At 68.6% G+C, this 112,016-nt stretch carries 109 protein-coding genes and 1 tRNA gene (2 of these 110 running past the window's edge); 61 read left to right on the forward strand and 49 right to left on the reverse strand.

Translation table 11 applies throughout. The features are described from left to right. On the reverse strand, positions 1–262 hold the 5' portion of the coding sequence (locus WFQ05_RS12450) for a superinfection immunity protein (RefSeq protein WP_337054083.1). Its footprint begins 173 nt before the window's first position; 262 of the gene's 435 nt are visible here — the first part of the coding sequence; it begins with the start codon at positions 260–262; the stop codon falls past the left edge of the window. Between the two features lie 253 nt (positions 263–515). Here WFQ05_RS12450 and WFQ05_RS12455 point away from each other — a divergent pair, with 253 nt between their 5' ends. From WFQ05_RS12455 to WFQ05_RS12605, 31 genes are all read left to right on the forward strand, one after another. After that, positions 516–1,043, forward strand: coding sequence for a hypothetical protein (locus WFQ05_RS12455; RefSeq protein WP_337054084.1), 528 nt, complete (start codon positions 516–518; stop codon positions 1,041–1,043). Beyond that, positions 1,040–1,825: a KilA-N domain-containing protein gene (locus WFQ05_RS12460; protein ID WP_337054085.1), complete on the forward strand. Its 786-nt coding sequence runs from the start codon at positions 1,040–1,042 to the stop codon at positions 1,823–1,825. The genes WFQ05_RS12455 and WFQ05_RS12460 overlap by 4 nt, the downstream gene beginning before the upstream one ends. Before the next feature lie 101 nt (positions 1,826–1,926). Then, positions 1,927–2,097 carry a hypothetical protein gene (locus WFQ05_RS12465; protein WP_337054086.1) on the forward strand — a complete coding sequence of 57 codons (171 nt, stop codon included), beginning with the start codon at positions 1,927–1,929 and terminating at the stop codon, positions 2,095–2,097. Between the two features lie 212 nt (positions 2,098–2,309). Continuing rightward, a complete protein-coding gene (locus tag WFQ05_RS12470) occupies positions 2,310–2,726 on the forward strand; it encodes a type II toxin-antitoxin system HicB family antitoxin (RefSeq protein ID WP_337054087.1) in 417 nt (138 codons plus the stop codon). A gap of 204 nt (positions 2,727–2,930) precedes the next feature. Beyond that, positions 2,931–3,146: a gpW family head-tail joining protein gene (gene gpW / locus WFQ05_RS12475; protein ID WP_337054088.1), complete on the forward strand. Its 216-nt coding sequence runs from the start codon at positions 2,931–2,933 to the stop codon at positions 3,144–3,146. Continuing rightward, complete coding sequence (locus WFQ05_RS12480) at positions 3,146–4,786, forward strand: phage portal protein (protein WP_337054089.1); 1,641 nt, start codon at positions 3,146–3,148, stop codon at positions 4,784–4,786. Before gpW ends, WFQ05_RS12480 begins: the two co-directional genes overlap by 1 nt. Beyond that, complete coding sequence (locus WFQ05_RS12485) at positions 4,783–6,084, forward strand: S49 family peptidase (RefSeq protein WP_337054090.1); 1,302 nt, start codon at positions 4,783–4,785, stop codon at positions 6,082–6,084. Before WFQ05_RS12480 ends, WFQ05_RS12485 begins: the two co-directional genes overlap by 4 nt. 12 nt (positions 6,085–6,096) lie before the next feature. Continuing rightward, entirely contained in the window at positions 6,097–6,462 is a 366-nt protein-coding gene (locus tag WFQ05_RS12490) for a head decoration protein (RefSeq protein WP_337054091.1), read from the forward strand. Positions 6,463–6,481: 19 nt separating this feature from the next. Next, the gene (locus WFQ05_RS12495; protein ID WP_337054092.1) at positions 6,482–7,516 is read left to right on the forward strand and encodes a major capsid protein; all 1,035 of its coding nucleotides are present in this window, start codon (positions 6,482–6,484) and stop codon (positions 7,514–7,516) included. Between the two features lie 75 nt (positions 7,517–7,591). Then, on the forward strand, positions 7,592–7,912 hold the full coding sequence (locus WFQ05_RS12500) for a hypothetical protein (RefSeq protein ID WP_337054093.1): 321 nt from the start codon (positions 7,592–7,594) through the stop codon (positions 7,910–7,912). Then, positions 7,909–8,289 carry a hypothetical protein gene (locus WFQ05_RS12505; RefSeq protein WP_337054094.1) on the forward strand — a complete coding sequence of 127 codons (381 nt, stop codon included), beginning with the start codon at positions 7,909–7,911 and terminating at the stop codon, positions 8,287–8,289. Before WFQ05_RS12500 ends, WFQ05_RS12505 begins: the two co-directional genes overlap by 4 nt. A 2-nt stretch (positions 8,290–8,291) precedes the next feature. Then, positions 8,292–9,140: a hypothetical protein gene (locus tag WFQ05_RS12510; protein WP_337054095.1), complete on the forward strand. Its 849-nt coding sequence runs from the start codon at positions 8,292–8,294 to the stop codon at positions 9,138–9,140. After that, a complete protein-coding gene (locus WFQ05_RS12515) occupies positions 9,137–9,583 on the forward strand; it encodes a hypothetical protein (protein ID WP_337054096.1) in 447 nt (148 codons plus the stop codon). Before WFQ05_RS12510 ends, WFQ05_RS12515 begins: the two co-directional genes overlap by 4 nt. A 1-nt stretch (position 9,584) precedes the next feature. Further along, on the forward strand, positions 9,585–9,881 hold the full coding sequence (locus WFQ05_RS12520) for a hypothetical protein (RefSeq protein ID WP_337054097.1): 297 nt from the start codon (positions 9,585–9,587) through the stop codon (positions 9,879–9,881). Next, positions 9,878–10,717 carry a hypothetical protein gene (locus tag WFQ05_RS12525; RefSeq protein ID WP_337054098.1) on the forward strand — a complete coding sequence of 280 codons (840 nt, stop codon included), beginning with the start codon at positions 9,878–9,880 and terminating at the stop codon, positions 10,715–10,717. Before WFQ05_RS12520 ends, WFQ05_RS12525 begins: the two co-directional genes overlap by 4 nt. Further along, a complete protein-coding gene (locus WFQ05_RS12530) occupies positions 10,714–11,061 on the forward strand; it encodes a hypothetical protein (RefSeq protein ID WP_337054099.1) in 348 nt (115 codons plus the stop codon). Before WFQ05_RS12525 ends, WFQ05_RS12530 begins: the two co-directional genes overlap by 4 nt. 28 nt (positions 11,062–11,089) lie before the next feature. Beyond that, positions 11,090–11,497 carry a hypothetical protein gene (locus tag WFQ05_RS12535; RefSeq protein WP_337054100.1) on the forward strand — a complete coding sequence of 136 codons (408 nt, stop codon included), beginning with the start codon at positions 11,090–11,092 and terminating at the stop codon, positions 11,495–11,497. A 37-nt stretch (positions 11,498–11,534) separates the two neighbouring features. Further along, on the forward strand, positions 11,535–12,278 hold the full coding sequence (locus WFQ05_RS12540) for a hypothetical protein (protein WP_337054101.1): 744 nt from the start codon (positions 11,535–11,537) through the stop codon (positions 12,276–12,278). Next, positions 12,275–12,763 (forward strand): hypothetical protein, encoded by a 489-nt coding sequence (locus WFQ05_RS12545; protein WP_337054102.1) that lies wholly within the window; start codon positions 12,275–12,277, stop codon positions 12,761–12,763. The genes WFQ05_RS12540 and WFQ05_RS12545 overlap by 4 nt, the downstream gene beginning before the upstream one ends. Then, entirely contained in the window at positions 12,760–12,903 is a 144-nt protein-coding gene (locus tag WFQ05_RS12550) for a hypothetical protein (protein WP_337054103.1), read from the forward strand. The genes WFQ05_RS12545 and WFQ05_RS12550 overlap by 4 nt, the downstream gene beginning before the upstream one ends. Further along, positions 12,903–15,635: a phage tail length tape measure family protein gene (locus WFQ05_RS12555; protein WP_337054104.1), complete on the forward strand. Its 2,733-nt coding sequence runs from the start codon at positions 12,903–12,905 to the stop codon at positions 15,633–15,635. The genes WFQ05_RS12550 and WFQ05_RS12555 overlap by 1 nt, the downstream gene beginning before the upstream one ends. Then, positions 15,628–16,065: a hypothetical protein gene (locus tag WFQ05_RS12560; RefSeq protein WP_337054105.1), complete on the forward strand. Its 438-nt coding sequence runs from the start codon at positions 15,628–15,630 to the stop codon at positions 16,063–16,065. The genes WFQ05_RS12555 and WFQ05_RS12560 overlap by 8 nt, the downstream gene beginning before the upstream one ends. Next, a complete protein-coding gene (locus WFQ05_RS12565) occupies positions 16,065–16,538 on the forward strand; it encodes a DUF1833 family protein (RefSeq protein WP_337054106.1) in 474 nt (157 codons plus the stop codon). The genes WFQ05_RS12560 and WFQ05_RS12565 overlap by 1 nt, the downstream gene beginning before the upstream one ends. Continuing rightward, positions 16,535–16,858 (forward strand): NlpC/P60 family protein, encoded by a 324-nt coding sequence (locus tag WFQ05_RS12570; RefSeq protein ID WP_337054107.1) that lies wholly within the window; start codon positions 16,535–16,537, stop codon positions 16,856–16,858. Before WFQ05_RS12565 ends, WFQ05_RS12570 begins: the two co-directional genes overlap by 4 nt. A gap of 20 nt (positions 16,859–16,878) precedes the next feature. Further along, positions 16,879–19,347: a hypothetical protein gene (locus WFQ05_RS12575; RefSeq protein WP_337054108.1), complete on the forward strand. Its 2,469-nt coding sequence runs from the start codon at positions 16,879–16,881 to the stop codon at positions 19,345–19,347. After that, positions 19,344–20,420 (forward strand): hypothetical protein, encoded by a 1,077-nt coding sequence (locus tag WFQ05_RS12580; RefSeq protein WP_337054109.1) that lies wholly within the window; start codon positions 19,344–19,346, stop codon positions 20,418–20,420. The genes WFQ05_RS12575 and WFQ05_RS12580 overlap by 4 nt, the downstream gene beginning before the upstream one ends. Then, positions 20,417–20,800, forward strand: a complete 384-nt coding sequence (locus WFQ05_RS12585) for a hypothetical protein (RefSeq protein ID WP_337054110.1) — start codon at positions 20,417–20,419, stop codon at positions 20,798–20,800. The genes WFQ05_RS12580 and WFQ05_RS12585 overlap by 4 nt, the downstream gene beginning before the upstream one ends. Further along, positions 20,800–22,797 (forward strand): GDSL-type esterase/lipase family protein, encoded by a 1,998-nt coding sequence (locus WFQ05_RS12590; protein ID WP_337054111.1) that lies wholly within the window; start codon positions 20,800–20,802, stop codon positions 22,795–22,797. The genes WFQ05_RS12585 and WFQ05_RS12590 overlap by 1 nt, the downstream gene beginning before the upstream one ends. Before the next feature lie 157 nt (positions 22,798–22,954). Then, the gene (locus WFQ05_RS12595) at positions 22,955–23,743 is read left to right on the forward strand and encodes a DNA adenine methylase (protein ID WP_337054112.1); all 789 of its coding nucleotides are present in this window, start codon (positions 22,955–22,957) and stop codon (positions 23,741–23,743) included. 92 nt (positions 23,744–23,835) lie between these two features. Beyond that, a complete protein-coding gene (locus WFQ05_RS12600; protein WP_337054113.1) occupies positions 23,836–24,033 on the forward strand; it encodes a hypothetical protein in 198 nt (65 codons plus the stop codon). A gap of 178 nt (positions 24,034–24,211) precedes the next feature. Then, positions 24,212–24,676 carry a hypothetical protein gene (locus WFQ05_RS12605; protein WP_337054114.1) on the forward strand — a complete coding sequence of 155 codons (465 nt, stop codon included), beginning with the start codon at positions 24,212–24,214 and terminating at the stop codon, positions 24,674–24,676. 85 nt (positions 24,677–24,761) lie between these two features. On the opposite strand, the gene WFQ05_RS12610 is transcribed toward WFQ05_RS12605, so the two are convergent. The 12 genes from WFQ05_RS12610 to grxD form a co-directional block, all read right to left on the reverse strand. Further along, a tRNA-Asn gene (locus WFQ05_RS12610) sits at positions 24,762–24,838 on the reverse strand. Between the two features lie 51 nt (positions 24,839–24,889). Beyond that, the gene (locus tag WFQ05_RS12615) at positions 24,890–25,285 is read right to left on the reverse strand and encodes a type IV pilin protein (RefSeq protein ID WP_337054115.1); all 396 of its coding nucleotides are present in this window, start codon (positions 25,283–25,285) and stop codon (positions 24,890–24,892) included. A 26-nt stretch (positions 25,286–25,311) separates the two neighbouring features. Continuing rightward, positions 25,312–30,510: a PilC/PilY family type IV pilus protein gene (locus tag WFQ05_RS12620; RefSeq protein WP_337054116.1), complete on the reverse strand. Its 5,199-nt coding sequence runs from the start codon at positions 30,508–30,510 to the stop codon at positions 25,312–25,314. Continuing rightward, positions 30,507–30,986: a PilX N-terminal domain-containing pilus assembly protein gene (locus WFQ05_RS12625; RefSeq protein WP_130529076.1), complete on the reverse strand. Its 480-nt coding sequence runs from the start codon at positions 30,984–30,986 to the stop codon at positions 30,507–30,509. Before WFQ05_RS12625 ends, WFQ05_RS12620 begins: the two co-directional genes overlap by 4 nt. Positions 30,987–30,991: 5 nt before the next feature. Next, positions 30,992–32,299 (reverse strand): PilW family protein, encoded by a 1,308-nt coding sequence (locus WFQ05_RS12630; protein ID WP_130529074.1) that lies wholly within the window; start codon positions 32,297–32,299, stop codon positions 30,992–30,994. Then, the gene (gene pilV / locus WFQ05_RS12635) at positions 32,296–32,787 is read right to left on the reverse strand and encodes a type IV pilus modification protein PilV (RefSeq protein ID WP_130519910.1); all 492 of its coding nucleotides are present in this window, start codon (positions 32,785–32,787) and stop codon (positions 32,296–32,298) included. Before pilV ends, WFQ05_RS12630 begins: the two co-directional genes overlap by 4 nt. Continuing rightward, positions 32,784–33,299: a GspH/FimT family pseudopilin gene (locus tag WFQ05_RS12640; RefSeq protein ID WP_337054117.1), complete on the reverse strand. Its 516-nt coding sequence runs from the start codon at positions 33,297–33,299 to the stop codon at positions 32,784–32,786. Before WFQ05_RS12640 ends, pilV begins: the two co-directional genes overlap by 4 nt. Positions 33,300–33,458: 159 nt before the next feature. Beyond that, on the reverse strand, positions 33,459–34,841 hold the full coding sequence (ppnN, locus tag WFQ05_RS12645) for a nucleotide 5'-monophosphate nucleosidase PpnN (RefSeq protein WP_130529070.1): 1,383 nt from the start codon (positions 34,839–34,841) through the stop codon (positions 33,459–33,461). Between the two features lie 141 nt (positions 34,842–34,982). Continuing rightward, positions 34,983–38,258, reverse strand: a complete 3,276-nt coding sequence (locus WFQ05_RS12650) for a TonB-dependent receptor (protein ID WP_130529069.1) — start codon at positions 38,256–38,258, stop codon at positions 34,983–34,985. Positions 38,259–38,642: 384 nt separating this feature from the next. Beyond that, on the reverse strand, positions 38,643–39,242 hold the full coding sequence (locus tag WFQ05_RS12655) for a MarC family protein (protein WP_130519900.1): 600 nt from the start codon (positions 39,240–39,242) through the stop codon (positions 38,643–38,645). After that, a complete protein-coding gene (locus WFQ05_RS12660) occupies positions 39,239–39,985 on the reverse strand; it encodes an SDR family NAD(P)-dependent oxidoreductase (protein ID WP_337054118.1) in 747 nt (248 codons plus the stop codon). The genes WFQ05_RS12655 and WFQ05_RS12660 overlap by 4 nt, the downstream gene beginning before the upstream one ends. Beyond that, complete coding sequence (grxD, locus tag WFQ05_RS12665) at positions 39,982–40,302, reverse strand: Grx4 family monothiol glutaredoxin (protein WP_130519896.1); 321 nt, start codon at positions 40,300–40,302, stop codon at positions 39,982–39,984. The genes WFQ05_RS12660 and grxD overlap by 4 nt, the downstream gene beginning before the upstream one ends. 158 nt (positions 40,303–40,460) lie before the next feature. Here grxD and WFQ05_RS12670 point away from each other — a divergent pair, with 158 nt between their 5' ends. After that, positions 40,461–41,039 (forward strand): Fe-Mn family superoxide dismutase, encoded by a 579-nt coding sequence (locus WFQ05_RS12670; RefSeq protein ID WP_130519894.1) that lies wholly within the window; start codon positions 40,461–40,463, stop codon positions 41,037–41,039. 91 nt (positions 41,040–41,130) lie between these two features. On the opposite strand, the gene WFQ05_RS12675 is transcribed toward WFQ05_RS12670, so the two are convergent. Both WFQ05_RS12675 and purE read right to left on the reverse strand, forming a co-directional pair. Further along, on the reverse strand, positions 41,131–42,276 hold the full coding sequence (locus WFQ05_RS12675; protein ID WP_337054119.1) for a 5-(carboxyamino)imidazole ribonucleotide synthase: 1,146 nt from the start codon (positions 42,274–42,276) through the stop codon (positions 41,131–41,133). A 34-nt stretch (positions 42,277–42,310) separates the two neighbouring features. Next, entirely contained in the window at positions 42,311–42,814 is a 504-nt protein-coding gene (gene purE / locus WFQ05_RS12680; RefSeq protein ID WP_337054120.1) for a 5-(carboxyamino)imidazole ribonucleotide mutase, read from the reverse strand. Positions 42,815–42,872: 58 nt separating this feature from the next. Here purE and WFQ05_RS12685 point away from each other — a divergent pair, with 58 nt between their 5' ends. The 4 genes from WFQ05_RS12685 to WFQ05_RS12700 all read left to right on the forward strand — a co-directional run bounded on the left by WFQ05_RS12685 (position 42,873) and on the right by WFQ05_RS12700 (position 45,527). Then, positions 42,873–43,139: a Trm112 family protein gene (locus tag WFQ05_RS12685; protein ID WP_130519888.1), complete on the forward strand. Its 267-nt coding sequence runs from the start codon at positions 42,873–42,875 to the stop codon at positions 43,137–43,139. Continuing rightward, positions 43,136–43,999: a carboxylating nicotinate-nucleotide diphosphorylase gene (nadC, locus tag WFQ05_RS12690; protein ID WP_337054121.1), complete on the forward strand. Its 864-nt coding sequence runs from the start codon at positions 43,136–43,138 to the stop codon at positions 43,997–43,999. The genes WFQ05_RS12685 and nadC overlap by 4 nt, the downstream gene beginning before the upstream one ends. 84 nt (positions 44,000–44,083) lie before the next feature. Continuing rightward, positions 44,084–45,151, forward strand: coding sequence for a DUF2272 domain-containing protein (locus WFQ05_RS12695; protein WP_337054122.1), 1,068 nt, complete (start codon positions 44,084–44,086; stop codon positions 45,149–45,151). 43 nt (positions 45,152–45,194) lie between these two features. Next, positions 45,195–45,527, forward strand: coding sequence for a DUF3301 domain-containing protein (locus WFQ05_RS12700; protein ID WP_130519882.1), 333 nt, complete (start codon positions 45,195–45,197; stop codon positions 45,525–45,527). A 33-nt stretch (positions 45,528–45,560) separates the two neighbouring features. On the opposite strand, the gene WFQ05_RS12705 is transcribed toward WFQ05_RS12700, so the two are convergent. The 7 genes from WFQ05_RS12705 to WFQ05_RS12735 all read right to left on the reverse strand — a co-directional run bounded on the left by WFQ05_RS12705 (position 45,561) and on the right by WFQ05_RS12735 (position 51,025). Further along, positions 45,561–45,800, reverse strand: a complete 240-nt coding sequence (locus WFQ05_RS12705) for a hypothetical protein (RefSeq protein ID WP_337054123.1) — start codon at positions 45,798–45,800, stop codon at positions 45,561–45,563. A 154-nt stretch (positions 45,801–45,954) separates the two neighbouring features. Next, the gene (locus WFQ05_RS12710) at positions 45,955–46,398 is read right to left on the reverse strand and encodes a ClpXP protease specificity-enhancing factor (protein ID WP_130519878.1); all 444 of its coding nucleotides are present in this window, start codon (positions 46,396–46,398) and stop codon (positions 45,955–45,957) included. A 100-nt stretch (positions 46,399–46,498) separates the two neighbouring features. Further along, complete coding sequence (locus tag WFQ05_RS12715; RefSeq protein WP_130523470.1) at positions 46,499–47,128, reverse strand: glutathione S-transferase N-terminal domain-containing protein; 630 nt, start codon at positions 47,126–47,128, stop codon at positions 46,499–46,501. 164 nt (positions 47,129–47,292) lie between these two features. Beyond that, a complete protein-coding gene (locus tag WFQ05_RS12720) occupies positions 47,293–48,039 on the reverse strand; it encodes a cytochrome c1 (RefSeq protein ID WP_130519873.1) in 747 nt (248 codons plus the stop codon). After that, positions 48,032–49,297 carry a cytochrome bc complex cytochrome b subunit gene (locus tag WFQ05_RS12725; RefSeq protein ID WP_337054124.1) on the reverse strand — a complete coding sequence of 422 codons (1,266 nt, stop codon included), beginning with the start codon at positions 49,295–49,297 and terminating at the stop codon, positions 48,032–48,034. Before WFQ05_RS12725 ends, WFQ05_RS12720 begins: the two co-directional genes overlap by 8 nt. Then, positions 49,297–49,917, reverse strand: a complete 621-nt coding sequence (gene petA, locus WFQ05_RS12730; protein ID WP_130519869.1) for a ubiquinol-cytochrome c reductase iron-sulfur subunit — start codon at positions 49,915–49,917, stop codon at positions 49,297–49,299. Before petA ends, WFQ05_RS12725 begins: the two co-directional genes overlap by 1 nt. Positions 49,918–50,104: 187 nt before the next feature. Next, positions 50,105–51,025, reverse strand: coding sequence for a lytic transglycosylase domain-containing protein (locus WFQ05_RS12735; protein WP_337054125.1), 921 nt, complete (start codon positions 51,023–51,025; stop codon positions 50,105–50,107). A gap of 200 nt (positions 51,026–51,225) precedes the next feature. Between WFQ05_RS12735 and miaB the strand changes: the two genes are divergently transcribed. Further along, on the forward strand, positions 51,226–52,656 hold the full coding sequence (gene miaB / locus WFQ05_RS12740; protein ID WP_337054126.1) for a tRNA (N6-isopentenyl adenosine(37)-C2)-methylthiotransferase MiaB: 1,431 nt from the start codon (positions 51,226–51,228) through the stop codon (positions 52,654–52,656). Continuing rightward, entirely contained in the window at positions 52,653–53,471 is an 819-nt protein-coding gene (locus tag WFQ05_RS12745) for a shikimate 5-dehydrogenase (RefSeq protein WP_286577015.1), read from the forward strand. The genes miaB and WFQ05_RS12745 overlap by 4 nt, the downstream gene beginning before the upstream one ends. Here the strand turns inward: WFQ05_RS12745 and WFQ05_RS12750 are convergent, their stop codons facing one another. Next, positions 53,472–54,248 (reverse strand): helix-turn-helix transcriptional regulator, encoded by a 777-nt coding sequence (locus WFQ05_RS12750; protein WP_337054127.1) that lies wholly within the window; start codon positions 54,246–54,248, stop codon positions 53,472–53,474. It lies immediately after the preceding gene. A gap of 121 nt (positions 54,249–54,369) precedes the next feature. Here WFQ05_RS12750 and WFQ05_RS12755 point away from each other — a divergent pair, with 121 nt between their 5' ends. The 8 genes from WFQ05_RS12755 (at position 54,370) to WFQ05_RS12790 (ending at position 61,988) form a co-directional block, all read left to right on the forward strand. After that, the gene (locus WFQ05_RS12755; RefSeq protein ID WP_337054128.1) at positions 54,370–55,776 is read left to right on the forward strand and encodes an FAD-binding oxidoreductase; all 1,407 of its coding nucleotides are present in this window, start codon (positions 54,370–54,372) and stop codon (positions 55,774–55,776) included. A 1-nt stretch (position 55,777) separates the two neighbouring features. Next, complete coding sequence (locus WFQ05_RS12760) at positions 55,778–56,698, forward strand: class I SAM-dependent methyltransferase (protein ID WP_337054130.1); 921 nt, start codon at positions 55,778–55,780, stop codon at positions 56,696–56,698. A gap of 7 nt (positions 56,699–56,705) precedes the next feature. Next, positions 56,706–57,680, forward strand: a complete 975-nt coding sequence (locus tag WFQ05_RS12765; protein ID WP_130523467.1) for a PhoH family protein — start codon at positions 56,706–56,708, stop codon at positions 57,678–57,680. Between the two features lie 12 nt (positions 57,681–57,692). Then, positions 57,693–58,190, forward strand: coding sequence for an rRNA maturation RNase YbeY (gene ybeY / locus WFQ05_RS12770; RefSeq protein ID WP_130523466.1), 498 nt, complete (start codon positions 57,693–57,695; stop codon positions 58,188–58,190). Beyond that, positions 58,187–58,771: a hypothetical protein gene (locus tag WFQ05_RS12775; protein WP_337054131.1), complete on the forward strand. Its 585-nt coding sequence runs from the start codon at positions 58,187–58,189 to the stop codon at positions 58,769–58,771. The genes ybeY and WFQ05_RS12775 overlap by 4 nt, the downstream gene beginning before the upstream one ends. 81 nt (positions 58,772–58,852) lie before the next feature. After that, entirely contained in the window at positions 58,853–59,716 is an 864-nt protein-coding gene (locus WFQ05_RS12780; protein WP_130519850.1) for a transporter associated domain-containing protein, read from the forward strand. Between the two features lie 17 nt (positions 59,717–59,733). Next, positions 59,734–60,903: a DUF4105 domain-containing protein gene (locus WFQ05_RS12785; protein ID WP_235872775.1), complete on the forward strand. Its 1,170-nt coding sequence runs from the start codon at positions 59,734–59,736 to the stop codon at positions 60,901–60,903. Positions 60,904–61,109: 206 nt separating this feature from the next. Beyond that, positions 61,110–61,988 carry a peptidylprolyl isomerase gene (locus tag WFQ05_RS12790; protein ID WP_337054188.1) on the forward strand — a complete coding sequence of 293 codons (879 nt, stop codon included), beginning with the start codon at positions 61,110–61,112 and terminating at the stop codon, positions 61,986–61,988. A 61-nt stretch (positions 61,989–62,049) separates the two neighbouring features. On the opposite strand, the gene WFQ05_RS12795 is transcribed toward WFQ05_RS12790, so the two are convergent. Beyond that, positions 62,050–62,544 (reverse strand): DinB family protein, encoded by a 495-nt coding sequence (locus WFQ05_RS12795; protein WP_337054132.1) that lies wholly within the window; start codon positions 62,542–62,544, stop codon positions 62,050–62,052. A 34-nt stretch (positions 62,545–62,578) separates the two neighbouring features. Beyond that, positions 62,579–63,490, reverse strand: coding sequence for a DMT family transporter (locus WFQ05_RS12800; protein WP_337054133.1), 912 nt, complete (start codon positions 63,488–63,490; stop codon positions 62,579–62,581). Positions 63,491–63,689: 199 nt separating this feature from the next. On the opposite strand from WFQ05_RS12800, the gene WFQ05_RS12805 reads away from it, so the two are divergent. Further along, positions 63,690–64,625: a LysR substrate-binding domain-containing protein gene (locus WFQ05_RS12805; protein ID WP_337054134.1), complete on the forward strand. Its 936-nt coding sequence runs from the start codon at positions 63,690–63,692 to the stop codon at positions 64,623–64,625. Positions 64,626–64,633: 8 nt separating this feature from the next. Here WFQ05_RS12805 and WFQ05_RS12810 read toward each other — a convergent pair whose 3' ends face one another. The 6 genes from WFQ05_RS12810 to WFQ05_RS12835 all read right to left on the reverse strand — a co-directional run bounded on the left by WFQ05_RS12810 (position 64,634) and on the right by WFQ05_RS12835 (position 71,280). After that, positions 64,634–64,981: a GFA family protein gene (locus WFQ05_RS12810; protein ID WP_337054135.1), complete on the reverse strand. Its 348-nt coding sequence runs from the start codon at positions 64,979–64,981 to the stop codon at positions 64,634–64,636. A gap of 69 nt (positions 64,982–65,050) precedes the next feature. Continuing rightward, positions 65,051–66,271, reverse strand: a complete 1,221-nt coding sequence (locus WFQ05_RS12815; protein WP_337054136.1) for a bifunctional diguanylate cyclase/phosphodiesterase — start codon at positions 66,269–66,271, stop codon at positions 65,051–65,053. 53 nt (positions 66,272–66,324) lie between these two features. Next, positions 66,325–67,599: an HD-GYP domain-containing protein gene (locus WFQ05_RS12820; protein WP_337054137.1), complete on the reverse strand. Its 1,275-nt coding sequence runs from the start codon at positions 67,597–67,599 to the stop codon at positions 66,325–66,327. A 184-nt stretch (positions 67,600–67,783) separates the two neighbouring features. Beyond that, positions 67,784–69,634 (reverse strand): ABC transporter ATP-binding protein, encoded by a 1,851-nt coding sequence (locus WFQ05_RS12825; RefSeq protein ID WP_337054189.1) that lies wholly within the window; start codon positions 69,632–69,634, stop codon positions 67,784–67,786. Positions 69,635–69,738: 104 nt separating this feature from the next. Next, entirely contained in the window at positions 69,739–70,218 is a 480-nt protein-coding gene (gene rraA, locus WFQ05_RS12830) for a ribonuclease E activity regulator RraA (protein ID WP_337054138.1), read from the reverse strand. 24 nt (positions 70,219–70,242) lie between these two features. Then, positions 70,243–71,280 carry a lipid A deacylase LpxR family protein gene (locus WFQ05_RS12835; protein ID WP_337054139.1) on the reverse strand — a complete coding sequence of 346 codons (1,038 nt, stop codon included), beginning with the start codon at positions 71,278–71,280 and terminating at the stop codon, positions 70,243–70,245. 150 nt (positions 71,281–71,430) lie between these two features. On the opposite strand from WFQ05_RS12835, the gene WFQ05_RS12840 reads away from it, so the two are divergent. Both WFQ05_RS12840 and WFQ05_RS12845 read left to right on the forward strand, forming a co-directional pair. Then, complete coding sequence (locus WFQ05_RS12840; protein WP_337054140.1) at positions 71,431–72,279, forward strand: DUF72 domain-containing protein; 849 nt, start codon at positions 71,431–71,433, stop codon at positions 72,277–72,279. Between the two features lie 41 nt (positions 72,280–72,320). Continuing rightward, positions 72,321–73,265 carry a DMT family transporter gene (locus WFQ05_RS12845; protein ID WP_337054141.1) on the forward strand — a complete coding sequence of 315 codons (945 nt, stop codon included), beginning with the start codon at positions 72,321–72,323 and terminating at the stop codon, positions 73,263–73,265. 10 nt (positions 73,266–73,275) lie between these two features. Here WFQ05_RS12845 and WFQ05_RS12850 read toward each other — a convergent pair whose 3' ends face one another. The 4 genes from WFQ05_RS12850 to ubiM all read right to left on the reverse strand — a co-directional run bounded on the left by WFQ05_RS12850 (position 73,276) and on the right by ubiM (position 78,690). Further along, on the reverse strand, positions 73,276–74,349 hold the full coding sequence (locus WFQ05_RS12850) for a sensor domain-containing diguanylate cyclase (RefSeq protein WP_306993071.1): 1,074 nt from the start codon (positions 74,347–74,349) through the stop codon (positions 73,276–73,278). Positions 74,350–74,439: 90 nt separating this feature from the next. Then, positions 74,440–75,183, reverse strand: coding sequence for a pseudouridine synthase (locus tag WFQ05_RS12855; protein WP_130519829.1), 744 nt, complete (start codon positions 75,181–75,183; stop codon positions 74,440–74,442). 289 nt (positions 75,184–75,472) lie between these two features. Continuing rightward, on the reverse strand, positions 75,473–77,401 hold the full coding sequence (locus tag WFQ05_RS12860; protein ID WP_130519827.1) for a DEAD/DEAH box helicase: 1,929 nt from the start codon (positions 77,399–77,401) through the stop codon (positions 75,473–75,475). Between the two features lie 134 nt (positions 77,402–77,535). Next, complete coding sequence (ubiM, locus tag WFQ05_RS12865; protein ID WP_337054142.1) at positions 77,536–78,690, reverse strand: 5-demethoxyubiquinol-8 5-hydroxylase UbiM; 1,155 nt, start codon at positions 78,688–78,690, stop codon at positions 77,536–77,538. Positions 78,691–78,831: 141 nt separating this feature from the next. On the opposite strand from ubiM, the gene WFQ05_RS12870 reads away from it, so the two are divergent. The 3 genes from WFQ05_RS12870 to WFQ05_RS12880 are packed head-to-tail and all read left to right on the forward strand — an operon-like array spanning position 78,832 to position 80,253. After that, complete coding sequence (locus tag WFQ05_RS12870; RefSeq protein ID WP_337054143.1) at positions 78,832–79,359, forward strand: sigma-70 family RNA polymerase sigma factor; 528 nt, start codon at positions 78,832–78,834, stop codon at positions 79,357–79,359. A 23-nt stretch (positions 79,360–79,382) separates the two neighbouring features. Further along, complete coding sequence (locus WFQ05_RS12875; RefSeq protein ID WP_337054144.1) at positions 79,383–80,018, forward strand: hypothetical protein; 636 nt, start codon at positions 79,383–79,385, stop codon at positions 80,016–80,018. 10 nt (positions 80,019–80,028) lie between these two features. Further along, positions 80,029–80,253: an RNA-binding S4 domain-containing protein gene (locus WFQ05_RS12880; RefSeq protein ID WP_130529011.1), complete on the forward strand. Its 225-nt coding sequence runs from the start codon at positions 80,029–80,031 to the stop codon at positions 80,251–80,253. A gap of 18 nt (positions 80,254–80,271) precedes the next feature. Here WFQ05_RS12880 and WFQ05_RS12885 read toward each other — a convergent pair whose 3' ends face one another. The 3 genes from WFQ05_RS12885 to WFQ05_RS12895 form a co-directional block, all read right to left on the reverse strand. Continuing rightward, positions 80,272–80,496: a hypothetical protein gene (locus tag WFQ05_RS12885; protein ID WP_337054145.1), complete on the reverse strand. Its 225-nt coding sequence runs from the start codon at positions 80,494–80,496 to the stop codon at positions 80,272–80,274. Beyond that, on the reverse strand, positions 80,493–89,144 hold the full coding sequence (locus tag WFQ05_RS12890; RefSeq protein ID WP_337054146.1) for a glucoamylase family protein: 8,652 nt from the start codon (positions 89,142–89,144) through the stop codon (positions 80,493–80,495). The genes WFQ05_RS12885 and WFQ05_RS12890 overlap by 4 nt, the downstream gene beginning before the upstream one ends. A gap of 263 nt (positions 89,145–89,407) precedes the next feature. Continuing rightward, the gene (locus tag WFQ05_RS12895; protein ID WP_130519816.1) at positions 89,408–89,587 is read right to left on the reverse strand and encodes a CsbD family protein; all 180 of its coding nucleotides are present in this window, start codon (positions 89,585–89,587) and stop codon (positions 89,408–89,410) included. Positions 89,588–89,776: 189 nt separating this feature from the next. Between WFQ05_RS12895 and WFQ05_RS12900 the strand changes: the two genes are divergently transcribed. From WFQ05_RS12900 to WFQ05_RS12915, 4 genes are all read left to right on the forward strand, one after another. Further along, complete coding sequence (locus tag WFQ05_RS12900) at positions 89,777–91,024, forward strand: ectonucleotide pyrophosphatase/phosphodiesterase (RefSeq protein WP_337054147.1); 1,248 nt, start codon at positions 89,777–89,779, stop codon at positions 91,022–91,024. 26 nt (positions 91,025–91,050) lie between these two features. Further along, positions 91,051–92,583: an AlkA N-terminal domain-containing protein gene (locus WFQ05_RS12905; RefSeq protein ID WP_337054148.1), complete on the forward strand. Its 1,533-nt coding sequence runs from the start codon at positions 91,051–91,053 to the stop codon at positions 92,581–92,583. Further along, a complete protein-coding gene (locus tag WFQ05_RS12910; protein ID WP_337054149.1) occupies positions 92,580–93,092 on the forward strand; it encodes a methylated-DNA--[protein]-cysteine S-methyltransferase in 513 nt (170 codons plus the stop codon). Before WFQ05_RS12905 ends, WFQ05_RS12910 begins: the two co-directional genes overlap by 4 nt. A gap of 163 nt (positions 93,093–93,255) precedes the next feature. Next, the gene (locus WFQ05_RS12915) at positions 93,256–93,636 is read left to right on the forward strand and encodes a VOC family protein (protein WP_337054150.1); all 381 of its coding nucleotides are present in this window, start codon (positions 93,256–93,258) and stop codon (positions 93,634–93,636) included. Between the two features lie 529 nt (positions 93,637–94,165). Here the strand turns inward: WFQ05_RS12915 and WFQ05_RS12920 are convergent. Continuing rightward, entirely contained in the window at positions 94,166–94,333 is a 168-nt protein-coding gene (locus WFQ05_RS12920; RefSeq protein ID WP_130516098.1) for a 30S ribosomal protein THX, read from the reverse strand. Between the two features lie 122 nt (positions 94,334–94,455). Continuing rightward, a complete protein-coding gene (locus WFQ05_RS12925; protein WP_130516096.1) occupies positions 94,456–94,863 on the reverse strand; it encodes a MerC domain-containing protein in 408 nt (135 codons plus the stop codon). Between the two features lie 99 nt (positions 94,864–94,962). Between WFQ05_RS12925 and WFQ05_RS12930 the strand changes: the two genes are divergently transcribed. From WFQ05_RS12930 to WFQ05_RS12940, 3 genes are all read left to right on the forward strand, one after another. Then, the gene (locus WFQ05_RS12930; protein WP_337054151.1) at positions 94,963–97,020 is read left to right on the forward strand and encodes a TonB-dependent receptor; all 2,058 of its coding nucleotides are present in this window, start codon (positions 94,963–94,965) and stop codon (positions 97,018–97,020) included. 326 nt (positions 97,021–97,346) lie between these two features. Further along, the gene (locus WFQ05_RS12935; protein WP_228257773.1) at positions 97,347–97,787 is read left to right on the forward strand and encodes a MarR family winged helix-turn-helix transcriptional regulator; all 441 of its coding nucleotides are present in this window, start codon (positions 97,347–97,349) and stop codon (positions 97,785–97,787) included. Next, entirely contained in the window at positions 97,784–99,016 is a 1,233-nt protein-coding gene (locus WFQ05_RS12940; RefSeq protein ID WP_337054152.1) for an MFS transporter, read from the forward strand. Before WFQ05_RS12935 ends, WFQ05_RS12940 begins: the two co-directional genes overlap by 4 nt. A gap of 680 nt (positions 99,017–99,696) precedes the next feature. Here WFQ05_RS12940 and WFQ05_RS12945 read toward each other — a convergent pair. Together WFQ05_RS12945 and gltX are read right to left on the reverse strand one after the other, a co-directional pair. Continuing rightward, positions 99,697–100,191 carry a transcriptional repressor gene (locus WFQ05_RS12945; protein ID WP_130516090.1) on the reverse strand — a complete coding sequence of 165 codons (495 nt, stop codon included), beginning with the start codon at positions 100,189–100,191 and terminating at the stop codon, positions 99,697–99,699. 20 nt (positions 100,192–100,211) lie between these two features. Next, on the reverse strand, positions 100,212–101,618 hold the full coding sequence (gltX, locus tag WFQ05_RS12950; protein WP_337054153.1) for a glutamate--tRNA ligase: 1,407 nt from the start codon (positions 101,616–101,618) through the stop codon (positions 100,212–100,214). 81 nt (positions 101,619–101,699) lie between these two features. Between gltX and lpxH the strand changes: the two genes are divergently transcribed. Then, positions 101,700–102,443: a UDP-2,3-diacylglucosamine diphosphatase gene (gene lpxH, locus WFQ05_RS12955; protein WP_337054154.1), complete on the forward strand. Its 744-nt coding sequence runs from the start codon at positions 101,700–101,702 to the stop codon at positions 102,441–102,443. A 263-nt stretch (positions 102,444–102,706) separates the two neighbouring features. Here the strand turns inward: lpxH and WFQ05_RS12960 are convergent, their stop codons facing one another. The 7 genes from WFQ05_RS12960 to WFQ05_RS12990 form a co-directional block, all read right to left on the reverse strand. After that, positions 102,707–103,528, reverse strand: coding sequence for a ferritin-like domain-containing protein (locus WFQ05_RS12960; RefSeq protein WP_337054155.1), 822 nt, complete (start codon positions 103,526–103,528; stop codon positions 102,707–102,709). Further along, positions 103,525–104,013, reverse strand: a complete 489-nt coding sequence (locus WFQ05_RS12965) for a T6SS immunity protein Tdi1 domain-containing protein (RefSeq protein WP_337054156.1) — start codon at positions 104,011–104,013, stop codon at positions 103,525–103,527. The genes WFQ05_RS12960 and WFQ05_RS12965 overlap by 4 nt, the downstream gene beginning before the upstream one ends. A gap of 15 nt (positions 104,014–104,028) precedes the next feature. Then, complete coding sequence (gene purF / locus WFQ05_RS12970; protein ID WP_130523444.1) at positions 104,029–105,498, reverse strand: amidophosphoribosyltransferase; 1,470 nt, start codon at positions 105,496–105,498, stop codon at positions 104,029–104,031. Positions 105,499–105,541: 43 nt separating this feature from the next. After that, a complete protein-coding gene (locus tag WFQ05_RS12975) occupies positions 105,542–106,318 on the reverse strand; it encodes a CvpA family protein (RefSeq protein WP_337054157.1) in 777 nt (258 codons plus the stop codon). Between the two features lie 94 nt (positions 106,319–106,412). Then, positions 106,413–107,429, reverse strand: coding sequence for an SPOR domain-containing protein (locus WFQ05_RS12980; protein WP_286576964.1), 1,017 nt, complete (start codon positions 107,427–107,429; stop codon positions 106,413–106,415). A gap of 65 nt (positions 107,430–107,494) precedes the next feature. Continuing rightward, on the reverse strand, positions 107,495–108,769 hold the full coding sequence (gene folC, locus WFQ05_RS12985; RefSeq protein ID WP_337054158.1) for a bifunctional tetrahydrofolate synthase/dihydrofolate synthase: 1,275 nt from the start codon (positions 108,767–108,769) through the stop codon (positions 107,495–107,497). 72 nt (positions 108,770–108,841) lie between these two features. Further along, positions 108,842–110,899 carry a phospholipase C, phosphocholine-specific gene (locus WFQ05_RS12990; protein WP_337054159.1) on the reverse strand — a complete coding sequence of 686 codons (2,058 nt, stop codon included), beginning with the start codon at positions 110,897–110,899 and terminating at the stop codon, positions 108,842–108,844. Positions 110,900–111,065: 166 nt separating this feature from the next. Between WFQ05_RS12990 and WFQ05_RS12995 the strand changes: the two genes are divergently transcribed. Beyond that, positions 111,066–112,016 carry the 5' end (the start) of a TonB-dependent receptor gene (locus WFQ05_RS12995; RefSeq protein WP_337054160.1) on the forward strand. Its footprint extends 1,356 nt past the window's final position, so only the first 951 of its 2,307 coding nucleotides appear in the window; it begins with the start codon at positions 111,066–111,068; its stop codon lies beyond the right edge, outside the window.

A 112,016-nucleotide genomic window follows, 5' to 3' on the forward strand; every position in this document is an offset into this window, starting at 1 on the left:
TGACCAGCGCCCAGATCATGGCGCCAATCCAGCCCAGCACCGTCCATCCCAGCAGGATGTCCAGCAGGGCAACGCCCGCCAAACTACGGTGCTTGCGGAGCGCGGCTTCAATCGTCGGCAGCAGATACAGCAGTGGCGCCGTGATGAAGAACGATGCGGCTACCAACTGGCCGAAGCCATTCAACTCGTTGCTCGGGATCTGCCCCATTGAATAGCCGTAGGCCGCCAGAAAGGCGAGCGCGATGAAGCGCAAGACGAACATTCCACTTCCCCTGTGAGTTCCCCGGTCGCGATCTTGACACAGCTGATCGGGAGGCGCACAGTCCCGCTCGCTGCGGCCAAATCCGCAGCCGGGTTTGACAGCCCGGAATCCCAAGGCGCACCAGCGCCCATCCGCCGATGCCGGCGCTTTTTTGTTGCCGGCACTCTGCCGGTGGCGCGTGCCAGCCAGTTCCATGGCGGGCGGTGCGCGGGCCCTTCGGGGCGCCGGTTCCTTGGGCCGGTCTGTCAACCGCGTGCCGTCCGCCACCTCGTTTGACGGCGATGCGGCGGACTCCATCCATTCCAAGGAGCCCACCATGCGCCGTTCCACTGCCGCTTCGCCGGCCGTCGATCCCCTCCTGTCCGCCCTGCTTGGCGACGAAGCATCGCACCTCTCACCCGGCCTGGCCGCCCGCTTGCGCGCCGCGCTGTCCGCCACCAAGCAGCCGGCCGCCAACGCCGAACCTTCCGCCTTCTTCGACTTCCTGCGGCGTGAGCGCACCGGCCTGGAAGGCAGCCAGGGCGCCAGCTGGGCGGGCCTGCAAGCGGGCCTGACCGTGCCCAACCAGTTGCGCACCGCCGACATCGCCCTGGCGGGCCTGGACGGCGTGCTGGAGATCCTGGGCGCCGGCGAGTGCGCCCGCTACAGCAACGACCCTGCGCTGGCCTTGGGTGAAAACCTCACCGACCGCCTGTTCATGGCTAGCCGCGCCCTGGTCGACCTCGCGCGCGAGCGCCTGGAGATGGCCCGCGAGCTGGGCTGCGGGGAGCGATCCTCATGAGCGCGCTGGTAATCGCTAACACGCAGATCCGGCGGGATGCCGACGGGCGGTATTGTCTCAACGACCTGCATCAGGCTAGCGGTTCAGAGGCGCGGCACAAGCCCGGAAACTGGCTCATGCTGGCAAAGACCAAAGACCTGATTGCAGAGGTCGAAACCCAGCAGGGGGTGCTGGAATTCCAGCAGGCCCCGGTTGCTATGGTCAACGACGGCTTCGGCAATGGCACCTACGCCGTCAAGGAGTTGGTCTACGCCTACGCCATGTGGATCAGCGCCGCCTTCCACCTGCACGTCATCCGGGCCTACGACGCGCTGGTCGCCCAGCCGCGCCAGGACCTGGCGCCTCCGCTGTCGGCCCAGCCCCAGCACCGAGCCGACCAGTTGGTCAGCGCCGGCCGCATCTTCAGCGCGGCCCTGCGCACCGCCCGCCAGCTGCGCATGCCGCCCGGCCGGGCCATGCAGGCGGCCTTCGCCTGCGCGCACCGCCACACCGGTATCGACTGGGCCGAGGAGCTGGATGCCGCCCTGCCCGAGCCGGTCGCCCCGGCCGGCGACCCACTGGAGGACCGCGTGGTCGAGTACCTGGCCGGCGTGGACAGCTTCGCCATGCCCACCCTCATCGAGGCCCTGGGCCTGGGCGACCCGGGCAACGTGTCCCTCATGAAGCGCATCGGCCCCATCGCCCGCCGCCACGGCTGGGCCCCGCGCCGCCATGCCACCCGCGACGGCACCTTCTACACCGTCTGGCGCCCCCTGGCCGCCGGCTTCCGCAAGTCAACATAAGTGTTGACGCTTACACATTTTTGTGTATCATTGCCAGTGCGGGATGTTCCCGCATAGGAGGCTGTCATGGATAGGTGAACTTATGAAGGAAATTGCAGGCAATGAAAAAGGCTGAATTCAAGCGGCAACTTGCGGCGTTGGGGGCAACGTTCAAAGAAGGCGCGAAACACACAAAGGTCTACCTTGGCAGGAAGCAATGCACGTTGCCAAGGCATACCGAAATCTCAGACCAACTCGCCGAACGTATTTTGAAGCAACTCGGCGCGAAGTAAGAGATGGAAAGGAGAGAGATGAGGGGCGCCCCAAGGGGCGCCCCGCGTAGTGCCCTCCTGTCAGCACTTTTGATTGCTTGGATCCATCTAGGCGCATCACCTATGACGACCCACACGACCTGCACTCAAGCAAATGGAAGTTCGCCACCCCGTAATCTTTAATCCGTAACCCTTAATCCGTAACCCTGTGAACTGACAAATAGGTAGCGACAATGTTGGAATATCCCGCCCGCTTTCAAAAGGAAAGGGATGGGTACGTGGTTTCCTTTAGAGACATCCCCGAGGCGCTGACCTCGGGCGCAACAAAAAAGGAAGCCCTGGAAATGGCAGCTGACGCGCTTGCGACCGCGATGGAGTTCTACTTCGAGGATCGCCGGCAAGTACCCATGCCCAGCAAGGCCAAGGCCGGAGAGGAGGGGGTCACCCTCCCCGCCAGCGTGGCCATCAAGGTTCTTCTGCTCAACGAGATGCTGAAGGAAAAGTTCACCCCCTCGAAGCTCGCCAAGAAGCTGGAGGTCTCACCACAAACCGTGACCCGGATCGTCGATCTGCACCACGCCACCAAGATCGACACCCTGGCCGACACCTTTAGGGCCATGGGCAAGACCCTGACCTTTTCTGTGACCTGACAAGGACCAGGCGGCCTTTGGCGTCGCCGGCGATGGATCGCACCAAGGAAGCCCCGCGCCGCACGCGGGGCTTCTTTTGTAGTGAGGACCTGTTGCATCTAGACATTCCCTGACAACAATGGGGAGTCGGCAGGGCCTTGCCGACACCGCAAGCCCCGCCCCGCGCGGGGCTTTTTGTTGGCCCCGGCTCAGCCGACCGGACTCATGGCCACACCGCAGGAACAACTCGACCAGGCCCTCGCCGTGCGCCACCAGCTGCTGCTGGGGCAGGCGGTCGCGTCCCTGCAGCTGGAAGGCCGCCGGGTCGAGTACGCCAAGGCCGACCTGGCGCAGCTGGACACCTACATCGCCCAGCTGCGCCGGCAGATCAGCGGTCTGGCGCCGGTCCGCAATCGCGTGCGCTACGTGGTGCCGGACTGATGGCCGGCTCCGCCGCGCTGGCGCGCGACCGCCTGTCGGCCGCGATCGCACTGGACCAGCACGCGCGCCAGGCGCAGTCCCAGCAGCTGGTGCCGCGTGCGGAGGGGCCCAGCGAGCTGCAGGGCACCCGCTGGCGCGGGGCCTCGCGCACGCTGCGCTCGCTGGCCAGCTGGCTGGCGCCGCTGGGCAGCGCCACCAGCGACCTGCCCGCCGCCGAGCAGCGCACCCTGCGCGCCCGCTCCCGCGACGCCGGGCGCAACCACATGCCCGCCCGCGCCGCGCTCATGCGCAACCGCACCAGCGTGGTCGGCACCGGCCTGGTCTGCCGCCCCGCCGTCGACCACGAGGCGCTGGGCCTGACGCCCGAGCAGGCCGCCCCCTACAACGCGACCATCCGCGCCCACTGGGAGCGCTACGCCGAAAGCGCGCTGGAGTCCGACTACGAGAGCACCCTGGACATCTACGGCCAGCAGGGCCTGGCCCTGCTCTCGGCCATGTCCAGCGGCGATGTCTTCGTGCTCACGCCCATGCAGCAGCGCGCCGGCGGCGTGTCCGAGCTCAAGCTGCAGCTGGTCGAGGCCGACCGCGTCTGCAACCCCAACGACGCCATGGACACGCCGGACTGCGTGGATGGCATCCAGCTGGAGGACGGCCGGCCCGTGGGCGCCTGGGTGCGCAACATCCATCCCGGCGACCGCCTCGACATGCGCATGCCGCGCTGGGACTACTACCCGTTCTTCGGCGAAGGCACCGGCCGGCGCCGCGTGCTCCACGTGTGGAACGACAAGGAGCGGCCGGGCCAGGTGCGCGGCGTGCCCTACCTGGCGCCCATCTTGGAGCCGCTGAAGCAGCTGGAGCGCTTCACCAATGCCGAGCTGATGGCCGCCGTCATCTCGGCCATGCTCACGGTGTTCATCCAGCGCAAGGGCGATGAGACCGACGAGCAGGGCAACCCCGTCGCAGCATTCGACACCGCCGACAGCGCCGGCAGCATCGCCCTGGGCAACGGCGCCATCGTGGACCTGGCGCCAGGCGAGGAAGCCAAGGAGGTCAACCCCGGCCGCCCCAACGCCAAGTTCGATCCGTTCTTCAACGCGATCCTCAAGCAGATCGGCGCGGCGCTGGAGCTGCCGCTGGATGTGCTGCTGCTGCAGTTCAACAGCAGCTACTCCGCGGCGCGCGCGGCCATGCTCGAGGCCTGGCGCATGTTCCTGTGCCGCCGCTGGCTGCTGACCACGCAGTTCTGCCAGCCCATCTATGGCCTGTTCCTGGACGAGGAAGTGGCCAGCGGCCGCCTGGTGCTGCCCGGCTATGCCGATCCCGCGCGCAGGCATGCCTGGTCGCGCGCCCTGTGGATCGGCCCGGCTCGCGGCTCCATGGACGAGCAGAAGGAGGCGTCCGCCGCCAAGACGCGCATCGATATCGGTGTCAGCAACAAGGCCATGGAGACCGCGGCCATGAGCGGCGAGGACTGGCAGGCCGTCAACGCGCAACGTGCGCGCGAGGTCGCGATCGAGCGCGCCAACGGCACCTACGTCGCGCCCACCCCCAGCCCGGCCCAGGACGGCGCACTGGAGGACGCAACCGACGAGCGTCCCACCGACGCCCCCGGCCAGATCGACCCGGAGGACGCGGAATGATCGATGCCTTCCACCTGGCCGCCTCGCGGCCGTGGCTGATCCAGCGCGAATCGCTGGAGACCATCCTGTCCATCGCCCAGCGCTACGGCGACCCGGAAGCGCTGCAGGCGCGGGTGGGCCGGCCGCTGGACAACGCGCGCACCATCACCATGCGCGACGGCGTGGCCGTGGTGCCGATCACCGGCCCGGTGTTCCGCTATGCCAATCTCTTCACCGAGATTTCCGGCGCCACCAGCACGCAGGTGCTGGCCACCGACATCCAGGCCGCGCTGGACAACCCCTATGTCCGCGGCATCGTGCTGGACATCAACTCGCCCGGCGGCGAGGCCACCGGCATCAACGAGCTGGCCAAGCTGATCCGCGCCGGCGCGGCGCGCAAGCCGATCAAGGCGTATGCCGGTGGCACGATGGCCTCGGCCGCCTACTGGCTGGGCGCGGCCGCCGATCAGATCGTCATCGACGAAACCGCCGTGCTCGGCTCCATCGGCGTGGTCATGTCCTACCTGGACACCACCGCCCGCGACGCCAAGTCCGACGTGCGCCGTGTGGAGATCGTCAGCAGTCAGTCCCCTGACAAGCGCGTGGATCCCTCGACCGACGAGGGCCGCGCCAAGGTGCAGGCCCAGGTCGACGCGCTGGCCGACGTCTTCGTCGGCGCCGTCGCCCGTTACCGCGGCACCTCCACCGACGCCGTGCTGGCCGACTTCGGCCGCGGCGGCGTGCGCGTGGGCGCAGACGCCATCAAGGCCGGCATGGCCGACCGCATCGGATCGCTCGAATCCGTGATCGCCGAGCTTGCCGGCTCCGCAAGCAATCCCAAGAGGACCACCAACATGTCCAGCAACAAAGGGCAGGTCACGGTTTCGACCACCGAAGACCTGCGCAACGCGCTGGCGGCCGGGCACACCGCGGAGCAGATCGCCATCGCCTCCAACGATGATGCCATCGCCACCGCGCGCCGCCAGGGCGAGGAGGCCGGCCGCGCCGCCGCCACCGACACCGCCATCGCCGCCGAACGCACCCGCATCGCCGACATCCAGGCCCTGGCCCGCGAGGGTTTCGAAGCCGAGACCCAGGCCGCCATCGCCAACGGCGACACCCCCGCTGCCTTCGCCCTGACCCTGGTCAAGGCGGCCCAGGACCGCGGCATCTCCATCGAGGCCATGCGCAAGGACGCGCCCAAGCCCGCGGCCCACGCCAAGCCCGAGGGCGGCGGCCAGAGCCCCGCCACGCCGACCCTTTCCATCAGCAACGTCTACGCCGCCCGCCGCAAGGCGGCCAGCGGCGCGACCGCCTAAGGACCGCCGACCATGAATCCGATCACCGAGAAGACCCGCTTCGGCGACTTCCTGCTGTCCGAGGCCAACGGCAGCTACTCGCGCGAGAACGAGATCCTCGCCTCCGGCCAGAACCTGCAGGCCGGCACGGTGCTGGGTGCCGTCACAGCCTCCGGCAAGTACACCATCCTCGCGCCCGGGGCCAGCGATGGCTCGCAGACCGCCGGCGGCATCCTGCTGGCCACCACCAACGCCAGCGCCGCCGACGCCGCCGTCGTCGTCGTCGAGCGCGCCGCCGAGGTCAAGGCCGATGCCCTGATCTGGCCCGCCGGCATCACCAACGCCCAGAAAACCGCCGCCATCGCCCAGCTCAACACGCTGGGCATCGTGCTGCGCTGACCCCTCAAGGACCGCACCCATGGATCCCATCTCCGACGTTTTCAACGGCGACGCCTTCACCGTCCTCGCCCTCACCGATGCCATCAACAAGGTGCCCTTCGTGCCTGGCCGCGCCGGCCAGGTCGTGGGCTGGGACGAAGAGCCCATCGCCACCACCAGTATCATGCTGGAGGAGGACGGCGGCGAACTGAAGATCGTCAACCCGACGCCGCGTGGTGGCCCGGGCAGCGCCTTCGCGCCCACCGGGCGCGTCGCCCGTTCCCTGGTGGTGCCGCACTACCAGGTGGACGACTTCATCGCCGCCGACAGCGTGCAGAACGTGCGCGCCTTCGGCACGACCAACCAGCTCGAGGTCCTGCAGGACCGCGTCAACAACCGCCTGCGCCAGCACGTGCAGCTCAAGCTGGATCCGACGCTGGAGTATCAGCGCATCGGCGCCATCAAGGGCCTGATCCTCAACGGCGACGGCAGCACGCTCTACAACCTGTTCACCGAGTTCGGCGTCACCCAGGAAGCGGAGATCGACTTCGACCTGGACAACGCCAGCCCGGCCTCCGGCGCGCTGCGCGTGAAGTGCGCGGGGGTGGTGCGCAAGATCGCCAACAACCTGGGCGGCACGCAGGTCGGCGCCATCTACGCGCTGTGCGGCGACAACTTCTTCGACAACCTGATCAGCAACGTCGAAGTGGTCGATTCGTACAAGGGCACGCCCATGGCCAGCGTGCTGCGCGACGGCTACGTCATGCCCAACGGCGTGATCTACGGCGCCTTCGAGTTCGGCGGCATCGTGTGGGAGAACTACCGCGGCGCCGTGGGCAACACGCCCTTCATCGACCCGGACAAGTGCCACATCTTCCCGGTGGGCGTGCCGGGCCTGTGGCGCACCGTGTACGCGCCGGCCGACTACGAGGAGACGGTCAACACCCTCGGCCTGCCCCGCTACGCCAAGCAGTGGCCTACCCCGAACGGCAAGGGCCGCAACCTCGAGGCGCAGATGAACGCCCTCAACTACTGCACCCGTCCGAAGGTGCTGTTGAAGGGCAAGCGCAGCTGATAGGCCGCCGCCGCGCGCACGTGCCCGGGTGGCGCGCGCGGCGGCGAGTCCTTTCCCTTCGCATTGGCCGGAAGCATGACCGACAACCCCGACAACGAGCATCAGAACACCAGGATGGAGCGCGTCGCAGAGAACACCGTGACGCGCTTCTGGATGCAGCTGATCACGCCGGTGTTGATCGGGCTGGTCGCCTGGTTCGGGCAGCGCCAGCTCAACTCGATTGAGTCCAAGCAGTCGGAGATCAACGTCTCGCAAGAACAGCAGGGGCAGCGGATCGGGGCCATGGCCTCGGACATCCGCGACCTCAACACGCGCTTCGACCTCGCCGCCATCAAGCGCATCGATGAGTTGGACGCCCGCGTCAAGCGCCTCGAACAGGCAGCCAAGACCCCATGAACGCACTCAAGAAGCTCTGGTCCATGCTCAAGTCCTTCGCCTATCAGTCCCAGGAGTTCACCCTCTGGCTGCCCGCCCTGGTCGCCCTGACGATCTTGGGCTGGATCGTGCTCGGCGCCCTCGGCCGCGTCGGCCCCGACGCGATCGCCTGGCTGCTGGAGCTGCCCGTCATGTGCACCTACGCCATGGCGGCGCTGGGCATGTCGTGGCTCATCAAGCGCCTGTACCTCAACGACCTCGGTCGTGCGGAGGAGCAGAGCCTGCAGCTGCTGGCCATGGGCGGCGACCCGGGCGCACGCTGGGTGCTGGTCAAGGACCGCCTCGAGACGCTGGCCTGCGTGCTGGCGATGCTCGTCTTCTTCTACCCGGCGCGTTGACCATGACCGCGCGCCTGCTCCTCATCCTCGCGCTGACGCTGCTGACCGCTTGCGGCCCGGCGGAAGCGCAGAGCGCATCGTCGAAGGCCATCCAGGCCTCGGCGCTTCCGGGCATCGCGCCCGGGCCGGTGGCTGCCGGGGTGGACACGGCCATCGAGAACGCACAGTCCACCGCTGCCGTGACCCTTGCGCCCGCCGTGACGGCGATGCGTGCGTCCCTGCAGTCCGCTGTGCCGCCGCCGGCGATGACGGAACCGCCGTCCGTCTCGCCGGCCGCGGCCGCCCATATCCTGCGCTGGGAGGTCACCAGCCCCAGCTGGTACACCCAGCGCCTGCAGCGCCCCGTATGGCCAGGCGGCGCCAGCGGCATCACCTGGGGCATCGGCTACGACGGTGGCCACCAGACGCCCGAGACCATCGCCGCCGACTGGGCCCGGCACGCGCGCGTCGCGCAGCTGCAGCGCACTGCCGGCATCGTCGGCGCTGCGGCCGCCGCCGCCCTGCCCGCCTACCGCAACATCACCACGCCCTATGCGCTGGCTTCTGCCGTGTTCACCGGTGTCAGCCTGCCGGTGTGGCGCGAGACCACCGCGCGGATCTACGGCCCGGCCTTCGACGCGCTGCCCGCCGATGCCGCTGGCGCGCTGGTCGGCAACACCTACAACCGCGGCAGCTCGATGGTCGGCGCGCGCAATGCAGAGAAGCGGGCGATCCGCGACCGCTGTGTCCCGTCCGGCGACCTGGCCTGCATCGCTGCGCAGCTGCGGGCGCAATGCCGCCTGTGGCCGGACACGTCCGGTCTGTGCGCGCGCCGCCAGGACGAAGCCCGGCTCGTGGAGGCTGCGCGATGAGCCTGCTGTCCAAGCTCACCGTCAAGCCCTTGCTCTACGCTGTCGGGATCCTGGCACTGCTGTGCGTGGGCGAAGGCATCGCGCTGTATGTGCAGGCGACGCGCCATCGCGCGGATGCCGCTACCGCCAAGGCGGAATCCGACCAGTGGCGCAACAGCTACGCCAGCGCGGCGACCAAGGCCTCCGAACTCGTGGTGGCCAACGCCGGCTGGCAGGGCACCGTGGGCCAGTTGCAGGCGCAGCTGGCGGCCGAGCAGAAGCAATGCGCGGCACTGACCGCGCGCAACGACAAGGCCATCGCCACGGCGCGTGCTGAAGCCGCCGATGCCGACACCGCCTTGAAGACCTTCGTGGACCGCTTCGCCGCGGCCCAGCGCAAACCGGACTGCGCCTCGGCCCTGCATGCCCTCGCCGCCTCTTGCCCCAGCCTGGAGGGCTACTGACATGCGCCGCGATGTCCGCCTGCTGCTCATCGTGCTCGCGCTGGCCGCCCTCACCGGCTGCCCGTTGCGTAAGGACGCCAGCGCGCCCCAGGTGTGCGCGGTCCACCCGCAGCCGGTGGTGATCGTCCAGCGCGTCTACGTGCCCATCCGCGAGTCGCTCACCGCGACCGAGCCCGTGGCCGAAGGCCCGCTCGACCAATGCCCCAGTGTCGCCGCGCAGCGCAAGGCGGCGCTGAAGCGCGCCAACGCCAAGCTGCAGCAGATCGAGCAGGTCCAGGGAACGGAGGTCAAACCGTGAGCCTGCTGGTGTTCGACGTGGACGGCAACGGCAGCTTCAGCCGCACGCTGACCGACCTTGAGCAGCGCCAGTTGCCCTATGCGCTGATGCAGGCGGTCAACGGCGTGGCCGGCGAGATCAAGTACGCCTGGGACCGCCAGATCCAGACGCAGCTGGATGCGCCGGTCAAGTTGACCGTGAATTCGGTCTACCTGCGCAAGGCGCGCTACACGCGCGGCGATGACGGCACCCGCGCGGCGGGCGCAGCCGAAGTCTTCATCCGCGATGAGGCGGCCAAGGGCACGCCGCCGGCGCGCTACCTGATGCCGCAGGTCTTCGGTGGTTTGGGCCACGACCGCGGCATTGACCGGGGGCTGCGGCGCGCCGGCTGGCTGCGGCCGGGCGAGTTCGCCGTGGCCGTGGCCGACAACACCCTCATGGACAGCCACGGCAACATCCGCAACGGCGTCGTGCAGCAGATCCTGTCGCAGCTCGGCGCACAGTTCGACCCCAGCAGCAACGAGGACGCTGACGCCAAGGCATTCCGTAACCGCCGCGCGCGCGGCAAGTCGCTCAAGCAGGCGCGCAACCGGCGCTTCTTTGCCGTCAGCCGGCAGGGCAAGGAAGTCGGCACGGTCGGCAACCGCGCCGCGCACCTGTCGCCCGGCGTGTACGTACGCGACGGCAAGCACGACCTGACCAAGGTCTACAACTTCGTGGGCCGCGCGCCGACCTACGCGCCCCGGTTGGACCTATTCGGCGCTGCGGAGCGCACCTGGCTGAAGCTGATGCCGTTATTCACCGACCGCGAGCTGGACAAGGCCTTGGCCGATGCGGCGCGCCGGGGGTGGGCATGAGCCAGTCCGACTTCCTCCGCGGGTTCGACGCGATGGCCTTCGTCGCCTTCCAGGCCGCAGGGCTGGGCGATCGCGCGCGCTACACCGCGCCGGGCGCGGTCGCGGGTGTGCCTTGCGATGTGCTGGTGGACCGGCAGATGACCGAGTACGGCAACGGCGTGGCCGATGTCGCGGCGTCCCATGTGGTCGTCGGCTTCCAGCGGGCCCAGGTCCAGCCTGTGCGCCTTGGCGTCCTGGTCCTGCTGCGCGCCGATGGAACAGACGGCGAGGCCTTCCGCCTGGATGCCGAGGTCGAAGGCCTCTCCGACGAGTCGATCGTGCGCTGGGTGGTGTCCCGTGGCTGACAGTCCTCGCAAGCAGCTCCTGGCGGCCATGAAAGACGTGCTGTCCATCATCACCACCGCTAATGGCTTCAACACCGATGCCGGGCTCAATGTCACCACCGAGCCTGCGCAGATCCCCGGCACGCTGACCGAGCCCGTGCTCGCGCTGTTGATCGAGAAGCAGCAACGCCCTGCTGACGCCGCCGCCGTGGCGCGCACGCGCCTGACCACGCTCATCGTCGCGGTGCGTGTGCCAGCCGAGTTGGACGAGGCCCAGGACCGCCTCGATGACGTCATCAGCGATGTCGAAGCGGTGATGGACCGCCCGTCGATGGAGCGCTTCCCCGTCGGCGTCCAGTGGCCGCGCTACGTCGGCGTCGACTTCGGGCAGCCGCTCGCCGGCTTGGGCTGGAACGGCGCCCTGATCACCTACCAGACCCACATCCCCATCCGATAACCCGCCGCCCAAGCGGCTCCTACCCGAGGACATCACAATGGAAGACTACAGCTACCTGGGCAGCGGCAAACTGCTGGTGCGCGAGTTTGGCTCGGCCGCCCCCTTCGTCGAGGTGGGTAACTGCAGCGCGGTCACCCTGACCCCGCAGACCAACTCGATTGTGCTGGCCGACAGCACCCAGCCCGGCGGCGGCACCCGCAACCAGGTCGATCGCGTGACCGGCTGGCAGCTGGCCTATACCTTCACCGATCTCTCGCCCGACAACCTGGCGCGCGCCACGCGCGGCACCGCCTCGGCCATCACCGCCGGCACCGTGACCGATGAGACCGCGGTGGCGTATCTGGGCGGCAGCACGCCGTTGCTCAATCCCGCGGCCACCATCACCACGGTCAAGGGCGCCAGCGGCAGCACCACCTACACGGCCGGCACCGACTACGAGCTGCGCGACGGCATGCTCTACACCCCGAGCACCAGCAGCATCCCGGCACCGGTGGCCGGTGCGGCCAACGTCAAGGTGACCTACACCAACGTGGCGGGCCAGCGCGTGGAGGCGCAGACGACCTCGCAGAAGAACTACGAGTTCCTCTTCGCCGGCCTCAACGAGGCCCGCAGTGGCAAGCCGGTCCGCCTCAACGCCTACAAGGTCAGCGGCGGCGTGCTGCAGGAAATGGCGCTGATCGGCGACCAGTTCGGCAGCTTCCAGGTGACCGGCGGCCTGCTGGCCGACACCAGCAAGCCGGCTGGCAAGTCCCAGTACTTCAACGCGGTCATCATCGCGTGAGCGGGCCCGACGATGCCGATGTGCTGACCGTGCCGACGCGCACGGTCAGCTTCCGGGGCAAGGCGCTGGTGCTGGAGCCGCTGAAGCTGCGGCAGATCGGGCCGTTCATCACCGCCGCGCGCACGATCATCGCGCGTGTCTCGGTGGCCGCCGGCCTGCTGGGCGAGGCGCAGCCGCTCCAGGTGGGGGCGGTGATCCTGGATCTGCTCGAGCAGGACGCAGGATCCCTGGCCGAGGCACTGGCCATCGCCTCCGGCGAGGACTCGACGTTCATCGCCGATGGCAGCCTGGACGAGGTCACCGCGCTGGTGGAGGCGGTCGTGGCGGTGAACAAGGATTTTTTCAGCCAGCGCCTGCCCGCGCTGCTGGCCAAGGCGGCGGTGCCCAAGGCCAGCGCGCCGGCGCAGGCGAGCCCCTCGGTTGGGCCGACCACATCCACTACCTCGTCAGCCGCGGATACCGCCTCCCCGACGTCCTCGGCATGACGCTCGCGCAGCTGCGGGCCTTTACCGCCGCTGCCGCGCGTGACGATCGCCACCGAGAAGCCCGCAGCGCCATCGCCGCCCGCGTGGCGATGGGGGCCGACAAGAACGACTGGACCAACTACCTGCGGACCCTGGATTGATGGGCGACCAAACGACCACCTTGCGCGTCCGTATCGGCGGCGACATCCGCGACATCCAGCTGTCTTTGGGGCAACTGTCGCGCGACGTCGCCTCCGTGAAGAAGCAAGCAGCGTCGCCGCTGCCTGCCAACAACGCCATCGACGCGCTGGGTAAATCCGGCGTCAGTACCTCCCGGGTGCTCGCGGTGCTGCAGCCGCAGATCACCGACATCGTCACGAGCCTACAGGGCGGCATACCGTTCACCACCGTGCTCCTGCAACAGGGTGGCCAGATCCGCGACGTTGCGGCGCAGATGGGCTTCGGGCTCAAGGAGATTGGCGTCGCGCTGCTGGGTCTGGTTAATCCGGCGACCGTCACCGCAGCCGCGGTAGGCGTATTGGCGTACGCCTGGTACCAGGCTGATCACGATCAGCAGGCCTTTCAGGCGGCGCTGATCAAGACCGGCGGCTATGCCGGCGACCTGTCCGGAAAGGTCAGCGAGCTGGCCGACCGCCTCGATGAGCTCGAAGGTGTGACCCATGGCGGCGCGGTAGAGGCGCTGACCGCCGTTGCGGGCAGCGGGCAGATCGCCGCCGATCAGCTCGAGCGCGTGGCGGGTGTGACCGCGGCTTGGGCGGCTGCCTCGGGAGAGAGCGTCGACAGTGTGGTCGCCAAGTACGCACTGATCGCCAAGGATCCCGTCGAGGGCCTGCTGAAGCTCAATGAGACCGAGCACTTCCTCACGGAAGCCCAGCTCGCGCGCGTTCGCGCCCTGGTCGACGAGGGCAACCAGCAGGCTGCGGTGACCGAGGGAATCAATTTCTACTCGGACACGCTCGCTGATCGCACCAAGGACATCCTCTCGAACCTGTCCAACATCACCGGTGCGCTCAACGGGTTCAAAGATGCCTTCTCTGGCGCCATGGCACGGCTGGGTGGCTTCGCGGACTACCTGCTTGGCGTGTCGAATCGCGCACAGGCTGCAATGCTGGTCCTCGGGAAGCAGGCACTGACCGTCGACCCCAAGTATGGCGGTCTTCTGAACACCCCGTGGTCTGCGACGCTGGACTACATCAAGTATGGGGACGGGAAGGCCCCATCCAGCAAGAGCGGCTCGCCTACCACGACCGTGGACTCAGAAGACGAGCGCAAGCGCCAGAAGTTCGTTGAGGGCACCAATCAGCTGCTCGGAAAGACCCTGGACCTGGAAGGTCGCATCAAGCAGATGCGAGCCGACGCGGTCAAGGAAGGGATCACGGACGAGAAGCTGCTCAAACAGCGCGAGGATGCGCTTCGCGCGATCGATGCCAAGGCAAAGGCGAAGGGCGCTCGCGGCGAGGCCTCGGCGACACGTAGCGCAGCCCTGCAGGGGTACAAGGACAGCCTGGCGCAGGAACAAGCCCAGCTCAAGGCCGACACGGACGCCCTGAAGGCGCAGTACGACGCCCGCGAGATCACCGTGGAGGAGTACTACGCCAAGCTCCGCACGCTGACCCAGCAGGGCGTGGATGCCCAGACTGGCGCGCTCGACAAGCAGATCGCCTATCTCAAGCGGCAAGCCGTCAGCGGAAAGGACGCGATTGCCGTCAACGAGCAGATAGCACAGCTTGAGTCGCAGCTCGCCGTTGCGCGCACGAACGGCGCCGCGGCGCAGGCCAATCTGGCCGCGGAAGAAGCCAAGGCGCTCAAGGCGCGCCAGGTCGCCATCGACAGTTACACCGCCGCGCTGCAGGCCAGCAATGTTGCGCTGGGGCGTCAGTTGCAGACGATGGTCGATAAGGTGGGCATGGGCGACCGCGAGTACGAGATCCAGCAGCGGATCAATGACGCCTACGCCGACGAGGCGGACAAGCTGCTGGACCTGCAGGCCCAACTCAACGCCAACCAGATCGACCAGGTGCGTTTCGACGCAGAGCGTGCCGCGCTGCATGAAAAGACCGTAGAGCGCATCGATCTCATCAAGGCGAAGTATGGCGAGCTCGCTGACGCTGAAGCGGACTGGACGAACGGCGCCCGCGCCGCTTGGGCTAACTATGCCCAAGGCGCTTCCGATCTTGCCTCGCAGGTCGCCAGCGCTACGGGTGATGTGCTGACTTCGCTCGAAGATGTGGTGGTCTCCGCGGCGTCCCGGTCGAAGGCCTCGTCCAAGGACATGGCCGATTCCATCATCAAGGACCTCGAGCGGATCGCGGCGAAACAGCTGATCCTAGGCCTTGGCAACCTGGTGGCCGGTTGGTTCGGCAACGCGGCTACGCGCCAGGCCCAGGCGACCGGCAACTACGGCGCCTTCAATCCCAACTCGCTCGACTGGACGCGCACCCAGCTGGCCGAAGGCGGCATGCCGCCCGAGCCGATCAGCTGGTACACGGGGCCTGGCACGAAGTGGCAGCCTGCCGGGATTGTCCACGCCGGTGAGGGTGTGCTCAGTCAGCAAGATATGTCCAGCATCGGCGGGCGAGCAGGGTTCTTCGCGCTGCTGGCCCGCATTCGAGGTGGCCGCGGCTACGCCGAGGGGGGGTATGTCGGACCAGCATCCATCGCGTCGCCGCGGTCGGGGGCGCCTGACGTCAAGGTCACGATCATCAAGGGTGCGTCTGAGGATCGCGTGGAATCCAGCTCAAGCGGCGCTGGCGGCGTGGACGTCAGGGCCTTTGTAAAGACGCAGGTCAACGATGTGATCGCGTCTGGGGGCGCGGACCGCTCAATGAAGGCGCGTTTCGGCATCGGTCCAAAGGGGGTGCGCGGTGGCTGATCTTCCCATCTTCCCCGCCAGCATCGGCGAGCCGGAAATGTCGTCGATGAGTTGGGCGCCGCTGTTCGACAACATCGTGCGCAGCCAGATGGATGGCGCGGTCAGGTTCCGTCGCCGTTTCACGTTGACGCCGCAGGTCTTCAGCTGTTCCTTGTACGTGTCCCCTGCCCAACTCGAGACACTGGAGGACTTCCATCGTCTCACCGTTGGCGAAGTGGGGCGCTTCAGTTGGTTCGACTACCGGCGCCCGAGCAACGTGCGTGACCTGGCGGTTTACAGCTTCAATGCGGCGCCGGTCCCGCAGAACTGGGAGGATATCTTCAAGGTGCAGCTTTCGCTGGTGATGTGGTCAGGCGTGTTTGGCCGCAATCCGCTGTCGGATGAGTCGGGGCGCGTCCTCACCACACAAGACGTGAGGCTGACCACCTGATGCGCCAGCTGTCCCCCGCCGCCGCTCGCGCCGTGCTGTCCGCCGAGACGGAGGAAGTGTTTCTGGCGTGCCTGTCGATCACCCACCCGGCGATCGACACGATCCGCATCGTCAACAACACCGAGACGGTGATGCGTCTGGCGGGCGAGTTCACGCCTTACCCGTTCCAGTCCACGCTGCCAACCGACAACGAGGACGCCCCGGGCACGGTCACCATCACGATCGACAACGTCGACCGCGAGGTGGCCCGCCTGATCCGCAACCTGGAGGGCATCCCGGCGGCGGTGCTCGAGGTCGTGCTGGCGTCCTCTCCCGACGTGGTCGAGGTCGGACCGTTCGACTTCGACATCGTCGGAGCGGACATCGACGTGATGACGGTGCAACTGACCGCCGGCTACGTCGAGGACTTCGTGAACCAAGGCGTGCCGGCGCAGACCTACACGCCCAGCAACAGCAAAGGGCTCTGGCCATGAACCTGGGGAACTACACGGGCCGCCCGTACACCGGGGAGCGGTATTGCCGCGTGCTGGTGGCGGTCGTTCTGGCCGACTTCGGCATCGCCTTCCCGGCGACCGACGACCCGGCCGAGGCGGCAGGCTGGGAGCGCGTGGAGCGTCCGGGCGAGGGCGATGTGGTGGTGTTCAACATCGCCGGCCGGCCTGGCCATGTCGGCGTGTGCGACGGGCGCGGCGGCTTCCTGCACTGCGAGGAAGGTCGGTCCTCGGTGATCGAGCGCCTCTCATCGCCCCTGTGGGGCTCACGGATCGAAGGGTACTACCGGTGCATGCGCTGACGGCTCCCACCGCAGACCTGGTGCTTCGCGCTCACCCGCTGGCCGCGCCAGGAGTCGTGCGGGTGCGTGGTGGTCAGACGCTGGCTGCAATGCTGGCCGAGGCCAGCGGCGGTGCTGGTCTGTCCGCCGACCTGGAGGTGCGCGTGGGCGGCTACGTCGTGCCTGCGGACTGGTGGGGAAAGCTGCGGCCCAAGCCTGGCAGCTGTATCACCGTGACCCGCAGCGCGCTGGCGGGCGGAGGTGACGGCTGGAAGCAAGTCTTGGGCGCCGTGGTGCTGATCGTGGTCTCCTACTTCGCCCCGTACCTCGGCGGCGCGGCCGCCAGCGCAACGGGCGTTGGCACCGCAGCCACGTGGGGCGCAGCGATCACCCTGGCGGCCTCGCTGGCCGTCAGTGCGCTGATCGCCCCTCCCACGCCTTCTGGCGGGACGAACGCTACGGAGGGCCAGTGGAACCAGCTCACCGGCTCCGCGAACAGCTTCAACCCTTGGGGCGTGATCCCGTTCGTGATTGGCGACTGCCGCTTCTTCCCCCCGATCGCGGCCATCCAGTACAACGAGGTGGTGGGCGAGAGCGCCTATTTCCACTGCCTGTTCGACCTTGGCTACGGCGATATCGAGGTCTCCGACATCAAGATCGGTGACACCTCGATCAGCCTGTACGACGAGGTGCAGTACGAGGTCACCAAGACCCCGACCCTGTACACGAACGACGTGTTCGAGGCTTCTGTCGGCGCCTCGCTGGCCAATGGCGACGTCGTGGAGCGGACTACCGCCCCAGGCACGCAGTCCATCAGCATCGACATCGTGCACCCGCAAGGGCTGTTCGGAGTGGGCACCAGCAACAAGACCTTCGGGCTGTCGAACGCCTTCAAGGTGCTCTACCGGCCCACCGGCACCACGACCTGGTTGCAGCCGCAGAACGTGCGCTGGGGCGGACTGGGCCCGCTGTACCCGACCGAGAACATCCCAGGCTGCAATGCCTTCGTGAGCAAGGAGACCAAGAAGCCGTTCTCGGCCGGCATGGCGTGGGACGTGCCGGCCGGCCAGTACGACGTGCAGGTCACGCGCCTGGCCGCGCGCCGCGGCAGCAGCGACAACACCTATATCGACGCCTGCACCTGGGCGCTGCTGCGCTCGGTCAAGTACACCAACCCGTCCACCACGGGGACGTGGAAGCTGGCCATGCGCATCAAGGCCACCGACCAGCTCACCGGCACGCTGCAGACCGTCAGCTGCCGCGTGCGCCAGAAGATCGGGGTCTATGACCGCGCCACCGACACCTGGTCGAGGCAGTTCAGCACCACGGCGGCTTGGTGCGCCTACTGGCTGATGACCGAGTGCGAGGCGCTATCGCGCCATGTCGCGGCGGCCCAGATCGATCTGGACTCCTTCGCCGACTTCGCCGAATGGACGGACGCGATGGGCTTTGCGGCGCGCAAGGTCTGCGACAGCGCCACGACCGCGTGGGAGCTGATCAATGGCCTGCTGGCCGGCTCGCTGGGCAGCCTGGGGCGCCGCAACGGCAAGTACTGCGTGGTGTTCGATAGCGGCGACCAGCAGCGGACGATGAGCTTCTCGCCCTTGGACACCAAGAACCTACGCGTGAGCCGCAAGTTCATCGACCTACCACAGGCGCTGCGGGTGCAGTTCAAGAACCCGGACGCGGATTGGCAGGACGACGAGATCATCGTGCTGGACGACGGCTACAGCTACCGCGGCGTCGACGCGCGCGGACTGCCGTCCACCGCGCCGGAGCCTGAGCGCTTCGAGACCTTGAAGATCGAACAGGCGATGGGCGCTTTCCAGGCCTGGCAGGTCGGCCGCTACCACCTCGCGCAGGGTAAGTTCCGGCCGAACGTCATCAGCTGGGATTCCGATATCGCGGGGCTGGGCACGACACGAGGCGACCTGGTGGACGTGGCCCACGACGTGACGGAGTGGGGCGTCGGCTGGGGCCGCGTCCTGAGCCTGAGCGCAGTGACAGACATTGCTGGCGCGGCCGCGTGGCTGGTGCTGGACGAAGCCATCGTGACCGAAGCGGGTAAGTCGTACAGCGTGCAACTGCGCAAGGCGACTGGGCACGTGGAGGTCGTGCGCGTTGTCGGCGCCGGCGGCGAGTCCAACGGCTTCGCGCTGCAGGACATGCCGAGCGGCGTGACGATCGGCGATGCGGTGATCCTCGGCCTGACCGGCCAGGAGACCAAGCAGCTGCTGGTGACCGGCGTCACCTACGGCCAGGACCTGGGCACCAGCTTCGCCGCCGTGGAGGCCGATCCGCGCGTCCATCCGTTCTTCCTGGAGCCGCCAGACGAGATCGTCAGCGAGATTTCGGGGGCCATCTACGACGGGCCGGCCGAGCCGCAGGTGATCAGCGTGGTATCTGGCCTCTACAACGACGCCACCGACGACGCCGGCATCCGCAGCAACCGGGTGCTGATCGGCGTGCGCAAGCCCTCCGGGCACGAAACCGAGGGTCTGCTCGCATGACCGCACCGACTGTCTCCTATGAGGTGCGGCACCGCATTATCGGCACCGACCCAACGGATTGGGTGCTGCTGCCGATGTTCCCGGCCGGCCAGGACATCGCGATCGACGGGATGACGCGCGGGCTGCAGTACCAGATCCAGATCCGCGCGGTGGCCCGCAACGGCAAGAAGTCGGCCTGGGTAGACCTCAGCAAGACGGTCGCGGCGACGGCGCGCGAGGGCGCCGCGGCCCTGCCGACCAACGCGGTGGCCAATCAGGCGAGCATGTGGAGCCTGGCCACGACGGTCACCTACAACGCCGCCAGCCCGACCACGGGCGCCAGCAGCGCGACGATCAGCGTGTCGGCCGGCACGCTGGTGATCGGCAGCAAGACGATCAGCTACGCGGCGAGCAGCGCCACCGTCACCGGCACGGCCGGACAGTCGGTCACCTACTACCTGTACTACGACGACCCGCAGCTGGTCGGCGGAAGCCGCGTGCTCGGCCTGGCGTCGAACATCGTGGATTCGGCCAACGTCGACGGCCGCATCGCGCTGGCGCCGATCACGGTCAAGTTCCCGGCCGCGGGCAGTTCCGGGAGCGGTGGTGGCAGCATCGGCGGCGCCGGTGGATCTGGCGGCGCCGGCAATCCCTGCCCATGGATATATGCCTGGGTCATCGAGCGCACGCGCGGCGCGATCCGTGCCGGTGAGGTGCGAGTCGGGGACTGGCTGCTGGCGCCGCACGGCTGGGTCGAGGTCACATACAGCCAGCGCAAGCGCGCCAGGGGCGTGCGCCTCAGCAACACCAGCGGACACCAGTTCAGCTGCTCCGCGCAAGCACCCATCCTCACCGTCAGCAATGGCTTCGTGTCGGCCTGCGACCTGGACCCGGCGGACGTGCCGACGATCGAGGTCGATGTCACGGGCGATGGGCCGGAAGCGATCTGCAAGGTTGAGCCGCTTGGCGAGATCGATATCCAGCACATCGCCTGCGCCGGCGCCTGGCCAGACCGCGTGTTCTACGCGGGCGACGACGCCTGCTATCTCTACCCCCACCACAACGCAAAACAGGCACCAGGAACCGCCCCATGAGCTACATCAAACGCGAGGATGTCCCTGTGCAGCCCGGCGAGACCGCGATCCAACTAGACGACGGCAGCCTCGTCGCCGTGGCCTGCACGCGTTCGTCCTCCGGAAACGCCGTGGTGTTCACCGCCACCGCGCGGGCGATCGACGGCCATGGCGCCGCGCTGCTCACGGCCGCCGGCGAGCCCATCGCCACCGTGCTGACCCACCAGGACCGCGATCCCGCCGCAGCTGACCTCATCGCCCGCGACTGCCTGCTGGCGGTGCTGGGCGTGCCGGTGGAGCGGGTGCCGTGGGGAGAGGATTACCTGCGCGACGTGAGCATCCGCAATGCCATTTCAATCAACGCCGTGCCTGCCACGGTCAACGTAGCCGAGGTGCTCTGATGGACATCAACGACACGATCCCCGAGCGCGACCTTCCGGTCGTGTCGCCGGGCCCCAACGACTACCTGCGCGGCACGCGCCGCTCTGATGGCAAGTCGGCGCTGTTCTTCCTGCCCGAAATCTCGGCGGCGGCCGCCGCCATCGGTGGGGCGCTCGATGCCGTCGTGGCCGATGCCGCCGAGGAGGCCAGCTCGGTCCTGCAGGGTCTGGGCTACCTGGTGCCGGTGCCCTATGCCGCGGGCATCACGGTCAACAACAGCCGGCTGACCGTCAGCTACGGCAGTAACGTCTACGCGCCGGTGCCCTCGGCGATGCCGTTCACCACCGGGGCTAGCTTCGATGCGTCGAAGTGGCGGCTGGTGCAGGGCGTCAGCGGGCCGGACCTGAGCGCGCCGACCGGTGCAGCGATGGTCGGCTTTCGGCAGACCTCGGCTGCGCAGGCGCGCCCCCTGGACGGGAAGGTGAGGGAACTGGGCATCGGCGTGGGCGATTTCACCGCGCTGCAGGACGCCATCAACGCCGCGCCGCTCGGCGGCGAGGTGCTGATCCCCGCGGGGACCACGGTCGCGGTGACCTCCCTGCCCGACAACAAGAGCGGCGTGCGGATGCGAGGGCAGGGCAAGGTCATGAAGACCGACGCCTACAGCGGCCAGGAGCAGATCAACAGCTACCGGGACACGCGGCCGGTGGCCACGGGCAAGGAATACCTGTGGGCGGTCTACAACGTGATGCAGGCGACGAACCGCGCGATCCGGTGCTACACCTACGGCGACAGCACTGTCGAGGGCGGGCTGAACTTCATCGACTGGAACTTCTTCCTCCAGGAACTGCTGCCCGATCTGGTGGCCTCGCGCGGCGTGCGCAACTTTTTCAGCGTCACAAATCGCGGCGTCGGCGGCTCGAATCTGAGCACTTGGAATCCTGGGCCCGACATTGGCGCGAACAGCTCGACGCCGGCGGACCTGGTTATCCTGAAGTGCGGCATCAACGACGGCTCATTCCCGATCGGCACGCGCTTGGACACGTTCCGTACGAACCTGCGCGCCGGCCTGGCCACGATTCGTGGCATCAGCGGAGGCGACGTGGGTGGCACTGCGATCCTGATCGTTGGCCCCAACGCCACCATCGATAAGCAGAACCACACGCGCACCGCCGAGTGGTACGAACAGCTGCGCGGCATCTTCGATTCGGCGTGCGCGGACTACCGCTGTGCATACTTCGATGCCTACCAGTACCTCAATGACACGGGAGCCCGCGACGATTCGATGTGGGCGCGCCAGCGCTGGCTGGATGCCGCTGAGTCTTCCGGCCAGAAGCCTGTCTCTCTGCACCCGCGCAACGTGGCACAGGCTTGGCTGTGGGGCGCGATCGTGGACTGGATGTTCGGCGAGTCGGAGATCATGCGCTGGTCGAGCAACGGCTACGTGGTCCGCAGCGCCTACTATGGGCACCCCTACGCCAAGCAGCCGCCGGACTTCTATCCGGTCAACTACGACTCGGGCGTGACCATCGAGGTGGCGCGGACGCAGGAAGGGTTCCCGATTACCGGCATCTTGACGACGACCAATGTCGACGGGCTGCTCGTCCAGTCGCTGACCCAGAGTGCGACCGGTGGCCTAACCATCACCCGAAGCGCAACCATCTCCGACAACTACTGGAGCGCCTGGACGGGGATCGCCGTGGCCATTGGCAGCAATGGCAGCTCGTTCGCCAACAACTGGGCGAACTTCGGCTCAATCTACGGTGGTGTGCGTGCTGCGCTTTCGCCAGGCGGCGTAGTAACGTTTGATGGCAGGATGAAACCAGGCACGACCGCGGCCGGCACCACGAGCCTCACGCTGCCCACCGGCATGTGGCCGGGTAATCAGCGCACCATCGCCGCGCCGTCGGATGTCGGCATGGTGGTCTTCGACATCACCAGCGGGGGGCAGCTGAACATCATGAGCGGCTCCCCCGCCAGCTGGGTCAGCCTCACCGGCATCAGCTTCCGCCGCTAGCTTACTGCTCAGAAGAAACAGGGCGACGGGTCGATGCCGGCAAGCATCACCCCGCCGCCGCCACACACGCGATCAGCCGCGTGGCATTGGCCGAAGACCCTGTGCTCTCGCGAGAGCAGGACAAGTCTGCAGGCCGCCAATCCCACAAGCTGAGACCATGCTCAAACCGATCATCCCCTGGCCAGGCGGCAAGCGCCGGCTGATTCGCCACCTCTATCCTCACTTCCCTGCCCACGAGTGCTACGTCGAGGCATTCGCCGGCGGCGCCGCGGCCCTCTTGATGCGACCGGTGCCGGCACCGGTCGAAGTACTGAACGACATCAACGGCGACCTGGTGCGCCTGTATCGCTGTGTACAGCACCACCTCGACGAGTTCGTGCGCCAGTTCCGCTGGGCACTGGTAAGCCGCAAGATGTTTGAGTGGGCGCAACTGCAGCACCCAGAGACCCTTACGGATATCCAGCGTGCGGCCCGCTTCTACTACCTGCAAAAGCTCGCCTTCGGCGGCAAGGTGGCTGGCCAGAGCTTCGGCTATGTCGCCTCAGGCAGCGGCCCGCGGCTCAATCTGCTGCGTATCGAAGAGGAGTTGAGCGCGGCCCACATTCGCCTGGCCAACGTCATCGTCGAGCATCTGCCCTGGCACGACTGCCTCAAGCGCTACGACCGCCCCGGCACGCTGTTCTACTTGGATCCGCCCTACTGGCAAACCGAAGGCTACGGTGTCGAATTCCCCTGGTCCGAGTACGAGCAGCTGGCTTCGATGATGCGCAACCTGCAGGGTCGTGCGGTCCTCTCGATCAACGACCATCCGCAGATCCGCGAACTCTTCGAGGGTATGACGATCATTCCCCTCCAGATTCGCTACACCATAGGCCGCGAGCGGGACGCCGCTGCAGGTGAGCTCATCATCAAGAGCTGGGATGACAGCCAGGCCACACTGCTGTAGCTGTCAGAACGCTGTCCAGCGGTCGCCGCAGCGCTTGCTGTGCGCGGCCACCAGAGCGTCACTGTGGCCACCACAACCACACCGGATCAGCCATGAGTCACCCCAGCCAGAGCATCACCCGCGACCTAGCCGAGCAGTTCGAAGCCTTGGATACCCGCTTCCTTCTGGCCCTCCACCACGGTGATGCGGACGCGGTCGTAATCGCCCGCCGCGTCTTGGCGGAGCGAGGGATCGACGGCAGCGGGCGCTGGGTTGGCTTTGCTGAAGCTGCAGATCGACTCGGGGTATGATCCCCGAGCCGCCTTAAGCAAGACCCCCGGCCCAGGCAAGAGGGTGCTACTCGATCGGGTTGACACCGTGCTCGATCGCCGCGCATGCCAGTTCGAGGGTGCGATCGCTTTCCTGCGCGTGACGCCACCCGCCTGATTCGTCACAGGGGCTGAGACTTTGCCGGCGTAGGGTCCGCGCATGGACAAGACGCCACGAAATCCTTACGTCGACCTGCCGCTTCGGGAATTGGCCGAGCTCATGCGGGCGCGCAGTGGCCAGCTGATGAAAGGTGAGGCGGTAGGCCGCCGAGACATCGCCTACCTGCTCGGCGTCGCCAGCGACAGGATTGACCCAAAGCCGTGGGACATGGCCGGTCCCGTGCATGCCACCCGGGACCGCCGGTCCTCGCTTGAGGACGCGTTCATCGAGTACTACGAGGGTGAGGCCCGCACGTTGCGCTACGCGGTCATGAGGCGGGCGCTGGATCTGCTTCCCGAGGTCGCTCCCGGAAAGCCAGGCTACGACGCGATCTTGCTCAAGGGATACACGACGGAAGTGGGCCTACGGGAGGTCCTGGAGCGGCTGGGGCGAGACCGCGAAGTGGCGCTGGCGCATGACGAGGTCTTGCCTGGGAAGAGGACTCCCGGGCCTGTGCCGGACTGAGGCCTTGGGGCAGCTGATTTTACGTCCAATTTTACGCCCGGCAGCAAAAAGGGCCGCTTGCGCGGCCCTAAGTGCTTGAATCTTTTGGCGCCCGAAGTTGGACTCGAACCAACGACCCCCTGATTAACAGTCAAGTGCTCTAACCGGCTGAGCTATTCGGGCGGGGGCGCAAATTCTAGGGGAAGCTGCTGCAGTAACGCAAGCCTGCCGTTTTCATTGCCAGCACTGCGCGTAAGTTGCCGCACCTGACTCTGTCTTCACGTTGGCCTGATTGATGGTCAGCGTGCCGCAACGATCCTTGTTCTGGCCGCCTGTGGTGTTCGGCGCCGCAGTGATTGTGAACGTAGTAGCCGAGCCAACCGCCGTAGTCAAGGTGTAATAAGCCGTACCCGTCCGCGGACTCTGAGTGAAGGATGGCGTCATGCTCCCAGGCGAGAAGCCAGTGTAGGCGCCATGCACCGTCCGGTAACGCTCGGCAAGCTGCACCAGTTCGACAAGGTCCGCCTTGGCCTGGGCGCGGCGCGATTTCCGCACCTGCTCTTGGTAGCTCGGATAGGCAATCGCCGCAAGGATGGCAACGATCGCGACCACGATCATCAATTCGGCCAAGGTGAATCCAGCGCAATCCCGCTTAATCATCGCAACTGCCTCCAGGACTGCCGCCCGCACGTGCGTTGTATTGAGAGTGACTGTGATGGATTTATGGGATCTTGAACCACTTCACTGCAGGCATTGGCAGGCGCAACAGGATTACAGGTACTGTCAGCAGGATCACAGTAAGTCGGAAGTCCCGGGGTAGGCTGTGTGATCCCGACGCCCTGACTGGGCGCCCCACTACCAGAAGAGACTCCACCTGTATTACCGTCGCCAACCGCAGTCGTGCTTGGCGGCACAACGATCTGCCCGAGGGATGCCGCTCCAGACAACGGATTGAGGCCATAGAGCCAATTGACGCCACCTGGCACGCAATCAGCTCCCACACCCGGAATATAGGTAGGGAAATAGATCCTGCCGCTTTGGATCCTGGGATTACCGATCATGCGCTCCCCTGCTTTGATATAGTTCCCGCCATTGTCCTTAAGCGCAAGATCCATATACCACCCGCGCTGGTTTAGATAGTTGACACCATTTGTGGAAACTGATCTGGTAGGCGGCGTCGTAGCATCGTCTGACAGAATCGTCTGCTGAGCCAGACTATTGCGGCCTGTTACTGTGGTGCCGTCAAGCTTATCCCAGATGCCGTAGACCGTTTGGAGGTCCTTGGTACTGCTATCGCCATTGGCGAAGTAACGCCCCGTTCCGAAGTACACCATGTAACCGCCGTTGGGACCCACCGACAGCTCAAGTCCACCCGTGATGGGCTGCCGATTGCCATCGGGATCCTTAGCAGTAAAAAGAGGCGTGGCTCCGACACTCCAAGAACCCTGGGTCGCGCCGCTAAGATCGAACTTCCATACGTTGCCCTGGAGATCACCACCGTACGCCATGTCGACCAAGCCATCGCCATTGCTGTCGGCAACCACGATATTCCCCAAGCCGTTCATCGGACTCGCAACGTTGCCGCTGAACTGTGCCAGCCAGTCGGTCAGCAGGTTTTTCCAGCCAGTTGGCTTGATCCGATTGAGCACTTCGCCTGTGGCCATGTCCACAACATAAAGCACCGGATCGCCATTGATGCTGTTGTATCCGTTGCCAAACAATGCGACCCACTGTTTGTTCTGCAACGGCACTATGACAGGTTGGCCGAGCACGTTGCCGATGTCGCGGTCACCGCCGTCGGTAAGATCGTTCACTTCCCATAACACATCGCTGGGGCCAAGTGGCGTAGGAGTTGCGGCGGTGAGTCGGGTCACATTGAGACCAAACGCGCCCTTTTGCCCTGCACCGATACCCGCCGCCAATACGGTCTGCCACGTGTTGCTGATGGGCATGTCCGCCAAGGTCAGCTTCCCATCCATGTAGTAGCGGTGCGTGTAATCGGGCCGTGCCAGATAGCCCAGACCTGTGGCACGATCGCGCCCAAGTAAGGCGTTCGGTATGTAAGCCGAAATTTCCGCGCCGTTGTCACCAAACGCGTGCAGCATCCCGTCGTTTGCGCCGACGAAAGTAATCTCTCTTCTGGACGATTTGCTATTGACGTAGGCGGTGTACGACGTCGCCAGCGTGCCGAGGCCGCTGGACGCAGACCACCCATAGTTGGCGAGTTTTGTCGCGATCACCGGATTGGAATTAATGACGTCGCCCATCACACTGCTGCGCGCGCGATATGGCGTTGAGTTCTTGATCCCACCTTGCAGGGTCCGGTCGCCTCGGAGAAACGACACCAGCGAATCGGCAGACATGTTTGCACCGAAGTCGTTATTGAAGTCGCTTTCATTGGGGTATCCCAGCCGGGCAAGCACCTGCGCCCGGCTGGAACCAAGGTTAGCCGCCGTGAAATCTCTAACCGTAGTGGCACGGACGGTTGCAGGTCCGACCGGCCCAGTCGATGTGAGGATCTTGCGAGCGGCGGCGCCAGCGGTTGTAGTCGGCAGCTGCGCCGCCGCACTCCAGAGCAGAGTACCTCGCAAACCATTCGACTCTATTCGGTAAGCCGCCACATCGCCCGTCCAGTCGGTGCCGTTGTTCGCACTACTGTAGCTTGGGAATACCGCAAACGACCCCGCCGTTACCTGCGCTCCTGCCACCGCGACTGAACCGCTGCTACCAGAGGAGCTCTCGATCTTGTCGAAGGCATTGCCTAGCTGCTTACGCAGGTTAAGTGGATTGGTTACAAGGAAGTAATTATCTGGCACGCCGTCGCCGTTTGCGTCCCACTCCGAAGTCTGAGGCACGCCATCGTTATTGGAGTCATCGAAACCGCCGTACTTCGCGGCGTACCACAACGGATCCTGCAGACGGATCGCTGGCGAGGTCGTCGACGGCGTGAAGGTGCGGGTCGCACTCAAGCCAAGTCCATTGCTACAGGGGGCCGTATTGAGGGCACCAGAGGCCGCGCATCCGCCAGCATCGACACCAGTCGGCGTGTTGAGGGAGTACACCGAGTTCGCCACCGCACTATCGGCGTCACGGACCTCGAGATACACCCCATCCTTGGTTGTGCCGGATATCACGTAGCCAAGGTTTTGGTTAGCGCTGCCGGCCGCATACTCGGATGTAAGCGAGATGGTCACTGTTCCATTTGCATTTTCCGCGACTACATAGCGCACGATGGCGTCCATGTCGAAGTCGTTGCCTTGTTCAACGTCCTCGTAGCTAATACGGAAAGACGCGTAAGGACGGCCGCCGTTTGTATTCCTGTCCTCAACGCTGGTCATATTGACGAGCTGGTCGATATACAACGCCACGATAGTATTTGTTGGCTTGCGCTCGTTGCCGCCGAAGGTACCACTTACTGTCTTGCCAAACGGCAAGATGGTGATGTTACCGAACTGGAATTTTGGCAATGGCGAAGCTAGCGCGATTGAATAAGTGCTCAACTTCTGGGCGCCGGTCGCACCATTCAGATCATTAAGGTGAGCAAAGCGTGCCACACTGCCGGCATAATAGGTTCCGTTCTTGGTCGGCTCTTCTGGAGACAAGCCGCGAATATTGCCGAAGCTCGATGCGGTCTTCGGCGTGGGCGCACCATCGGTTGTGCCATTGACGTCACCGATGAATACGCTTCGAGGACCACCGTACTCCTGACTCCAGATTCTGTCGCCTTCTACACTAGCCGAGAACTGAGCAACGCCGGAAGGCGTGGTTCCGGTGCTGGTCAGCGCTCCGGAAAAAGCACTGCCTGGCAAGTCACCGTCGTAGCTGGGATTGATATCGCTAATGATGGTCTGGAACGGCTTGGCGCAGAACGGGAAGCCATTCGCGCCGTACGGATCGCGCCAGGTCTCGGTAGACAATCCCATAGCCCTTTCTTCGGCGGCACCGTTTGCGCTCGTATTGGCCACAAAACGCGGTGTAGGCGCCCCTGCGCCAGCGAAGTAGCGCATCGACTCGTAGAGCATTTCGGCAATCGGATTACCCCACATCCGACAATTGCCGTTACTGATCGGATTCGGCGAACCGCCGCAATTGCCGTTCCCATTTCCCCAATTGAACGAGACGTCCGAATCCGTATTGTCGGTGACGCCGCTGCCATAGGCTCCGCCGATCATGCGCAACTTGCTGATAGTACGTGCAATGCCGTCGACATTGGTCAGGAACTGGCCTGTCTGCGAGTCTATTTCGCTGGAAAAACTGGTGACGTTGCGCCTCAGAACGCCGCCTTCAATATTATTGGGCTGCGAGCCGGTGATCAGACCGAAGTACATCCGATCACCTTCGCCATAATCATGGAGGATGCCAGTGGGCTTGTAGCTGCCATTGGGGTACTGCTTGCAAGTGGTGTCGCGAAGAGCCTCGTTTGCGGGGCAGACCTGCACACGAACATGATAATCTTGACGCGTTGCGGGGTTGCGTGACGGCGTCAGGTTGTAGGTACTCAGGTTGATGCTGCCCGACCATCCAGGAGAGGTTCCGTCTGAAGGCGGCACGATTGTCCACTCGCTCCATGCCGTGCTGCTTGAGGTCCTAGAACGATAGCGCAAGATGTAGACCTCGCTTCCGGTCGCATCTTCCATTCTGAATTTGACACCGTAACTGGCCCCTCTTCTCAGTGACATAACGGAGGTGGCATATCGGCCCTGACACGCCGCATCCGTAGATCCACAGGCACCATGGCCACCGTACCACCCTGCCGAGCCGATCCTCGTATTACCACTGAAGATCTGGACGTCGACCGCGTCATCCCCGTCCACGGCGAACTGGTAATCTTCGGTGCCAGAGCCAGCAGAGGCCTGGAATGTTCCGGTCATGACCGCGAGAAAGTTGTCCTGCTGGGAGCTGTATAGATTGCAGTTGCTCGTGCAGTTGATAGTCGAGATTGAGCCACTCCCAAACTGATATGCCGCGTAGTTCGCTTCGAGCTGGTCGAAGCCGCTGGCATTAGCCGGATGGCCGGGGAAAGGATCGGCGGTGCCATTAGTGACGCAGTCCACGCGCTGATTGCTGGCGTTAAAGCACTTGTTGCCCGCCACAGGTGCCTCGATCGACAACCAGTTGAACACACGCGTCGGCGTATTCTGCAGCACACGCAGATAGGGGCCTACGTAATTGCTGTTCGCATAATCCTGCAGCGTGGTGATCGCGAACAGGTGATATCTGCCGCTGGAAGGAGCACGCAGCGGCGCGTATTTGGCGATATCGTAGCCATCGCGTGCCTGACTCTGATATTCCTTGCCCCAGCTATGTCCATCCTGTGGAAAAAACGAACCCTCCAGCACGGTCTGGTTCGGGTCATCGACACGGCGATTGCCCCCGTAAAGCACCTTGCGCAGCGCATCCAGCCGCGAGGTGGTCAGATAGTTGAGGAAATCACCGCTCCACGTGCTTCCATTGCAGGTCTTGTCAGCAGTCGCAGTTCTGGGAACAAACTTGGAGCCGTCCCAGTCGTAGCAAACGTATGAGTTGAAGTAGCCGTAGTAGTCGATCTTGTACTTGGATTCGCCTTCGTTAATTGTTCCGGCCTTAAGCACCCAACCGCGGTAACCGACATCGATGATGCCATCGCCATCCAGATCGGACGTGTCGTTGTAGGCCGAGAAGTAGATCTTGTGATCCTTGCCCATCACCAACATGTTCAGCGGGGGGATCGCGCTGCGAGTGAACAGCGGAGCTTGAGCGATCGACAAAAGCGAAGGCGCGAGCCAAGTAATGGCCGCTCGAGCCACCGCAGCGGCTACAAGCGCAAGGACAACCACGGAAAGAGCTCGCCGGATGTTCATAGTTTGTCGGCTCACGGCTTGATAAAGATGGTGTCGATGGCGGCAGCCGCAGTGGAATCGGCAGCGGATGCTTGGTCACGGCTGAAAGCCGTGGTGCGGTACATGTTGCATAACTCGCGATCCGCGCCGGCCTTCGCGCTGCATTGCGCCGTGCATATGCTGATGTTGGTAGTACGGATATCGCTACCGACAGTGCTGGCGATATTGTTGGCCCAAGCGGCCGGATCGAAGGCCGAGGCGCAGTTTTCGTAGTCGTAAGCGATGCCGCTGACGATCGCAGCCTCGCGGCCACTGATCTGAGCCTCAGCATTCTGAAAGGCCAGATTGGTGGCCATGAAGTTGCTGGTCATGCGCTCCTGCATCGTCGACACCTGCATACCAACGATCCCGAGAATGGCCAGCAGGATCAGCATGATCATCGCCACATAGAGCACCGCGCCTGACTGTCGACCAGGCGGGGAGGACGTTGCACGAGCAGGCGGACGCTTCATGATCTTCAATTCCCGAACAAGCGGTTGCGCAGCGCAATGCTTGTCTCGTACGTGTAGCGATAGTTCCCGTCAGTAGGGGCTGTGATACCGACATCGAGAACCCTCAGGCTGGGGTTCTGTTCCGCTGTGGCTCGATCACCAGTCCCGCGAATCAATAGCCCGAGTTGCACACTCCCCACGCGCCGCCAGCGTAAGGCGCTGGCCGCACCAGCGCTGCTATTCGGTAACGGATCGCCGATAGTCGCTGCAGTTGCGGTCTTGTTGATGAACCCGGTCGCCGTTGTTGCGGTGGCCGAAGCAGAGTCCTCCCCGTAGAGTAGTTGCATACTCTCCACGCCCTCAACCATTTCTTCGGAAATCTGCCCGGGCACTCCGCTTGCCGATTGCGTCCAGCGCACCCTGTAGAGCGCGGGCACCTGAGGATTGCTTGGATTGAGTGCCACGTAGTACGCCATGGTCTCCGCCCTGTACAACCATGTCTGATTCGGGGCGTAGGAATAGGTTTCCGCGACGTTGGCGTTAGCGCTCGATACCGTGTAGCCAAGCGCGCTCTTGTTTAAGCCGCTGATGGCCACGGACATACCGGTATTACTAACCGCCGACCCCTGGAAAACAGAGGTTGCGCCACAGTTGCCGATGGCATACAGACCGGTGTTGCCGGTGCCTGTAGCCACCTTGCTGCTCGTCGTGGCCGCTTCGGTCGGATATCCAATGGTCGATGCGCCAGTGGTTGAAACCACCATGGAACTGAGTGTCGCCTGTATCGGCGACATGTAACGCAGCACGATGATGTCGCTGCCAGCGATGGGCTTGGGATCCAAATTAGTGATCAACTCCGCGGGCAGCGCGGGACTCCAATCCCCCGCACTCCCAACGGCGGGCGTTGTCGCGATAGTGCGCGTATCGCCAGGCGCCGTCCCGTTAGCTTCGTAACCTTGAATGGAAACGTCAAACCGCAAAGGGGTCGGCAACGACGACAGGTCGCCTGCCTCGCGCTGAGCCGCATTTGCGAACAGGAGCCGGATATTGCCGCCGGTGATCTTGCCGGTGGAATCCGTGGAGAGCAGGGACTGATCATTGACACAACCGGCGTGTCCCGCCATGCGTATATCGCGTTGGAGGAAGTCCATCGAGAAGCGCGCATTTTCCTGACTGCGGGCGATGCCCTGAGACAACTGATAAGCCGCGCGTGAGGCGCTGAAGATCTGGATGACACCTGCAATAAGGATCAGACCGATCGTCACCGCAATCATAAGTTCGATCAGGGACAAACCCCGCTGACCACTGCCACCTGGAGCATGGGTAGATTTCATATGCGGCTCGTAACCTGAAACGTCGTCTTCTGATTGTCTGGGTCAGCCTCCCAGAAGCTATCGCTCCAATCGATCGTGACTGTCACCGTCCCATTGGGCTGCAGCTCGACTTGGGCTGTGCCATCGGGAAATGCCCTTCGCAATTCGCATTTCCAGCGCGCGATGTTCTCTGCGGGCGTAGCCGAACCACCTATCCATGAGCAGGCATTGCCTGTCCCATCGACACCTGAAAAACTCGATGCCGTGACGCCGTTGTAATACGACGCCTGAGAGCGCTGGGTCCGCATCATGTCGATCAGCTGATAGGCCAGCATCGTGGCGACAGTCCGATCCTGGGCGCTCTTGGTGTAGCGAACATTCATCGTCTGCAACATGGCGAAGCCCAACAGGCCCACACCCAGCACCAACACGGCGATCATCACTTCGATCAGCGTGAAGCCCTGCTGCCCGGAGCCCGCCGCGCCGCAGGGCGAATGCCGCCTGCTCATGGACAAGCCCCTTTCTGCGTACGCACCTGTCCTGTACCGGTCATCGTGATGGTGCTCCTCAACGTCTTCCCGCTCTGACAAGGATTAGAGGCGATCGTCATGTCTCCGGCGGCGGTGACGGGAACGCCGCGCGCGTCAAAGCGCAAGGGATTGATCCCAACTGTTACGGAGATCGCGGGGGAACCCGCGTAGTAATTGATCACCGTCTCACTTACGTCCAGCAAGCCGTTGCGATTGAGGTCGCCCCAGACAAGCCAGCCGGCGCTCCAATCGTTGCCACAGGCAGTCCCGTTGGCACTCGGGCAGACACCTGCAGCCAAAGTGTTCTTGATCGCTTCGCTGCGCGCCATCGCAATCGCCGCGGTGAACTGGCTAGTCGTCGTTGAAACTCGGCTGGAGCGGATACTGTTCTGGAAGCTCGGAAACGCGATCGCCGCCAGGATTCCCAGCACGGTAACCGTCACCATCAGCTCCAGCAGCGTGAAGCCCCTCGTTTGCGAGCGTCGGCCCATTCCCGGTCCCATCCCCTTTTCGGCAGATGAAGGTTACGGAAGCCGCCGCCGCCCGCCCAGCGTGGCACGATGGGCGGTCGGTTCAGGGAGACGAACGATGCGGACGGTGTCCTAGGGCACGTTTCGCGCACGGCCCAAGGTCCGACAGGTGCGCAATCCTCAGGTCACGACCCGATAGCAGGGCTTGTAGTCGCCGGCGATCTTCATGCGGCGCTGGGCGACGAAAGCCTGCAGCAGGTCATCCAGCGCGGCCATGATCTGCGGGTCGCCGTGGATCTCGAAGGGCCCGAATTCCTCGATTCGCCGCATGCCGTCCTCCTTGACGTTGCCGGCGACGATGCCCGAGAAGGCGCGGCGCAGGTCGGCGGCGATGGCATGCGGTGCGCGCCCATGGTGCAGGTCCAGCTGGGCCATGGCCTCATGGGTGGGCGCGAACGGCTGCTGGAAGGCCAGCGGGATATCGATCGACCAGTTGAAGTAATACGCATCGCGCGCCTCCTTGCGGTGCTCGCGCACCTTGGCGATGCCGGCCTTCATCGCCTGCGCCACGGCGACCGGGTCACCGATGATGATCTGGTAGCGCGAAGCGGCGGCCTCGCCCAGCGTCAGCCGGATGAAGGTGTCGATCTGCTCGAAGTAAGGCGCGGCCACCACCGGACCGGTCAGCACCAGCGGGAACGGCAGGTGCGCATTCTCTTCGCGCAGCAGAATGCCCAGCAGATACAGGATCTCCTCGGCGGTGCCGACGCCGCCGGGGAAGACGATGATGCCGTGGCCGATGCGGACGAAGGCCTCGAGGCGCTTCTCGATGTCCGGCATGATCACCAGGTGGTTGACGATCGGATTGGGCGACTCGGCGGCGATGATCCCCGGCTCGGTCACGCCGATGTAGCGCACCTGCTTCTGGCGCTGCTTGGCGTGGGCGATGGTGGCCCCCTTCATCGGGCCCTTCATCGCGCCAGGGCCGCAGCCGGTGCAGATGTCCATGCCGCGCAGGCCCAGCTCGTAGCCCACTTCCTTGGTGTAGAGGTATTCCTCGCGCGAGATCGAGTGGCCGCCCCAGCACACCACCAGGTTGGGCTCCTGCGGCTTGATGATGCGCGCGTTGCGCAGCTGCCCGAACACCGCATCGGTGATGCCGGCCGAGGTCTCCAGGGCGCTCGCGTATTCCTCGCCCAGTTCGATGGCCATGTAGGCCAAGTCGCGCACCACGGCGAACAGCAGCTCGGCCACGCCGCGGATGATCTCGCCATCGACGAAGGCCATCGCCGGTGCGTTGAGCAGTTCGATACGAACACCGCGGTCGCGTTGCAGTACCTGGATGTCGAAGTCGGGGTAGAGATCGCGCGCGGCGCGCGGGTCGTCGGAGGCGCTGCCGCTGGTCAGTACCGCCAGCGCGCAGCGGCGCAGCAGCTCGTGCATGCCGCCGGCCGAGGCGTCGCGCAGGCGCGCCACTTCGGTGCGCGACAGGATATCCAGCCCGCCGCGCGGGTAAATGCGGGTGCTCACGACCGGCAGCGCCCGGGTTTCCACTTCACTCATTGCATGTTCCTGCTTGTTCGTCTGTCTTGTCCCGGGACTGTAGCGCAGCCGGCCGATGGCGCATATGTCATGGCCGCGCACAGGAAAACGGCCGGGTTGCCCCGGCCGCTTTCCGTTACGTATCGCTTCGAATTCGATGGATCAGAACTCGTAGCGCAGGCCCACCTGCAGCGACCACTGGGACACACCGACATTGAAGCCGTCGGCGTCGGAGTTGGCAACGGTCGGCGAGCTGGCACCGGTGAAGTTGTACACGTACTTGCCGTCCCGACTGATCCCCACCAGCGAGGCGACCGAGGCATCGGCGTAGAAGCCGTAATCGTAGATGTTGCCCCACTTCTTGTTCAGCAGATTGCCAACGTTCTGGATGTCCACCCAGACCTCGGCCTTGTTGCCCTTGAAGAAGCCCGGGATCTGCTGGCTCAAACGCAGATCAAAGGTATTGATGAAGCCGGTACGGAACGCATTGGCCGGGGCGTAGCTGCCCTTGTATGCCGCCAGTTCCGGCTTCGTGGCGAGCCAGTCGTAGAACCGCTTCTCCATCGCCGAATCCACCGCGACCGTACCGTTGGCGTTGAACTTGCCGAAGTACACGTCACCGGTGCCCTTGGGCACGTAGAACAGGTCGTTATAGGTCCGGCTGTCGCCGTTGGCGTCACCGACGAAGACGTAGCTGTACGGACGTCCGCTGCGGCCTTCGTAGACCAGACCCACGCTGGTGTCGTAGTCACCGAAGAACTTGTGCTTCCAGTTCAGCGATCCGGAAATGCGATCCTTGATCTCGTAACGCGAGGTCTGCGAGATGTCCTCGCCGGAATTGAAGCTGTACTGGTAGGTGTAGCCGGAGCTGGCGGTCGAGCTGGTCAGCGGACCGACCTCGGTCGCATGGGTGTAGGTATAGCCCAAGGTCCAGGACCAGTCGCTGCCCGGGCTCCACGGCTTGGTCAGCGAAGCGGTGAACTGCTGGCTCTTGCCCTTGCTGGTGTTGTCGATCAGGTACACATCGCCGAAGCGGGTGTCGCGGCCGTACTGGTTGTCGGACGTCGCATAGGCGGCGCCGCGCTTGGTCGGGTTCCAGTACAGCGAGCGGCCATCGGGGCCGGTGAAGCCCGGACCCAGGTTGAGGCGGCGGTAGTAGAGCGCATTCTTGACGTCGGTCATGATCAGCTCGGCCGACGCGACCACGCCGTACCACGGCAGCTCGTGGTCGAACGCCAGGTTGGCCTTCCAGATCGACGGCAGCTCGAAGTCCTTCTGCGTGAAGTTGACGCTCATCTGGCAGCCGGTCCGGGAGCTCGGATACGGGTTACAGCTGCCCGAGCCCGGCTGGTTGTTGCCGTCGGGCGAGAAGCGCAGCGTCGGATCGTATGCGGTCGCCTGCAGCTGCGCGTAGTTATAGCCGTTGTTGGCGTAGCTGTTGCCGATCCACACCTGGGGCGCGTCGCCCTGGAACAGGCCCACGCCACCGCGCACCTGCATCGGGCGCTCGGAGTTGAAGGTGTAGTTGAAACCAAAGCGCGGCTGCACCAGGAAGTCACCGCTGAACACCTGGCTGTTGTCATAGCCGAACACCTGATCGGCCAGCGCGTTGTAACGCGGCTCCGGGCTGACGTCCGGCCGATCGCCGCGCACGCCCAGCGTCAGGGTCAGGTTGGGGCTGACGTACCAGGTGTCCTGGATGAACAGGCCCAGGTTGCTGTTCTTGTAGTCGGCGGCGAACGAGCCCGGCGAATACTCGGTGCGATGGTTGTAGGTGGCCCAGCGGCCGTTCTGGAAATTGGTCAGCGCATGGTTGCCGTTGGCATCCGCGGCGCCGGCCCAGAAGGTGTACACACCCCAGGCCTGCGCGCTGTACAGGTTGTAGATGTCGTTGGTGGCGTAGTCCGCGCCGAACTTCAGGTCGTGGTCGCCAAGCGTCCAGGTGCCCGAGCCGGTGTAGTTCCAGGTCTTGGTGCGCAGGTAGTTGCCCTGCGAGTTGACCTCGGTGCCGAAATACAGCGAGTCGCCGCTGACCCGGGTGCCGTTGGTGGTGGAAGTGGCGTCGCCGAAGAAGATCTGGATGCTCGGCAGGTTGCTCGGCACCACGCGCTCGGCGGTGTAGTCGCGGTAGGAGGCCTTGAACTCGGTGGAGAAGTTGTCGCTCCAGTCGCTGAACAGCTGGCCGGTGTAGCTCTCCACGGTCTTGTTGTGCTGGTACCAGTAGGTGCTCAGCGACACACCGGTGCTGCTGATGCCGTTGATGCGCAGCTTGCTCTGGTCCAGCTTGCTGTAGCGGAAGCTGGCGCGATGCGCGTCGCTGATGTTCCAGTCCAGCTTCAGTGCGTACTCTTCCAGATCGGTGTTGCCGTTGCTGGCCAGCTGGCCCGCATCGAACCCGTAGACGTTCTGCGCGATGCTCTGCGCCAGCGCCACGTCGGCGTTGGTGATGACGTGGCCGGCCTTGCCCAGCGCGCTGCCGGACAGGTCGCCGCCGGGCGCGTCCTGCTGGAACTTCTCGTAGTTGGCGAAGAAGAACAGCTTGTCCTTGACGATCGGGCCGCCGAAGGTCGCGCCGTAGGTCTTCTCCTTGGTGAAGCCGTTGAACTTGGTGCCGTCCGGGTTGTCGCCGAACCAGTCGCCATCGCGCATGTAGCCGTAGACCGAACCATGGAACTCGTTGGTACCGGACTTGGTCACCGCATTGACGGTCGCACCGGCGGCCGCGGCGATGCTGACGTCGTAGTTGGACAGGTTGACGTCGATGGCCTCGATGGCCTCCATCGACACCGGCTGGCGCCGGGTGGTCATGTTGTTGCCTTCCAGGCCGAAGGTGTCGCTGGCCGAGACGCCGTCGATGTTGATCGAGTTGTAGCGCGGATTCTGGCCGCCGGCCGAGATCGTGCCCGAGGCGCGGTCGACGAAGGCCACGCGCGGATCCAGGCGCATGTAGTCCTGGATGTTGCCGTTGATCGAGGGCAGCGCCTGGATGGTCTGCTGGTTGACGCTGGTGCCCGAGCCCATCTTGGTGGCGCTGAACACGTCCGAGCCGCCGCTGTAGCCGATGGCCTGCACCGAGCCCAGGTTGGTCACGTCGCCGGTCAGGGCCGCGTCGACGGTGTTGATCTTGTTGAGATCCAGGTAGACGCCGTCTTCGGTCTTGGTGCCTTCGCCGGGCTTGGTGATGGTGATGGTGTACGGGCCACCCACGCGCAGGCCGCGCGCGGTGTAGCGACCGGCGGCATCGGTGGTGGCGTGGCTGACCGTTCCGGATTCCACGTGGGTGATGGTCACCTCGGCGCCGGCGACCGGCGCACCGCCGGAACCGACGACCTGGCCGCCGACGCCGGCGGACGTGGTCTGCGCCATGGCCGGCGCAGCGGCCAGCGCGGCCAGGAGGCCAAGGGCAAGTTTGGAAGTCCGGATACGATGATGTGTCATTGCGCTGCCTCGAAGTTTTGTGGCGGTCAGAAGAAAAATCGTGCCGGCCGGCCATGCTGTGTGGCATGGCTCTCATGGACTTGCTTAGGATGTGGCCCCTGGAACACGCGGCAGGCACGGCAGCCGCGCGTTAACGACAGGTTAACACGGTAAAGGCGCGATGTGACCGGATCGTGACGACTTTTGCGCGCTGCGGCATTCGCGCGAAAGCGGGGGGAGAATCCCCTTCCAATCAATGGCTTAAATGGTATTTGTGCGACTGCGCCTGCCGGTCGCCGTCACTTAAATGACATCTTTGGGCGAATAAACGCCTACGGCCCGGACTCGGGGCGGAGCATGAAATACGGACACGGGCTGGCGTCCAATCAGACGCCCCCTCAGGTCTCAACCGCCGCGAAGCGCGCCGAGATAGGTGCCGATCCCGTCGAGCAGCATCTGCACGGAGATGGCCACCAGCAGCATGCCCATCAGCCGCTCGATCGCGGTCAGCGCGCGCATGCCCAGCCACTTGTAGACCAGCGTGGCCGAGAACAGGATCACCGCCGTCGCCAGCCAGGCCAGCCCCAGGGCCAGGCTCCAGCCGAGCAGGCGCTCGGGCTCGTTGCTGCCCATCAGCATCACCGCGGCCATGCCGGAGGGGCCGGCCACCAGCGGGATGGCCAGCGGCACGATGAAGGGCTCGCCGCCGGGGATCTCGCCCATCAGGCCTTCGGGCCGCGGGAAGATCATGCGGATGCCGATCAGGAACAGCACGATGCCGCCGGCGATCTGCACCGACTCCTGGCGCAGATGCATGAGTTCCAGGAAGTACTTGCCGCCCCACAGGAACCCCATCAGCACGACCAGCGCGATCAGCAGCTCGCGGATCAGCACGATGCGCTGGCGCTGCGGCGGGAGCGGCCGCAGCACCGACAGGAACACCGGGATATTGCCCAGCGGGTCGAGGATCAGGAACAGCAGCAGCGCTGCGGACAGGATGGTCATGCCAGGGGATTCCAGACCAGGCCGCGCCGCTCGGCGCCTTCTGGAGAAAGCAGGGTCACGCAGTGTGCGGCGTACTGGTCGGCATCGGCCAGCGCCGGATCGGTGTCCTCGGCGTAGGCGCGGGCGCGCAGCATGGTGCGCATCGGCCCGGGCTGCAGCGCGCTGACCCGCACCGGGGTGCTGGCCAGCTCGGCGTGCAGCATCTGCACCAGCGCGGCCAGCCCGTGCTGGGCCACGCCGTAGCCGCCCCAGTAGGCGTGGCCGACGCGGCGCGGATTGTCCAGGGTGAACACCAGCGCGCTGTCCGCCGCACGACGCAGCAGCGGCAGGCAGGCCTGGCTCAGCCACCACGCCGCGGTGAGGTTGACATGGATGGCGCGCGCGAAGGCGGCCGGGTCGGTGTGCTCCAGCGGGGTCAGGCCGCGGAACTCGGCCGCGCAGTGCAGCACCCCGTCGAGGCGGCCGAGGTTGGCCTCGATGCGCTGGGCCAGTTCGGCGTAGTCATCCGGTGCGGCGCCTTCCAGGTCCAGCGGATAGAGCAGCGGCTCGGGGCCGAGCTGGGCGCAGGCGTCATAGATGCGGGCGAGCTTGGCCGGCCGGCGGCCCAGGAGCACCAGGGTGGCACCGGCCTGCGCGCAGGCGCGGGCACTGGCCTCGCCCAGGCCGCCGTGCGCCCCGCTGATCAGCACCACACGCCCGGCCAGGGACTGCACGGGGCGCACGGGCACCTGCAGCAGACTCACCGCGGCATGGCCTCGGCGACGATGCGTTCCAGTTCGCCGGACTCGTGCAGTTCCAGGGTGATGTCGCAGCCGCCGATCAGCTCGCCATGGATGAACAACTGCGGGAACGTCGGCCAGTTGGAAAAGCGCGGCAGGTTGGCGCGGATCTCCGGCTCTTCCAGCACGTTGATCGCGCGCAGGTCCACCGCGCCGGCCGACAGCAGGGCCTGGACCGCGCGGCTGGAGAAGCCGCACATCGGGTACTCCGGGGTGCCCTTCATGAAGAGCACCATGGGGTGGCGGTCCAGCTCCGCCTGGATACGTTCCAGCACCGGCATGTTGCGTTCTCCTGCGTTGCCGCACGCCCTTGACGGCATGCGCACCCTCGTCGAGTAAACTGCGCGGCGCTTTCCATCGCCGCTGGTCGGACGCAATTGTAAGCCCTGCGCCCCCGCCCCCGGCATCTGCCAGACACGCCAAGTCAAGAGGAACCGCCATGGCCATCGAGCTCCCCGCCCTGCCCTACGACCGCACCGCACTGGAACCGCACATCTCCGGCGAGACCATCGATTTCCACTACGGCAAGCATCACAAGGCCTATGTGGACAACCTCAACAAGCTGATCGAGGGCACCGAGTTCGCCGACCAGCCGCTGGAGAGCATCATCAAGAAGTCCCAGGGCGGCGTGTTCAACAACGCCGCGCAGGTGTGGAACCACACCTTCTACTGGAACTGCCTGTCGCCCAACGGCGGCGGCGCGCCGAGCGGCAAGCTGGCCGAGCTGATCAACGCGGCCTTCGGCGACTTCGAGAAGTTCAAGGAAGAGTTCACCAAGACCGCCATCGGCACCTTCGGCTCGGGCTGGGGCTGGCTGGTGCAGAAGAAGGACGGCAGCGTCGGCCTGGTAAGCACCTCCAACGCCGCCACGCCGCTGACCGGCGAGGACACCCCGCTGCTGACCATCGATGTGTGGGAGCACGCCTACTACATCGACTATCGCAACGCGCGTCCGAAGTACGTCGAGTCGTTCTGGTCGCTGGTCAACTGGGACTTCGTGGCCAAGAATCTGGCCTGATCCTTCGCTGGCTGTACGAAAAAGGCCGGGGATTCCCCGGCCTTTTTCATGGGCGCGCCCAGCGGCAATCGGGACGCCGGAGGCGATCCGCTCAGCTGCGCGCCAGGCGCTCCAGCACCGGCTGCACCTGGGCCTGGCGCGACAGCGCCTCACCCGCGGCGGCCAGGGCGACGGACAGGGCCTGTGCGGTATCGGCACGCAGCGTGGCGTGGCCGACCTTGCGGCCCTCGCGCGGCGACTTGCCGTAGTCGTGCCAGTGCCCTCCGGGCTGATCGAGCACGCCGGTGGCGTCGGGCATCTGCCCCAGCCAGTTGAGCATGCAGGCGTGCCCGCGCATGGCCGGTTCGCCCAGCGGCAGGCCCAGCACCGCACGCAGGTGTGCCTCGAACTGCGAGACCTCCGCGCCTTCGATGGTCCAGTGCCCGGAGTTGTGCACGCGCGGGGCCATTTCATTGGCCAGCAGCGTCTCGCCCTGGCAGAACAGCTCCAGCGCGAACACCCCGACGTAATCCAGGCGCTCGGCCACGCGCCGCGCATAGTCGACCGCCTGCCCCTGCAGGGCCTGGCTGGCCTGCGCCGGCGCCAGGCTGGCCGACAGCACGCCGTCGACATGCCAGTTCTGGGTCAGCGGGAAGGCCTTGAACGCACCATCGCGGCCGCGCACGGCCACCACCGACACCTCTCGGTCGAAGGCGACGAAGCCTTCCACGATCAGCCCGACGGTGCCGGCCTGCGCGCCCAGCGCGTCCCACGCGGCCTGCGCGTCGGCCGGCGACTTGATCCGGAACTGGCCCTTGCCGTCGTAGCCGAAGCGCCGCGTCTTGAGGATGCAGGGCGTGCCGATCCGCGCCAGCGCCGCGTCCAGCCCCTCGCGCGAGTCGACCGCCGCGAACGCCGGCACCGGGATGCCCAGCTCGCCGAACAGCGTCTTCTCCGACAGCCGGTCCTGGGCCACGCCCAGCGCCTGCGGATTGGGATACACCGGCACCCGCTCGGCCAGCCACTGCGCGCTGGCGGCCGGCACGTTCTCGAAATCGAAGGTCACCACATCGACCCTGGACGCGAACTGCGCCAGCGCCGCCTCGTCGTCGAACGCGCCCACCTGCAGCGGCGCGCACTGCCCGGCGCAGGACTCGGCCGACGGGTCCAGGACGAGGAACTTCAGCCCGAGCGGCACGCCCGCCAGCGCGAGCATGCGGGCCAGCTGCCCGCCCCCCAGGATCCCCACCGTCGTCATGCGCGCCCCCGCTGCGGAAGAATGCCGACCGTGCTCATCGCCGCGGATCGTCCTGGTCCATGACGTCCTGGGTCTGCTTGGCCCGGAAGGCGTCCAGCGCCTGCGCCACCGCCGGCGCCTCCGGCGCCAGCATCGCCGCGGCGAACAGCGCCGCGTTGGCCGCGCCGGCGTGGCCGATGGCGAAGGTCGCCACCGGGATGCCGGCCGGCATCTGCACGATGGACAGCAGCGAATCCATGCCGTTCAGGGCCTTGGACTGCACCGGCACGCCCAGGACCGGCACCGCGGTCTTGGACGCCAGCATGCCGGGCAGGTGCGCCGCGCCGCCGGCGCCGGCGATGATCGCGCGCAGTCCGCGCGCGGCGGCCTGCTCGGCATAGGAGAACAGCACGTCGGGCGTGCGGTGGGCCGAGACGACCTTCACCTCGTAGGCCACGCCCAGCGCATCGAGCTTCTGCGCGGCGTGCTGCATGGTCTCCCAATCCGAACGCGAGCCCATCACGATGCCCACGCGCGGCGCTGCCAGATCGTCGGTCATTGGCCCTGCCCTGCGACAAAACGATATTCTAGCGATCTTGTTCGCCAACGGACCTTCCATGGACCGCAAACTGCTCGACCTGCTGTGCTGCCCCGTCTCGCGCCAACCGCTGGGCCCGCTCGAGGCCCGCGGCGTGGAGGCGCTGAACCGCGCCATCGCGGCCGGCGCGCTCAAGCGCGTGGACGGCAGCGCCCAGGCCGAACCGCTCAAGGAAGCCCTGGTCACCCGCGACCGCAAGACCGTCTACCGCGTCGAGGACGGCATCCCGGTCCTGCTGCCCGAGGAAGGCATCGCCACCGTCCAGGTCGCCGACTTCCCGGCGTGAGCGCCGCCGCGCCGCTGCCGCCGCCCGAGGCGGTGGTCTTGGACGATGTGCGCCGCGCCCTGGCCGAGGACCTCGGCACGGGCGATGTCACCGCCGCGCTGCTGCCGGACACCGACGATGTCGCCTATCTGCTGTGCAAGCAGGAGGCGGTGATCTGCGGGCGGCCGTGGTTCGACGCCTGCCATCGCCAGCTCGATCCGCAGGTCTCCATCGACTGGCGCGTGGCCGAGGGCCAGCGCGTGGCCGCCGGCACCGTGCTGGCCACCCTGCGCGGGCGCGCGCGCACGCTGGTCAGCGCCGAGCGCACCTCGCTCAACTTCCTGCAGACCCTGAGCGGCACGGCCACGGTCACCGCGGCCTTCGTCGAGGCCGTGCGCGGGACCGGCGCGCGCATCCTGGACACGCGCAAGACCGTGCCGGGCCTGCGCCTGGCGCAGAAGTACGCCGTGCGCTGCGGCGGCGGCGACAACCACCGCATCGGCCTGTTCGACATGGTGATGCTCAAGGAAAACCATGTGCGCGCCGCCGGCGGCATCGCCGCGGCCATGCGCGCGGCCCGCGCCCTGTACCCGCAGCTGCCGCTGGTGGTCGAGGTCGAGTCGCTGGACGAGCTGCGCCAGGCGCTGGAACAGCCCTGCACCCGAATCATGCTCGACGACTTCAGCCCCGAGCAGCGCCGCGAAGCGGTGCGCATCGCCGCCGGCCGCGTGCCGCTGGAGGTTTCCGGCATGGTCGACCTGGACACCGTGCGCGCCGTGGCGCAGGACGGCGTGGACTGCATCTCCATCGGCGCGCTGACCAAGCATGTGCACGCCGTGGACCTGTCGCTGAAGCTGGGCCCGCCGCCGCACAGCGCTTGATCGGCGTGGGGTTTCACGCGTCCTGGCCTGTGACTCTGCCAGCGTACGTAGTGAGAACTCACATTCCTCAAGGATCCGCAGACGATGCCGTTTCGCTGGACGCGCGTCCTGGCCCTGCTGCTGTTGGGCATCGGCACCCGGGCGCAGGCGATCGAGGTCTGCGACGCCCCGCCGCGCTTCGGCCTGAGCCAGGCCGCGATCGCCATCGTCCGTGCCGCCTGTGAGGAGCACCGGCAGTGGATGCGCCCCTTCATCGACCGTCAGGGCCGGCTGGCCTCGTTGCGCGTCACCGAAGCCGAGAGCGGCAACCTGGCCGACCACGGCCTGGTGCCCTGGCAGCGCGTGGCCGGCTATTGGCGCGAGAGTGGCACGCTGTCGCAGGTCGCAGGCGAGCCCGGCGCGGCCAGCTGCTGGGCACCGCCGGGCAATCGCCTCACGGACAGCGACTGCCGCGCGTTCCTGATCGACACGCCGTGGTCGGCGGCGTTCGTGTCCTGGATCATGACGCGGGCCGGTGTCATGAACTTCACCCGATCGCCGCGCCACATCGACTACATCCGCGCGGCCTTTCGCGACGGTGGCAGCGGCGGCCCCTACCGCTTCACCGATCCAACGATCGAGAAGCCCGCGCCCGGCGACCTGCTGTGCTTCATCCGCAACCGCCGCCAGGTGATGGGCTTCGCCGGCCTGAACGCCGCCCTGGCCTCCCGCGCCGGCGTGCCCAACCAATCCCATTGCGACATCGTGGTGGCGGCCAACGTCGGCGGCGACCGCACCCTGCACCTGATCGGCGGCAACGTGCTCAACGCGGTGACCATGCGCCAGCTGGACCTGGACCGCAGCGGCCGCGTGGTCCTGCCGCTGCCGCGCGTGAGCGAGGACGGCGGCGACGCCACCGGCCCGGGCGCCGAATGCACGCCCGCACAACCCGACCAGTGCAACTTCAACCGCCAGGACTGGGCGGTGCTGCTGAAGCTGCAGGTGGCCGACCCGGCGCCCGCCGCGCCTGCTGCGCCGCCGCCCGTGGATCCGCAGCCCCTGCCGCAGGCCCCGCCTGCGCCGGAGGCGCCGGGCCAAGCCGCGGCCCCGAATACGCCGCCGGCCGCGGCACCGCCGGTCGAGGCCGCGGCGCCCTTGAAAAGCGGCGAGTGATCCACGCCTGCCGCGCAGGCCCGCGCACCGCTAAAGTCGCGCCATGACTCCGATCCTCATCCTGATCTTCGGCGCGGCCGTGTTCTTCTGGTGGAACGCCTCGCGCGCCGCGGCCGAACGCGCCACCCAGGTCGGTCGCAACGCCTGCGAGGCGGCCGGCGTGCTGTGGCTGGACCAGAGCGTGCAGGCCACCGGCGTGCGCCTGCGCCGCGGCGAGGACGGCAGGCTGGGGCTGGAGCGCAGCTTCCGCTTCGACTATTCCCACGACGGCGTCGAGCGCCACACCGGCAAGATGGTGCTGCATGGGCAGCGGCTGGTGTCCTTCGTCGGGCCTACGCGCGCGGACAACACCGCGCAGTTCCCCAGCCTGCACTGAAGCCGGAGCTTCATTCGGCCGGCGCTGTGCGTCTCAACCGCGGCGCGGTGGCTCGCCCTTGAGCACGCAGACCAGCACCAGCAGCGCCGTCGCCACGCCGATGACGATCAGGTGTGCCTGCGTGTGATGGCCGTGGCGGAACAGCACGCTCGCGCCGACCACCACGCCCAGGTACAGGATCATCGTCAGCCAGCCCTGCCAGCGGCACGGCAGGCCCCAGCCGAAGCCGAAACGCTTGGCGGGGAACCAGTAGTCGGCGTGTGGATCGGGCATGGTGGCTTCCCGGCGGCAACGGTGCAGGCTTACGGCAAACCATAACTCCGTCATTCCCGCGAGAGCGGGAATCCAGCGCCTTTGGCCTTGCCGCGTGAAAGGCGCTGGGTTCCCGCTTTCGCGGGAACGACGGTAGAGATTTTCTCGGCGTCCCTTATTTCACCACGCGCAGATGCGGGCGCTTGGCCGGTGGCGGCGTCGGTTCGTCCGGGGCCGCGCCATCGGGCGAAGGCGGCTCATCATCGTCGTGCGGACCCTGCCCGGCGGCGATGTCCTCGGGCAGCGCCATGCCCTGGCCGGTCTCGCGCGCATAGATCGCCAGCACCGCCGAGATCGGCACGTTGACCGGATAGCTCACCCCGCCGAAGCGGGCGCTGAAGCTGACCGTCAGGTTGTCGATGACCAGGTGCGCGACCGCACGCTGGGCGATGTTGAGCACCACCCGGCCTTCCTTGACCGCGCTGGAGGGCACCTGCACCCCGGGCTGGGTCGCATCGACCAGCAGGTGCGGGGTCATGTCGTTGTCGGCGATCCATTCGGCCAGCGCCCGCAGCAGATACGGGCGATGGCTGGTCATCGGGGGCACGTCTTCAGTCATGCCCGCAGTTTAGCCAAGAGCGAGGAATGAGGGGGAGAAGACGGCGGCGCAAGCGCCACCTGCTCATCCACGCCTCAGCGCTTCGCGCTCACTCCTGCCTTCAGGCCGGCAGATCGCGCAGCTTCTTTTCCTGCTCGGTCAGGCTGCGCACGAAGCCCGGATTGCGGAAGATGCGGTTGCCGTAATCCTCGATCGCCTTGCCGTCCTTGGGCAGGCCGACGTCCAGCGACTGCAGGCGCCAGATGATCGGGGCCATGGCGCAGTCGGCCAGGCTCATTTCCGGGTTGAGGAAGAACTTGCTGGCCTTGAACAGCGGCACCGAGGCGGTCAGCAGCTCCTTCAGGCGCTTGCGGCCGGCGTCGGCCTGGGCCTTGTTGCCAAGCTGGATGGCCTGCACCTGCGGCACCCAGTCCACCTCGATGCGCAGCATCGCCAGGCGCAGGCGCGCGCGGGAGAGCGGATCGACCGGCATCAGCGGCGGGTGGGGGTAGCGCTCGTCCAGGTACTCGCTGACCACCGAGGCGGCGTACAGCGTCAGGTCGCGCTCGACCAGGGTCGGCACGGAGTGATAGGGGTTGAGGTCGATCAGGTCCTCGGGCGGATTCTGCGGATCGACCGGCACCAGGTCGTAGCTGACGCCTTTGGCGGCCAGCACCAGCCGCACGCGGTGGCACAGCACATCATCCACGGAGGAGAACAGCGTCAGGGTATTTCGCATGCGGGCACTCATCACCTTGTCGGGCTCATCCAGCGGCCGGCATCCACCGGCCACGCCTGTTTCTGCCAGGCTTCCTGCCTGGACACCGCGTCGCGGCATGCCGCGAGACGCGATGAACATGAACATAGCAGGCAGCCGCCGATTTGCGCACCCCTGCTGGAGGTCATGACCCCGCTTTAGTGGACGTCCTTCCAGAACTCCTTCTTCAGCAGGAATGCCAGGAAGGTCAGCCCCGCCAGGAACAGGATCACCCACACGCCCATGCTCTGGCGCTTGAGCGCGGCCGGCTCGCCGGCGTACTCAAGGAAGTTGGTGATATCGCGCACGGTGCGGTCGAACTCGGCCGGACTCTCGGTCCCGGGCGAGGCCAGCACCAGCGCCTCGACCGGCTTTTCCTTGGTCTGCGGGTCTTCCGGGCCGAACTTGGCGTGCTGCAGGCCCTGCAGCTCCCACAACGGGTTGGGCATGGAGGCGTTGGGGAACAGCTTGTTGTTCCAGCCCAGCGGCCGGCTCTCGTCCAGGTAGAAGGACTTGAGGTAGGTGTAGACCCAGTCCGGACCGCGTACGCGCGCGATCAGGCTCAGGTCCGGCGGCATCTTGCCGAACCACTTGGTCGCCCCGTCGTGCGGCATGGCCACCTGCACCTGCTGCCCCACCGGCGCGCCGGTGAAGTTGAGGTTGGCCATCACCTGGTCCTCGGTCAGGCCCAGGTCCTGGGCCATGCGCGAATAGCGCAGGTACTTGAGCGAGTGGCAGCCCGAGCAGTAGCCCATGAACAGCTTGGCGCCGCGCTGCAGCGAGGCCTTGTCGCTCAGGTCGTTGCCGGCCTGCAGCGTCGCGCCGCCCTCGGCGGCCAGCAGGCCGGTGCTCAGCAGCAGGCCAGCGGCGAAGGCCGCCAGCCGCGGGAGAAGGCGCTTAGTCATGCGTGCTCACCCGGTCGGGCACCGGCTTGGTGCGTTCAAGGCCGAAGAACGTGTACACCCACAGGAAGATGAAGAAGCCGAAGTAGCAGCAGGTCAGCACCCGGCCGATGTAGGTTTCGGTGATGTCTGTGCCGGGGCCCGACCCGATCTTGCCCAGGTAGACGAAGCTGAAGGCGAAGATCCCCAGCGCGATCTTGTAGGGCAGGCCGCGGTAGCGGATCGAGCGCACCTTGCCGCGGTCCAGCCAGGGCACGGTGAACAGGATGGCGATGGCCGAGAACATCACCAGCACGCCGCCGAGCTTGTTGGGCACCACGCGCAACATCGCGTAGTAGGGCGTGTAGTACCAGACCGGCTTGATGTGCTCGGGCGTCACCAGGCGGTTGGCCTCGGTGAAGTTGTCGTGCTCCAGGAACAGGCCACCGAAGGCCGGCGCGAAGAAGATGATGAACGCACCGATCACCAGCAGGAAGCCCACGCCGACCAGGTCCTTGACCGTGTAGTACGGGTGGAACGGAATCGTGTCGATCGGCGCGGTCTTGTTCCAGCGGTTGCCCTTGGGCCCGTGCTTGGTGTCCACGCCCTGCGGGTTGTTGGAGCCGACCTCGTGCAGCGCGCCCAGGTGCAGTACCACCAGCAGCAACAGCACCAGCGGCAGCGCGATCACGTGCAGGGCGAAGAAACGGTTGAGCGTGGCATCGCTGGGCAGATAGTCGCCCATGATCCATTCGGTCAGGCCCTGCCCGATCACCGGGATGGCGCCGAACAGCGAGATGATCACCTTGGCGCCCCAGAACGACATCTGGCCCCAGGGCAGCACGTAGCCCATGAAGGCCTCGGCCATCAGCACCAGGTAGATCAGCATCCCTAGGATCCACACCAGCTCGCGCGGCTTCTGGTAGCTGCCGTACATCAGCCCGCGGAACATGTGCAGGTAGACCACGATGAAGAACAGCGAGGCGCCGGTGGAATGCATGTACCGGATCAGCCAGCCCCACTCGACGTCGCGCATGATGTACTCGACCGAGGCGAAGGCCTCGGCCGCGCTGGTCTTGTAGTTCATCGTCAGGAAGATGCCGGTGACGATCTGGTTGACCAGGATCAACAGGGCCAGCGAGCCCATGTAGTACCAGAAGTTGAAGTTCTTCGGCGCGTAGTACTCGCTCATGTGCTTGCGGTACATGGGCATCAGCCCGGGCGCCCGCGCCGTGACCCAGTCGAAGACTCCGTTGGCCGCTCGCGTGATGACGTTGGACATCAGGCAGCTCCCTGCGGATCGACGCCGATGATGATGGTGTTGTCGTCCTGGTAGTGATGCGGCGGCACCAGCAGGTTGATCGGCGCCGGCACGCCCTGGAACACGCGCCCGGACATGTCGAAGCGCGACTTGTGGCAGGGGCAGAAGTAGCCGCCCTTCCACTGCGGATCGAAGGGCTCGGGGCGGATCTCGGCGATGATCTCCGGCGAGCAGCCCAGATGCGTGCACAGGCCGACCAGCACCGAGATCTCCGGCTTGATCGAACGGAACTCGGGATTGCCCTTGAGCACGTAGGCCGGCTGCTGGTCCTTGTTGGTGCTCTCCGGATCGCGCAGGCGATCGTCCAGGCTCGGCAGCGCGTCCAGGATCGCCTTGGAGCGCTTGACCACCCAGATCGGCTGGCCGCGCCATTCCAGCACCATGCGCTGGCCTTCCTGCAGCCCGGTGATGTCGGCGGTCACCGGTGCGCCGGCGAGCTTGGCCCGGGCGCTTGGATTCCATGACTTGATGAACGGGACGGCCAGAAAGCCTGCACCCACGGCACCGACGACTGCGGTGGTGGCCGTCAGGAACCGGCGGCGCCCCGCATCCACGGGCATTGTGACCTCGTCGTTGGCCATCCCTTACTCCGCGAAAACATCTTGAGGTAGCTGTCTGGCTGCCAGTGATGGGGCCGATGGAACGGCCTCATCGCAAGAGCGCGTCGGAGTCTAACTGAATAAAAAATTTCGCCACAACAATCCCTTTCCGATCAATCAGTTGGAAAAGGAAAACCCGGCCATTCCGGTACTGCAGCGCAACATCCGTTCAGCGAAGACCGACCGTTCCCAGGTTGGCCCGGTAGCGCTCGGCCAGCACGCCCACGCGCTGCACGTAGCGCTGGGTCTCGGCATAGGGCGGCACGCCGCCGTTGCGGTCCACCGCGCCTTCGCCGGCGTTGTAGCCGGCCGCGGCCAGGGTCAGATTGCCCTGGTAGCGCTTGAGCAGCCACGCCAGGTACTGCACGCCGCCGCGGATGTTCTGCGTGGCGTTGTAGGCATCGTCCACGCCGAAACGGCGCGCGGTGGCCGGCATCAGCTGCATCAGCCCCATCGCGCCGGCACGCGAGAGCGCCAGCGGGTTGTAGGAGGATTCGGCATGGATGATGGCGCGCACGATCGCCTCTTCCACGCCGAACTCGCGCGCGGCCGAGGCGATCTCGCTCTCGTAGGCGACCGTGTTCAGCCGCACCGCGCCGAAGTTGAGGTTGGGATTGCCGCAGGCGTAGCAGGTCTCGATGAAGCTGTACTTGATCGTGCGGATGTCGGCGCTGGCCAGCCCGCGCGGACGGGCGCTGGTGTAGTTGCGCACCCCGTCCTTGATGAAGGAATAGACCTGGCCGCTGACCACGCGGCGCGGCGGCACGGCGGCGGGCTTGGCCACGGCGGCGGTCGGCGGCGGCGGTGCGGCCGGGACGATGGCCGTCGAAGGCCGCGACTCGACGCTGGGCGGCACCATGGCGGCAGCCGCGGCAGGCGCAGGAGGTCTGTGTGCCGGCGCGCTGGCCTGGGCGCGGCGCGCCGGCTCGGCCCGGTACTGGCTCACCACCGTGCAGGTGGCGCCGGAGACGCGCTTGCTGACGTAGGCCGGGATCCCGTCGGTGCCGACGCACTTGTACAACGTGCCGGCGCTGGCCGGCAGCGCGACCAGCGCGGCAGCGATCATCCCCAGTCGCAGCAGCCCCCTCATGGGCGCGAGTGTCCCAGCTTATCAATGACTTAACAAGCATTCGGCGTGCGGGCGGCAGGGCGATGCGCCGGTGGGAGGCGGCACAGCTTTTGCCCTCCTCGCCCCTCGCGCGCGACTGCCCGGTGCGCCTGCCGTCCGGCGCAAGCCGTCAAGCCGCTAAACTAGCCGGCTTCCCCGCCCACCCGACTGGATTAAGCGCCATGACCGGGACGCCAGACGTCACCCTGCCCAACTCGGGCGACACTTCGCTCGTCCCCCTGCCCTTCGTCGCCGGCCGGCCGGCGCAGGTGCGCGGCAAGCTGTACATCAAGACCCACGGTTGCCAGATGAACGAGTACGACTCGGCCAAGATGGCCGACGTGCTCGCCCAGGCCGAAGGGCTGGAGCTGACCGACCGGCCCGAGGAGGCCGACGTCATCCTGGTCAACACCTGCTCGATCCGCGAGAAGGCGCAGGAGAAGGTCTTCAGCCAACTGGGCCGCTGGAAGGAATTCAAGACCGGCGACCGCGAGGTCATCATCGGCGTCGGCGGCTGCGTGGCCTCGCAGGAAGGCGAGGCCATCGTCAAGCGCGCGCCCTACGTGGACCTGGTGTTCGGCCCGCAGACCCTGCACCGCCTGCCCGAGCTGATCCGCGCGCGACGCGAGCAGAACCGCCCGCAGGTGGACATCAGCTTCCCGGAGATCGAGAAGTTCGATGCCCTGCCCGAACCGCGGGCCGAGGGACCCAGCGCGTTCGTGTCGATCATGGAAGGCTGCAGCAAGTACTGCAGCTTCTGCGTGGTGCCCTACACCCGCGGCACCGAGGTGAGCCGGCCGTTCGAGGACGTGCTGGTCGAGGTGGCGCAGCTGGCCGCCCAGGGCGTGCGCGAGATCAACCTGCTCGGACAGAACGTCAACGCCTACCGCGGCCCGTACGGCGAGGGCGAGATCGCGGATCTGGGCATGCTGATCCGCACCATCGCCCAGATCGAGGGCGTGGGCCGCATCCGCTTCACCACCTCCCATCCGCTGGAGTTCTCCGACACGCTCATCGACGCGTATCGCGACGTGCCGCAGCTGGCCAACTATCTGCACCTGCCGGTGCAGGCGGGCAGCGACCGCATCCTCAGCGCGATGAAGCGCGGCTACACCGCGCTGGAGTTCAAGTCCAAGATCCGCAAGCTGCGCGCCGTGCGGCCGGACATCTCGATCAGCTCGGACTTCATCGTCGGCTTCCCCGGCGAGACCGATGCGGACTTCGAGAAGACCATGAAGCTGATCGAGGACGTGGGCTTCGACCAGAGCTTCTCCTTCATCTACTCGCGCCGTCCGGGCACGCCGGCGGCCGACCTGGCCGACGACACGCCCAGCCAGATCAAGCACGCGCGCCTGGAGCGCCTGCAGGCGCGCATCAACGCCTTCGCCGCGGAGATCTCGCAGAAGATGGTCGGCAGCGTGCAGACCGTGCTGGTCGAAGGCCCGTCGAAGAAGAATCCCAACGAGCTCACCGGCAAGACAGAGAACATGCGCTCGGTGAACTTCCCCGCGCCGCGGCGCCTGATCGGCCAGTTCGTCGATGTGCTGATCACCGAGGCGCTGACCAACTCGCTGCGCGGCCGCGTGGTCACCGACACGGAGCGGGCCGCATGACCGCGCGCATCAGCCGCGACACCCAGCTGTGCATGTCGCTGTCCGGACGGCCGGGCAACTTCGGCACGCGCTTCCAGAACTACCTCTACGACGCGCTCGGCCTGGACTACCTGTACAAGGCGTTCACCACGACCGACCTGGAGGGCGCGATCGCCGGCATCCGCGCGCTGGGCATCCGCGGCTGCGCGGTGTCGATGCCCTTCAAGGAGGCGGTGATCCCGCTGCTGGACGGCCTGGAGCCGTCGGCCAAGGCGATCGATTCGGTCAACACCGTCCTCAACACCGAGGGCGTGCTGCGCGGCTACAACACCGACTACACCGCGGTGGCCACGCTGATCGCCGACAGCGGGCTGTCGACGGACACGCCGGTGGCGCTGCGCGGCAGCGGCGGCATGGCCAAGGCCACCGCCTGCGCGCTGCGCGACGGCGGCTTCGCCCGGGGCTGGGTGGTGGCGCGCAACGCGGTGGCCGGCCAGCGCCTGGCGCGCACCGCCGGCTGGCAGTGGTCCGAGGACATGCGCGGCGTGACCGCCGGGCTGCTGGTCAACGTCACCCCGATCGGCATGGAAGGCAGTTCCGATGCGCAATCGCTGGCCTTCACCGAAGCGGAAGTCGCCGCGGCGCAGCTGGTCTTCGACGTGGTCGCCATCCCGGTGGAAACCCCGCTGATCCGGCTGGCGCGCGCCCTGGGCAAGCCGGTGATCACCGGCGGCGAGGTGATCGTGCTGCAGGCGGTGGAGCAGTTCGTCCTGTACACCGGCGTGCGGCCCGAACCCGAGCTGGTCGCCCGCGCCGCTGCGCACGCGCTGGGCTGATCAGCGCCGCGCGCGCCTGCGCGGATCGCGGGCAGGCGGCGCGCTTTCCGCACGCAGGCTGTCGACCAGCGAAAACACCCACGGCCTCAGCGCGACCAGCATGCCGACGCTGCGCCGCCGCTCCGGCGGCAGGCTGATGTCCAGCTCGGCCGCCTCCTTGAAGTCGACCACCAGCTTATCCAGCTTGCGCCGCAGCGTGGCGACCGACGCCTCGCCGAGTTCGCCGATTTCCAGGGCCAGGTGCGCCTCGGCCGCGGCGAAGTCGTCCTTGAGGAATTCATGGCTGGCCATCTGCAGGTAGCGGGCGCGCACCGGCCCGTCGTCGCGCCATGAGAAATCGCGCGGCACGCACAGGCGCACGTGGTTGCCCGGCAGCAGGTCGAGCAGGCGCAGACGATCGAGCTGGGCCAGCAGCCGCACCAGCTCGGGCGGCCGAAGTCCGAAGCCTTCGCCGATCGCCGCGGTACGCCAGCCCTGGCATAGCAGGTGGAAAACGGTCATCAGCCGCGGTTCGGCCGCCAACGACCGCTCCTGGTGCAGGGTGAGATGGCGGCGCGACTCGCGCGCGCCGCGGGCCGTGCGCGCCAGCTCGAAGAAGTCGATGTCCAGCACCTCGCAGATCTGCTCCAGGCGCGCCAGGTCCATGCGCCCGCTGGACAGCACGCGCTTGATCGTCGGCTCGGACACCCCCAGCGCCGCGGCCAGGTCGGCATAGCGCCAGCCGCGTTCCTTGAGCAGGCGCTTGAGCGCGGTGAGCAGACGTTCGCGGTCGGCCATGGCGATGGAGGCGCGTCACAGGAGGATGGACGGGATCATATTCCGATACTTGTCCGAACTTGATTGCGGATCTTGATCCGCAGCGCGCAGGGTGCGCTCACCTCTCCAGCCAAGCACGCGCATGCCCGCCCTGCCCGCTCCAGCCTGTCGTCCCGCCGAACTGCTCAACGATGTCCATGCCCGCCTCAATCCCACGCGGGCGCACGTGCTGCGGCCCGGCTCGGTGGCCGAGGCCTGCGCGGCGATCCGCGCCAGCGCGCGGGCCGGATCGCCACTGATCGCCGCCGGCGCGCGGCATGCGATGGGCGGCCAGCAGTTTCTCGCCGATGGCCAGGTGCTCGACACCGCCGCGCTGGACCGCGTCGTGGACTTCGACCCGGTGCGCGGCCTGATCACGGTCGAAGCCGGCATCCGCTGGCCCGCGCTGCTGACCTGGCTGGCGGCCTGCCCGGACAACACGGCGGGCTGGACGATCCGCCAGAAGCAGACCGGCGCCGACGACTTCAGCCTGGGCGGCGCACTGGCCGCCAACATTCATGGGCGCGGGCTGTGCCTGGCCCCGTTCGTGGAGGACGTGGAGGCGCTGGTGCTGATCGATGCGCAGGGCCAGCGGGTACAGGCCAGCCGCGGCGAGGGGGCCGAGCTGTTCGCCCTGGTGGCCGGCGGCTACGGGCTCTTCGGCCTGGTGGTGGAGATGACGTTGCGGCTGACGCCCCGGCGCACGCTACGCCGCCAGGTTTCGCTGGCCCGCATCGGCGGCGTGCAGCGCGCGTTCGAGGACGCGATCGCCCAAGGCTGCACGTATGGCGATTTTCAGTTCGCGATCGATCCGCGTAGTGAGGATTTCCTCGATCTGGGCGTGCTGTCCTGCTATCGCCCGGCCGATGGCGTCGAACCCGACGCGCCGCGCCATCTGCAGGCCGAGGACTTCGGCCGGCTGCTGTGGCTGGCCCACCAAGCGCCCTCGCGCGCCTTCCAGGAATACGCCGACTTCTATCTGACCACCGACGGCCAGCACTACGCCAGCGATGCGCAGCAGACCGGCGTGTATCTGGAGGACTATCACACGGCGGTCGATCGCAGCCTGGGCCACTGTGGCTCGGAGATGATCACCGAGCTGTATGTGCCGCGCGGCGCGCTGGCGGGCTTCATGAGCCGCGCCGCCGACAGCCTGCGTCGCCACCACGCCCAGCCGGTCTACGGCACGGTGCGCCTGATCGAACGCGAAACGACCAGCGTGCTGGCGTGGGCACGGCAGGACTGGGCCTGCGTGGTGTTCAACCTGCACGTGCAGCATGGCCCGGCCGGCGTGCAGGCCGCGGCCGTGGCCTTCCGCGCGCTGATCGACGATGCGCTGTGGTTCGGTGGCAGCTACTACCTGACTTATCACCGCTGGGCCACGCGCGAGCAGGTGCAGGCGGCGCATCCGCGCTTCGCCGAGTTCCTCCGCGCCAAGCGCGCGCTCGATCCGCAGGGCCGCTGGCAGAGCGACTGGTATCGCCACCACGCCGCGCTGGTGACGCGCTGACATGGCCGGCCTCAGCACCTCGATGCTGCTCGCCGCCGCCGCGGTACGCGAGGCGCGGACGGATCGCACGCCGTCCGCGCAGCGCAACGCCGCCATCGCCCGTGCCTGCCTGCAGCGCGCCGGGAGCGGCGGCGATCGGCTGCTGCGCGCAGTCGATACGCGGCCTGGCCGCGGCCTGCTGCGGCTGCTCGAGGCCGCCTGCCTGCCTGGCATCGGCGCGCACTACGCCTGGCGCAAGCGTCGGATCCGGCGATGGGCGCGACAGGCCTGCGCCGAGGGCGTACAGCAGGTGCTGATCCTGGGCGCCGGCTTCGACGGGCTGGCACAGGCGTTGCTGGACCAGGCGCCGGCGCTGCGCGTGTTCGAGGTCGATCGCGAGGCCACGCTGGCGATCAAACAGGCCGCGCTGCGCGCGCTGTGCCTCGACGATCCGCGCCTGCGGCTGTGTCCTGGCGAACTCGGGACGGTGCCGCTGGCGCGCTGGCTGCGCGGATTGCCCGGCTTCGCGCCGGAATTGCCCACGCTGATTGTCGCCGAGGGCCTGCTGATGTACCTGCCGCTGGACACGGCGCAGGCGCTGCTGCGGCAGCTGGCCCGCGCCCTGCCCGATGCACGCCTGATCGCCACCGCGATGGCGCTGTGCCACGACGGCGCGCCCGGCTTCGTTCGGCAGCGCCCCTGGGTGCGGCGCTGGCTGGGGCGGCGCGGCGAACCGTTCCGCTGGGGCGCGACGCGCCAGGCCCTGCCGACGCTGCTCGGCCAAGGGGGCGTACGGATGGACGGAATCGCCGACGCCGACGATGCGGATGATCCCGACCCCGCGCCCGGGGAATGGCTGTTCCACGGCCGCCCGCTGCATCCGGACCACAGCGTTGCAGCCGCCTCTCCACACAGCCGACTCAGGGCCGCCGCGCTACCCTAGGCGGCCTATGACGACCCACCATCACGATTTCACCCTCGACCCCTACGACACCGAGCAGCTGGCCAACCTGGCCGGGCCGTTCGATGCGCATCTGCGCCAGATCGAACTGAAGCTGGGCGTGGAGATCTCCAACCGCGGCAACGTGTTCCGCGTGCAGGGCCCGGACCGGGCCGTGGCGGCGACCGAGCAGCTGTTGCATACGCTGTACGCGGAAGCCGCGACCGAGACCTTCGACGCCGATGCGATCCACCTGCGCCTCAACGAGGCCAACCTGGAGCATGTCGCCGCCGGTGGCTACGCGCCGCAGGACGTGGCGATCAAGGTCAAGCGCGGCACGGTGCGCGGCCGCGGCCCCAACCAGGCCGCCTATCTGCACGCCATCGCCACCCATGACATCAACTTCGGCATCGGTCCGGCCGGCACCGGCAAGACCTTCCTGGCCGTGGCCATGGCGGTGGAGGCGCTGAACGAGGCGCGCGTGCAGCGCCTGGTGCTGGTGCGTCCGGCGGTGGAGGCCGGCGAGAAGCTCGGCTTCCTGCCCGGCGACCTGAGCCAGAAGGTGGACCCCTACCTGCGCCCGCTCTACGACGCCCTGTACGAGATGCTGGGCGTGGAGAAGGTGGCCAAGCTGCTGGAGAAGAACGTCATCGAGATCGCGCCGCTGGCCTACATGCGCGGGCGCACGCTCAACGATGCCTTCGTGATCCTGGACGAGGCGCAGAACACCACCGTCGAGCAGATGAAGATGTTCCTGACCCGCATCGGCTTCGGCAGCACCGCGGTGGTGACCGGTGACATGAGCCAGACCGACCTGCCCAAGCACATCCGCTCCGGGCTTAAGGACGCGCTGGAGGTGCTGCGCGGCGTGGACGGCATCTCCTTCAGCTTCTTCGGCGCGCGCGATGTGGTGCGCCATCCGCTGGTGGCGCGCATCGTGCGGGCTTACGATGCGCGCGACGACAAGGCCGCCGATCCGGCGTGAGTTGAAACCGACATGACCCAGGGTCCGATCCATCTGCAGGTCGCGGTTAGCTATGCGCTGCCGCGCGCCGGCCTTCCGTCCGCGGTGAGCTTCCGCAAGTGGGTCGCCGCGGCGCTGAAGGGCCGCATCCGCGAGGCCGACCTGGCCATCCGCCTGGTCGATGCCAAGGAAGGCCGCGCGCTCAACCGGCATTACCGCGGCAAGGACTACGCGACCAACGTGTTGTCCTTCCCGGGCGAGCTGGACGAGACGATCAAGCTGCCCAAGGGCGTGACCATGCCGCTGCTGGGCGACCTGGTGATCTGCGCGCCGGTCGTGGCGCGCGAGGCGCGCGAGCAGGACAAGGCGCTGCTGGCGCACTACGCGCACCTGACCGTGCATGGCACCCTGCACCTGCTGGGCTGGGATCACGAGGACGACACCGAGGCCGAGGCGATGGAGCAGCTGGAACGCGAGATTCTGGCCGAGCTGGGCATCGACGATCCCTACGCGGCGGACGGCGCCGCATGAGCCGGCGCGCGCTCGCCACCGCGCTGCTGCTGTGCGCGCCGTTCGCCCCGCCGCGCGCGCATGCGGCCGAGGCCACGCCGATCGCCAAGCCCGACCTGGCCGCGCTGATCGAATGCCGCAAGGAGGTCCCGGACTTCCTCGCACTGGCCCCCGCCGTGAGCGACCCGCTCAAGGCCGTGGCGCTGGGCTGGAAGCCGCTGCCGCAGGTCAACCAGTTCATGACCGAATTCCAGCTGGCCGCACCGATCACCGTCTTCGGCCATGCCACCGACCGGATCGCCTTCGCCGGCGACAGCATCATGGCGATCCTGGGCCTGCCTGATCCGCGCCCGCTGGCGCACCAGCTGGAGCTGGAGACCGGCATCGACACGCCGGAGAAGGCCATCTTCGGCAAGCAGCTGCGCGCGACGACACGGACCGATCCGGCCAGCGGCCAGACCCTGATCCAGGCCATCATCCTCAATGTCTCTAACGTCGCCTCGCACCCGGGCAAGACGCTGGCCGGCTGCAGCTACAACCTGGATACCGAAGGCCCCGATCCGGCCCCGGCGGCGCCCGCCGCCCAGGCCCAGGCCCACTGAACGCGGCGTCAGCCGGCGCCCGAAACCGTTCTGCTAGACTGCCGGCCACGCCCGCGATTGCCGGGTGCCGTCCACCCCCCAATGTCTGAAGACGACAGTACAACCGCGTCGGAAATCCCTGAAAAACGACGCAGCTGGCTCGAACGCCTGAGCCAGGCGTTCTCCGGCGAACCGGAATCCCGCGAAGACCTGCTCGCGCTGCTGCGCGACGCCCAGCACAACGGCCTGCTCGAGGCCGACACCGTGACGATGATGGAAGGCGCCATGTCGGTGGCCGAACTCACCGTGGGCGATGTGATGGTCTCGCGCTCGCAGATGGTCTCCCTGGCCGTGGACACGCCCTTCCTGCAGCTGATGCAGCAGGTGGTCGAATCGGGCCACTCGCGCTTCCCGGTGCACGGCGAAAACAAGGACGAGATCCTGGGCATCCTGCTGGCCAAGGACCTGCTGCGCGGCGTGGTCGCCGACAACGGCCCGGGCACGGTGCGCGAGCTGCTGCGCCCGGCGGTGCTGATCCCCGAATCGAAGAAGCTCAACCTGTTGCTCAAGGAGTTCCGCCTCTCGCGCAACCACATGGCGCTGGTGGTGGACGAATACGGCGGCGTGGCGGGCCTGGTCACCATCGAGGACGTGCTGGAGCAGATCGTCGGCGAGATCGACGACGAGCACGACGAGGCCGAGGACGAGGCCTCGCGCATCGCCGCGCAGGCCGATGGCCAGTACGTGGTCGACGCGCTGACGCCGATCGAGGACTTCAACGAGCGCTTCGGCGCGGACTTCCCCGACGACGAGTACGACACCGTCGGCGGCCTGGTCACCGACGCCATCGGCCACCTGCCCGAGACCGGCGAGGAGCTGACGCTGGGGCGCTTCGCCTTCCGCGTGGCCAAGGCCGATGCGCGCCGCGTGCACGCCTTCCACGTCGGCGTATTGCCCGAGGATTGAGCTTGAAGACCACCGGCCTGCTGGCGCGCCTGCTGTGCGCGCTCGTGTTCGCGCTGCTGGCCTGTGCCGCGCCGGCCGCGCCGCGCATCGGCGTGATGACCATGCAGCCGGGCGAGGTATTCTTCGAACGCTTCGGCCATGACGCGCTGGTGGTCGCCGATCCGCAGACCGGCCAGGCCACCTCGTACAACTTCGGCTTCTTCGATCCGGACGAGCCGGGCTTCGTGCGCCGCTTCATCGACGGCAAGATGCTGTACTACCTGGTCGCGCTGCCGCTGCAGGAGGACCTGCAGAGCTACCAGGCCGAAGGCCGCGGCGTGTCGATCCAGTGGCTGGACCTGACCCCGCAGCAGGCGCAGGCGCTGGCCGATTCGCTGGCCTGGCGCGCGCGTCCGGAAAATGCGCGCTATCCCTACGACTACTTCACCAGCAACTGCGCCACGCAGGTGCGCGATGCGCTCGATGCGGCCATGGGCGGGGCGCTGAAGAAGCAGCTGGCCGGCCGTTCGCGCGGCAACACCTACCGCAGCGAGTCGGTGCGCCTGGCCTCGCCGGCCTGGTGGATGTGGATCGGCTTCGACCTGGGCTTCGGCCCCTACGCCGACCGGCAGCTCTCGCGCTGGGACGAGGCCTTCGTGCCGATGCGCCTGGCCGATGCGCTGACCCAGGTGAAGAACACCCAGGGCCGCCCGCTGGTGCAGTCGACCCAGCAGCTGCTGCCGCACCGCATCGCGCCCGAGCCGCCGGAGACCGCGCGCAGCTGGTGGCCGTGGCTGCTGGCCGGCGTGCTGGTGGCGTTCGCGCTGGTGTGGCTGGGCACGCGCGCGCGGCGCGTGGTCGGCGGCGTGGCGCTGGTGTTCTGGCTGGTGTGCACGCTGGCCGGCGCGCTGATGCTGTTCATCTGGTTCGGCAGCGGCCACGTGGCCGGCTGGGCCAACCGCAACCTGCTGCTCCTCGATCCGCTGTGCGTGCTGCTGCTGCCCGCGGCGGTGCAGGTGCTGCGCGGCCGCGCGCTGGCGGCGTGGTCGCGCTGGCTGCTGCGCCTGGTGGCGGCGCTGTCGGTGCTGGCGTGGATGCTGCACTGGTTCCCGTTCAACGTGCAGGCCAACATCGCCTGGGTCGCGCTGCTGGTGCCGGTGCATCTGGCGCTGGCGTATGTGCTGACCGCGCAGCGCGCGACGCGCTGATTCCACGCGCTTGCAGGCCCCCGCGGGCCTGCGCCAGCGTCGGGTTCCGCTTCCCGCCTGTCTTGCTGGAGCGCGCAGGCGCGCGCCTCGCTGGCGTGGCGCGGGGCGCCCGGTCAGAATCGGCCCATCCTTTCCATGCCACGAGTCGCCACATGCCCGCTCCCGCCCGCCTCACCGCCGCGCTGCTGCTCGCGCTGTTGCCCGCCATGGCCGTGGGCGGCGCGGCCGCGCAGGCCAAGAAGCCGTACCGCAGCGGGCAGCAGATCCTCGACGCTTCGCCGGCCAGCGACTGGCGCACGCTCGACCCGGCGCGCACGCTTTACCTGGAGCTGGCCAGCGGCCGGGTGGTGATCGAACTGGCGCCGGCGTTCGCGCCCGAGCATGTGGCCAACATCACGACCCTGGCCCACGAGCACTTCTGGGACGGCACCAGCATCTACCGCTCGCAGGACAACTTCGTGGTGCAGTTCGGCGATGTGGATGGCGAGGACCCGGCCAAGGCCAAGTCGCTGGGCAGCGCGAAGACCCATCTGCCGGCCGAGTTCCACCGCAGCGCCAAGGGCCTGGACTTCCAGCCGCTGCCCGACCGCGATGGCTGGGCCAGGCAGGTGGGCTTCGTCGACGGCTTCCCGGCCGCGCGCGACGGCGCCGACGGCAAGGCCTGGCTGGCGCACTGCTACGGCACGCTGGGCGCGGGCCGCAACAACGCCGACGACAGCAGCATCGGCGCCGAGCTGTACGTGGTCATCGGCCAATCGCCGCGCCAGCTGGACGACAACATCACCGTGGTCGGCCGCGTGGTGAAGGGCATGGAGCTGCTGAGTACGATCCAGCGCGGCCCGGAGCCGATGGGCTTCTATACCGACCCGGCGCAACGCACGCCGATCAAGTCGATCCGCCTGGCCAGCGAGGTGCCCGCCGCCGAGCGCACGCCGCTGGAGCTGCTGCGCACCGACAGCCAGACCTTCCGCGACGTGGTCGAAGCCAAGCGCAACCGCGTGGACGACTTCTACAAGCGTCCGGCCGGCCACATCGACCTGTGCAACGTGCCGCTGCCGGTGCGGACGCCGGGCGGCAAGAAGTAAGCGAGGCGCGGGGACGCCGCCGCGTCAGCGCCATGCGGCGTGCTGACGCGATCCGCGCGTCCTAGACAATCCCTTGGCGCCGCCCCGGTTCGCTGGCGTGCAGATAGCGGGTGAAGGTGTCGCTCGGGCGATCGCGACCGCACTCGGCCAGCACCATCCCCACGTTGCCGCGATGGTAGGCGCCGTGCGCCAGCACGTGGAACAGGATCTCCGCGCGGGTCATGGTGCCCGCTTCGCCATCGGTGAAGGAGAAGGAGACCGGCGCGTGCAGCGCGCCGGCTTCCAGCGTCGCCACGTACTGCCGGTACCAGGCGTCGGATGCGGCGACGTCTTCGCGCAAGGCTTCGAGGGTCGGCGTGTCCCGCGTGTTGGTCGCCTGGTAGTCGTGAGCCGTCCCCTGCAGATGGGCGGCGAAGATCCGGTCCACCACGTAGGCGTGATTCATCAGCCGCACCGCGCGCTTCCACTGCGCCGGATGCTGCTGCGGATCAATCGTGGCCAGCGCCTCGAACATCTCCGCGTTGGCCCATGCCTTGTAGCCAAACTGCTTCTCCATCCGCTTGCTCCCAAAAGTCAGGCCCGAGGCGGCGTCAGCGCGGACGCCTGGCCGCGGCGCGTTGGCTGACCGCGACGCTGCCCAGGATCAGCACCGCGGCCAGCAGCATCGTCCAGGTCAGCGGTTCGCCCAGGATGGCCCAAGCCAGCAGCGCGCCGAACACCGGAATCAGATAGGTCACCGTGGCCGCGCGGGCCGGCCCGATGCGCTGGATCAGGCGGTAGTACACGCGGTAGGCCAGGCCGGTGCACACGATGCCCAGCGCGCCGGCGCAGGCCCAAGCCACGCCGGGCACGGGCGCGGTGGGCCAGTGGGTCACCGCCAGCGGCGAGAGCAGCAGGGCCGCGCAGCCCAGCGTCGCCGCCGCCGAGCTGGCCGGCGGCAGATCGGCCATGTGCCGCTTCACCAGGTTGTAGCCGATGCCGTACAGCAGCGACGCGGTCGCGCCGGCCAGCGCGGCCGGACCCACGCTCAGGCCGCCGGCCTTGCCGGTGGCCAGCACCAGCACGCCGATGAAGCCGACCAACAGGGCGACGGCGCGGCGCGCGCCGATCTTCTCGCCGAAGAACAGGAAGGCGATCAACGCGGTGAACAACACCGTCATCGCATTGGTGATGGCGCCGATCGCCGCCGGCGCGTGCTGCGCGCCCCAGGCGAACAGCAGGAAGGGCAAGGCCGAGTTCAGCACGCCGATGCCGGCCAGCACCGGCCAGCGCCTGGCCGGAAACTGTGTCCGGTCGCGCCACAGGAAGGGCAGCAGCACCAGCGCGCCCAGGCACAGACGCAGCTCGACCAGGGCATAGGCGCCGAAATGCGGCGCGGCCACGCGCATGAAGAGGAAGGAGCTGCCCCAGATCACGCCCAGCACGGCCAGCTCGATGGGCGTACGCCAGTCGCGGGCGGTGTCGGTGGGCGGGCAGGCGGCCGAAGGCGAGGCATGGGACATGGCGCGGTTCCACATGGAAATCGTGAGGGAAGGTGCGGACGGCAGCGCGCCGTCGGCAGGCGCCGCCAGCCTGCGCGATGCGGCGGCGGCGCGCTGGCCGGTTCCGGACATCGCAGCTCGATTACATGGTCCGGTGCGCGGCCCAGCCCCACAAGCGCGTAGTATCGGCGCCTGCCACAAATCTGATTTGTGCCTCGCCATGCACCTGCGCCCGACCCTGTTGCCCTCCCTCGGCGTGTTCGCCGCGGCCGCCCGCCACCAGAACCTGGCCCACGCCGCCGAGGAGCTGCACCTGACCGCCAGCGCGGTCAGCCACCACGTGCGCAAGCTCGAGGCGCTGCTGGGCGTGAGCCTGTTCCAGCGTCACGCACGCGGGGTCAAGCTCACTCCGGAAGGCCGCCAGCTGGCCGATGCCGCCACCGCCGCGCTGGCCGACGTGGCCGCGGTCGCCGGTGCGCTGCATCCGCAGTCCGAGGTGGTGCCGCTGAAGGTGACCACGCTGCACTCGCTGGCCTACTGCTGGCTGCTGCCACGCCTGCCGCGCTTCTGCGCCGCCTATCCGCGGGTGCGGGTGGAACTGGACTCCAGCCCTGCGATGGCGCGCTTCGACGACAACGGCCCGGAGGTCGGCATCCGCTACGGCAGCGGCGACTGGCCGGGCATCACCGCCCATCATCTGATGGACGATGAGCTGTTCCCGGTCGCCTCCCCTGCGTTGCACGGCATCGGCGAGGTGACCACGCCGGCCCAGATCGCCCGGCTGCCGCTACTGGCCGACCTGGGGCTGCAGGGCTGGCGCGAGTGGTTCCGCGAAGTCGGCGTGCACGGCGCGCAGCTGCCGATCGCGCATGTGTTCAGCGACAGCACCGACGTGATGCGCGCGGCGGTCTACGGCCTGGGCGCGGCGCTGGCGCGCAAGCACATCGCCCTGCCCTATCTGCAGCGCTATGAGCTGGTGCGTCTGCCCGGCCCGGCCATCCGCGCGCGCTTCGCCTACTACGCCGTGCACGCCACCCATCGCCCGCTGTCGCCGGCCGCGCAGCTGTTCATGGACTGGCTCAAGGAACAGGCCAAGGACACGCGCACGCCGATGCCGGCGGTGCCCGACGAGCTGCTCGGCCGCGCACCGGGTTGAAAGCCGCGTCAGCGGCCCGCGCCGTCGTAAGGAAGGATAGTCAGCGAGGCCAGATCCAGCTGCGGCAGGCAGCGCACGTTGATCGCGACCATCGCCGCGCCGTCCGGCCCGGTGCCTTCGCTGTAGGGCGCGATCCCGCAGCTCGCGCAGAAGTGGTGGCGCAACGTGTGCGAGTGAAAGGTGTAGGTCTGGACCGCGCCTGGATCGCTGCGCAGCGAAAACGCCGCGCGCGGCGCGAACCAGAGTAGGCCGCCGCGGCGCCGACACAGCGAGCAGTTGCAGTCGATCACCTCGCGTACCTCACCGGTCACGGTGAAGTCGATGGCGCCGCAGTGGCAACTTCCGGCATGGTGCATGGCGAGCGCTCCGCGCGTTGGAAGCGCCAGTCTAGGACATCGCCCGGCGCGTGCGGGCCGGTGGCGCCTTCAGTCGACGAACTGGGCCAGGGCCTCTTCCGCCGGCGCCGGGCGGCCGGGGTAGTAGCCCTGACCCAGGTCGCAACCGATCTCGCGCAGACGGCTCCAGACCGCCGAGCTCTCGATGCCTTCGGCCACCACCACCGCTTCCATGCTGTGGCCCATGTTGACGATCGATTCGACCAGGCGGCACATGCGCCGGCTGTCGATGACGTCGCGCACGAAGCTCATGTCGATCTTCAGCTCGTCCACATGGAAGTGGCGGAAGTAGGACAGCGAGGAGTAGCCCACGCCGAAATCGTCCACCGCGATGCGCAGGCCCATCTCGCGCAGACGCGTGAGCGCCTGGCCGATCTGCTGCGGATTGTCGACGAAGGCGGTCTCTGTGACTTCCAGCATCACCTGGGCGGGGTTGACGTTCCAGATGCGCAGGGCCGAGGCCATCTGTTCGACGAAGCCACCGGCGGTCAGCGCGATCGGCGACACGTTCAAGCCGCACTGCAGGTCCGGATGCTCGGCGAACACCGGCGCGCAGTGGCGCAGCGTGGCGTTGATGCTCCAGCGGGTCAGGCCATCGATCAGGCCGGTCTGCTCGGCGGCGACGACGAACAGGTCCGGCCGCACCGGACCCAGCACGGGGTCGTGCCAGCGCGCCAGCGATTCGAAGCCGCGCAGGACACCGCTGTCCAGGGCGAAGATGGGCTGCAGGTGGACCTGCAGCGCATTGTGATGGATCGCGCGGTGCAGGTCTTCGTAGCCCACGCTGGCCGGCATCTGCCCCGCATACAGCGCGTGGTGCTCAGGCCGCTGGGCGGCGCTCGCGCAGGCCACGTCGGCGTGCCGGCACAGCTGCTCGGCGTCGGCTGCATTGACGGCCATGGCCACACCCACGGCCACGGTCACCCGGGAAGGACGGCCGCCGGCTTCCAGCGGATAGCGGAAGGCGCGCGCGATCTTGCCCGCGGCCAGCATGGCCAGGTTCTGGTCGCGCACGCCGGGCAGCACCACGGCGAAATCGCACTCGCCGATGCGCACCAGCGCATCGACCTCGCGCAGGCAGTCGCCCAGGCGCGCGGTGAAGGCGGCGATGAGCGCATCGCTGGCGCCGTAGCCGAACACCGCCTCGTACTCGCGCAGCCGCTGCATGCGCACCACCAGCAGCACGCCGCCTGCGGCCGGCTCGGGGACGAGGCGCGCGATGGTGTCGAACAGGATTTCGCGGTTGAGCATCTGGCCGTCCTAGCGCCTTGCCTGGCGCAGCGTCATGCTGGCCCGTGCACATCTCACAGATAGAGTTCCTTGGGATCGAGCCCGTAACTGCCAGGCTTGAGCCCCTTGCGGATGCTGATCTGCCGGTTGTCGTGCGCGCCCCAGGTGTCGCGCAGGTCCAGCGGCTCGAAGGCCTCGCGCCGCTGCTTGTCGGCGTCGGTCAGCAGCATGACCTGCGGGAACAGCCGGCGCACCGGGTTCTGCTCAACCACGATGGCGACCTCGCCGGTGGACAGTTCCACCAGGCTGCCGGTCGGATACACGCCCAGGCACTGCACGAACTGCTCGACCAGGTCGGGCTGATAGGACGCGCCGCGCTGGCGGTAGAGCGCCTGCATGGCCTCGTAGCGCGACAGCGGCTCGCGGTAGGGCCGCGGACTGGTCATGGCGTCGAACGAGTCGACGATCGCCGCGATCCGCCCGAACAGCGGGATCTGCGAGCCGGTCAGGCCGGCGGGATAGCCCGAGCCGTCCTCGCGCTCGTGATGGGTCAGGATCATCTCGCGCACGACGCTGTTGGAGGCACCTGAGGCGTCGTACAGGCGCAGGCTGTGGCCGAGGTGGCTGCGCAGCAGCTCCAGCTCTTCGGCGGACAGGGCGCCATCGTGTTCCAGCAGCGACTCGGGCAAGGCGGTCTTGCCGATGTCCAGCAGCAGCCCGGCGGTGGCCAGGTCGTGCAGGGCCTCATCGGGGAATCCCAAATGCCGGCCGAAGGCGGCCATGAAACCGCAGCAGTTCACCGCGTGGCTGTAGGTGTAGCCGTCGTGCTGACGCAGGGCCTCCAGCCAAAAGAACGCATCGGGATTGCGCACGATGCTGTCCACCACCGGCGTCACCGCCTCCTCGACCGCCTCAACGTCCAGCCGGCCGCCGTTGCGCAGCTCGGCGATGATGCCGCCGGCGGCGCGGTCCACCGATTCCAGCGCCTGGCTGGCACGGGGCACCTCGTCCTGGACGCGCGACAGGAGCGGGCGCGGATTGGCGGTCAGCGTGGCCAGTTCGGGGATCACGTAGGGCTTGCGCCGTTTCGCCCGGGCCGGCTCCCGATCGCCCACGACCATGGGCGCGGCCGCCGGCTTGCGCAGGGCGGCGCGCACGAAGCTCTCGCTCTTGATCACATCGACGGTGACCTTGGCGCAGTACTTGGCCAGCTCGGCGATATCGGCCGGGCTTTCGATCAGGAATCCCTCCAGCATGTACGGCGTGCCCAGCCAGTCGCGGTCGAGCCGGCTGACGTACATCCCCGGGCGCAGCTCGCCCACCTGCAGCTCGCGTTCCTCGATCCACATCCGTTGATGCCCGCCCCTCGCAGTACTTGCAGCCGTCGCAGCCATCGCAGTCCCTGCCGTTCTCGCAGTCGCATCAGCGAACATGCTCCCCATCCCTTGCACGCATCATCCCTAGACCCCAGCCGGCTTTCAAGGAAAGACGGACTGAGCAGCGTAACGGCAGGACGACGGCTTTCTTTAGCGACTAGCGCGTGTCCCCGACGAGCGGGTCGGCGGCCACGAATCCCCCCGTCTGCCGCTGCCACAAACGCGCATAGAGCCCCCCCTCGGCCAGCAGCTCGGCGTGCGTCCCTGTCTCCACGATCCGCCCCGCATCCATCACCACCAGCCGGTCCATCCGGGCGATCGTAGACAGCCGATGCGCAATGGCGATGACGGTCTTGCCGCGCATCAGCACGTCCAGGCTGTCCTGGATGGCCGCCTCGACCTCCGAATCCAGCGCCGAGGTGGCCTCGTCCAGCAGCAGGATCGGCGCATCCTTCAGCAGCACCCGGGCGATGGCGATGCGCTGGCGCTGGCCGCCGGAAAGCTTGACCCCGCGTTCGCCCACGTGGGCATCGAGTCCGGTGCGCCCCTCACCATCCACCAGCGTATCGATGAAGCCATCGGCACGCGCCTGGGCGATGGCCGCCGCGACCTGCTCGGGCGTCGCCTCGGGCCGGCCGTAACGCAGGTTATCGAGGATCGAGCGATGCAACAGCGAGGTGTCCTGGGTGACCACGCCGATCTGTCCGCGCAGGCTGGCCTGGGTGACGCCGGCGATGTCCTGGCCATCGATCAGGATGCGCCCGGCCTCCAGGTCGTAGAGCCGCAGCAGCACGTTGACCAAGGTCGACTTGCCGGCGCCGGACGGACCGACCAGGCCGATCCGCTCGCCGGCGGCGACGGTCAGGTTCAACCCGGCGATCACCCCGCCGCGCTGGCCGTAGTGGAAGTGGATGTCCTCGAAGCGCACCTGCCCGGCCGTCACCCGCAGCGGCGGCGCGTCGGGACGGTCGGTGACGGTATGCGGCCGGGCGATGGTTTCCATGCCGTCCTGGACCGTGCCGATGTCCTCGAACAGGCCGTTGACCACCCACATGATCCAGCCGGACATGTTCTCGATGCGGATCACCAGCCCCGTGGACAGGGCGATGGCGCCGACGGTGATCGCTCCGCGCTGCCACAGCCACAGGCCCAGGCCGGCGGTGCCCACGATCATCAGGCCGTTGAGCACGGCGATGACCACGTCCATCGCGGTGGTCATGCGGGTCATGCGCTGCACGCTGCCCAGGTTCTCGCGCACCGCCTCGGCGACGTAGTCGTCCTCGCGCCGCGGATGCGGGAACAGCTTGAGCGTGGCGATGTTGGTATAGCCGTCCACCACCCGCCCCATCAGCCTGGACTTGGATTCCGACGCGCGCCAGGAGCGCTCCTTCACCCGCGGCACGAAATACGCTAGCGCCGCCACGTAGGCCAGCAGCCAGGCGATCAGCGGCAGCATCAGCCGCCAGTCCGACTGGGCGAACAGCACCAGCGCGCTGCCGGTGTACACCGCCACGTACCACAGCGCATCGATCAGCTGGGTGGCCGACTCGCGCAGCGAGGCGCCGGTCTGCATGATCCGGTTGGCGATGCGTCCGGCGTAGTCGTTCTGAAAGAAGGCCAGGCTCTGCCGCACCACGTGCCGATGCTGCTGCCAGCGCGTGCGCGCGGTCAGCGCCGGGGTCACCGACTGGTGCATCAGCAGGTCGCCCAGGGCCATCAGCAGCGGCCGCAGCACCAGCGCCACGCCCGCCATGCCCAGCAGCTGCGGGCCGTGGCGGTCGAAGAAGCCGGCCGCCGTCTCGTCCTTGGCCAGGTCCACCAGCTTGCCGAGGAAGTCGAACAGCGCCACTTCCACCAGCGCCACCGCGAAACCGACCACGAACATCGCCGCCAGCACCCAGCCGCCCGGCCGCAGATAGTGCAGGTAGAAGCGCACCAGCCCACGCGGCGGCGTCGCCTCGTCGGGACGGCCGAACACGTCGATCAGCGATTCGAACCAGCGGAAGATCATGGGAGCAGGCGAAGTCTAGAGGAGTCCGGCGTGAGCAGCGGCGAAGACAGGGACGGCGCCGTCCCTGCCCGCTCCTCGACCCGCCTCGCCTGCGCCTGGTCTCAGGTCAGCGCATGCTCGGCCACGATCACCCCGTTGGCATCGGCATACAGCCACTGCCCGGGCACGAAGGACACCCCGGCGAAGCGCACCGGCACATCGACCTCGCCCAGGCCGCGCTTCTCGGTCTTCATCGGCACGGCGGCCAGTGCCTTGATGCCCAGCGGCAGGTTGGCCAGCACTTCCACATCGCGCACGCAGCCGTGCACCAGCACGCCGGACCAGCCGTTGGCCACCGCCTTCTCGGCCAGCATGTCGCCCAGCATCGCGTGGCGCAGCGAGCCGCCGGCCTCGATCACCAGCACCTTACCGGTGCCGGCCTGTTCGACCTGCTCGCGCACGCGCGAGTTGTCCTCCGGGCAGCGCAGGGTGACGATCGTGCCGCTGAAGGCCTGCGCGCCGCCGAAGTCGCGGAACAGCGGCTCGGCTACCTGCATCTCGGGATGGGCATCGCACAGGTCGGGCGTACTCCACTGGGGCATTGGCGTTCTCCGCTTGGGACGGGACTACAGCGCCCGGCTGATGGTGAAGCTGCCGAACACCGGCGGCTCGCTCTGGCCGTCGAACTCGCGGCTGGAATGGTAGCGCGCCACGGCGAACTTCCAGCGCCCCTTCATGACCGCCACGCCGTAGCCGATGTAGCCCACCACGTTGCGCTTGTCCACGCTGTGGCTGTCCTTCCAGGTGTTGCCGTCCAGGGTGATGTCGCGCAGCACCCAGCGCACGTCGGTGGTCAGGAAGGCGTGGAAGCGCCATTCGCCGCCCGGACGGGTCTGGCTGGCCGGGGCGGTGTTCTCGCCGGCCGGGCGCAGCGGCGTGCTGCCGAAGTCATCGGGCAGGTGACGGCCGAAGCGCAGCTCGGCACCGCCGTTGGCGAAGGTCTGGTAGTTGCCCAGCGCCGCGCCGTAATGGGTGATCGCGTCCCAGGTCCACAGCCCCGAGCCCCAGGCGAAGCGATGCATGCGCTCATGGCGCAGCAGGAACAGCGGCTCGTCGCGCAGCTGGTTGTCCCAGCCGCGGAACTTCTTGTCGTCGAGCACCCGGTGCACCGCCTCCTGGATCTGCTTGCCGCGCGCCGACGGCCCGACCCAGCCCAGGCCAATCTGCGTGGTCTGCAGCGCATCGCCCTTGCGCGCGTTGTAGCCGAGGGTGGCCATCAGCACGCCGGCATAGGGTCGGTCGTCCGGGATCAGGTCGCTGCGGGTGTTGTCCTTGGGCGTGTACAGGGCCTGGCCGAGGTTGAAGACCATGTTCTGCTCATCGAAGCCCTCGGGCTGGATCGCGCTGAGGTAGCGATTGACCAGACGCGCCATCGGCGACAGACACGGATCGTCCTGGTAGTCCTTCAGGTTGGCCGAGACCCAACCCAGCTCCACACCGCTGGTATAGCCCTGGTCCTGGTGATCGCCGCCGAACAGGTCGTTGTCGACGCGGAGGCTGACGGCCTTGGGGATGTCGGTGCGGGTGGGACATTGCTCCGACGTGACCGCCTGCGCGCTGCCGCTCGCCGTGGCTGCGACCAGCAGCCAGCCTGCCTTGGACATGGGATTTCCGCGTGAAAGTTGAGTGCAGGGAATCATGAACGGCTCAGTACTGAAATTGGTGTGAAGGCATGACACGCAGCGTCGCGATGGCCGGTCTTGCCAGCCTGCCCGGCTATGCTCACCGCCCCTCGTCCTTGCCGGAGCACCGCGATGGCCAAACGCAGCGCCGCACCGCCCGACGCCGATCTGTTCCAGACGCCCGCCGCCCCGGAGGGCATCCGCGTGGGCATCGGCGGCTGGGTGTACGCGCCCTGGCGCGACAACTTCTACCCGGCCGGCCTGGTGCAGCGGCTGGAGCTGGAATACGCCAGCGCCCGCCTCACCGCGATCGAGATCAACGGCACCTACTACGGCACCCAGCAGCCGGCCACCTACGCCAAGTGGCGCGATGCCACGCCGGAAGGGTTCATGTTCTCGGCCAAGGCGCCCAAGCGCATCACCCAGTCGCGCAAGCTGACCGGCACGCGCGCGCAGGTGGAGGATTTCATCGGCGGCATCAGCGAGCTGGGCGACAAGCTCGGGCCGCTGGTGTGGCAGTTCGAGGCCGGGCGCAGGATCGATGCCGAGCAGTTCGAAGGCTTCCTCGACCTGCTGCCGAAGAAGGCCGGCAAGCGCACGCTGCGGCACGTGCTGGACGTGCGCGATCCGGACTTCATCACGCCCGACTTCCTGGCCCTGGTCCGCGCGCACGGCATGGGTACCGTGTTCTCCGAATCCACCGAATACCCCTCCTTCGCCGATATCACCGGCGACTTCGTCTATGCGCGCCTGATGGCCAGCCGCAGCGACGAGGCCACCGGCTATCCGGCGGCCGAACTGGATGCCTGGGCGCGCCGCGCACGCGCCTGGCGCGCCGGCGAGGACCCCGAGGAGCTGCCGCACGTGGGCCCGACGCCGGCGCCCAAGCGGCCGCGCGAGGTCTTCGTGTTCTTCATTTCCGCGGCCAAGGAACGCAACCCCGCCGCGGCCATGGCCTTGCTGGAACGCTTGCGCGAATAATCGTTTCGCCACGGCAGGGCGGCGCGGCGATAATTGCCGCCATGCCCATGTCCGCCCGCCGCAAGGCCCACCTGCAAGTACACCTGTGCGTGCTGTTGTGGGGATTCACCGCCATCCTCGGCAAGCTCATCACCCTGCCCGCGCTGCCCCTGGTGTGGTGGCGCATGCTGCTGGTGGTGCTCGCCCTGGCCCTGCTGCCGGCGGTCTGGCGCGGCCTGCGCGCGATGCCGGTGCGGCGGCGCTGGGCCTATGCCGGCATCGGCGCGCTGGTGGCGCTGCACTGGCTGACCTTCTACGGCGCGATCAAGCTGGCCAATGCCTCGGTCGCGGCGACCTGCATCGCGCTGGCGCCGGCGTTCACCGCGATGATCGAGCCATGGGTGACGCGCCGGCCGTTCGATGCGCGCGAGCTGTTCTTCGGCATCGCCACCCTGCCCGGCGTGGCGATGGTGGTCGGCGGCGTGCCGCACGAGATGCGCGCCGGCATCGCGGTCGGTGCGCTGTCGGCGCTGCTGGTGGCGGTGTTCGGCTCGCTCAACAAGCGCATGGTCGAAGGCGGCGAACCGCTGACCGTTACCGCCCTGGAGCTGGGCGCCGGCACCGTGCTGCTGACCGCGCTGGCGCCGCTGATGTCGCTGGTGCCCGGCTTCGGCGGCGCGCTGCTGGTCCTGCCCAGCCTGCACGACGCGGCGCTGCTGGTGGTGCTGTCGCTGGTCTGCACGCTGCTGCCCTTCGCCCTGGCGCTGGTGGCCCTGCGCCAGGTCAGCGCCTACGGCATGCAGCTGGCCACCAACCTGGAGCCGGTCTATGCGATCCTGCTGGCCATCGTGCTGCTGGGCGAGCAGCGCGAACTCACGCCGATGTTCTACGGCGGCGTGGCGATCATCCTGGTCGCGGTCTTCGCCCACCCGGTGGTGGCCCGGCGCAGCCCAGGCGCGCATCCGGAGCTGCTGGTCACCGCCGAAGCCAAGAGCGTGGCCGACTGAGCCCGCCCGGCTAGGGCGCCAGCACCACGCGGTCGCGGCCGCCGCGCTTGGCCGCATACAGTGCCTGGTCGGCGCGGCGGAAGGCGTCCTCGGCCGTGTCGTCGCGGCGCCGGCATTCGGCCACGCCGATGCTCACCGTCACCGCCAGGTCGACCGGCAGCGAGGTGGCCGCGGTGCGCAGGAACTCGCACTGCGCACGCGCCTGCTCGCCGGTGCTGTCCGGGAACAGGATCACGAACTCCTCCCCGCCGTAGCGCGCGGCCATGCCGTCGGCGCTGTGCGCGCGCAGCGTGTCGGCCAGCGCCACCAGCACCTCATCGCCCGTGGCGTGGCCATGCACATCGTTGATCACCTTGAAGTGGTCCACATCGACCACTGCGACGCTGACGCCCTTGCCGCGCCCGGCCGCGTGCTGCTCCAGTGCCATGTCCAGCGCCATGGTCAACGCGCGGCGATTGGGCAGGCCGGTCAGCGGGTCGGTGCGGGTCTGCGCGGCTAGGTCGGCGTTCTGGACTTCCAGCTCGTCCTGATACTGCCGCAACTGCTGCTCGTACCAGTCGCGCTCGGCCATCTGCGTGGCCAGCGCGCCGGAGATGCGCCGCAGCTCCAGCAGATACATCACCTGGCGCGCCAGCGCGCGCAGCGCCTCGGCCTGCCCGGGGCTGAGCGTGCGCGGCTTGCTGTCCAGCACGCACAGCGCGCCCAGCGCCTGGCCATCGGGCGTCACCAGCGGCGCGCCGGCGTAGAAGCGCACGCCCAGCGCGCCGGTCACCAGCGGGTTGTCGAGGAAGCGCGCATCGGTGCTCGCATCGCGCACCACCGTCGTTTGCTCGGGCGCCAGGATGGCGTGGCCGCAGAAGGAGATGTCGCGCCCGGTCTGCTGGGCTTCCACGCCCTTGCGCGACTTGAACCACTGGCGATCCTCGTCGATCAGGCTGATCGCCGCGATCGGCGCATCGCAGATGCGCGCGGCGATGGTGACCAGATCGTCGTAGGCCTGTTCGTTCTCGCTGTCCAGGATGTGATAGCGCGCCAGGACGGCCTGGCGCCTGGCTTCGTCGTGCGGATGCGGGGGACTTGGCATCCGGCGAACTTAGCCAGTGACCGTTCGTCGGACCAATCGAGGAAAGCTAAAACCACGCACCCTGTCACAGGGTCGCTCAGTGGCGCGTGCTTACCACTGCGTCAAATCGGGCAGCAGGCCGCGCAGCTCGGCATCGGTGAGATTGCGCCAGCGGCCCGGCTTGAGCGGGCCCAGCTTGACGTTGTCGATCCGCACCCGGCGCAGCTGGGTGACGCGATAGCCGAAGGCCGCGGCCATCAGCCGGATCTGCCGGTTCAGCCCCTGGGTGAGCACGATGCGGAAGCCGAACTTGGCGATGCGCCCGGTGCGGCACGGCAGCGTCATCTGGTCGTGGATGCGCACGCCCTTGGCCATGGCGCGCAGGAACTCCTCGGTCACCGGCTTGTTGACCTCGACCAGGTACTCCTTCTCGTGGCGATTCTCGGCGCGCAGGATCTGGTTGACGATGTCGCCGTTGCTGGTCATCAGGATCAGCCCTTCGGAGTCCTTGTCCAGCCGCCCGATCGGGAAGATGCGCTGCTCGTGGCCGACGAAGTCGACGATGTTGCCCTTGACGCTGGCCTCGGTGGTGCAGGTGATGCCGACCGGCTTGTTCAGCGCGATATAGACGTGGCGCCGGCCGCTCGACTTTGACACCGTCCGCGCGCGCAGGGGCTGGCCATCGACAAGGACCACGTCCTCCGGCCCCACCACCGCGCCCGCACCGGCCGGATGCCCGTTGACCGTCACCCGCCGCTCCCCGATCAGCCGATCGGCCTCACGCCGCGAGCAGAAGCCGGTCTCGGCGATGTGCTTGTTGAGGCGGGTGGGGGTGGGGGGGGTGGTGTCGGTCATGGAGGCGGTTGGGGATTCGGGATTCGGGATTCGGGATTCGGGATTCGGGATTCGGGATTGGGGATTCGGGATTGGGGATTGGGGATTGGCGTTGGCGTTGGCGTTGGCAGCATCGCGTCAGACCGCATGATCCGCCCCCTCCCTTGCGCGCAGCGCAGGGGAGGGTTGGGGAGGGGTTAGCTGTTGCTGTTGCTCTAGCTGTTGCCCTTGAGCCCAAAACATCGCACGAAGGGCAAAAACACCCCTCCCCGGCCCTCCCCTGCGCTGCGCGCAAGGGAGGGGGCGAAGCTCAGTCCTTCGGCGGGCCCTTGCGGTGCGGCTTGGCCGCCGGCTTGAAGCCGGGCTTGCCGCCGGGGCGCGGCTTGCCCGCGCCGGGGCGGGCCGAGGCCGGGCGGAAGCCGCGCGGGGCCTCGTCGCCGGCGTCCTCGCCGACCTTGTGGATCTTCAGCTGCTGGCCCGACACCCAGACCTTCTTCAGATGGGTCAGGGTCTCGCGCGGCATGCCCTCGGGCAGATCCAGGATCGAGTAATCGTCCTGGATGTCGATGCGGCCGATGTAGCGGCTCTCCAGCCCGGCCTCGTTGGCGATGGCGCCGACGATGTTGGCCGGCTTGACGCCATGGGCGTGGCCGACCTCGATGCGGTAGCGCTCCATGCCGACCTCGGCCTCGCCGGCCGGCGCGCGCCGCGGGCGTTCGGCCGGGGCCTCGTCGAAGGACGCATGGGCCGGGCGCTCCGGGCGCGCGCGTTCGCTCCGCTCGCCCGGCTCGAAACGCGGCGGACGCTCGCCGCGTTCAGCGCGCTCGGGGCGCGGCGCACGCTCGTAGCGCTCGCTGCGCTCCGGACGCGCGGCGCGCTCGGGACGCTCGCCGCGCGGCGCGCGGTCGGCGGCCGACAGCAGCAGGGGCGTGTCGCCCTGCAGCAGCCGCGCCAGCGCCGCGGCGATGTCCACCGCCGGCACGTTGTGCTCGCGCTCGTAGGTCTCGATCAGCGCGCGGTATTCGCCGGCCTCGCCGGTGGCCAGCGTATCGGTGATGCGCGCCAGGAACCGCGCCACGCGACGGTCGTTGACCGCCTCGACCGTGGGCAGCTGCATCTCGGTGATCGGCTGGCGCGTGGCGCGCTCGATCGCGCGCAGCATCGACTTCTCGCGCGGGGTCACGAACAGGATCGCCTCGCCGCTGCGCCCGGCGCGGCCGGTGCGGCCGATGCGGTGGACGTAGCTCTCGGTGTCGTAGGGGATGTCGTAGTTCAGCACGTGGCTGATGCGCTCCACGTCCAGCCCGCGCGCGGCCACGTCGGTGGCCACCAGGATGTCCAGCTTGCCGTCCTTGAGCTGGGCGATGGTCTTCTCGCGCTGCGCCTGCTGCATGTCGCCGTTGATCGCGGCGGCGGCCAGTCCGCGGGCCTGCAGCTTCTCGGCCAGCTCCTCGGTGCCGGCCTTGGTGCGGGCGAAGATAATCATCGCATCGAAGGTCTCGGCCTCCAGGATGCGGGTCAGCGCGTCGAGCTTGTGCAGGCCCGAGACGAACCAGTAACGCTGGCTGATGTTGGCCGAGGTGGTGGTCTTGGACGCGATGGTGACTTCGGCCGGATCGTTGAGATAGGTCTGGGCGATGCGCCGGATCTGCGCCGGCATGGTCGCCGAGAACAGCGCCACCTGGCGGGTGGGCGGCGTCTTCTGCAGCACGGTCTCGACATCGTCGATGAAGCCCATGCGCAGCATCTCGTCGGCCTCGTCCAGCACCAGCGTGGTCAGGCCGGACAGGTCCAGCGAGCCGCGCTCCAGGTGATCGATCACCCGGCCCGGCGTGCCCACCACCACGTGCACGCCGCGCTTGAGCGCCTGCAGCTGCGGGTAGTAGCTCTGCCCGCCGTAGATGGGCAGGACGTGGAAGCCGGGGATCTTGGCCGCGTACTTCTGGAACGCCTCGGCCACCTGGATGGCCAGCTCGCGCGTGGGCGCCAGCACCAGCACCTGCGGCTTGCCGGCCGACAGGTCCAGGTTGGACAGCACCGGCAGGGCGAACGCCGCGGTCTTGCCGGTGCCGGTCTGCGCGGTGCCCAGCACATCGCGCCCGGCCAGCATCGCCGGGATGGTGGCGGCCTGGATGGGCGAAGGCGACTCGTAGCCGACGGCGACCAGGGCGGCCTGGACCGGCGCGGACAGGCCAAGGGCGGAGAACGGCACCGCGGGTGCGGCAGTTTCGGAAGACATGATGCAGCTCGCTTGAAGACGCGTAACGGCCGCCTATTGTGCGCCCTGGCGGCCCGACGCGCTTTGAATGGCGCTTTCCGCCGGATTCGGGCCCTGACCCACCCGGCCGGGTCCGCGGCGCCGGGACCGGCGAATTAGTGCTGCAAATGGTGCTGCAAGGCCTGCCGGAAGGGCGGCACCGCCGCGGCCAGGCGCAGCGCGCCGCCGCGCAGCAGGCGGGCGCCCGGGCGCTCGTCCGCGTACAGCCGCGCCACCAGCTGGGTGGCCGCGTACAGCGGCCAGGTCGCGCGCCGGTGGGCGCGGGCGTAGGCCTGCAGCGGCGCCGGATCGCCCGCATCCGCGTGGCCGTCCAGCGCATCGGCCAGGCGCCCCACCCCGCCCAGGCCGAAGTTGAAGCCGTGCGCGGTCACCGGGTGCATGCCCACCGCCGCGTCGCCGGCCAGGGCGAAGCGGGCCCCGGCCAGGCGCCGGGCGTAGCTGGACACGAGCGGATAGACATGGCGCGTGCTGGCCAGGCGCATCGCGCCCAGGCGGCCTTCGCACAGGCGCGAGACCTCGGCCGAGAAGGCGGCCTCGTCCAGCTGCAGCATCGCCGCGGCGCGCTGCGGGCTCAGGGTCAGCACCAGCGAGGACACCGCGCCGGTCAGCGGCAGCAGCGCCACCGTCGCCCCGTAGGCGAACCACTCCAGCGCCACGCCGTGGTGCGGCTGCGCGTGGGCGACATGGCAGACCAGCATGCTGCGGCCCAGCTCGTGCAGCTCGGCGCCGACGCCCAGCTGCCGGCGCAGCGCGGACAGGCGCCCGTCGGCGGCCACCAGCAGGTCGGCCTGCAGGACCAGGCCGTCGTCCAGCGTGGCCTCGACCCGGTCGGGATGGCGGCACAGGCTGGCCACGCCGGCGCCGTCTAGCAGGGTCACGCCCGGGTGCGCCAGCGCGGCCTCGAATGCCGCCTGCCGCAGGCGGTGGTTGGCCACCAGCCAGCCCAGCGGCGCGTCCTGGCCTTCCCCGCCGCCGATGTCCAGGGCGAACGGCGACACGCCGTCCTGCACCCGCGCCTGGCGCAGCGGCGAGATCGTCTGCGCGTCCAACCGCGGCCAGACCGACAGCGCCTCCAGCAGGTGCCGCGAGGCATGGGTCAGGGCGATCTCGCGGCCGTCGAAGGCAGGCGCTTCCAGCGCCGCGCGCGGCTGGCGATCGACCACTGCGACGCTTCGTCCCTGCGCGGCCAGCGCGCGCGCCAGGCACAGCCCGACCGGGCCCGCGCCACCAATGACCACGTCGAACCGCATGTGCGCACCTGCCAAGATGAGAATGGCTCGCATCCTAGCGGGATCGGTGCGCGCCGCATTGATCTGGCGCAAGGCCGGCTGTGACAAGCGGCGCGTCGGCGCGAATCACCCTGGCATCGACGCACACTGCCCCCTTGTTCCATGGACGACCTCGCCATGCCCTCGGCCACCGCGCCTGACCCCGCTGCCCAGACGCGCTTCCAGTCCCTGCTGGAGGCCCATCGCGGCATCGTGCTCAAGGTCGCGGCCAGCTACGCCTTCCATCCCGAGGACCGGGCCGAGCTGGCGCAGGAGATCGCCGCGCAGCTGTGGCGCGCGTTCCCGCGCTACGACGGCGACCGCCCGTTCTCGACCTGGATGTACCGGATCGCGCTGAACGTGGCGATCTCGCAGGTGCGCGGCCACACGCTGCGCCAGCGCCACGCCGTGCCGATGGACGACGACCTGTACGACCTGGCCGATCCCAACGCGGCCGATCCGGAAGCCGACCAGCAGCTCCGCCTGCTGCGCGGCTTCATCGCGCGCCAGCCGCCCCTGGAGCGCGCCCTGCTGGTGCTGTACCTGGAAGAACGCCCCTACCGCGAAATCGCCGAGATCCTCGGCATCAGCGAGACCAATGCCACCACCAAGATCGGCCGGCTCAAGCAACGCCTGCGCGCCGAACTCTAGCCCCGCTTCAAGGACTTGGACCCATGGACCTCGACGACATGAAAGCCGCCTGGCAGACCCTGGACTCGCGCCTGCAGCGCCAGACCGCCCCCAATCTGCAGCTGCTCACCGAAAACCGCCTGGACAAGGCCCGCGCGCATCTGCGACCGCTGTTCGTCGGCCAGGCCCTGCAGGTGCTGCTGGGCATCGGCATGGCGGTCGTGTTCGCCCGCTTCTGGGTGCATCACCTCGATTCGCCGCCGGCGCTGCTGTCAGGCCTGGCCCTGCACCTGTGGGGCGTGGCGCTGGCGGTGTGTTCGACCGTGGACGTGCTGCTGCTCACGCGCATGCAGTCGGCCAAGCCGGTGCTGAGCGTGCAGAAGGCCCTGGGCCAGCTGCGCTGGTGGCGGGTGACCTGGCAGCCGCGCCTGGGCCTGGCCTGGTGCCTGCTGTGGCTGGCGCTGCTGGAAGTGGCCACCCGCGCCATGAGCGGACGCGACCTGCCGACCGGCTTCCTGGTCTGGACCACCGTGGCCAACCTGGCCCTGCTCGGCGGCGCGCTGTGGCTGCTGCGGCGGCGGCGCGATCTGTTCGATGCCGGCAGCATCGGCCACGGCATTCCCAAGGCGCAGGCGCTGCTGGACGAGATCGAGGCGTTCGAGCAGGACCTGGCCCGCTAAACTTGCGGCCATGCAGATCCTCGAATTCGATCTCGACGGCGAATACGTCGAACTCCACATCCTGCTCAAGCTGTGCGGCCTGGTCGACAGCGGCGGCATGGGCAAGCAGGTGGTCGCCAGCGGCGTGGTCAGCGTCGATGGCGCCCAGGAGCTGCGCAAGACCGCGAAGATCCGCGCCGGCCAGGTCGTGCGGGTGGACGATCAGGTCGAGATCCGGGTGATGGATCCGGCCTGAGCCTGACGGCGCGGGCCATCAGGTCTGGCGTTCGCTTCCCGGCGCGTGGCGGGCAAGGATGACGCGGATCCGGTCCCGCGCGTGTTCCGCATCCTCAGGCGAGGCCTGGGACACGATGTCCGCGCACAGCGCATCGAACTGCTTGCGGAAGATGCGCGGCTCGCGCAGATGCGTGACCCACTCGGCCACGTCGCGTTCCAGCCGATCCAGTGCGGCGTCCAGCGCCTGGCGTGTCAGGGTCATGGCGAACCTCCCGGCAGATCGATCTGCACCTGGTGGACCGCGCCGTCGTCGTGCAGCGCGAAACGGTTGCCCGGCTGGCGCACGCCGTCCACCGACAGCGACGGTGCGGCCGCCTCCCCGTAACGCACCGTGATGGCGTAGGTGGCCTGGCCTGCGGCGTACTGCAGGCTGAAGGTCTCCCAGCCGGACGGCACGCGCGGTTCCAGCGTCAGTATCTGACCCTCGCGGCGCAGGCCCAGCAGCGATTCGAGCAGCAGCCGGTACATCCAGCCGGCCGAGCCGGTGTACCAGGTCCAGCCGCCGCTGCCGGCGTGGTCGCCCACGGCGTAGACGTCGGCGGCCATGACATAGGGTTCGACCCGGTAGCGCGCCACGCCTTGCGCATCGCGCGCGTGGTGGATGGGGTTGATCATCTCCAGCAGCTGCCAGGCGCGTTCGACCTGACCCAGCTCGGCGAAGGCCATCACCGTCCACACCGCGGCATGGGTGTACTGGCCGCCGTTCTCGCGCACGCCGGGCACGTAGCCGCGGATGTAGCCCGGGTCCGGGCCGTGGCGGTCGAACGGCGGATCCAGCAGCTGGATGATGCCCGCCTCGGGCTTGACCAGATGCGTGTCCAGCGCGGTCATCGCCTGCTGCACGCGCTGGGCCTGGCCGGCGCCGGACAGCACCGCCCAGCTCTGCGAGATCGAATCGATCCGGCATTCCTGCGCCTGCGCCGAGCCCAGCGGCGTGCCGTCGTCGAACCACGCGCGCCGGTACCAGCCGCCGTCCCAGGCGTGCTCCTCGATGCGCGCGGCCAGCGTGTCGGCCTGCGCCTGGCACCAGTCCGCGAACGCGCTCTCCCCGCGCCGCTGCGCCACCGGGACGAAGGCCTTGAGCACGTGGATCAGGAAGAAGCCCAGCCAGACGCTCTCGCCGCGACCGTGCTCGCCGACCTTGTTCATGCCGTCGTTCCAGTCGCCGGTGCCCATCAGCGGCAGGCCACGCTCGCCGAGCAGGCGACAGCCGCGGCGCAGCGCCAGCACGCAGTGCTCGTACAGGCTGGCATCGCCGGCCGAGACCACCGGCAGGTCGTAGTAGGACTCCTCGTCGTCGTTGACCAGGCGGCCCTCGACGAAGCGCGCGCGCGCCTCCAGCACGCCCCAGTCCTGGGTGACGTCCAGATAGCGACAGGTCGCCAGCGGCAGCCACAGGTAGTCGTCCGAGCAGCGCGTGCGCACGCCGCGTCCGGTCGGCGGATGCCACCAGTGCATGGCATCGCCCTGCGGGAACTGCTGGGCGGCCGCGCGCAGCAGGTGTTCGCGGGTGACCTGCGGCAGGGCGTGGACCATGGCCATGCAGTCCTGCAGCTGGTCGCGGAAGCCCCAGGCGCCGCCGGACTGGTAGAAGCCGCTGCGGCCGAAGTAGCGGCTGGCGATCACCTGATAGAGCAGCCAGCCGTTGACCAGCAGGTCGAAGGCCGGATCGGGCGTGTTGACCCGGATGCCGCCCAGCACGCCGCGCCAGTGGATGCGCACACGGTCCAGCGCGTCGTGCGCCGCACCAGCGCCGCGGGTGCGCCGCGCCAGCTCGAGCGTGGCGCCGACATCGGCCGCCATGCCCAGCCGGAAGGTGGTCTCGAAGCTGCCGCCGGCCTCCAGCGCGATCGGCACCTGCAGCGCGGCGCAGGCGTCCAGTCCGGGACCGAAGCGGCCCGACAGCCCCTCGCGGCGCAGCCCGGCCGGCGCGGCCAGGCTGCCGTTGCGGCCCAGGAACTCGAGCCGGTCGGCGGTGAACTGACGCAGCAGCGTGCCGTCTTCCGGATTGACCCCGGCATCGACGTCGAAGAACGCGCAGCGCCCCTCGAAATCGCCGTTGAACGGATTGCGCGCGGTGAGCACGCCACTGGCGATGTCCACATCGGTGATCAGATGCATCTGCGAGCGGCTGCGCAGGTCGGCCAGCACCCATTCGACATAGCCGGTGGCGCTGAGCCGGCGCGCGCGGCCGGACAGGTTGCGCAGCCTGAGCACGCTGTACTTCACCGCCAGCTCCGCATCCACGTACAGCCACAGCTCGCTGTGGATGCCGTCCTCGACGTGCTCGAACACGCTGTAGCCGAAGCCATGGCGCACCCGGTACGCGCCGCTGCCCGGACACGGCAGCGGCGTGGGCGACCACAGATGGCCGCTGTCCTCATCGCGCAGGTAGAACGCCTCGCCGCTGCTGTCGCACACCGGGTCGTTGTCCCAGGGCGTGAGGCGGTATTCGTGGGCGTTCTCGCCCCAGCTGTAGCCGGCGCCGGATTCGGTCACCACCGCGCCCAGCACCGGGTTGGCCAGCAGGTTGGACCACGGCGCCGGCGTCGGCCGGCCGGGCGCCACGGTGATCACGTACTCGCGGCCATCGGCGCTGAAGCCGCCGGTGCCGTTGTCGAACTGCAGCGGCCCGGCCTGCAGCGGCTCGAACGGCCAGGGATCCTCGTCGGCCGGATCGGTCTGCACCACAGGCGGCAGCCCGGCCACGGCGCCCTCGCCCGCCCGCCAGGCGGCCGGTCGCGGCGGCGGCGCCGGCAGCGGCGCGGGCGGCTCGCGCTCCAGCACCGGCAGGCGATCGACCTGCTCGGCCAGGGTGCCGGCGCGGTCGGTCAGCACCACGCGTGCCACCGACAGCAGCAGCACGCGGTCTTCCTGGCCCAGCTGCTGCACGGCGCGCACGAAGATGCCGCCGCGCCGCTCCAGCACCTCGGCGCGCTGGTCGCGCGCCAGCAGCGCCAGGATCTGCTCCTGCAGCTGCTGGCGGTAGCCGGCCTGGCTCTCGTTCCAGATCACCAGGTCGGTCTCCAGGCCCTTCAGGCGCCAGTACTGGTGCGCCTGCACGACCTGTTCGACCAGCGGCAGATGGTCCACGTCGGAGACCTGCAGCAGCACGATGGGCAGATCGCCGGAGATCGCCTGTGCCCACAGCGCCGGCTGGGCACGGCGGTTCTGGCGCAGGGTGTCGGCGTCGGCGCGCAGCACCGGATCGGGCTGCAGCACCAGCGCGGCCAGGCGCTCGTAGACCTGTACGTCGGCCTCGTGCGCGTTGATCTGGCGGTGCACGACCTGGCTGTGGGTCCAGGCCAGGTCGAACACTCGGTCGGCCAGGCGCCGGTCACGGTACTTCTCGATCAGCGCATCGCAGGCGGCCTCGTCCTCGCCCACGCCGGTGACCAGGTCGAGCACGGCCTGCTGGCCGGGCTGCAGGGTGATGCGCACGCGGATGGCGACGATCGGGTCGAGCACCGAGCCTTCGCTGTTGTCCAGCGCCAGACGCTCCATCGCCAGCGGCCGCGCCGCGCTGCGCCCGCGGCCGATGAAGCGGGCGCGGTCGGTCTCGTAGGAGATCTGTTCGATGTCGCAGTCGTGCGCGGCCACCAGATGCAGCAGCTGCGGCGGCCGCTCGCCGGCCTCGCGCGCGCGGCGCCGGCAGACGATGGCCTGCTTGGCGGCCAGGATGCGGGTCTGCACGAACAGGTTGCCGAAGGCCGGGTGCGCCTCGTCGGCACGCGGCGCCTGCAGCACGACCTCGGCATAGGTGGTGACCTCGACGGTGCGCGGATGGCGCGCGCGGTTCTTCAGGCGCAGGCGGCGCAGCTCGATGTCGTCCTCGGCCGACACGGCGATCTCCAGATGGCTGTCGATGCCGCGGTGGCGCACGCGGAACTCGGCCTTGGCCTGGGAGAAGATCGCCTCGAAGTGCTGGGTGCGCACGCAGGTGGGCTGATACGCGGCCGACCAGTACTCGCCCGATTCGGCATCCCGCAGATAGCAGAAGCTGCCGTAGGCATCGCGGGTGGGATCCTCGCGCCAGCGGGTGAGCGCGGTGCCTTCCAGGCGCGTATAGCCGCCGCCGGCGACGGTGAGCATGGCGTGGTAGCGCCCGTTGGACAGCAGCTGCACCTCCGGGCGCGGGCCGTCGGGATCGCGCAGGATGCGCAGCTGCGGGCCGGCCGCGGCTGCCGCGCCGTCGGCGGGGCTGGGCGCCTCGGACTCGTGCGCCGGCACCACGCCGGCGGCGGGCATGCGCTCCTGCAGCAGCAGCAGGGCCGCGCGCAGTGCCGGGTCGGCGGCGAAACGCTTCTGCATCGGCTGTTCGACCAGCAGGTGGTCCAGCGACAGCAGCGCCATGCCCTGGTGATGGGCCATGTAGGAGCGGATCACCACGTGACGTTCGCCGCGCGGCAGGCGCTCGGCCGTGTAGTCCACCGCCTCGTACATGCCGAACGCGCCGGAGAAGCCCTGCGCGGCCATCGCCTGCAGGTTCTCCAGCGCCGCCGGCGGATGCACCATCAGCGCCATCACCGTGGCGTAGGGCGCGATCACCGCGTCCTGCGCCAGGCCGCGCTTGAGCCCCAGTCCCGGCACGCCGAAGGCGCGGTACTGGTAGTTCATGTTCACGTCCACGGCGTTGTAGCCGGACTCGGACACGCCCCAGGGGATCTGCCGCGCCTGGCCGTATTCGATCTGCGCCTGGACCACGCCGTGCGCGGTCTGGTCGAGCAGCGAGCCGGGGTAGCTAGGCATCACCAGCTGCGGCATGAGGTACTCGAACATCGAGCCGCTCCAGGACACCAGCACCGGCTCGCCGCCGCCCTCGGTCAGCAGCCGGCCCAGCGCGAACCAGCTCTCCTGCGGCAGCTGGCCCTGGGCGATGGCCACGAAGCAACCCAGCCGCGCCTCGGAGGCCAGCAGGTCGTAGAAGCCCGCGTCCAGGCGGCTCTCATCGACGTTGTAGCCGATCGAAAGCATCCGCTGCGCCGGGTCGTAGAGAAAGCGATAGTCCTGCTCGGCGTGCCGCGCGGCCAGTTCGGCCAGCGCTTCCAGCTCGTCCAGCTGGCGCGCCGCAAGGCCGCCGGGCTCGGCATCGGCCAGCGCGCGCAACGTGGCCGGCACGGCCTGCTCGCCGGCCGGCAGGGGGCCGACCTGTTCCAGCATCGCCAGCGCGGACTGGCAGGCCTCCAGCAGGCGCGCCGGCCAGTCGATGGGCGCACGCGGCAGCGCGGCCTGCGTAGCGGCGGCGTCCAGCGCCTGCGCGCGTTCGAGCAGCGTGCGGACCTGCGGCGCAGACGCTTGCTCATCGGTGCGCAGCGGCTGCAGCGCGTCGGCGAAGGCCTGCAGCGGGGCGGCCAGCGCCTCGCCCAGACCGGCGCGCTGGGCGTCGTCTTCCAGCGCGCCCAGAGTGTCGGCCAGCCCGTCGAAGGTCTTGGGCGCCAGCAGCGGCGCGTCGGCCAGCTGCAGCAAGCCCTGGCGCAGGGTGAGCAGATGGCCGGTGAGGTTGCCGCTGTCCACGGTGGACACGTAGCGCGGCGCCAGCGGGCGCAGCGTGTCAGTGGTGTACCAGTTGTAGAGGTGGCCGCGATGGCGTTCCAGCCGGCCCAGCGTGTCCAGCGCGCCGCGCACGCGCATCAGCACGCCGGGCAGCTGCAGATAGCCCAGGTCCCAGGCCGAGAGGTTGGCCAGCAGCGACAGGCCGATGTTGGTGGGCGAGGTGCGCCGGGCCAGCACCTGCGCCGGATGTTCCTGCAGGTTGTCCGGCGGCAGCCAGTGCTCCTGCGGGCCGACCCAGGTCTCGAAGAACGCCCAGGTGCGCCGCGCCAGCTGGCCCAGGAAGCGGCGCTGCGCGTCGTCCAGATGGGTCGAGGCCGCCGGCGGGCGCCGGCCCAGCCAGCCCATCAGCCAGGGCGAGGCCGCCCACAGCGCCAGGCACGGCACGGCCGCCGGCAGCGCCCAGGGCTGCAGCAGCGCCACGGCCACCAGCACCACCACGGCGAACACCGTCACCGGCCACATCAGCGCCACTTCCGGCATCTCGCCGCGCACGCTGCGCTCGACATCGCGCGAGACGTTCCACTGCAGCAGGTGCCGGCGCGAAACGGCCAGGCGCCACAGTGTGCGCACGATCGCCAGCGCGTTGCTGCCGGCCTGGTGCGGCAGGCAGGCGAAGGTCACCGCCGCCCGGCGCAGCTCGCGCAGGGTGCGCGTGCGCAGCAGCGACAGGTGCGCATCCAGCGGCAGCTCGCCCGGGCCGGCCAGCGCGTCGCGCAGCGCCGCCAGCAGCGGCGGCAGCCACCACGGGCACAGCAGCCACAGCGTCCACACCAGCGGCGCGGGCACCGCGCACCAGCCGGCCACCAGCAGGGTCAGCGCGGCGATCGGCACCAGGCTGCGGCGCAGGTTGTCGGCCAGCTTGCCGCGCGAGAGCCAGGACAGCGGGCTGCGCTCCCAGCCGCGCGCGGTCGGCACGCGCGGCAGCAGCCACGGCAGCAGCTGCCAGTCGCCGCGTACCCAGCGCTGGCGACGCTTGGCATCGGCGAAATAGCGCTCGGGATAGTCCTCGTACAGGCGCACCTGGCTGACCAGCCCGGCGCGCGCGTAGCAGCCTTCCAGCAGGTCGTGGCTGAGGATGGCGTTGTCGGGCATGCGCCCGGCCAGCACCTGTTCGAACGCCTCGACCTCGTAGATGCCCTTGCCGACGAACGAGCCCTCGGCGAACAGGTCCTGGTACACATCGGAAATGGTGCGCGTATACGGGTCGATGCCCGCCTCGCTGCCGAACATGCGCGCATAGCGCGAACGCAGCGCCATCGCGCTGCCCAGGCCCGGCTGCAGGATGCCGTAGCCGCGCACCACCGTGCGCGTGTCCGGATCGACCACCGGCCGGTTGAGCGGATGGGCCATGGTGCCCACCAGCGCGCGCGCGGACTCCAGCGGCAGCTGGGTATCGGCATCCAGGGTGATGACATAGCGCACCCCGCGCAGCACCTCGGTGCGCCCGACGATGCAGCTGAACGGCGCGGCGTCGCCCTCGCGCAGCAGCGCGTTGAGGGCGGCCAGCTTGCCGCGCTTGCGCTCCAGGCCCATCCAGCGGCCCTCGTGCGGATTCCACTGGCGCGGGCGGTGGAACAGGTAGAACAGCTCGCCTTCGGCCGCATCGCGGCCCTGTCCGTGGCGGGCGTTGAGCGCGGCGATGCGCGCCTGGGCGTGGGCCAGCACGGCCGCGTCCTGGGGCAGGTGTTCCTGCGCGGCATCGGCGAAGTCGGTCAGCAGGCCGAAGTGCAGATGCGGCCCGCGGTTGGCCAGGAACCGCACCTCCAGCGCATCGACCAGTTCATCGACCGCCTCGGTGTCGGGGATCATCGAGGGCACGATCACCAGCGTGCGCGCCTGCGCCGGGATGCCGGCCTGGTAATCCAGGCTGGGCAGCGGATGCGGCGTCGCCAGGTTGCTCGCGGTCCAGTTGACCAGCGCCACGCCCAGCTCGCTGAAGGCCAGCAGCGCCAGCACCGCCGCACCGGCCACCCAGCCCCAGGCCGGCACGGACGGGGCCAGGGTGCTGGCCAGCAGGCCGGCGGCGAACAGCGCGGCGAACACCGCGATCGGCCCGACATAGGCCAGCAGCGGCACCGGCCGTACATCGGGCAGCAGCCGGCGCCAGCCGCGGCCGGCCAGCGTGCGCGCGATCTCGCGCGCGCCGTCGCCCAGCAGCCACCAGCCGACGTGGCCGTGGCCCTCGGGCGCGCCGGCCGCGGCCGCGCGTGCGCGTTCCAGCACCATCGCGGCGATCTCGCCTTCCGGCCGCCCGGCGCGCCGGGCCACGGTCTCAACCACGCGCCGGTACTGGTCGCGGCTGGCGAAGTCCATGGCCGGATAGGTGCCGTCCGGGTCCTGGCGCAGCAGGTGTTCGATCACGCTGCAGCGCTCGACGAAGCCGCGCCAGTCCATGCTGGTGATGAAGCGCAGGCTGCCGATGCTGTTGCGGATCGAGGCCTGCGCGGCGGCCTGGCGAATGCTCTCGCGCTGGACCACGGCTTCGAGCGAGCGCCCGCTCTCGGCCACCCACTGCTCCAGCCAGTCGATCGGCATGTGCGTGGCGAAGTTGCCGCCGCGCAGGTGGCGCAGCAGTTCGGACACGAAGGCCCCGCGCACCGGCGGCTGCGAGCGCAGCATGTCGGCCAGCACCAGCACCACGTCCTTGGGCGCGCGCTGGGCGGCTTCGGCCATGCGCTTGGCCCAGGCCTGGGCCAGGCGGTGATCGCCGACGTCGCGGGTGATGCGCGCGGCGATGCGGCGCAGATTCTCGATCACCGCCAGGCGCAGCATGATCGGCACCGCCCACAGCTCGCCGATGCTCAGCGCCTGTTCCTGCTGGTAGCCGTTGATCAGGCGCTCCAGGGTCTCGGCATCGACCTGGCCATCGCCGTGGGACACCGCCTGCATGGCCAGGTCGTAGACCCGTGGCAGGCCGGCCGACGGCCCGCTGGCCAGCGCCGGCAGCGCCCGGCTGTAGCCGCTGGGCAGGTGGCGCCGCGCCAGCCGCACCTGCTCGTCGATCAGGTAGTAGTTGTCCAGCAGCCATTCGCCGGCCGGGACCATCGGCAGCTTGTCGCGGGCGAAGGCGTCCAGGGCCTGGACCGCGCCCTCGAGCACCGCGCCGTTCTCGGCCAGCCGCGCCAGCATCCGCTCCGGGCCCTGCCCGGCCTGCAGCGTGTGCTGCTGGGACAGGCGCCGGCCCAGCTGTTCCATCTGGGTGGCGTTGAACAGCTGGGCGCGCAGCGGCGGCTCGGGCGTGGCGGTGCGGACCGCGTCGCGGTGGCGCTGCCGCCAACGCGCCAGCAACCGCCTCAAGATCCTCCTGCCCCGCCGCCGCCACCCTGCACGCATCTGACATCCCGTTGATCAGTGGAAGGAAGGCGCGCACCTCTTGCCGGGCAACGATGCGCGACCGCTGCCTTGAAGAGACCAAGCACCTTCCGGAGATCCTTGATCCCCCGCCCACGCCCCGGGCAGGGAGCCAAAGACAAACAGGCCGAAGCGAATGCCTCGGCCTGTCAGCTGATACGCCAGCACGCGTGATCGCCCCGTGGCGGACGCGTCGGGCCTGCCCGCGCTCAGTGCTTGGGGCGACGGGCCGCGTCTGCCGCCTTGCCCACGTCCTGCTGGACCTTGCCGGCGTTCTTCTCCAGCTTGCCGGCCGCTTCCTTGGTCTTGTTGCCGGTCAGCTTGCCGGCGGCTTCCTTCAGGCCGCCCTTGACCTGGTGCTTGGCACCTTCCACGCGATTCTTGTCCATCTTGCGTACTCGCTCGAGCTCGCCACACATGTGGCGCAGACCGTGTAGACCCGCGCGCGCAATGCAGGAGTGAAAGAAGTGCACGGACGCCTTCACGCGCACCGATGGGTCGGCGTGCGGCACCGGTCCGCCGTGCGCCGGTCATGGCTTTCTGCCAAGCTCGAAGGCCCCTCATCGCCTGTGTCCCGCATGTTTTCGTCTGCTTTTCGGGCCGCGTGGCTGGCCGGCCTGTTGCTGCTGTCGGCCTGCGCCTCCGCGCCGACCCGGCCCGCGTCCCCCGACCCGGTCCTGCTGATCTCCATCGACGCCCTGCGCGCCAGTTACCTGGGCCGGGGCAACACGCCGCACCTGGACGCGCTGGCGCGCGACGGCGTGCGCGCGCAGTGGATGACGCCCTCGTATCCCACACTGACCTTCCCCAACCACTACACCCTGGTCACCGGCCAGCGCCCGGACCACCACGGCGTGATCCACAACTCCATGCGCGAGGCAGGCCTGGGCGAATTCAAGGTCGCCGACACCCAGGCCACCGGGGATGCGCGCTGGTGGAGCGAGGCCACGCCGATCTGGGTCACCGCCGAACAACACGGCCTGAAGACCGCGATCTGGGCCTGGCCGGGCAGCAGCGCACCCATCGGCGGCGTGCGCCCCAACGAATACCGCCTGTTCGACACCGCCATCCCGGCCGCCACCCGCGCCGCCGACGTGGCCGGCTGGCTGACCGGACCGGTCCAGGCGCGGCCGGCGCTGGCCGCGCTGTACATGGAAGACGTGGACGAAGAAGGCCACAACCACGGCCCCGATTCGCCGCAGGTGCGCGAGGCCCTGCGCCGTGTGGACGCCGCCGTGGGCGCGCTGCTGGACACGCTGCGGGCGCACGGCCAGCTGGAGCGCACCAACATCGTGATCGTCTCCGACCACGGCATGGCCACCGTCGCCCCCGAGCATGTGGTCGCGGTGGAGGACATGGTCAGCAAGCAGGAGGCGGTAGTGGTGTCGGTCGGCCAGGTGGTCGGCGTGCAGCCCAACCCGGGCTTCGAGGCGGCGGTCGAGGCCCGCCTGCTCGGCCGCCACCCGCCCTACACCTGCTGGCGCAAGGGCGAACTGCCGGCGCGCTGGCACTACGGCAGCAACGCGCGCATCCCGCCGATCGTGTGCCAGATGGACGAGGGCTGGGACGCCCTGCCGGCCGAACAGGCCGCGCGCCGCCGCCTGCTCGGCCACGACCGCGGCTCGCACGGCTACGACCCGGCGCTGGAATCGATGCGCGCCATCTTCATCGCCCACGGTCCGGCGTTCCGGCGCGGCGTGGTGCTGCCGGCGTTCGACAACGTCGATGTCTATCCGCTGCTGGCGCGCCTGCTGCAGGTGCCGCCCCAGCCCAACGACGGCACGCTGGCGCCGCTGCAGGCAGGACTGCAGCCGCCCGCGCATTGATGTCCGAAAACGGCCAGTAGGGCCGCATGGCCGGTGCTAGCCTGCCGGCCATGACCTCGCCCCTGCCCGATGCCGCCCTGTGCGAACGCGCCCGCCTGAGCCGCGATGCGCGCTTCGACGGGCTGTTCTTCACCGCCGTGTCCAGCACCGGGATCTATTGCCGCCCGGTGTGCCCGGCGCCGGCGCCGCGGCGCGAGAACGTCAGCTACTTCCCGTCCGCCGCCGCGGCCGAGGCCGCCGGCTATCGCCCCTGCCTGCGCTGCCGCCCCGAGCTCTCGCCCGAGCACGGCGCCTGGCGCCGCGGCGACGACGCGGTGGCGCGTGCGCTCAAGCTGATCGATGCCGGCCTGCTGACCGATGCACCACTATCGGCGCTGGCGCAGCGCCTGGCCTTGAGCGAACGCCAGCTGCGGCGGCTGTTCGCCGACCGCCTGGGCACCTCGCCGCTGGGCGTGCACGCCACGCGCCGTCTGCTGTTCGCCAAGCAGCTGCTGACCGAGACCGCCCTGCCGATCACCGACGTGGCCATGGCCGCCGGCTTCGGCAGCCTGCGGCGCTTCAACACCGTGTTCAAGGAGGCCTATCGCATGGCCCCGCGCGAGCTGCGCAAGCGCGAGGTGCCGGCGGCGGCCGACGAGACCCTGGTGCTGCGCCTGGGCTATCGCCCGCCGTACGACTTCGGCGCGATGCTCGACTTCCTGCGCGGGCGCGCGCTGCCGGGCGTGGAGCATGTCGATGCGATCTCCTATGCGCGCGTGGTCGGCCCGATCGTATCCCCGGGCTGGCTGCGCGTCAGCGCCTGGCCGCGCGGCGAACACGCGCTGCGGCTGGAACTGCAGCGGATCGCGCCGGCGCGGATGCTGGGCGTGGTCGCGCGGCTGCGTCGCATGTTCGACCTGGACGCCGATCCGCAGGCGATCGCCGCGGCGCTGGGCCACGACCCTCGCCTGGCGCCGCTGCTCGAGCGAAGGCCCGGCCTGCGCATCCCCAGCGGCTGGGATGGCTTCGAGATCGCGGTGCGCGCGGTGATCGGCCAGCAGGTCAGCGTGGCCGCCGCGCGCACCTTCACCGCCCGGCTGGCGCAGGCCTTCGGCGCGCCGCTGCCCGAGCCGCTGCGCAGCGAGGCCCATACGCATCTGTTCCCCACGCCCGAGGCGCTGGCCGACGCCGATCTCACCGCGATCGGCCTGACCCAGGCGCGCGCGGCCACGGTGCGCACGGTGGCGCAGGCGGTGCTGGACGGGCGCGTGGATTTCCGCCCGGACGCGCCGCTGGACGACTTCGTCGCGCGTTGGGTCGCCCTGCCCGGCATCGGCCCGTGGACCGCGCACTACCTGGCGCTGCGCGGGCTCGGCCATCCCGACGCCTTCCCGGCCGAAGACCTCGTCCTGCAGCGGGCCCTGCCCAACGACGGCACGCGCCTGAGCGCGCGCGCACTGGCCGCCCATGCCCAGGCCTGGCGGCCCTGGCGCGGCTACGCCGTGCTGCACCTGTGGAAGGACGCCATGCCGGCCACGCCCACCCGATCGCCCGAACGCCCTGCCAAGGACCTACCATGACCATTTTCGAACGCCACTTCCCCAGCCCGGTCGGCCCGCTGCGCGTGGCCGCCAGCGATGCCGGCCTGCACGGCATCGAGTTCCCGGAGAACCGGCATCCGGTCAAGCGGCTGGAAGCCTGGGAACAGGGCGACCATTCGCTGCTGCGCGAGGCCCAGGCCCAGCTCGACGCCTATTTCGCCGGGCGCCTGCAGGCCTTCGACCTGCCGCTGGCGCCGCACGGCACCGCCTTCCAGCGCCAGGTCTGGCTGGCGCTGGCGCAGATCCCCTTCGGCGCCACCTGGAGCTACGCGCAGCTGGCCCAGCGCGTCGGTCGCCCCGGCGCCAGCCGCGCGGTCGGCGCGGCCAACGGCCGCAACCCGCTGCCGATCGTGCTGCCCTGCCATCGGGTGATCGGCGCCGACGGCGCGCTGACCGGCTTCGGCGGCGGCCTGCCGACCAAGCAGTTCCTGCTGCAGCTGGAGGGCGCGCTGCCGCCCGTGCCGCAGCGCGCCGGCCTGTTCAACTGACCAGGCGCGCCTGCCGGCCGTGTCGCAGGCGGGCCATGGATCGCCACGCGCGGCGCGCTACCATGCGCCTGCCTGCGGACACCGCTCCGCTCCTGCGCGCACGCCAGCCCCCCGGGCACCGCCCCGCCCCTGGCCGCTGCGCGATCGAGCTGGAGTTCAATGCATGTCCGTGACCTCATCCCCGCATCCCTTCGCCTTCGGCCGGATCGCCCCGACCCTGCCGGTGGCCGACATCGCGCGGGCGCTGGCGTTCTACGTCGGCGTCCTGGGCTTCGCCAAGACCTTCGAGAACGGCAGCCCGGTGGGCTTCGTGATCCTCAAGAAGGACGCGGCGGAGGTGCATCTTTCGCTGGACCGGACGCACAAGCCGGACCGGCGCAATCTGGCGCATCTCCTGGTCGACGACGCGGCCGCGCTCTACGCGCATCTGCAGCAGGCCGACATCCGCATCATCAAGGCGCTGCGCGACGCGGACTATGGCCTGCGCGGCTTCGTCTTCGCCGACCCGGATGGCAACCGCATCGACGTCGGCCAGCGGCTTTAGCGGCTGAAGCGGGAGCGGAAGGGGCTCTTCTCCTGATCGAGGGATCGCCGTGCATCTTCGTGCGCGAGCTTCTCGACTTCGGAAGGGGCAGCGGTCCGGCGAGCAGTGGCCGCTTATCCCTCAATCAGGGCATCCTGCCCTGACTCGGGCGCTCGGCTCCTGCCTCGCTAGGCGCGGCCACTGCCCGGTAAAGCCTCATCGCCGCCTTAGCGGCTCCCACCTGTAGAGCGGAGCTTGCTCCGCTGCTCTTCGTTCGGTTCATGGGAAAAGCCCCAGCGGAGCAAGCTCCGCTCTACAACAAGGCCGCGGCTTGAACTGAGAGACAGTTGCTCCCACCGAAGCATGCGGCGCCGTCAGTCCTTTCCCATCCGGGTGTCGGCAGACCGAGCCGAGGAACCGCGCCCAACCGGGTCGAGGCTGGCCAGCGAAGTCCGCTTTACCCACCTCGCACGCCAGCCGAAAACCCAAAAGAAAACGCGGCGCCCAAGGGGCGCCGCGCTTCTGTCTGCAGAGCGATGGAAGGCGGCGATCAGCCGGCCTTGGCCACCGTCTTCTTCGCCACGGCCTTCTTGGCCGGCGACTTGGCGACCGACTTGGCGGTCACCGGCGCGGCGACGGCGGCGCCGTGCTTGCGCGAATTGCCATAGCTGGCGTTGTAGCGCTTGCCCTTGGCGGTTTTGCGATCACCCTTGCCCATCTGCGTACTCCTCGTGTTGGTGGCCCGCCGGTTGCGGCGAGTGCGCGGCCGGCGTGAAGGCCGGCGCGCAGGGCCGGAGAGGCTACCACAGCCCCGCGGGGCACCACAGGCCGGCCAGGCCCTCAGTGCGCGCAGCGCGCGTCGTGGACGTGGCCGTGGTTCAGCCGCAGATTCACCAGATGCGCCACGCCCACCAGCGTGCCGCCGAAGGTCATGGCCACCGCATGCGGCACCAGACTGTGATGCAGCGGCGGGTACAGCACCGCGACCCACAGCACCGCCAGCCCGACCAGCAGCACGCCCAGCGCGCGCAGCACCCGATGCCGGCGATAGCCCGCGGCCAGACTGAACACCCCCAGCAGCGAAGCGAACACCACGAAGATCCGCTCGAAGCCCTCGCCCAGCCAGGCCGACAGCCCTAGCGCCGGCAGCAGCGCGATCAAGAGCGGCAGTACCGCGCAGTGCACCGCGCAGACCAGGGAGCCGGTGGCGCCGATGCGGTCCAGCCAGGAACGGAAGGGAGAGCTCATGCGGGTGGAGTATGACTTTCGGGCCAGGCACCGAGTTGATGTCGATATATTATAACGTTAATGTTTCCTGATGACCTCCCTCCCCAGAAGTTGCCATTTATGACGCGATCTTCCTTCCGCAGCGCCGGTGTGTCCGCGCTGTCACGCGCCCCGCTCGCCGCCGCCCTCGGCCTGGCCCTGGTCGGCTTCGGCGCCCATGCCCAGGAGGCGACCACCGCCCCGTCCAGCGACAGCCGCCACGGCCGCGCCGAGCATCTGCATGCCAAGGACCTGGACGCGATCAAGGTGACCGCCGACCCGTTCCGCAGCGCCGCCGACGACCTGAGCCAACCGGTCAACGTGCTGGCCGGCGAGCGGCTCGACGAGGCGCGCGCCTCCAGCCTGGGCGAGACCCTGCAGGGCATCCCCGGCGTGCAGTCGTCCAACTTCGGCCCCGGCGTGGGCCGGCCGATCATGCGCGGCCTCGACGGCCCGCGCGTGGCGGTGATGTCCGACGGCATGATCACTCAGGACGTGTCCACCGTGAGCCAGGACCACTCCCCGGCGATCGAGCCGTTCCTGGCCGACCAGATCGAGGTGCTCAAGGGCCCGTCCACCCTGCTCTACGGCAACGGCGCCATCGGCGGCGCGGTGAACGTGGTCGATGGCCGCATCGCCGAGACGCCGGTGCAGGGCGTCACCGGCCGCGCCGAGACGCGCGTGGACTTCGGCGACAAGGACGGCCAGACCAGCATGGCGCGCATCGACGCCGGCAACGGCGGCCTGTCGATCCACGCCGACGGCGTCTACCGCAACGCCAAGGACTACGACACGCCCAAGGGACCGCAGGCCAACACCTTCCAGGACACCAAGACCGGCTCGTTCGGCGCGTCGCTGTCGGGTGACTGGGGCTTCTTCGGCGCGTCGATCTCGCGCTTCAACGACAGCTACGGCAACCCCGGCGAGCCGGGCGACCTGGCGCAGGGCGAGCGCGGCGTGCACCTGGAGCTGCACCAGGACCGCTTCGACGTGAAGGGCGGCCTCAACGATCCCTGGGGCGCCGGCAGCGGCCTGCGCTACAGCTTCTCGCACACCCGCTACGACCACACCGAGTTCGAGGGCGAGGAAGTCGGCACCAGCTTCTTCAAGCGCGCCAACGAGGGCCGCGTGGAAGCGACCTTCAGCGCCGACAGCGGCTGGCAGAGCGCGATCGGCCTGCAGGGCACCGACAGCACCTTCCGCGCCGTGGGCGAGGAATCCTTCGTGCCCAAGACCGACACCAAGTCGGTCGGCCTGTTCGCGGTGACCAAGAACGCCTGGGGCCGCTTCTCCACCGAGCTGGGCGCGCGCATCGACCGGGTCAAGTACGAGACCGACACCGGCCTGTCGCCCGACTTCAAGCCGACCAGCTTCTCGGCCAGCTTCGGCTTCGGCCTGGCCGAAGGCTGGCGCCTGACCGCCAACCTGGACCACTCCGAGCGCGCGCCGGTGGAGGAGGAACTGTTCGCCGATGGCCCGCACATCGCCACGCTGGCCTATGAGATCGGCGATGCGAACCTGGACAAGGAAAAGGCCAACCAGGCCGAGCTGGGCCTGCAGTACAGCAACGACTGGATGGATGCCAAGGTCTCGGCCTACTACAACCGCTACAACAACTTCATCTACGTGGCCGACACCGGCGGCCAGTGGTACCACGAGGAGGACGACGACTACCTGCCGATCCGCCAGTGGACCCAGGCCGATGCGACCTTCCACGGCTTCGAGGGCGAGGCCGATTTCCACCTGGCCAAGTCCGACACCGCCGGCGACTGGGATCTGCACGTCTTCGGCGACACCGTGCGCGCCCGTCTGAACGACGGCGGCAACGTGCCGCGCATCCCGCCGGGCCGTTTCGGTGCGCAGCTGCGCTGGCAGGCCACGAACTGGCGCGCCTCGCTGGGTGCCACGCGCTACATGAAGCAGGACAAGCTGGGCGCCAACGAGACCGAGACCGCCGGCTACACGATGGTCGATGCCCACCTGGCCTACCACATCGACACCGGTTCGACCGCGTGGGAAGTGTTCCTGGACGGCAACAACCTGCTCGACCAAGACGCGCGCGTGCACACCTCCTTCCTCAAGGACGATGTGATGCTGCCCGGGCGCAACGGCACCTTCGGCGTGCGCGTGTTCTTCTGATCCAAGACAGAGCGCGTCCCCTCCCGCCGGAGGGGCGCGCGCTACAAGCGCACCCCGTGCGGGGCGCATCTGCTCTCTCCCCGCGCTGCCGCACGGGATTGCGGGCCGGAAGACGTTCCCCTGTCTTCCGGCCCGTTTTTTTTTTGCGCGCATTACAAGCGGGACTGAGGTCGCTTGGGTAAAGCCTCAAGGCCTGATCCGCCAACGGCGCTGGCGCGACGTCGCCGGACACGCATGCGCGTGGAATCCGGCGTTGCGGAAAGTCGGATTCCAGAATGCGTGCATATGCATGCATCATGCGCGCCGACACCCGCCGGAGCCACGTCATGCCCCTGCCCCCGGACACCGCCTGCACCTGCTTCCGGCTGCGCCGCGCCGCGCGCCAGGCCTCGCAGCTCTATGACCGCGCCCTGGCGGCGATCGGCCTGAGCCTCAACGAGTACTCCATCCTGCGCCGCGCGCAGAAGGGCACGCGCACGCTGGGCGAACTGGCCGAGGTCTGTGGCATGGACCGCAGCACGCTCACCCGCAATCTCAGGCCGCTGCTCGCCCGTGGCCTGCTGCGCGAAGCGCGCGGCGAAGACGCGCGCCAGCGCCTGATCCAACTCACGCCCAAGGGCGAGCGCGCCATCGCCCAGGCGATCCCGCTGTGGCAGCAGGCCCAGGCGCAGATGACCGCGCTGTTCGGCGCCGGCCCGATGCGGCGCCTCAACGACGACCTGGATGCCCTGCATGCGGCGCTGCGTCCGCTGCGGGAGGCCGCATGAGCACGGCTACTTCCCAACGCACGCCATGGCTGCTGCTCGCGGTGGCCTCGACGATGCTGCTGCTGACCATGGGCGTGCGCCAGACCACGGGCCTGTTCGTCAAACCCATCGCCGCCAGCACCGGGATCGGCATCGCCTCGATCAGCTTCGCGCTGGCCATCGGGCAGTTGGTGTGGGGCGCGGTGCAGCCGGTGTTCGGCGCGATCGCCGACCGCCACGGCCCGGCGCGCGTGCTGGTGTTCGGCGGCCTGCTGATGGCCGCCGGCTGCGCGCTGACTCCGTTCATGACCAGCCAGGCCGGCCTGATCCTCAGCCTGGGGCTGATGGCGGCGGCCGGCGCCGGCGCCGGCAGTTTCTCGATCCTGATCGGGGCCACCGCCTGGCACATCCCCGCGGCCAGGCGCTCCTTCGCCTCCGGCGTCATCAACGCCGGCGGCTCGCTGGGGCAGTTCCTCTTCGCGCCGCTGGTGACGCTGGGCATCAGCGTGGCCAGCTGGTCGGCGGCCATGTTCGGCCTGGCCTTCGCCTCGCTGCTGACGCTGCCGCTGATCGCCCCGCTGCTGAAACCGCGCCGGGGCGACCCGGCCGCGGCCATCGCCCACGCCGCCGAGGCCGCCCACCTGACCCTGCGCGAACAGCTGCGCCTCGCCCTGCACGACCGCAGCTACTGGCTGCTGCATCTGGGCTTCTTCACCTGCGGCGTGCACATCGCCTTCCTGGTCACGCACCTGCCGGGCGAAGTGGCGCTGTGCGGCCTCTCGCCCAGCGTGGCCGGCACCTCGATCGCCCTGATCGGCCTGTTCAACGTCGCCGGCAGCCTGACCGCCGGCGCGCTCGGCCAGCGCATGCCGATGAAGTACGTGCTGGCCGCGATGTACGGCAGCCGCGCCCTGCTGATCGCGCTGTACCTGATCTCGCCGCCCACGCCGATGACCTTCTACCTCTTCGCCGCGGCGCTGGGCTTCACCTGGCTGGCGACCGTGCCGCCCACGGCCGGCATCATCGGCAAGCGCTTCGGACCGCGCTACCTGGGCACGCTGTTCGGCTTGACCCTGCTCTCGCACCAGATCGGCGGCTTCTTCGGCGCCTGGCTGGGCGGCGTGGCGCTGGAGCGCTCGGGCAGCTACGCGTGGATGTGGTACGCGGACATGGCGCTGGCGCTCGTCGCGGCGGTGGCGAATCTGCCGATCCGGGAGCGGGCTTTGGAGGCTCGACCAGCGATGGCGTGAGGCTCGACCATGCGCTGGCGTGAGGCTCGACAATGCGCTTCTTGCTGTGGTTTAAAGCAAAAGCTTTCGTGCCGCTTCGCGGCCCGACCTACTTTCTTTGCTCGTGCAAAGAAAGGTAGGCAAAGAAACACGCCCCGGGCGGCACGCCTGCGCTGCGCGCAGGTCCGCTCCGGGGCGAGGGATTTTCCAAGGGGACATCCTGTCCCCTCGGAAAACGCCGCACATCCCTGTGCGGCGCCCTGCGGGTCTTGTCCTCGCCCCTCCGCCGTGCCTCACGGGGGTCTGAAAGTCCAAAGCAGAAGCAACCACAACAGCCGAAGCCGTTGTGCTTTGGCTTTGGCTTTTGCTTTGGTTCTTGATCTGCTGTTGCCCTACCTCCCCCTTGAGGTCGGGCGGAGGACGACGGGTCAAACCCCAAGGGCGACGCGCAGGACGCGCGTCGTTTTTGGAAGGGACATGGATGTCCCTTTCAAAAATTCCCGGCGGCCGGAGCGGACTTTTCGCGCAGCGAAAAGCCGACCGCCGGGGTGTGCTTTCTTTGGCCTACCTTTCTTTGCACAAGCAAAGAAAGGTAGGTCGGGCGGCGAAGCCGCACGAAAGCTCTTGCTCCAGAAGCTTTAAAAGCCGTCGCTTATAAAGAAAAGCCCGCGAACCGCGGCCCCCAGCACAAGTGAAGCGAACTACTGCGCCTCCGCGCACCGCGCACACAACCCATGCACTTCCAGCGTCTGCGCCTGCGGCTGAAACCCCAGCGCCTTGGCCCGCGCCTCCAGCTGATCCACCACCACCCGATCCTCCAGCTCCACCGCCGAATGGCAGCGGTCGCAGATCAGGAACGGCACCGAATGCGCGGCGCTGTTGGGGTGGTGGCAGGCGACGAAGGCGTTGACCGACTCGAGCTTGTGCACGAAGCCGTTGGCCATCAGGAAATCCAGCGCGCGGTACACCGTGGGCGGCGCGTCGGCGCCCACGCCCTTGGAAGCGCGCACCAGGTCTAGCAGCTCGTAGGCCTTGATCGGCTTGCCGGCCTCGGCGATCAGGCGCAGCACGCGCGCCCGGATCGGCGTCAGGCGCAGGCCGCGCTCGCCGCAGGCGTGCTCGACCGCATGCACGAAGCCTTCGGCGTTGTGCACATGATGATGGGGCGCGATGCAGGCGGGCTTGGCGGCGGCCATGGGGCTCGTTCCTTAGGGGATCAGGCGGCTTGCGCGGTCTTGATAAGCGCCGCGTCGATGCGTTTCAAGGCCTGCTCGCGGCCGGCCAGGTACACGGTATGGGAAATGTCCGGGCTGACCTGGGTGCCGGTGATGGCCACGCGCAGCGGCTGGGCGACCTTGCCCATGCCCAGCTCCAGGGCGGCGGCGGCATCGTGCAGCGCGGCCGAGACCGACTCGACCTGCCACTCGCCCAGCGCCGCCAGCAGCTCACGCGCCTTGGCCAGCGGCGCGCCGGCGGCGGGCTTGAGGTGCTTGGCCACGGCGGCCTCGTCGTATTCGGTCAGCGGCTGGTACCAGACCACGGCCTTCTCGGCCATCTCCTTCAGGGTCTGCACGCGCTCGCGCAGGGCGATCACCACGTCCACCGGCGCCGGGCCGGCGGCCAGGTCCACGCCCAGCTTCTCCAGCTGATAGACCAGCTGCGGGGCGATGGTCTCCGGCGCGTCGGTCTTGAGGTAGTGCTGGTTGACCCAGCCCAGCTTGGCCATGTCCAGGCGCGCGGCCTTGGAGTTGACGTCCTTGACGTCGAACAGCTCGATCAGCTCCTGGCGCGAGAACAGCTCCTGATCGCCGTGCGACCAGCCCAGCCGTGCCAGGTAGTTGATCAGCGCGTGCGGCAGGTAGCCGGCGTCCTTGTACTGCATCACGTCGGCCGCGCCGGTGCGCTTGGACAGCTTGGCGCCCTGCTCGTCCAGGATCATCGGCATGTGCGCGAACTTCGGCACCGGCGCGCCCAGCGCCTGGTAGATGTTGATCTGGCGCGGGGTGTTGTTGATGTGGTCGTCGCCGCGGATGACCTCGGTGATGCCCATGTCCCAGTCGTCCACCACCACGGCGAAGTTGTAGGTCGGGTAGCCGTCCGGGCGGAAGATCACCATGTCGTCCAGCTCGGCATTGGCGATCTCGATGCGGCCCTTGATCAGGTCGTCGAACACCACGCTGCCATCGAGCGGGTTCTTGAAGCGGATCACGCGGTTGGGATCGTCGCGGTACGGCAGGTTGAGCTCGCGCGCGGCGCCGTTGTAGCGCGGCTTCTCCTGCCTGGCCATGGCGGCCTCGCGCATGGCGTCGAGCTCCTCGCGCGTCTCGTAGGCGTAGTAGGCCTTGCCCTGCGCCAGCAGCTGCTCGGCGATCTCCTGGTAGCGCGCGATGCGCTGGGTCTGGTAGACCGGGCCCTCGTCGTAGTCCAGGCCCAGCCAGTCCATCGCCTCCAGGATCGCGTCGATGGCCGCCTGCGTGCTGCGCTCGCGGTCGGTGTCTTCGATGCGCAGGACGAACTGCCCGCCGCGGTGGCGCGCCTCCAGCCAGCAGTACAGCGCGGTGCGCGCGCCGCCGATGTGCAGATAGCCGGTGGGACTGGGGGCGAAGCGGGTACGGCAGGTCATGAAGAGCCCAAGGGAACGTGCGAACGGGGAATGGCCGCCATTTTACCCGGCGCCACGCGGCCGGGCCGGTATCATGCGCCGATGACCACGCTGTTCATCTCCGACCTGCACCTGGACGCCAGCCGTCCGGCCATCACCGACCTGTTCCTGCGGTTCTTGCGCCAGGAGGCGCTGCAGGCCGAGGCGCTGTACATCCTGGGCGACCTGTTCGAGGCCTGGGTGGGCGACGACGACCCGTCCGAGCTGGCCACCCAGGTCGCCCAGGGGCTGCGCGCAGTCAGCGAGGCGGGCGTGGCGGTGTTCTTCATCCACGGCAACCGCGACTTCCTGCTCGGCCAGGACTACGCCGAACGCTGCGGCATGCGCCTGCTGCCCGACCCGGCCGTGGTCGAACTCTACGGCGAGCCGGTGCTGCTGCTGCACGGCGATCTGCTGTGCACCTCGGACGTGGCCTACCAGCAGGTGCGCGCGCAGACCCGCAATCCGGCCTGGCAGGCGCACATGCTGGCCCAGCCGCTGGCCGCGCGCATCGCCTTCGCCGCGCAGGCCCGTGCGGCCAGCGCCGCGCATCAGGGCGGCATGAAGAACGACAGCGCCCAGTTCGAGACGCTGACCGACGTCACCCCGGCCGAGGTCGAGACCAGCTTCGTGCGCTACGGCCTGACGCGCATGATCCATGGCCACACCCATCGCCCGGCCGTGCACGAACTCACCGTCGACGGGAAGGCCTGCACGCGCATCGTGCTGGGCGACTGGTACGAGCAGGGCTCGGTGCTGCGGGTGACGCCGCAGGGCTATGACCTGCAGTCGCTGCCGGTGCAATAGAGGCGAAGTCTGGTGGGAGCAACTGTCTCCACAACTCTCGCGGCCCGCCTGTAGAGCGGAGCTTGCTCCGCTGCTCTTCGTTCGGTTCGTGGGGGAGGCTCCAGCGGAGCGAGCTCCGCTGCTCTTCGTTCGGTTCGTGGGGGAGGCTCCAGCGGAGCGAGCTCCGCTGCTCTTCGTTCGGTTCGTGAGGAAAGCTCCAGCGGAGCAAGCTCCGCTCTACAGGTGGGGCCTCACTCCATCGCATTTCCCCAACGCGCTCGGGCTCAGGGCGCTTCCAGCGCCGCCAGTTCGTCCCCGTCGAAGCCGGCCTGCAGGCGGGCTTCCAGATTGAACGGTCCGCGCAGATAGCCGCCGGCGTACTGGCGCAGCAGTTCACGGAAGCGCGCGCGCGGCTCGACGCCCTCGCGGGCGCAGTACCAGCGGTACCAGCGCGAGCCGGCCGCCACGTGCGCCACTTCCTCGCGCAGGATCAGCTCCAGGATCGCGACGGTATCGGTGTCGCCCAGCGCACGCAGCTTGCCGATCATGCCCGGGGTGACGTCGAGCCCACGCGCCTCCAGCACGCGCGGCACCAGGGCCATGCGCGCCAGGCCGTCGTGGGCGGTCTTCTCGCACATCTCCCACAGGCCGTGATGCGCGTCGAAGTCGCCGTAGTCGTAGCCCAGCGCCTGCAGGCGCGTGCGCAGCAGCATGAAGTGGCGCGATTCGTCGTGGGCCACGCCCACCCAGTCGGCGTAGAACGCAGCCGGCAGGCCGCGGAAGCGGTAGACCGCGTCCCAGCCCAGGTCGATGGCGTTGAGTTCGATATGGGCGATGGCATGGACGAAGGCCGCGCGCCCCTCCACGCTGCCCAGGCCGCGCTTGGGCACTTCGCGCGGATGCACCAGCCGCGGTCGCGGCGGGCGGCCGGGCATGCGGATCGGATCGGGCGGCGGCGCGTCCTCGGGCAGCGGCAGCTCGCCGCGCGCGAAGGCCGCCGCGTAGCGCTGGGTCAGGGCGACCTTCTCGGCCGGATCGGCCGCGTCCAGGCACTGGCGCGCCGCGGCGAACAGCTCGCGCGCGGGGCTCGCGACCGCCGCGCTCATTCGAGCGCGTGGGAGAGATCGTCGACGGTCACGCCCGGCGGCAGCGAGGCGACCTGCGCGTGCAGCTGTCCGGTCAGCGACAGGTAGGCCTTCAGGTCGGTCGGCTCCAGCGCCTCGCTGGTGCGCGCGCCGCCCAGCACCGGCGGCAGGCGGAAGGCCCAGACCTGGCCCGCGGCGAGCGCCTCGCCGGCGCGCAGCCGCGGTGCGACCAGGTCGAAGCGGAAGCAGTGCGCGACGAAATCGGCATCGCCCAGCCGCTGCAGGAATTCAGGCAGATCGTCGGCGACCTTCTCCAGCACGCCGTCGACGCAGTCCAGGAAATACACGGCCTGTTCCTGCCGGGCCTGCACGAAGGCATCGCCGGCCACGCTGAGCATCAGCGGCTGCATCTGGCCGCCGGTCAGCCAGGCCCAGTCGGTCAGCAGCGTGGCGCGGTTGATGTCCTCGCCCAGCGCCACGCACAGGTCTTCCAGGGTGATCGCCATCGACGCGAGGCGGCCTCAGACCGCGCGGCGCTTGCGCTTGGCCTCGTCCGAGCGCAGCTGCTGGATGCGCTCGAAGTAGCCCGGCTCGATGCCGGTCACGTAGTCGCCGTCGAAGCACGAGGAATCGAAGCGCTTGAGCTGCGGATTGCCCTCGCGCACGGCCGTTTCCAGATCGTCCAGGTCCTGGTAGATCAGCCAGTCGCAGCCGAGGAATTCCTCGATCTCCTGCTCGGTGCGGCCGTGGGCGACCAGCTCCTCGGCGGCCGGCATGTCGATGCCGTAGATGTTGGGATGGCGCACCGGCGGCGCGGCGCTGGCCAGGTAGACCTTGCGCGCGCCGGCGTCACGCGCCATCTGCACGATCTGGCGGCTGGTGGTGCCGCGCACGATCGAGTCGTCGACCAGCAGCACCACGCGGTTGCGGAACTCCAGATGGATCGGGTTGAGCTTGCGGCGCACCGACTTGGTGCGCTCGCCCTGCCCCGGCATGATGAAGGTGCGGCCGACGTAGCGGTTCTTGACGAAGCCCTCGCGGTACTTCACGCCCAGCACGTTGGAGATCTCCAGCGCCGCATCGCGCGAGGTGTCGGGGATCGGGATGATGGTGTCGATGTCGTGGTCGGGCCGCAGGCGCAGGATCTTCTCGCCCAGCTTCATGCCCATGCGCATGCGCGCCTTGTGCACCGAGACGTTGTCGATCATCGAATCGGGCCGGGCGAAGTACACGTACTCGAAGATGCACGGCGCGTGCTCGGTGCTGGTCGCGCAGATCTCGGAGAACAGCTCGCCGCGCGCGGTGACCACCAGCGCCTCGCCCGGGCGCACGTCGCGCACGCGCGCGAAGCCCAGGATGTCCAGCACCGCCGATTCGGAGGCCACGATGTATTCGTCGCCCTCCACGCTCTCGCGCTTGCCCAGCACCAGCGGGCGGATGCCGTGCGGGTCGCGGAAGGCCACCAGGCCCAGGCCCAGCACCACGCTGACCACCGCGTAGCCGCCGCGGCAGCGCCGGTGCACGCCGGCCACCGCGCGGATCGCCGCCTCGGGGGTGAGCATGCGCTGGGCGTCCAGCTCGTGGGCGAACACGTTCAGCAGCACCTCGCTGTCCGAGTCGGTGTTGATGTTGCGGCGATCGGCCTCGAACACCTGCTGGCGCAGCGCCTCGGTGTTGGTCAGGTTGCCGTTGTGCGCCAGGGCGATGCCGTAGGGCGAGTTGACGTAGAACGGCTGCGCCTCGTCCATGCCCTCCGAACCGGCGGTCGGATAGCGGCAGTGGGCGATGCCCACGCGGCCTTCCAGCACGGCCATGCGCTTTTCGTCGAACACATCGCGCACCAGGCCGTTGGCCTTCTGCACGCGCAGGCGGGTGCCGTTGGCCGTGGCGATGCCGGCGGCATCCTGGCCGCGGTGCTGCAGCACTGTCAGGCCGTCATAGAGCTGGCCAGCGACGTTCTGGGTACCGACGATTCCGACGATGCCGCACATGGGTGTTCTCCGCTCGGGTTTGCTGCGAGGTGACGTGACGAAACTAGCGCGACCGTTCCTGGCCCTTGGGCGTTGGCACGACCCGCGCCGGGTCGCCTTCGTTGGGATGCACCTGGGCCGGATCGCCCGGTGCGGGGTCTTCAAGGGGCTGGGGCCAGCGGCCGGCACTGCGTCCGCCGTCGCCCTTCAGAGCCTCGGACACCGTCTGCCCGAGTTGCGGCAGCTGCGCGGCCGCCTGCTGGAACTTGTCGTTGAGGGCGCCATTATCGCCTGACAAGGCCGGGTTGTTGAGATCCAGGTTGCGTAACCGGTCCACGTTCATGTCCCGCAGATCGGGCATCGCCGGCATTTGCGGCACGGACAGTTCCGGCAGCTGGGCGCGCATCCAGTCCGCGCCGGGCGCGATCAGGGGCATCAGATGCGACTGGCGCCAGGCCGCCTCGTGCGGCAGCGGGGTGAAGGACAGCAGCAGCACCAGCACACAGGCGAAGAACCCGCCGCGCACCAGCCCCAGCCCGCCGCCGGCCAGGCGATCCACGCCCGAGAGGCTGGTGTTGCGCACCGAGGCCTTGATCACCATGCCGATCAGCGCCACCACGATCATCACCCCGACGAAGGTCAGCGCGTAGCCGCCCAGGTAGTCGGTCATGCCCGGCGTCCCGCCGTCGGCGAACTGGCGCGCGGCGCGGTCGCCGAACAGGAAGGCCGCCAGGCCCGCCAGCACCCAGGACAGGGTGCCGACCACGATCCCGACGAAGCCGCGCAGCAGCCCCAGCAGGGTGGACACCACGATCACCGTGCCCAGGACCAGATCGATCACGGGCTACTCCCGGCGCCGTGAAGAGATGGACGGATTGGGCCGCTTCGAAGTCATCGGTCTTCCTCCCTGGACCAACCGGCGTCCTTCAAGGCCTCTAAGGATGCGGGCGGACGATGCCGGTCAGGCCGTTGCGCGCGGCGACCTGCGCCTTGAGCTGGTCGGCCTCGGCGCGGGTGGACACCGGCCCGACCCGCACCCGGAACAGCCGGCCGCTGTCGGTGGACACCGGCTCGACGAAGGCGCTGAAACCGTTGCCGCGCAGCTTGTCGCGCAGGCTGTTGGCATCGGCTTCCTTGCCGAACGCGCCGACCTGCACGGCGAAGCCCACGCCGGTGGCGGCCGGCTTGGGCACGGCGGCGACCGGGGGCTTGGATTCGACCGGCGCGGCCGGCTTGGCCGGCGTCGGCGCCGGCTTGGCGGCCGGTTCAGGCTTGGCCGCGGGCGCGGGCTTGGCCGCCGGCGGCGCCTCGGTGGCCAGCTGGGCCGCATCGGGATTGGGGGTGGCCGGCGTGGCTGCAGGCGGCGTGGAGGCCGCGGGCGCGGTGGCCGGCGCGTCGCTGCCAGCGTCCAGTGCGATCACCTCGGCCTTGACGTCGCTGCGCACCTTGACCGCGGCCAGGCGCGCGATCTCGGCCTGCGCGCGGTCGGCGTATGGCCCCACACGCACGCGCCAGGCCGGCTTGCCGCCGATGGTGGCCTCCTGGCGGAAGGCCTCGAGCCCGGACTGGCGCAGGCGGTCGATGACCACATCGGCATCGGCCTGGCTGGCGTAGGCGCCGAAGGTCACCGCGTAGTCGCCGCCGGCGGTGGCCAGCGGCAGGCCCTGGGCGTTGGTGGCCGGCTTGGGCGCGTCGGCCGGGGTCAGCGTCTCGGTGGCCGGCTTGGGCTGGGCGGGCATGCCGGTGGCGCCGTTGGCGCCGGGCTGGCCGGGGGTCACCAGCGGCAGGTCGCGGGTCTCGAACTGGCCCTCCGGCGCCTTGGGCACATCGGTGGAGACATCCGAGACGCCGCTGTCGCTGGCGGGGCCCTTGATCAGCATGGGCAGGAAGATGACGGCCAGGGCGACCAGGACGATGGCGCCGATGATGCGGTTTCTCAAAGCGGTATCCATCGTCTTGGGCGACGGCTTTGGTGATGAAGTGGCGAATTATAAGCGCGCGCGCCGCGGCGCTTTCCTCATGCGCCTGAATCCAGCACCGCCAGCGCCTCGGCCACGGTGTGGAACGAGCCGAACACCAGCACGCGCTCGCCCGGCGCGGCGGCCTCGAGCGCAGCGTGCAGCGCCTCGGCGATGCCGGCAAAACGTTCACCCGCCGCGGCCGGCGTGCCGGCCAGGCGCGCGGCGAGCGTATCGGCGTCCTGCCCGCGCGGCGTGCCGGGCTCCAGCCCGGCCAGGAACCAGCGCGCCACGCGCCCCGCCAGCGCGGTGGCCACGCCGGCGGCGTCCTTGTCCGACAGCGCGGCGTAGACCGCCAGCGTGCGCGCCGGGTGCCGGTCCAGGAACGCGGCCAGTTCGCGCGCGGCCTGGGGGTTGTGGCCCACGTCCAGGCGGATCTCGATGCCCGCGCGCTGCAGCCGCTGCAGGCGCCCGGGCACGCGCGCCTGGGCGATGCCGGCGGCGAAGGCGCTGGCCGGCAGCTCCTCGGGCAGCGCGCGCAGCGCGGCGATCGCGGTGGCGGCATTGGCGCGCTGTGCCGGCGCGTCCAGCGGCAGCGCCGGCAGCAGCAGCTCGGTGCCGACCTCGCGCCAGCGCCACTGGCCGTCCTCGGCCGCCTCGTGGAAGAAGTCGTTGCCCAGCTGGATCACCGCCGCGCCGATGGCGTAGGCGTGGCCGAGCACGCTGGAGGGCGCGGTGACCTCGCCCAGCACCAGCGGCGTCCACGGCCGGGCGATGCCGGCCTTCTCCTTGCCGATGGCCTCGCGGTCGGCGCCCAGCCAGTCGGTGTGGTCGATGTCCACGGTGGTGATCACCGCCACGTCCGGGTCGATCACGTTGACGGCATCGAGCCGGCCGCCCAGGCCGACTTCCAGCACGGCCAGGTCCAGCCCGGCGCGCTGGAACAGCCACAGCGCGGCCAGCGTGCCGTATTCGAAATAGGTCAGCGGGGTGTGGCCGCGCGCGGCCTCGACCGCCTCGAACCCCTCCACCAGCGCCGCGTCGTCGGCCTCCACGCCGTCGATGCGCACCCGCTCGTTGTAGCGCCGCAGATGCGGCGAGGTGTAGGCGCCGACCTTCCAGCCGCCGGCGCGGGCGATGGCCTCGAGGAAGGCCACGGTCGAGCCCTTGCCGTTGGTGCCGCCGACCGTGACGACCTGGCGCGCCGGCTTGCCCAGGCCCATCGCCTCGGCCACCGCGCGCACGCGCTCCAGGCCCAGCTCGATGGCGCTGGGATGCTGGGCCTGGATGTAGCTGAGCCAATCGGCCAGGGAGCGGGAGGTGGGGACGGACATCGGGCGGTGCGGGACGTTGGGGGCGCCATTGTGACCGCACCCCGCCCGCACCGCGAAGCGTGCCCGCCGTGGTCAGCTCACCCGCCCGATCGCCGGGTCGCTGCGGCTGGGGCGGCCGGTTTCCAGGTGCCCGGCCAGGCGGCGGCGGAAGGCGCCGCCCGGCTGGGTGAGTTCCAGGTCGTACCAGTGGTCGGCCTGGGCCACCTCGATGCGCACGGTCTGTCGCTCGCCCGGGCGCAGGCTGATCCTGCGCGGCGCCGGGTCGGCGTAGTCCAGCGCGCGCAGCTGCAGGGCGACCGGCGTGCGCGTGGGATTGGACAGCTGCAGCACCAGCGTCTCGCCGTCCTGGGTCGCCTCGACCACCGGCGCGGCATGGCCCTCGCCGGCGAACTCGCGCAGGAAGCCGTTCGGCCCGTGCACCGCCAGCGCGTAGGCGCCGGCCGGCAGCGCATGCGGCGCGTCCTCCAGCGTGCGGCCCGGCAGCACCGTGTAGTACCAGGGCCCGGCCGCGCCGCCGTCGGCGTAGACGTTGAACACCGCCGCCGCCGGCCCGTCGTTGACGAAGACCAGGCGCAGCCCGTCCTCGCCGTGGCGCGTGTGCACCTGCAGCGCGTACGGCAGGGCGCGCGCCGGGCGCTGGCCGGGCTCCTGCTTCGGCTGCGCGCCCGGCACCGGCACCACCGGCGCGGGCTGGCGCGCGGCGGCCTGCATGCGCTGCAGATAGTCGGCGGTGGACGGCAGGGCCGAGAGCGCCGAGTCATCGGGCGTGGCGAAGTCGAACACGCTGGTCAGATCGCCGGCCACCGCGCGCCGCCACGGGCTGATGTTCGGCTCGGCCACGCCGAAGCGCGCCTCCAGCAGGCGCAGCACCGAGGTGTGGTCGAACACCTGCGAATCGACCCAGCCCCCGCGCGTCCACGGCGAGACCACCGTCATCGGCACGCGCACGCCCAGGCCGACCGGCGTGCCCTTGTAGCTTTCGCCGCGCACCTCGACCTGGCTGGCGCCCATGCGCGCCTCCAGCGCCGGCAGCGGCGCGGGCACATGGTCGAAGAAGCCGTCGTTCTCGTCGTAATTGATGATCAGGCAGGTCCGCGCCCAGACCTCGGGCACGGCGGTGAGCGCATCGAGGATGCGCGAGGCCAGCGACTCGCCATGGGCCGGCGTGGCCTCGGGGTGCTCGCTGTACGGATACGGCGCGACGATCCACGACACCTGCGGCAGCTTTCCGTCACGCACGTCGGCGGCGAAGGCATCGACCAGGTGCTGGGCGGTGCTGTGCTGCGCATTGTCGGCATCGGAGCCGGGCACGATCCCGCGCCCGCGCCGGTACAGCGGGTCGCGCACGTCCATGGCGCGGAAGCGCGCGAACGAGGACAGCGGGTTGTCGCCGTAGTTGTCGTACTCCTGGTAGACGCGCCAGTCGATGCCGGCCTCCTGCAGGCGTTCGGCATACGTGGTCCAGCGCAGGCCGACGAAGTCGGCCCGGTCGCGCTTCATGTCCGCGGTCCAGTTGCCATCGTCCACGTTGTCCACCGCCTGATCGCCGTCGTTGCCCACGCTCAGCCCGCTGCTGCCGGTGAACAGATACATGCGGTTAGGATTGGTCGGCCCGTGCAGCGAGCAGAAGTAGCCATCGCACACGGTGAAGGCATCGGCCAGCGCGTGATAGAACGGGATGTCCGCGCGCTGCAGATGCCCCATGCTCAGCGCGCCCTTGTACGGCACCCAGCAGTCGTAGTGCTGCCAGCGCGCGGCGTCCTGGCCGCGCGCGCCTTTCCAGTTGTGGTCCAGGCTCTTCATCACCGCCGCGCTGGTGGCGCGCGTGTCCAGGTGGAAGGGCAGCACGGGCGCGCCGCCGTCCTGGCGCTGCTGCCATACCGGCGCGCCATCGCGCAGCCGCAGCGGGCGCGGATCGTCGAAGCCGCGCACCCCGCGCAACGTGCCGAAGTAGTGATCGAAGGCGCGGTTCTCCTGCATCAGGATCACCACATGCTCCATGTCCGCCAGCGTGCCGCTGCGCACCCGCGCCGGCAGCGCCAGCGCGCGGCCGATGGAGGCAGGCAGCAGGCCGGCGGCGGTCAGCGCCGAGAGGCGCTGCAGGAAATCGCGACGCGAAAGTTTGTGCATACCGACACCTCGGAAACGAAAGAAAGCCCGGCGCAGCGCCGGCCGCCCAGCGGTATACGCCAGATGTTTGTCAGGCGCACGACATCCGGGACGTCATCGCCTCGTCATCGCAACTTCATGAATCGGTGACACCGTTCCGCCGCCTCCTCCCTCACGGCTTTCACCGATGTCACTTTCGATTCCCACGCCGCGCCGCAGCGCCCTGGCGCTCGCCCTGCTCTGCTCCATCTCCGGCCTGGCCCAGGCCGCCGACCCGCCGGCCGACGCGGCCGAGGCGGCCCCGGCCGATGCCAAGCAGCTCGATGCGGTCTCGGTGGTCGCGCGCGGCGCGACCCGCCAGGTGCAGCGCGTCAACCAGCAGGACATCGAACGCCTGCCCGCCGGCAGCAGCGCCCTGAAGGCGATCGACAAGCTGCCTGGCGTGCAGTTCCAGTCGGCCGACGCCACCGGCGCCTACGAGTGGTCTACCGCGATCTACCTGCACGGCTTCGACCAGAGCCGCCTGGGCTTCACCCTGGACGGCGTGCCGCTGGGCAACATGAGCTACGGCGTCACCAACGGCCTGTCCATCACCCGCGCCATCCTCTCCGAGAACATCGCCTCGGTCGAACTGGCGCAGGGCGCCGGCGCGCTGGGCACGGCCTCCAACAGCAACCTGGGCGGCACGCTGCAGTTCTATTCGGCCGATCCGGAGACCGAGTTCGGCGGTCGCTTCTCGCAGACCGTCGGCGACCGCAACGCCAGCCGCACCTATGCGCGCCTGGACACCGGCGAGCACAACGACCTGTCGGCCTACGTGGCCTATGCCGACTCGGACATGGACAAGTGGAAGGGCGACGGCAGCCAGCGCTACGAGCAGTTCAACGCCAAGGCGCTGTACGCCTGGGGCGAGGGCAACCGCGTCAGCCTGTTCGTGGACAAGTCGCGGCGCAAGGAACAGGACTACATGGACCTGTCGCTGACCAGCCAGAAGGTGCTGGGCTGGGACTACGACTACCTGGTGCCGGACTGGGCCACTGCCGCGCAGATGGCGCGCGCCTACCAGCGCACCGGTACCTATGCCGGCGTGGCCAACGGCTACCCGGTCTCGCTGGCCGGCCTGCCGGCCGACTACGAC

The sequence above is a fragment of the Pseudoxanthomonas sp. USHLN014 genome, assembly GCF_037153335.1.
Classification (GTDB): Bacteria; Pseudomonadota; Gammaproteobacteria; order Xanthomonadales; family Xanthomonadaceae; genus Pseudoxanthomonas_A; species Pseudoxanthomonas_A winnipegensis.

Coding starts and splice junctions, on each gene's coding strand:
- WFQ05_RS12850 (WP_306993071.1), bottom strand. CDS start 74,349: ATGCCAAGTCCCCCGCATCCGCACGACGAAGCCAGGCGCCAGGCCGTC.
- WFQ05_RS12715 (WP_130523470.1), bottom strand. CDS start 47,128: ATGAGTGCCCGCATGCGAAATACCCTGACGCTGTTCTCCTCCGTGGAT.
- rraA (WP_337054138.1), bottom strand. CDS start 70,218: ATGCCCCAGTGGAGTACGCCCGACCTGTGCGATGCCCATCCCGAGATG.
- WFQ05_RS12885 (WP_337054145.1), bottom strand. CDS start 80,496: ATGACCCTGACACGCCAGGCGCTGGACGCCGCACTGGATCGGCTGGAA.
- WFQ05_RS12945 (WP_130516090.1), bottom strand. CDS start 100,191: ATGGCCGCCGCCAAGCCCGCCTGCATCGCGCCCCATCATCATGTGCAC.
- WFQ05_RS12935 (WP_228257773.1), top strand. CDS start 97,347: ATGCCCCTGCCCCCGGACACCGCCTGCACCTGCTTCCGGCTGCGCCGC.
- WFQ05_RS12930 (WP_337054151.1), top strand. CDS start 94,963: ATGACGCGATCTTCCTTCCGCAGCGCCGGTGTGTCCGCGCTGTCACGC.
- WFQ05_RS12790 (WP_337054188.1), top strand. CDS start 61,110: ATGGCCGTGGGCGGCGCGGCCGCGCAGGCCAAGAAGCCGTACCGCAGC.
- WFQ05_RS12495 (WP_337054092.1), top strand. CDS start 6,482: ATGGATCCCATCTCCGACGTTTTCAACGGCGACGCCTTCACCGTCCTC.
- WFQ05_RS12765 (WP_130523467.1), top strand. CDS start 56,706: ATGACGACCCACCATCACGATTTCACCCTCGACCCCTACGACACCGAG.
- WFQ05_RS12725 (WP_337054124.1), bottom strand. CDS start 49,297: ATGTCCAACGTCATCACGCGAGCGGCCAACGGAGTCTTCGACTGGGTC.
- WFQ05_RS12855 (WP_130519829.1), bottom strand. CDS start 75,183: ATGACCGACACCACCCCCCCCACCCCCACCCGCCTCAACAAGCACATC.
- WFQ05_RS12580 (WP_337054109.1), top strand. CDS start 19,344: ATGACCGCACCGACTGTCTCCTATGAGGTGCGGCACCGCATTATCGGC.
- WFQ05_RS12565 (WP_337054106.1), top strand. CDS start 16,065: ATGCGCCAGCTGTCCCCCGCCGCCGCTCGCGCCGTGCTGTCCGCCGAG.
- gpW (WP_337054088.1), top strand. CDS start 2,931: ATGGCCACACCGCAGGAACAACTCGACCAGGCCCTCGCCGTGCGCCAC.
- WFQ05_RS12795 (WP_337054132.1), bottom strand. CDS start 62,544: ATGGAGAAGCAGTTTGGCTACAAGGCATGGGCCAACGCGGAGATGTTC.
- WFQ05_RS12900 (WP_337054147.1), top strand. CDS start 89,777: ATGTTTTCGTCTGCTTTTCGGGCCGCGTGGCTGGCCGGCCTGTTGCTG.
- WFQ05_RS12480 (WP_337054089.1), top strand. CDS start 3,146: ATGGCCGGCTCCGCCGCGCTGGCGCGCGACCGCCTGTCGGCCGCGATC.
- WFQ05_RS12710 (WP_130519878.1), bottom strand. CDS start 46,398: ATGACTGAAGACGTGCCCCCGATGACCAGCCATCGCCCGTATCTGCTG.
- WFQ05_RS12530 (WP_337054099.1), top strand. CDS start 10,714: ATGAGCCAGTCCGACTTCCTCCGCGGGTTCGACGCGATGGCCTTCGTC.
- grxD (WP_130519896.1), bottom strand. CDS start 40,302: ATGCCGGTGCTGGAACGTATCCAGGCGGAGCTGGACCGCCACCCCATG.
- WFQ05_RS12490 (WP_337054091.1), top strand. CDS start 6,097: ATGAATCCGATCACCGAGAAGACCCGCTTCGGCGACTTCCTGCTGTCC.
- WFQ05_RS12505 (WP_337054094.1), top strand. CDS start 7,909: ATGAACGCACTCAAGAAGCTCTGGTCCATGCTCAAGTCCTTCGCCTAT.
- WFQ05_RS12585 (WP_337054110.1), top strand. CDS start 20,417: ATGAGCTACATCAAACGCGAGGATGTCCCTGTGCAGCCCGGCGAGACC.
- WFQ05_RS12870 (WP_337054143.1), top strand. CDS start 78,832: ATGGACGACCTCGCCATGCCCTCGGCCACCGCGCCTGACCCCGCTGCC.
- WFQ05_RS12685 (WP_130519888.1), top strand. CDS start 42,873: ATGGACCGCAAACTGCTCGACCTGCTGTGCTGCCCCGTCTCGCGCCAA.
- WFQ05_RS12835 (WP_337054139.1), bottom strand. CDS start 71,280: ATGTCCAAGGCAGGCTGGCTGCTGGTCGCAGCCACGGCGAGCGGCAGC.
- WFQ05_RS12760 (WP_337054130.1), top strand. CDS start 55,778: ATGGCCGGCCTCAGCACCTCGATGCTGCTCGCCGCCGCCGCGGTACGC.
- WFQ05_RS12650 (WP_130529069.1), bottom strand. CDS start 38,258: ATGACACATCATCGTATCCGGACTTCCAAACTTGCCCTTGGCCTCCTG.
- WFQ05_RS12695 (WP_337054122.1), top strand. CDS start 44,084: ATGCCGTTTCGCTGGACGCGCGTCCTGGCCCTGCTGCTGTTGGGCATC.
- WFQ05_RS12590 (WP_337054111.1), top strand. CDS start 20,800: ATGGACATCAACGACACGATCCCCGAGCGCGACCTTCCGGTCGTGTCG.
- WFQ05_RS12980 (WP_286576964.1), bottom strand. CDS start 107,429: ATGGATACCGCTTTGAGAAACCGCATCATCGGCGCCATCGTCCTGGTC.
- WFQ05_RS12630 (WP_130529074.1), bottom strand. CDS start 32,299: ATGAAATCTACCCATGCTCCAGGTGGCAGTGGTCAGCGGGGTTTGTCC.
- purE (WP_337054120.1), bottom strand. CDS start 42,814: ATGACCGACGATCTGGCAGCGCCGCGCGTGGGCATCGTGATGGGCTCG.
- WFQ05_RS12875 (WP_337054144.1), top strand. CDS start 79,383: ATGGACCTCGACGACATGAAAGCCGCCTGGCAGACCCTGGACTCGCGC.
- petA (WP_130519869.1), bottom strand. CDS start 49,917: ATGGCCAACGACGAGGTCACAATGCCCGTGGATGCGGGGCGCCGCCGG.
- WFQ05_RS12910 (WP_337054149.1), top strand. CDS start 92,580: ATGACCATTTTCGAACGCCACTTCCCCAGCCCGGTCGGCCCGCTGCGC.
- WFQ05_RS12780 (WP_130519850.1), top strand. CDS start 58,853: ATGTCTGAAGACGACAGTACAACCGCGTCGGAAATCCCTGAAAAACGA.
- WFQ05_RS12500 (WP_337054093.1), top strand. CDS start 7,592: ATGACCGACAACCCCGACAACGAGCATCAGAACACCAGGATGGAGCGC.
- WFQ05_RS12845 (WP_337054141.1), top strand. CDS start 72,321: ATGCCCATGTCCGCCCGCCGCAAGGCCCACCTGCAAGTACACCTGTGC.
- WFQ05_RS12965 (WP_337054156.1), bottom strand. CDS start 104,013: ATGGCGATCACCCTGGAAGACCTGTGCGTGGCGCTGGGCGAGGACATC.
- WFQ05_RS12550 (WP_337054103.1), top strand. CDS start 12,760: ATGACGCTCGCGCAGCTGCGGGCCTTTACCGCCGCTGCCGCGCGTGAC.
- WFQ05_RS12510 (WP_337054095.1), top strand. CDS start 8,292: ATGACCGCGCGCCTGCTCCTCATCCTCGCGCTGACGCTGCTGACCGCT.
- WFQ05_RS12755 (WP_337054128.1), top strand. CDS start 54,370: ATGCCCGCCCTGCCCGCTCCAGCCTGTCGTCCCGCCGAACTGCTCAAC.
- ubiM (WP_337054142.1), bottom strand. CDS start 78,690: ATGCGGTTCGACGTGGTCATTGGTGGCGCGGGCCCGGTCGGGCTGTGC.
- pilV (WP_130519910.1), bottom strand. CDS start 32,787: ATGAGCAGGCGGCATTCGCCCTGCGGCGCGGCGGGCTCCGGGCAGCAG.
- WFQ05_RS12470 (WP_337054087.1), top strand. CDS start 2,310: ATGTTGGAATATCCCGCCCGCTTTCAAAAGGAAAGGGATGGGTACGTG.
- WFQ05_RS12915 (WP_337054150.1), top strand. CDS start 93,256: ATGTCCGTGACCTCATCCCCGCATCCCTTCGCCTTCGGCCGGATCGCC.
- WFQ05_RS12515 (WP_337054096.1), top strand. CDS start 9,137: ATGAGCCTGCTGTCCAAGCTCACCGTCAAGCCCTTGCTCTACGCTGTC.
- WFQ05_RS12820 (WP_337054137.1), bottom strand. CDS start 67,599: ATGTGGATCGAGGAACGCGAGCTGCAGGTGGGCGAGCTGCGCCCGGGG.
- WFQ05_RS12960 (WP_337054155.1), bottom strand. CDS start 103,528: ATGAGCGCGGCGGTCGCGAGCCCCGCGCGCGAGCTGTTCGCCGCGGCG.
- WFQ05_RS12920 (WP_130516098.1), bottom strand. CDS start 94,333: ATGGGCAAGGGTGATCGCAAAACCGCCAAGGGCAAGCGCTACAACGCC.
- WFQ05_RS12880 (WP_130529011.1), top strand. CDS start 80,029: ATGCAGATCCTCGAATTCGATCTCGACGGCGAATACGTCGAACTCCAC.
- lpxH (WP_337054154.1), top strand. CDS start 101,700: ATGACCACGCTGTTCATCTCCGACCTGCACCTGGACGCCAGCCGTCCG.
- miaB (WP_337054126.1), top strand. CDS start 51,226: ATGACCGGGACGCCAGACGTCACCCTGCCCAACTCGGGCGACACTTCG.
- WFQ05_RS12675 (WP_337054119.1), bottom strand. CDS start 42,276: ATGACGACGGTGGGGATCCTGGGGGGCGGGCAGCTGGCCCGCATGCTC.
- WFQ05_RS12555 (WP_337054104.1), top strand. CDS start 12,903: ATGGGCGACCAAACGACCACCTTGCGCGTCCGTATCGGCGGCGACATC.
- WFQ05_RS12570 (WP_337054107.1), top strand. CDS start 16,535: ATGAACCTGGGGAACTACACGGGCCGCCCGTACACCGGGGAGCGGTAT.
- WFQ05_RS12810 (WP_337054135.1), bottom strand. CDS start 64,981: ATGCACCATGCCGGAAGTTGCCACTGCGGCGCCATCGACTTCACCGTG.
- WFQ05_RS12990 (WP_337054159.1), bottom strand. CDS start 110,899: ATGCACAAACTTTCGCGTCGCGATTTCCTGCAGCGCCTCTCGGCGCTG.
- gltX (WP_337054153.1), bottom strand. CDS start 101,618: ATGACCTGCCGTACCCGCTTCGCCCCCAGTCCCACCGGCTATCTGCAC.
- WFQ05_RS12640 (WP_337054117.1), bottom strand. CDS start 33,299: ATGGGCCGACGCTCGCAAACGAGGGGCTTCACGCTGCTGGAGCTGATG.
- WFQ05_RS12815 (WP_337054136.1), bottom strand. CDS start 66,271: ATGCTCAACCGCGAAATCCTGTTCGACACCATCGCGCGCCTCGTCCCC.
- WFQ05_RS12520 (WP_337054097.1), top strand. CDS start 9,585: ATGCGCCGCGATGTCCGCCTGCTGCTCATCGTGCTCGCGCTGGCCGCC.
- folC (WP_337054158.1), bottom strand. CDS start 108,769: ATGTCCGTCCCCACCTCCCGCTCCCTGGCCGATTGGCTCAGCTACATC.
- WFQ05_RS12925 (WP_130516096.1), bottom strand. CDS start 94,863: ATGAGCTCTCCCTTCCGTTCCTGGCTGGACCGCATCGGCGCCACCGGC.
- WFQ05_RS12460 (WP_337054085.1), top strand. CDS start 1,040: ATGAGCGCGCTGGTAATCGCTAACACGCAGATCCGGCGGGATGCCGAC.
- WFQ05_RS12540 (WP_337054101.1), top strand. CDS start 11,535: ATGGAAGACTACAGCTACCTGGGCAGCGGCAAACTGCTGGTGCGCGAG.
- WFQ05_RS12485 (WP_337054090.1), top strand. CDS start 4,783: ATGATCGATGCCTTCCACCTGGCCGCCTCGCGGCCGTGGCTGATCCAG.
- WFQ05_RS12705 (WP_337054123.1), bottom strand. CDS start 45,800: ATGCCCGATCCACACGCCGACTACTGGTTCCCCGCCAAGCGTTTCGGC.
- WFQ05_RS12860 (WP_130519827.1), bottom strand. CDS start 77,401: ATGTCTTCCGAAACTGCCGCACCCGCGGTGCCGTTCTCCGCCCTTGGC.
- WFQ05_RS12600 (WP_337054113.1), top strand. CDS start 23,836: ATGAGTCACCCCAGCCAGAGCATCACCCGCGACCTAGCCGAGCAGTTC.
- WFQ05_RS12895 (WP_130519816.1), bottom strand. CDS start 89,587: ATGGACAAGAATCGCGTGGAAGGTGCCAAGCACCAGGTCAAGGGCGGC.
- WFQ05_RS12595 (WP_337054112.1), top strand. CDS start 22,955: ATGCTCAAACCGATCATCCCCTGGCCAGGCGGCAAGCGCCGGCTGATT.
- WFQ05_RS12670 (WP_130519894.1), top strand. CDS start 40,461: ATGGCCATCGAGCTCCCCGCCCTGCCCTACGACCGCACCGCACTGGAA.
- WFQ05_RS12940 (WP_337054152.1), top strand. CDS start 97,784: ATGAGCACGGCTACTTCCCAACGCACGCCATGGCTGCTGCTCGCGGTG.
- WFQ05_RS12605 (WP_337054114.1), top strand. CDS start 24,212: ATGGACAAGACGCCACGAAATCCTTACGTCGACCTGCCGCTTCGGGAA.
- WFQ05_RS12700 (WP_130519882.1), top strand. CDS start 45,195: ATGACTCCGATCCTCATCCTGATCTTCGGCGCGGCCGTGTTCTTCTGG.
- purF (WP_130523444.1), bottom strand. CDS start 105,498: ATGTGCGGCATCGTCGGAATCGTCGGTACCCAGAACGTCGCTGGCCAG.
- WFQ05_RS12840 (WP_337054140.1), top strand. CDS start 71,431: ATGGCCAAACGCAGCGCCGCACCGCCCGACGCCGATCTGTTCCAGACG.
- WFQ05_RS12805 (WP_337054134.1), top strand. CDS start 63,690: ATGCACCTGCGCCCGACCCTGTTGCCCTCCCTCGGCGTGTTCGCCGCG.
- WFQ05_RS12735 (WP_337054125.1), bottom strand. CDS start 51,025: ATGAGGGGGCTGCTGCGACTGGGGATGATCGCTGCCGCGCTGGTCGCG.
- WFQ05_RS12655 (WP_130519900.1), bottom strand. CDS start 39,242: ATGACCATCCTGTCCGCAGCGCTGCTGCTGTTCCTGATCCTCGACCCG.
- WFQ05_RS12625 (WP_130529076.1), bottom strand. CDS start 30,986: ATGAAGCGTCCGCCTGCTCGTGCAACGTCCTCCCCGCCTGGTCGACAG.
- WFQ05_RS12800 (WP_337054133.1), bottom strand. CDS start 63,490: ATGTCCCATGCCTCGCCTTCGGCCGCCTGCCCGCCCACCGACACCGCC.
- WFQ05_RS12745 (WP_286577015.1), top strand. CDS start 52,653: ATGACCGCGCGCATCAGCCGCGACACCCAGCTGTGCATGTCGCTGTCC.
- ppnN (WP_130529070.1), bottom strand. CDS start 34,841: ATGAGTGAAGTGGAAACCCGGGCGCTGCCGGTCGTGAGCACCCGCATT.
- WFQ05_RS12535 (WP_337054100.1), top strand. CDS start 11,090: ATGAAAGACGTGCTGTCCATCATCACCACCGCTAATGGCTTCAACACC.
- WFQ05_RS12465 (WP_337054086.1), top strand. CDS start 1,927: ATGAAAAAGGCTGAATTCAAGCGGCAACTTGCGGCGTTGGGGGCAACG.
- ybeY (WP_130523466.1), top strand. CDS start 57,693: ATGACCCAGGGTCCGATCCATCTGCAGGTCGCGGTTAGCTATGCGCTG.
- WFQ05_RS12905 (WP_337054148.1), top strand. CDS start 91,051: ATGGCCGGTGCTAGCCTGCCGGCCATGACCTCGCCCCTGCCCGATGCC.
- WFQ05_RS12775 (WP_337054131.1), top strand. CDS start 58,187: ATGAGCCGGCGCGCGCTCGCCACCGCGCTGCTGCTGTGCGCGCCGTTC.
- WFQ05_RS12720 (WP_130519873.1), bottom strand. CDS start 48,039: ATGACTAAGCGCCTTCTCCCGCGGCTGGCGGCCTTCGCCGCTGGCCTG.
- WFQ05_RS12750 (WP_337054127.1), bottom strand. CDS start 54,248: ATGGCCGACCGCGAACGTCTGCTCACCGCGCTCAAGCGCCTGCTCAAG.